Source organism: Sphingobium sp. LSP13-1-1.1, assembly GCF_040676415.1.
Classification (GTDB): domain Bacteria; phylum Pseudomonadota; class Alphaproteobacteria; order Sphingomonadales; family Sphingomonadaceae; genus Sphingobium.
This window is the reverse complement of the sequence record NZ_JBEGHU010000034.1, coordinates 1-115,343: the sequence shown is the minus strand read 5'-3', so window position 1 is coordinate 115,343 and position 115,343 is coordinate 1. Positions and strand designations below refer to the sequence as shown.

At 64.4% G+C, this 115,343-nt stretch carries 97 protein-coding genes, 3 tRNA genes, 1 pseudogene and 1 riboswitch (1 of these 102 running past the window's edge); of the genes and pseudogenes, 58 read left to right on the top strand and 43 right to left on the bottom strand.

Annotated features, from left to right (window positions below; all coding sequences use genetic code 11):
• Both secD and yajC read right to left on the bottom strand, forming a co-directional pair.
• Positions 1-955 carry the 5' portion of a protein translocase subunit SecD gene (secD, locus tag MRBLSP13_RS15750; protein WP_363755458.1) on the bottom strand. The gene continues 647 nt to the left of window position 1, outside the view, so only the first 955 of its 1,602 coding nucleotides appear in the window; it begins with the start codon at positions 953-955; its stop codon lies off the left edge, out of view.
• Positions 956-962: 7 nt separating this feature from the next.
• The gene (gene yajC, locus MRBLSP13_RS15745) at positions 963-1,298 is read right to left on the bottom strand and encodes a preprotein translocase subunit YajC (protein WP_363738575.1); all 336 of its coding nucleotides are present in this window, start codon (positions 1,296-1,298) and stop codon (positions 963-965) included.
• A 189-nt stretch (positions 1,299-1,487) separates the two neighbouring features.
• Here yajC and MRBLSP13_RS15740 point away from each other — a divergent pair.
• The 3 genes from MRBLSP13_RS15740 to MRBLSP13_RS15730 all read left to right on the top strand — a co-directional run bounded on the left by MRBLSP13_RS15740 (position 1,488) and on the right by MRBLSP13_RS15730 (position 2,521).
• Positions 1,488-1,564, top strand: a tRNA-Pro gene (locus MRBLSP13_RS15740).
• A 137-nt stretch (positions 1,565-1,701) separates the two neighbouring features.
• Positions 1,702-2,241 (top strand): glycoside hydrolase family 108 protein, encoded by a 540-nt coding sequence (locus tag MRBLSP13_RS15735; protein ID WP_363755456.1) that lies wholly within the window; start codon positions 1,702-1,704, stop codon positions 2,239-2,241.
• Positions 2,242-2,251: 10 nt separating this feature from the next.
• Positions 2,252-2,521 carry a 3TM-type holin gene (locus MRBLSP13_RS15730; protein ID WP_363755454.1) on the top strand — a complete coding sequence of 90 codons (270 nt, stop codon included), beginning with the start codon at positions 2,252-2,254 and terminating at the stop codon, positions 2,519-2,521.
• 502 nt (positions 2,522-3,023) lie between these two features.
• Here the strand turns inward: MRBLSP13_RS15730 and MRBLSP13_RS15725 are convergent.
• Entirely contained in the window at positions 3,024-3,563 is a 540-nt protein-coding gene (locus MRBLSP13_RS15725) for a hypothetical protein (protein ID WP_363755713.1), read from the bottom strand.
• 318 nt (positions 3,564-3,881) lie between these two features.
• Between MRBLSP13_RS15725 and rpsM the strand changes: the two genes are divergently transcribed.
• The 11 genes from rpsM (at position 3,882) to guaA (ending at position 15,914) form a co-directional block, all read left to right on the top strand.
• Complete coding sequence (gene rpsM, locus MRBLSP13_RS15720; protein WP_097090689.1) at positions 3,882-4,250, top strand: 30S ribosomal protein S13; 369 nt, start codon at positions 3,882-3,884, stop codon at positions 4,248-4,250.
• A gap of 76 nt (positions 4,251-4,326) precedes the next feature.
• Positions 4,327-4,716 carry a 30S ribosomal protein S11 gene (gene rpsK, locus MRBLSP13_RS15715; protein WP_004208752.1) on the top strand — a complete coding sequence of 130 codons (390 nt, stop codon included), beginning with the start codon at positions 4,327-4,329 and terminating at the stop codon, positions 4,714-4,716.
• A 121-nt stretch (positions 4,717-4,837) separates the two neighbouring features.
• Positions 4,838-5,902, top strand: coding sequence for a DNA-directed RNA polymerase subunit alpha (locus MRBLSP13_RS15710; RefSeq protein WP_363738566.1), 1,065 nt, complete (start codon positions 4,838-4,840; stop codon positions 5,900-5,902).
• 245 nt (positions 5,903-6,147) lie between these two features.
• A complete protein-coding gene (gene rplQ, locus MRBLSP13_RS15705) occupies positions 6,148-6,573 on the top strand; it encodes a 50S ribosomal protein L17 (protein ID WP_133652635.1) in 426 nt (141 codons plus the stop codon).
• Positions 6,574-6,683: 110 nt separating this feature from the next.
• The gene (locus MRBLSP13_RS15700; RefSeq protein ID WP_363755452.1) at positions 6,684-8,957 is read left to right on the top strand and encodes a prolyl oligopeptidase family serine peptidase; all 2,274 of its coding nucleotides are present in this window, start codon (positions 6,684-6,686) and stop codon (positions 8,955-8,957) included.
• 240 nt (positions 8,958-9,197) lie between these two features.
• Positions 9,198-9,743 (top strand): hypothetical protein, encoded by a 546-nt coding sequence (locus MRBLSP13_RS15695; RefSeq protein ID WP_363755450.1) that lies wholly within the window; start codon positions 9,198-9,200, stop codon positions 9,741-9,743.
• Between the two features lie 91 nt (positions 9,744-9,834).
• Positions 9,835-10,449, top strand: coding sequence for an OB-fold-containig protein (locus MRBLSP13_RS15690; protein WP_363755448.1), 615 nt, complete (start codon positions 9,835-9,837; stop codon positions 10,447-10,449).
• A 9-nt stretch (positions 10,450-10,458) separates the two neighbouring features.
• Positions 10,459-12,174 carry a flotillin family protein gene (locus MRBLSP13_RS15685; protein ID WP_363755446.1) on the top strand — a complete coding sequence of 572 codons (1,716 nt, stop codon included), beginning with the start codon at positions 10,459-10,461 and terminating at the stop codon, positions 12,172-12,174.
• Positions 12,175-12,191: 17 nt separating this feature from the next.
• On the top strand, positions 12,192-12,839 hold the full coding sequence (locus MRBLSP13_RS15680) for a YoaK family protein (RefSeq protein ID WP_363755444.1): 648 nt from the start codon (positions 12,192-12,194) through the stop codon (positions 12,837-12,839).
• A gap of 219 nt (positions 12,840-13,058) precedes the next feature.
• Complete coding sequence (locus tag MRBLSP13_RS15675) at positions 13,059-14,312, top strand: TCR/Tet family MFS transporter (RefSeq protein WP_363738554.1); 1,254 nt, start codon at positions 13,059-13,061, stop codon at positions 14,310-14,312.
• Between the two features lie 42 nt (positions 14,313-14,354).
• Entirely contained in the window at positions 14,355-15,914 is a 1,560-nt protein-coding gene (guaA, locus tag MRBLSP13_RS15670; RefSeq protein ID WP_133652629.1) for a glutamine-hydrolyzing GMP synthase, read from the top strand.
• Positions 15,915-16,321: 407 nt separating this feature from the next.
• Here guaA and MRBLSP13_RS15665 read toward each other — a convergent pair whose 3' ends face one another.
• The 5 genes from MRBLSP13_RS15665 to MRBLSP13_RS15645 form a co-directional block, all read right to left on the bottom strand.
• Positions 16,322-18,052 (bottom strand): hypothetical protein, encoded by a 1,731-nt coding sequence (locus MRBLSP13_RS15665; RefSeq protein WP_363755441.1) that lies wholly within the window; start codon positions 18,050-18,052, stop codon positions 16,322-16,324.
• Positions 18,053-18,059: 7 nt separating this feature from the next.
• Positions 18,060-24,617 carry an NACHT domain-containing protein gene (locus MRBLSP13_RS15660; RefSeq protein WP_363755439.1) on the bottom strand — a complete coding sequence of 2,186 codons (6,558 nt, stop codon included), beginning with the start codon at positions 24,615-24,617 and terminating at the stop codon, positions 18,060-18,062.
• A 227-nt stretch (positions 24,618-24,844) separates the two neighbouring features.
• Positions 24,845-25,684, bottom strand: coding sequence for a DUF3883 domain-containing protein (locus tag MRBLSP13_RS15655; protein WP_363755437.1), 840 nt, complete (start codon positions 25,682-25,684; stop codon positions 24,845-24,847).
• Positions 25,685-25,726: 42 nt separating this feature from the next.
• Positions 25,727-26,152 (bottom strand): type II toxin-antitoxin system VapC family toxin, encoded by a 426-nt coding sequence (locus MRBLSP13_RS15650; protein WP_363755435.1) that lies wholly within the window; start codon positions 26,150-26,152, stop codon positions 25,727-25,729.
• Positions 26,152-26,394: a type II toxin-antitoxin system Phd/YefM family antitoxin gene (locus MRBLSP13_RS15645; protein WP_363755433.1), complete on the bottom strand. Its 243-nt coding sequence runs from the start codon at positions 26,392-26,394 to the stop codon at positions 26,152-26,154. The genes MRBLSP13_RS15650 and MRBLSP13_RS15645 overlap by 1 nt, the downstream gene beginning before the upstream one ends.
• Positions 26,395-26,464: 70 nt before the next feature.
• Here MRBLSP13_RS15645 and MRBLSP13_RS15640 point away from each other — a divergent pair, with 70 nt between their 5' ends.
• Positions 26,465-27,664: a hypothetical protein gene (locus MRBLSP13_RS15640; protein WP_363755431.1), complete on the top strand. Its 1,200-nt coding sequence runs from the start codon at positions 26,465-26,467 to the stop codon at positions 27,662-27,664.
• A 32-nt stretch (positions 27,665-27,696) separates the two neighbouring features.
• On the opposite strand, the gene MRBLSP13_RS15635 is transcribed toward MRBLSP13_RS15640, so the two are convergent.
• Positions 27,697-28,059 (bottom strand): helix-turn-helix transcriptional regulator, encoded by a 363-nt coding sequence (locus MRBLSP13_RS15635; protein WP_363755429.1) that lies wholly within the window; start codon positions 28,057-28,059, stop codon positions 27,697-27,699.
• 607 nt (positions 28,060-28,666) lie between these two features.
• On the opposite strand from MRBLSP13_RS15635, the gene MRBLSP13_RS15630 reads away from it, so the two are divergent.
• Positions 28,667-30,379 (top strand): type I secretion system permease/ATPase, encoded by a 1,713-nt coding sequence (locus tag MRBLSP13_RS15630; protein WP_363755427.1) that lies wholly within the window; start codon positions 28,667-28,669, stop codon positions 30,377-30,379.
• Positions 30,380-30,384: 5 nt separating this feature from the next.
• Positions 30,385-31,767 carry an HlyD family type I secretion periplasmic adaptor subunit gene (locus tag MRBLSP13_RS15625; RefSeq protein ID WP_363738419.1) on the top strand — a complete coding sequence of 461 codons (1,383 nt, stop codon included), beginning with the start codon at positions 30,385-30,387 and terminating at the stop codon, positions 31,765-31,767.
• Here MRBLSP13_RS15625 and pelF read toward each other — a convergent pair whose 3' ends face one another.
• From pelF to MRBLSP13_RS15585, 8 genes are read right to left on the bottom strand one after another with little or no spacing between them, the layout of a single operon-like run.
• Positions 31,768-33,258, bottom strand: a complete 1,491-nt coding sequence (pelF, locus tag MRBLSP13_RS15620) for a GT4 family glycosyltransferase PelF (protein WP_363738417.1) — start codon at positions 33,256-33,258, stop codon at positions 31,768-31,770.
• Positions 33,258-34,154: a hypothetical protein gene (locus tag MRBLSP13_RS15615; protein ID WP_363755425.1), complete on the bottom strand. Its 897-nt coding sequence runs from the start codon at positions 34,152-34,154 to the stop codon at positions 33,258-33,260. The genes pelF and MRBLSP13_RS15615 overlap by 1 nt, the downstream gene beginning before the upstream one ends.
• A complete protein-coding gene (locus MRBLSP13_RS15610) occupies positions 34,124-35,026 on the bottom strand; it encodes a hypothetical protein (RefSeq protein ID WP_363755423.1) in 903 nt (300 codons plus the stop codon). Before MRBLSP13_RS15610 ends, MRBLSP13_RS15615 begins: the two co-directional genes overlap by 31 nt.
• 38 nt (positions 35,027-35,064) lie before the next feature.
• Entirely contained in the window at positions 35,065-36,591 is a 1,527-nt protein-coding gene (locus MRBLSP13_RS15605; protein ID WP_363738412.1) for a hypothetical protein, read from the bottom strand.
• Complete coding sequence (locus tag MRBLSP13_RS15600; protein WP_363755421.1) at positions 36,588-38,342, bottom strand: tetratricopeptide repeat protein; 1,755 nt, start codon at positions 38,340-38,342, stop codon at positions 36,588-36,590. The genes MRBLSP13_RS15605 and MRBLSP13_RS15600 overlap by 4 nt, the downstream gene beginning before the upstream one ends.
• Positions 38,339-39,202, bottom strand: a complete 864-nt coding sequence (locus MRBLSP13_RS15595; RefSeq protein WP_363755419.1) for an endo alpha-1,4 polygalactosaminidase — start codon at positions 39,200-39,202, stop codon at positions 38,339-38,341. The genes MRBLSP13_RS15600 and MRBLSP13_RS15595 overlap by 4 nt, the downstream gene beginning before the upstream one ends.
• Complete coding sequence (gene pelG, locus MRBLSP13_RS15590; protein WP_363738406.1) at positions 39,199-40,596, bottom strand: exopolysaccharide Pel transporter PelG; 1,398 nt, start codon at positions 40,594-40,596, stop codon at positions 39,199-39,201. Before pelG ends, MRBLSP13_RS15595 begins: the two co-directional genes overlap by 4 nt.
• 25 nt (positions 40,597-40,621) lie before the next feature.
• Positions 40,622-44,908 (bottom strand): cadherin domain-containing protein, encoded by a 4,287-nt coding sequence (locus MRBLSP13_RS15585; RefSeq protein WP_363755417.1) that lies wholly within the window; start codon positions 44,906-44,908, stop codon positions 40,622-40,624.
• A gap of 612 nt (positions 44,909-45,520) precedes the next feature.
• Between MRBLSP13_RS15585 and MRBLSP13_RS15580 the strand changes: the two genes are divergently transcribed.
• The 10 genes from MRBLSP13_RS15580 to MRBLSP13_RS15535 all read left to right on the top strand — a co-directional run bounded on the left by MRBLSP13_RS15580 (position 45,521) and on the right by MRBLSP13_RS15535 (position 55,648).
• Positions 45,521-46,381: an endo alpha-1,4 polygalactosaminidase gene (locus MRBLSP13_RS15580; RefSeq protein WP_363755415.1), complete on the top strand. Its 861-nt coding sequence runs from the start codon at positions 45,521-45,523 to the stop codon at positions 46,379-46,381.
• Between the two features lie 220 nt (positions 46,382-46,601).
• A complete protein-coding gene (gene rmuC / locus MRBLSP13_RS15575; protein ID WP_363738400.1) occupies positions 46,602-48,023 on the top strand; it encodes a DNA recombination protein RmuC in 1,422 nt (473 codons plus the stop codon).
• 158 nt (positions 48,024-48,181) lie between these two features.
• On the top strand, positions 48,182-48,814 hold the full coding sequence (locus tag MRBLSP13_RS15570; RefSeq protein ID WP_363755711.1) for a nicotinate-nucleotide adenylyltransferase: 633 nt from the start codon (positions 48,182-48,184) through the stop codon (positions 48,812-48,814).
• Positions 48,815-48,826: 12 nt separating this feature from the next.
• Positions 48,827-49,216 (top strand): ribosome silencing factor, encoded by a 390-nt coding sequence (gene rsfS, locus MRBLSP13_RS15565; protein ID WP_007686701.1) that lies wholly within the window; start codon positions 48,827-48,829, stop codon positions 49,214-49,216.
• Positions 49,217-49,361: 145 nt separating this feature from the next.
• Positions 49,362-49,784 carry a 23S rRNA (pseudouridine(1915)-N(3))-methyltransferase RlmH gene (locus MRBLSP13_RS15560; RefSeq protein ID WP_363755413.1) on the top strand — a complete coding sequence of 141 codons (423 nt, stop codon included), beginning with the start codon at positions 49,362-49,364 and terminating at the stop codon, positions 49,782-49,784.
• Positions 49,785-49,905: 121 nt separating this feature from the next.
• Entirely contained in the window at positions 49,906-51,141 is a 1,236-nt protein-coding gene (locus MRBLSP13_RS15555; protein ID WP_363755411.1) for a murein hydrolase activator EnvC family protein, read from the top strand.
• Positions 51,142-51,275: 134 nt separating this feature from the next.
• Entirely contained in the window at positions 51,276-52,565 is a 1,290-nt protein-coding gene (locus MRBLSP13_RS15550; protein WP_363755409.1) for an RsmB/NOP family class I SAM-dependent RNA methyltransferase, read from the top strand.
• Between the two features lie 45 nt (positions 52,566-52,610).
• Complete coding sequence (locus tag MRBLSP13_RS15545; protein ID WP_363738391.1) at positions 52,611-53,096, top strand: diguanylate cyclase; 486 nt, start codon at positions 52,611-52,613, stop codon at positions 53,094-53,096.
• 126 nt (positions 53,097-53,222) lie between these two features.
• The gene (rpe, locus tag MRBLSP13_RS15540) at positions 53,223-53,885 is read left to right on the top strand and encodes a ribulose-phosphate 3-epimerase (RefSeq protein WP_363738389.1); all 663 of its coding nucleotides are present in this window, start codon (positions 53,223-53,225) and stop codon (positions 53,883-53,885) included.
• Positions 53,882-55,648, top strand: coding sequence for a heparinase II/III family protein (locus MRBLSP13_RS15535; protein ID WP_363755407.1), 1,767 nt, complete (start codon positions 53,882-53,884; stop codon positions 55,646-55,648). The genes rpe and MRBLSP13_RS15535 overlap by 4 nt, the downstream gene beginning before the upstream one ends.
• A gap of 161 nt (positions 55,649-55,809) precedes the next feature.
• Here the strand turns inward: MRBLSP13_RS15535 and htpX are convergent, their stop codons facing one another.
• Positions 55,810-56,730 (bottom strand): zinc metalloprotease HtpX, encoded by a 921-nt coding sequence (gene htpX / locus MRBLSP13_RS15530; protein ID WP_414714723.1) that lies wholly within the window; start codon positions 56,728-56,730, stop codon positions 55,810-55,812.
• A 96-nt stretch (positions 56,731-56,826) separates the two neighbouring features.
• Between htpX and MRBLSP13_RS15525 the strand changes: the two genes are divergently transcribed.
• The 9 genes from MRBLSP13_RS15525 (at position 56,827) to gltB (ending at position 68,487) form a co-directional block, all read left to right on the top strand.
• The gene (locus MRBLSP13_RS15525; protein ID WP_133652548.1) at positions 56,827-57,000 is read left to right on the top strand and encodes a DUF1674 domain-containing protein; all 174 of its coding nucleotides are present in this window, start codon (positions 56,827-56,829) and stop codon (positions 56,998-57,000) included.
• A 198-nt stretch (positions 57,001-57,198) separates the two neighbouring features.
• Positions 57,199-57,627: a hypothetical protein gene (locus tag MRBLSP13_RS15520; protein WP_133652712.1), complete on the top strand. Its 429-nt coding sequence runs from the start codon at positions 57,199-57,201 to the stop codon at positions 57,625-57,627.
• A gap of 84 nt (positions 57,628-57,711) precedes the next feature.
• Positions 57,712-58,611: a UTP--glucose-1-phosphate uridylyltransferase gene (locus MRBLSP13_RS15515; RefSeq protein WP_133652547.1), complete on the top strand. Its 900-nt coding sequence runs from the start codon at positions 57,712-57,714 to the stop codon at positions 58,609-58,611.
• Positions 58,612-58,736: 125 nt separating this feature from the next.
• Positions 58,737-58,853, top strand: a riboswitch (yybP-ykoY riboswitch).
• A 95-nt stretch (positions 58,854-58,948) separates the two neighbouring features.
• Positions 58,949-59,527 carry a TMEM165/GDT1 family protein gene (locus tag MRBLSP13_RS15510; RefSeq protein WP_363738385.1) on the top strand — a complete coding sequence of 193 codons (579 nt, stop codon included), beginning with the start codon at positions 58,949-58,951 and terminating at the stop codon, positions 59,525-59,527.
• 97 nt (positions 59,528-59,624) lie between these two features.
• A complete protein-coding gene (locus MRBLSP13_RS15505) occupies positions 59,625-60,563 on the top strand; it encodes a complex I NDUFA9 subunit family protein (RefSeq protein ID WP_363755403.1) in 939 nt (312 codons plus the stop codon).
• Between the two features lie 156 nt (positions 60,564-60,719).
• Positions 60,720-61,529: an undecaprenyl-diphosphate phosphatase gene (locus MRBLSP13_RS15500; protein ID WP_363755401.1), complete on the top strand. Its 810-nt coding sequence runs from the start codon at positions 60,720-60,722 to the stop codon at positions 61,527-61,529.
• Positions 61,530-61,694: 165 nt separating this feature from the next.
• Entirely contained in the window at positions 61,695-63,146 is a 1,452-nt protein-coding gene (locus tag MRBLSP13_RS15495) for an NAD(P)-dependent oxidoreductase (protein ID WP_363755399.1), read from the top strand.
• Positions 63,146-63,862, top strand: a complete 717-nt coding sequence (locus tag MRBLSP13_RS15490; protein ID WP_363738379.1) for a DUF2059 domain-containing protein — start codon at positions 63,146-63,148, stop codon at positions 63,860-63,862. The genes MRBLSP13_RS15495 and MRBLSP13_RS15490 overlap by 1 nt, the downstream gene beginning before the upstream one ends.
• Before the next feature lie 86 nt (positions 63,863-63,948).
• Positions 63,949-68,487: a glutamate synthase large subunit gene (gltB, locus tag MRBLSP13_RS15485; protein WP_363738377.1), complete on the top strand. Its 4,539-nt coding sequence runs from the start codon at positions 63,949-63,951 to the stop codon at positions 68,485-68,487.
• A 22-nt stretch (positions 68,488-68,509) separates the two neighbouring features.
• Here the strand turns inward: gltB and MRBLSP13_RS15480 are convergent, their stop codons facing one another.
• A complete protein-coding gene (locus MRBLSP13_RS15480; protein ID WP_363755397.1) occupies positions 68,510-68,755 on the bottom strand; it encodes a hypothetical protein in 246 nt (81 codons plus the stop codon).
• 370 nt (positions 68,756-69,125) lie between these two features.
• On the opposite strand from MRBLSP13_RS15480, the gene MRBLSP13_RS15475 reads away from it, so the two are divergent.
• Positions 69,126-69,212 (top strand) — tRNA-Leu (locus tag MRBLSP13_RS15475).
• Between the two features lie 292 nt (positions 69,213-69,504).
• Here the strand turns inward: MRBLSP13_RS15475 and MRBLSP13_RS15470 are convergent.
• Positions 69,505-69,942: a winged helix-turn-helix transcriptional regulator gene (locus tag MRBLSP13_RS15470; RefSeq protein ID WP_363738373.1), complete on the bottom strand. Its 438-nt coding sequence runs from the start codon at positions 69,940-69,942 to the stop codon at positions 69,505-69,507.
• A gap of 90 nt (positions 69,943-70,032) precedes the next feature.
• Between MRBLSP13_RS15470 and MRBLSP13_RS15465 the strand changes: the two genes are divergently transcribed.
• The 3 genes from MRBLSP13_RS15465 to MRBLSP13_RS15455 are packed head-to-tail and all read left to right on the top strand — an operon-like array spanning position 70,033 to position 72,663.
• Entirely contained in the window at positions 70,033-70,845 is an 813-nt protein-coding gene (locus MRBLSP13_RS15465; RefSeq protein ID WP_363738371.1) for an SDR family NAD(P)-dependent oxidoreductase, read from the top strand.
• A gap of 1 nt (position 70,846) precedes the next feature.
• Complete coding sequence (locus tag MRBLSP13_RS15460; protein WP_363738369.1) at positions 70,847-72,436, top strand: phytoene desaturase family protein; 1,590 nt, start codon at positions 70,847-70,849, stop codon at positions 72,434-72,436.
• A complete protein-coding gene (locus MRBLSP13_RS15455; protein WP_363755395.1) occupies positions 72,433-72,663 on the top strand; it encodes a hypothetical protein in 231 nt (76 codons plus the stop codon). Before MRBLSP13_RS15460 ends, MRBLSP13_RS15455 begins: the two co-directional genes overlap by 4 nt.
• Positions 72,664-72,695: 32 nt before the next feature.
• On the opposite strand, the gene MRBLSP13_RS15450 is transcribed toward MRBLSP13_RS15455, so the two are convergent.
• From MRBLSP13_RS15450 to hisD, 5 genes are all read right to left on the bottom strand, one after another.
• The gene (locus MRBLSP13_RS15450) at positions 72,696-72,986 is read right to left on the bottom strand and encodes an antibiotic biosynthesis monooxygenase family protein (protein WP_363738365.1); all 291 of its coding nucleotides are present in this window, start codon (positions 72,984-72,986) and stop codon (positions 72,696-72,698) included.
• 175 nt (positions 72,987-73,161) lie between these two features.
• Positions 73,162-73,629, bottom strand: coding sequence for a VOC family protein (locus MRBLSP13_RS15445; protein WP_363738363.1), 468 nt, complete (start codon positions 73,627-73,629; stop codon positions 73,162-73,164).
• Complete coding sequence (locus tag MRBLSP13_RS15440; RefSeq protein WP_363738361.1) at positions 73,629-73,763, bottom strand: hypothetical protein; 135 nt, start codon at positions 73,761-73,763, stop codon at positions 73,629-73,631. Before MRBLSP13_RS15440 ends, MRBLSP13_RS15445 begins: the two co-directional genes overlap by 1 nt.
• Positions 73,764-73,816: 53 nt before the next feature.
• Positions 73,817-74,584: an SDR family NAD(P)-dependent oxidoreductase gene (locus tag MRBLSP13_RS15435; RefSeq protein ID WP_363738359.1), complete on the bottom strand. Its 768-nt coding sequence runs from the start codon at positions 74,582-74,584 to the stop codon at positions 73,817-73,819.
• Between the two features lie 11 nt (positions 74,585-74,595).
• Positions 74,596-75,927 carry a histidinol dehydrogenase gene (hisD, locus tag MRBLSP13_RS15430; RefSeq protein WP_363738358.1) on the bottom strand — a complete coding sequence of 444 codons (1,332 nt, stop codon included), beginning with the start codon at positions 75,925-75,927 and terminating at the stop codon, positions 74,596-74,598.
• Between the two features lie 159 nt (positions 75,928-76,086).
• Between hisD and MRBLSP13_RS15425 the strand changes: the two genes are divergently transcribed.
• A complete protein-coding gene (locus tag MRBLSP13_RS15425; RefSeq protein WP_363738356.1) occupies positions 76,087-77,031 on the top strand; it encodes a fumarylacetoacetate hydrolase family protein in 945 nt (314 codons plus the stop codon).
• A gap of 51 nt (positions 77,032-77,082) precedes the next feature.
• Here the strand turns inward: MRBLSP13_RS15425 and MRBLSP13_RS15420 are convergent, their stop codons facing one another.
• Positions 77,083-78,282 carry an MFS transporter gene (locus MRBLSP13_RS15420; RefSeq protein WP_363755393.1) on the bottom strand — a complete coding sequence of 400 codons (1,200 nt, stop codon included), beginning with the start codon at positions 78,280-78,282 and terminating at the stop codon, positions 77,083-77,085.
• Positions 78,283-78,641: 359 nt separating this feature from the next.
• Between MRBLSP13_RS15420 and MRBLSP13_RS15415 the strand changes: the two genes are divergently transcribed.
• Positions 78,642-79,748: a sigma-54 interaction domain-containing protein gene (locus tag MRBLSP13_RS15415; RefSeq protein WP_363755391.1), complete on the top strand. Its 1,107-nt coding sequence runs from the start codon at positions 78,642-78,644 to the stop codon at positions 79,746-79,748.
• Between the two features lie 191 nt (positions 79,749-79,939).
• Here the strand turns inward: MRBLSP13_RS15415 and MRBLSP13_RS15410 are convergent, their stop codons facing one another.
• The 3 genes from MRBLSP13_RS15410 to MRBLSP13_RS15400 form a co-directional block, all read right to left on the bottom strand.
• Positions 79,940-82,240, bottom strand: a complete 2,301-nt coding sequence (locus MRBLSP13_RS15410; RefSeq protein WP_363755389.1) for a TonB-dependent receptor — start codon at positions 82,238-82,240, stop codon at positions 79,940-79,942.
• 226 nt (positions 82,241-82,466) lie between these two features.
• On the bottom strand, positions 82,467-83,609 hold the full coding sequence (locus MRBLSP13_RS15405; protein WP_363755387.1) for a glycerophosphodiester phosphodiesterase family protein: 1,143 nt from the start codon (positions 83,607-83,609) through the stop codon (positions 82,467-82,469).
• Positions 83,609-86,059: a TonB-dependent receptor gene (locus MRBLSP13_RS15400; RefSeq protein WP_363755385.1), complete on the bottom strand. Its 2,451-nt coding sequence runs from the start codon at positions 86,057-86,059 to the stop codon at positions 83,609-83,611. The genes MRBLSP13_RS15405 and MRBLSP13_RS15400 overlap by 1 nt, the downstream gene beginning before the upstream one ends.
• Positions 86,060-86,400: 341 nt before the next feature.
• Here MRBLSP13_RS15400 and lptB point away from each other — a divergent pair, with 341 nt between their 5' ends.
• The 11 genes from lptB (at position 86,401) to MRBLSP13_RS15345 (ending at position 95,783) form a co-directional block, all read left to right on the top strand.
• A complete protein-coding gene (gene lptB / locus MRBLSP13_RS15395; RefSeq protein ID WP_363738344.1) occupies positions 86,401-87,186 on the top strand; it encodes an LPS export ABC transporter ATP-binding protein in 786 nt (261 codons plus the stop codon).
• Between the two features lie 48 nt (positions 87,187-87,234).
• A complete protein-coding gene (gene rpoN / locus MRBLSP13_RS15390) occupies positions 87,235-88,749 on the top strand; it encodes an RNA polymerase factor sigma-54 (protein ID WP_363755383.1) in 1,515 nt (504 codons plus the stop codon).
• 52 nt (positions 88,750-88,801) lie between these two features.
• Positions 88,802-89,653: a D-amino-acid transaminase gene (locus MRBLSP13_RS15385; protein WP_363755381.1), complete on the top strand. Its 852-nt coding sequence runs from the start codon at positions 88,802-88,804 to the stop codon at positions 89,651-89,653.
• Positions 89,654-89,894: 241 nt separating this feature from the next.
• Entirely contained in the window at positions 89,895-90,899 is a 1,005-nt protein-coding gene (locus MRBLSP13_RS15380; RefSeq protein ID WP_363755379.1) for a MarR family transcriptional regulator, read from the top strand.
• Between the two features lie 85 nt (positions 90,900-90,984).
• Positions 90,985-91,060: transfer RNA gene (locus MRBLSP13_RS15375), tRNA-Val, on the top strand.
• A gap of 89 nt (positions 91,061-91,149) precedes the next feature.
• A complete protein-coding gene (locus tag MRBLSP13_RS15370; RefSeq protein WP_166666359.1) occupies positions 91,150-91,323 on the top strand; it encodes a hypothetical protein in 174 nt (57 codons plus the stop codon).
• A gap of 58 nt (positions 91,324-91,381) precedes the next feature.
• Entirely contained in the window at positions 91,382-91,609 is a 228-nt protein-coding gene (locus tag MRBLSP13_RS15365) for a zinc-finger domain-containing protein (protein WP_133653123.1), read from the top strand.
• A 110-nt stretch (positions 91,610-91,719) separates the two neighbouring features.
• The gene (gene tldD, locus MRBLSP13_RS15360; RefSeq protein WP_363738297.1) at positions 91,720-93,162 is read left to right on the top strand and encodes a metalloprotease TldD; all 1,443 of its coding nucleotides are present in this window, start codon (positions 91,720-91,722) and stop codon (positions 93,160-93,162) included.
• A gap of 55 nt (positions 93,163-93,217) precedes the next feature.
• Positions 93,218-93,793, top strand: a complete 576-nt coding sequence (locus MRBLSP13_RS15355) for a DUF924 family protein (RefSeq protein WP_363738941.1) — start codon at positions 93,218-93,220, stop codon at positions 93,791-93,793.
• A 213-nt stretch (positions 93,794-94,006) separates the two neighbouring features.
• Positions 94,007-94,345 (top strand): P-II family nitrogen regulator, encoded by a 339-nt coding sequence (locus tag MRBLSP13_RS15350; RefSeq protein WP_133653121.1) that lies wholly within the window; start codon positions 94,007-94,009, stop codon positions 94,343-94,345.
• Between the two features lie 13 nt (positions 94,346-94,358).
• The gene (locus tag MRBLSP13_RS15345) at positions 94,359-95,783 is read left to right on the top strand and encodes an ammonium transporter (protein ID WP_363738295.1); all 1,425 of its coding nucleotides are present in this window, start codon (positions 94,359-94,361) and stop codon (positions 95,781-95,783) included.
• Positions 95,784-95,907: 124 nt separating this feature from the next.
• On the opposite strand, the gene MRBLSP13_RS15340 is transcribed toward MRBLSP13_RS15345, so the two are convergent.
• The 4 genes from MRBLSP13_RS15340 to crtY form a co-directional block, all read right to left on the bottom strand.
• Positions 95,908-96,855: a phytoene/squalene synthase family protein gene (locus MRBLSP13_RS15340; RefSeq protein ID WP_363755377.1), complete on the bottom strand. Its 948-nt coding sequence runs from the start codon at positions 96,853-96,855 to the stop codon at positions 95,908-95,910.
• A 221-nt stretch (positions 96,856-97,076) separates the two neighbouring features.
• Positions 97,077-97,658, bottom strand: a complete 582-nt coding sequence (locus MRBLSP13_RS15335; protein ID WP_363738291.1) for a TIGR00730 family Rossman fold protein — start codon at positions 97,656-97,658, stop codon at positions 97,077-97,079.
• Between the two features lie 14 nt (positions 97,659-97,672).
• Positions 97,673-99,154, bottom strand: a complete 1,482-nt coding sequence (locus MRBLSP13_RS15330; RefSeq protein ID WP_363738289.1) for a phytoene desaturase — start codon at positions 99,152-99,154, stop codon at positions 97,673-97,675.
• Positions 99,155-99,164: 10 nt separating this feature from the next.
• Positions 99,165-100,328 (bottom strand): lycopene beta-cyclase CrtY, encoded by a 1,164-nt coding sequence (crtY, locus tag MRBLSP13_RS15325; protein WP_363755375.1) that lies wholly within the window; start codon positions 100,326-100,328, stop codon positions 99,165-99,167.
• 75 nt (positions 100,329-100,403) lie between these two features.
• Here crtY and MRBLSP13_RS15320 point away from each other — a divergent pair, with 75 nt between their 5' ends.
• Together MRBLSP13_RS15320 and dmeF are read left to right on the top strand one after the other, a co-directional pair.
• Entirely contained in the window at positions 100,404-100,676 is a 273-nt protein-coding gene (locus MRBLSP13_RS15320; RefSeq protein WP_363755373.1) for a metal/formaldehyde-sensitive transcriptional repressor, read from the top strand.
• On the top strand, positions 100,673-101,680 hold the full coding sequence (dmeF, locus tag MRBLSP13_RS15315; RefSeq protein WP_363738283.1) for a CDF family Co(II)/Ni(II) efflux transporter DmeF: 1,008 nt from the start codon (positions 100,673-100,675) through the stop codon (positions 101,678-101,680). Before MRBLSP13_RS15320 ends, dmeF begins: the two co-directional genes overlap by 4 nt.
• A 245-nt stretch (positions 101,681-101,925) precedes the next feature.
• Here the strand turns inward: dmeF and MRBLSP13_RS15310 are convergent, their stop codons facing one another.
• The 4 genes from MRBLSP13_RS15310 to MRBLSP13_RS15295 form a co-directional block, all read right to left on the bottom strand.
• Complete coding sequence (locus tag MRBLSP13_RS15310; protein ID WP_363738940.1) at positions 101,926-103,110, bottom strand: NAD(P)/FAD-dependent oxidoreductase; 1,185 nt, start codon at positions 103,108-103,110, stop codon at positions 101,926-101,928.
• Positions 103,110-103,538, bottom strand: a complete 429-nt coding sequence (locus MRBLSP13_RS15305) for a TIGR01244 family sulfur transferase (protein WP_020820263.1) — start codon at positions 103,536-103,538, stop codon at positions 103,110-103,112. The genes MRBLSP13_RS15310 and MRBLSP13_RS15305 overlap by 1 nt, the downstream gene beginning before the upstream one ends.
• A 268-nt stretch (positions 103,539-103,806) precedes the next feature.
• The gene (recQ, locus tag MRBLSP13_RS15300; protein ID WP_363738281.1) at positions 103,807-105,579 is read right to left on the bottom strand and encodes a DNA helicase RecQ; all 1,773 of its coding nucleotides are present in this window, start codon (positions 105,577-105,579) and stop codon (positions 103,807-103,809) included.
• A 40-nt stretch (positions 105,580-105,619) separates the two neighbouring features.
• Positions 105,620-105,934, bottom strand: coding sequence for a hypothetical protein (locus MRBLSP13_RS15295; RefSeq protein WP_166666358.1), 315 nt, complete (start codon positions 105,932-105,934; stop codon positions 105,620-105,622).
• Positions 105,935-106,028: 94 nt separating this feature from the next.
• On the opposite strand from MRBLSP13_RS15295, the gene MRBLSP13_RS15290 reads away from it, so the two are divergent.
• Positions 106,029-107,153 (top strand): serine hydrolase domain-containing protein, encoded by a 1,125-nt coding sequence (locus tag MRBLSP13_RS15290; protein ID WP_363738279.1) that lies wholly within the window; start codon positions 106,029-106,031, stop codon positions 107,151-107,153.
• A gap of 240 nt (positions 107,154-107,393) precedes the next feature.
• Here the strand turns inward: MRBLSP13_RS15290 and MRBLSP13_RS15285 are convergent, their stop codons facing one another.
• The 6 genes from MRBLSP13_RS15285 to MRBLSP13_RS15260 form a co-directional block, all read right to left on the bottom strand.
• A complete protein-coding gene (locus tag MRBLSP13_RS15285; protein WP_363738277.1) occupies positions 107,394-108,182 on the bottom strand; it encodes a PhzF family phenazine biosynthesis protein in 789 nt (262 codons plus the stop codon).
• 93 nt (positions 108,183-108,275) lie between these two features.
• Positions 108,276-110,054 carry an SLC13 family permease gene (locus tag MRBLSP13_RS15280; RefSeq protein WP_363738275.1) on the bottom strand — a complete coding sequence of 593 codons (1,779 nt, stop codon included), beginning with the start codon at positions 110,052-110,054 and terminating at the stop codon, positions 108,276-108,278.
• A gap of 335 nt (positions 110,055-110,389) precedes the next feature.
• Positions 110,390-111,466, bottom strand: a complete 1,077-nt coding sequence (aroC, locus tag MRBLSP13_RS15275) for a chorismate synthase (RefSeq protein ID WP_363738273.1) — start codon at positions 111,464-111,466, stop codon at positions 110,390-110,392.
• 96 nt (positions 111,467-111,562) lie between these two features.
• Positions 111,563-112,369 (bottom strand): enoyl-ACP reductase FabI, encoded by an 807-nt coding sequence (fabI, locus tag MRBLSP13_RS15270; RefSeq protein ID WP_363738272.1) that lies wholly within the window; start codon positions 112,367-112,369, stop codon positions 111,563-111,565.
• Entirely contained in the window at positions 112,366-113,334 is a 969-nt protein-coding gene (locus tag MRBLSP13_RS15265; RefSeq protein WP_363738270.1) for a YihY/virulence factor BrkB family protein, read from the bottom strand. The genes fabI and MRBLSP13_RS15265 overlap by 4 nt, the downstream gene beginning before the upstream one ends.
• A 14-nt stretch (positions 113,335-113,348) precedes the next feature.
• Complete coding sequence (locus MRBLSP13_RS15260; protein WP_363738268.1) at positions 113,349-114,299, bottom strand: J domain-containing protein; 951 nt, start codon at positions 114,297-114,299, stop codon at positions 113,349-113,351.
• Positions 114,300-114,422: 123 nt separating this feature from the next.
• Here MRBLSP13_RS15260 and pdxH point away from each other — a divergent pair, with 123 nt between their 5' ends.
• Complete coding sequence (pdxH, locus tag MRBLSP13_RS15255) at positions 114,423-114,998, top strand: pyridoxamine 5'-phosphate oxidase (RefSeq protein ID WP_363738266.1); 576 nt, start codon at positions 114,423-114,425, stop codon at positions 114,996-114,998.
• A gap of 173 nt (positions 114,999-115,171) precedes the next feature.
• A pseudogene (locus MRBLSP13_RS15250) lies at positions 115,172-115,343 on the top strand (dicarboxylate/amino acid:cation symporter); the annotation flags it as partial.

The following is a 115,343-nucleotide window of genomic DNA, read 5'->3' as shown; positions in this document are numbered from 1 at the left end:
GTTCATTGATGTTCGGCGCCGACAGCACCTTGCCGTCCAGGATGATGGCGAAGGGACGGTTGACGTTCTGCGACGTCACCTGGCCGAATTTGCGCCCGCCCGCACCATTGAAGCGGATGTTGACGATCGGCTCGTTGCCCTGCTGGTTATAGCCCTGCTGCGCGTCGGTCAGGTCTTCGCCCGACACCATGACCTGCCGGTAGACGGCGATCATCGGCGGCCCGGCCGGATTGGTCGGATAGGGCAGCACTTCGCTGCCCACCGGGGCGCGGCCCTGCGCGACTTCGGCCGGGTTGGCGTTGACGTCGACCAGCTTGAATTCCAGCTTCGCGGTCTGGCCGAGCAGATCCTTCAGCGCCTTGGGATTCTGGAGGCCCGGCACCTGCACGACGATGCGGTTGTCGCCCTGCTGCTGGATGGTCGGTTCGCGCGTGCCCATCTCGTCGATGCGTTTGCGGATGACTTCGGTCGCAACTTCCATCGCGCCCTTGACCGCATTGTCGATGCCCGCCTGGGTCGGCGTGATGACGATGGTGGAGCTGTTCACCACCTCGACATTGAAATCGCGCTGGCCGGTGAGGCCCGCACCCTGCGTCAGCGGTCGGATGCGCTCCACGGCGGCGTCAACCTCCGAGGGGTTGCGGACCATGAAGCTGAGCTTCCCGTCGCGGCTGGAAATGTCGCCGATCGCGATCTTCGTGTCGCCCCGACGCAGTTCCGTGCGGACCTGCTCCTCCATATTGGCGAGCCGCTGCTTGGCAACATCCTGCGTCGATGCTTCGAGCAGCAAATGGCTGCCGCCCGACAGGTCGAGGCCCAGATTGACGCGGGTCTGCATGAATTTGGGCAACTGCTCGACCACCCGGTCAGGCAGGAAGCTCGGCACGGCGCAGGCTATGCCGATCAGCAGCGGCGCCAGAATCGCAAAGACCGCCCAGCGGGGAAAGTTCAGCATGGACGTCTCAGTCGTTCGCGGGCTTGGCGGTGGCGGGATCGATCACGTCGGTCAGGGTGGACTTCACCGCCTTCACCTTCATGCCCGGCGCCAGTTCGACCTCGGCATAGAAATCGTCGACGCGGACCACCTTGCCGACCAGGCCACCGCCGGTCACGACCTGATCGCCCTTCTTCACGGCGTCGATCTTGGCCTTGTGGTCCTTCATCTTCTTCTGCTGCGGACGGATCAGCAGGAAGTAGAAGACGACGAAGATCAGGACCAGCGGGGCCATCTGAACCAGCATGGAGGCGCCGGACGATTCCCCGCCCGCGGTTTGGGCAAAGGCTGGAGATATGAACATGCTTGGGACTTTCGCCTTCTTCTCTTGTCCTGTCGCGGGCGCAGACAAACGCCCACAGATCAAGGGCGCGCGGCTAACACAGATCGCACGGCTGAGGCAACATGATTAGGGTTTCCGACGAATGCGCAAAAAGCCTGCATCGAATGGCTTGCATATTCGCCAAACTGCTTCTAATTGCGCCGCTCCGGTCGGGACGTAGCGCAGCCTGGTAGCGCATCACACTGGGGGTGTGGGGGTCGGAGGTTCGAATCCTCTCGTCCCGACCAAATTTCCGGCAGGGCGTTTTTCAGCCTGCCTGGTCTCCTTCCCTCGCCGGATGACCTGCCTCAGCGCTTTTCCGCTGTCCTACAGCTAACCAAATGGGATAAATGATCCGCTTTTCGGAAACAGGAGGGCGGTTTTCATGGATATTGCGGCTATGATCGACGAGGTCATCGCGCGGGAGGGCGGCTACAGCAACCATCCGGCGGATCGCGGCGGTCCGACGAATTTCGGCATCACCCAAGGCGTGGCGCGGGAAAACGGCTATGGCGGCGACATGCGGGCGCTGCCCAGGTCGGTGGCCGAGATGATCTATCGCCGGCTTTATTGGGAGAAGCCGGGTTTCGCCTTTGTCGCCGAACTGGCTCCGGCCGTGGCGGAGGAACTGTTCGACACGGCCGTGAACATGGGGGCCACGGTCGCGGGCGGCTTCCTTCAGCGGGCGTTGAATGCCCTCAACCGCAACGAGCGTGATTATGCCGATGTGAAGGTGGATCGGGCCGTGGGCGCGAGGACGCTCGCCGCGCTGGGCGCATTCCTGGCCGTGCGCGGGCCCGCGGGCGAGAAGGTGTTGCTCAAGGCGCTGGAGGCGCTTCAGGGCGAGCGCTATCTGGCGCTGGCCGAGAGCAGGCCCGCCAACGAGGCCTTTCTTTACGGCTGGCTTGCCAATCGGATCGGTTAGGAGGGTCGGCATGACCTCTACGCGCAGGCGCATCGCGCGCGACCGGTGGACGCTGTCGGCGCGTCCCGCCTTTCTTTATGTGATGTACGGACTGCTGCTGTGGTCGGTGCCGCTGGGGCTGATCGGCGGGGTGCGCCCCGACGTGGCGGCGGGGATCATCCGGGCGATGCAGGCCTATTTCAGTGCCTTGCCCGAACCGCTCTATGCGCTCTTCGGCACCGGTTATCTCGGATATACGGCGGCGCGGGCCTGGGGGAAGGCAAAGGGGGTGGAGCGCTAGGACGGATCGATCGGGGGGTGAGGCAGGAGCGATCTTCGCGCGCCTATATCAGGCAAGACCGCGCCACATATGAGAGGGGCCGCTGGAGGGATAAGTCTCCAGCGGCCCATCATTGACATGGTCAGCGGCCGGAAGTGCCGCCCAAGGGAAACGTTGGTTCGCGCTATTCTGCGGATAGGGCGCTTCGCCTGCGGAACCGCAGTCGACAGTCACCGGATGTCTGCAAAACCGACGCTATGGCGTCGCTCAGCGGCGCGTTCCCCGAATGGACTTGACCGACCCCATTGCTGAACCATGAGACATCGGATCACCTCCTTTCGCTAGTTGAAGCCCCTATAGCCGTTCCCGGATACTGGTCCTTCGCCGTCTATGAAATGATATGTGAATCAGACGAGCCGCCAGTTCAAGGCTTGTAAAATTCTTTTTTCGAATCATACTTCTGCGTCCGCCGATCGCAGGTGATTTACCGTCACGTCGACGCAGTTCACCGGAAATCAGGGACTTAGGCGCGGCAGTCCTCGACGACGCGGCTCACCTCCGCCCAGCTTGGCAGCACCAGCATCTCCATGCCCTGCACCTCGACCGCGAAACGGCCCCGGCTATAGGCGATCTGGTCGAGCGTGGCGTCGCTCGCGGCGCGGATCGCCTGCGTCGCGGCGATGGTCCCGGCGGGGGCGCTTGCGGGCCAGTTGACCGCGCCATAGCTGGTCCGCACCGTCATTGCCGCCTGCGCCGGGCCGGGCCGCAAAAGCGCGATGCGGCGCGTCGCGCGGTCGCAGCGGATGATGAACAGGCTGCTTTGCGCGTCGGCGCCGAACAGGGCGACCGATCCGGTGCCGTCCACCTGATAGCGCCAGTCGCCCGCCGTGGTCGGCCGGTCCTGCCAGTCGGCCGGCGGGGGTGGAGGCGGCGCGGGCCTGGCGACGGGGGCCGGGCGCGGCGCGGGCACGGGCGCAGGTGCGCGCTGCGCAGGCGCGCCGACGCAGGAAGCCAGCACGGCCAGGGCGGCCACGGACAGGATGGAGGGCAGAGTGAAGCGCATCGCGCCTTCATGCCCCAGGGAACAGGATTGCATCAACCCGAAAAGGGCGCGACGATGCGTCGGACGGGTTGGAGATTCAGGGTCGCCGAAGCGCCGGATCTCACCGCTTTCGCGGCCACCCGTCATTGACAGCCAAGGGCCGAATCGCTAAGGGCACCCCTTCCCGACACGCTCACGAGCGGCAGTGCTGTGGCGCTGGCCGTCTTTTTTGCGTCTTGGGGCCTATCGAATCGGCTGTCGTCTGCCTAAGGACTGCAGCCCTGACGCTTTGAGATGGGGTGGCGCCAACCGCCCCGTGGAGCAGGAGTACAGATTACCATGGCACGTATTGCGGGTGTCAACATCCCGACCAACAAGCGCGTGATCATCGCGCTCACCTACATCCACGGCATCGGCCGTCACACCGCCGTCGCGATCGCCGACAAGCTGGGCATCGACCACAGCCGTCGCGTCCAGGACCTGTCCGACGCCGAAGTCCTGCAGATCCGCGAAGCCATCGACGCCGATCACACGGTGGAAGGCGACCTGCGCCGCGAAACCGCGATGAACATCAAGCGCCTTATGGACCTCGCCTGCTATCGCGGCCTGCGTCACCGCAAGGGCCTGCCGGTTCGCGGTCAGCGCACGCACACCAATGCGCGCACCCGCAAGGGCAAGGCGAAGCCGATCGCTGGCAAGAAGAAGTAATCGTTGAGGGTCAGCCCCTTCGGCTCGGCCCTCCGGTCACTTCCGCTTTTAACGATTTCAGTAGGATTAGAGCAAAATGGCACGCGAACCCCAGCGCATCAAGCGCCGCGAACGCAAGAACATCTCGGCCGGCGTCGCGCACGTCAACGCCAGCTTCAACAACACCATGGTGACGATCACCGACGCCCAGGGCAATGCGATCAGCTGGTCCTCGGCCGGCATGATGGGCTTCAAGGGCAGCCGCAAGTCGACCCCTTACGCCGCGCAGGTCTGCGCCGAAGACGCCGGTCGCAAGGCGGCCGAACATGGCGTGCGTACCCTGGAAGTCGAAGTGAAGGGTCCGGGATCGGGCCGTGAATCGGCCCTGCGCGCGCTGCAGGCCGTTGGCTTCCACATCACCTCGATCCGCGACGTGACGCCGATCCCGCACAACGGCGTGCGTCCTTCCAAGCGCCGCCGCGTCTGATAACGACGCGCGGCTTGTCGGCGGGCGGCGGACGCGTCGCCCGCTCACCCATCTGCATCGGTCGGAACGTCCTGTCGGGTCAGGATTTTGAACGTTTCGGCCACATCCCCAGGGGAAATACATGACTGTCAACATGAAGAACTGGCAGGAATTGAAGAAGCCCAACAGCCTTGAGATCAAGGTGGCGGGCGACGGCAGGCGCAAGGCGACCTTCGTCGCCGAACCGCTGGAGCGCGGCTTCGGCCTGACGCTCGGCAATGCGCTGCGCCGGGTTCTTCTCTCCTCGCTCCAGGGCGCGGCGGTCACCTCGATCAAGATCGAGAACGTCCTCCACGAATTCTCCTCGCTCGCGGGCGTGCGTGAGGACGTCACGGACATCGTCCTCAACATCAAGCAGGTCGCGCTCAAGATGGAAGGCGACGGTCCCCGCCGTCTCCAGCTGTCCGCCACCGGCCCTGCCGAAGTGCGCGCCGGCGACATCACCACCGTGGGCGACATCGAAGTGATGAACCCCGACCTGGTGATCTGCCATCTGGACCAGGGTGCGACCCTGAACATGGAACTGACCGCCGACGTCGGCAAGGGCTATGTCCCCGCCGTCGCCAATCGCCCGGCTGATGCCCCGATCGGCCTGATCCCGATCGACGCGCTCTATTCGCCGGTGCGCCAGGTCGCCTACAAGGTCGACAACACCCGCGTCGGCCAGGAACTGGACTATGACAAGCTGTCGCTGACCGTCGAGACCGACGGCACCGTGACGCCCGAGGACGCGGTGGCCTATGCCGCGCGCATCCTTCAGGACCAGCTCCAGCTGTTCGTCCATTTCGAGGACGCCCTGCCCGCTTCCGCTCCGGCTGCGGGCGCCGCCTCCGGCGCTTCGGCTGGCGAAGGCGAGAGCGACGCGAACCAGATCAACCGCTACCTGCTCAAGAAGGTGGACGAGCTGGAACTGTCGGTCCGCAGCGCCAACTGCCTCAAGAACGACAACATCATCTATATCGGCGATCTGGTCCAGAAGACCGAGGCAGAGATGCTGCGCACCCCGAATTTCGGTCGCAAGTCGCTGAACGAGATCAAGGAAGTGCTGTCGTCCATGGGCCTGCGCCTGGGGATGGACATCCCCGGCTGGCCGCCGGAAAATATCGAGGAAATGGCCAAGAAGCTCGAACAGGAGCTGCTGGGCTGAGACGAAGCGAGCCGCGCAGCGCAGCAGCGCGGCGGTTCGCAAAGCGAATGCGAACGACCGGCCAGCGACGCATGGCGTCGACTGACGTCACGGGATTTACTGCCGTGACGGTCCACCGGACGATCGAAAGGGCATAGGGCGGCGGCCCTTGAACGCCGCCTGGTCTGGGGTACCAGAGGGCGCCCATCGAAATAGCATTTCGATGGGACCCGCTAGACGGCCCCTTAACGAACGAAGGAAGAAAAATGCGTCACAAGGTTGGTCATCGCAAGCTGCAGCGCAGCGCCGGGCATCGCAACTCGCTGCTCCGCAACCTCGCCGCCTCGCTCATCAAGCATGAGCAGATCCTGACGACCACGCCCAAGGCGAAGGAACTGCGTCCTTACGTCGAGAAGCTGATCACCCTCGCCAAGAAGGGTGGCCTGTCGAACCGTCGTCTGGCCCATTCCCGCCTGCAGGACGACGCGCAGCTCACCAAGCTGTTCGAAGTCCTGGCCGAGCGCTACAAGGACCGCAACGGCGGTTACACCCGCGTGATCAAGGCCGGCATCCGCGCTTCGGACGCGGCGCCGATCGCGATCATCGAACTGGTCGACCGCGACGTCGATGCCAAGGGGCAGGATTCCGGTCCGGTCCAGGGCGCCGATGCCGATGAGCTGGAAGCGGCCTGATCGGCTGATACCACGCTTCGAAAGTGGTAATTTGATTTCGGAACAGGCCGTGGCTTGATAAGAGCCACGGCCTGTTTCGTTTGTTTTCATGGGGATGGAAGTTGGAGAGGATGCGCGCCCTTGGCTGCCTGGCTCTGGCGTCGCTGCTGCTGCTTGCCCTCCCCGCCGGTGCAGAGCCGGGCGCAGGTCCGATTGCGCCCGGAGACGAAGCAAACATAGCGCGCAACCTGGCTGGCTCGAGCGGTTCGGGAAGCAAGCTTCCGGAGACGGCATATCGTCCGCGCGGCAATGACGGCGATCTGCACGGCCATGGCCTGCGCTACCCCGAGACAAGGCGGATCGACCTGGTCGAGGATCATTTCGGGGTCAAGGTGCGCGATCCCTATCGCTGGCTGGAAAAGGAGCCGCGCGACGATCCTGCCGTCCGCGACTGGGTGGGACAGGAAAACCGCCTCACCCGCCGTTACATTGACGGCTTGCCGGGGCGCGAGACCCTCAAGAAACGAATGCAGGCGCTGTTCGCCCATGGCCGCTACATGATCCCGCGCAAGGCGGGGGGGCGCTACTTCTACGGCTATAACAAGGGGCTCCAGAACCAGACGCCGCTCTATGTGCGCGACGGACTGAACGGCGCGCAGCGATTGCTGATCGACCCCAATGCCTGGGCGGAGGACGGGTCGGACGCGCTGGCGGAATGGGCGCCCTCGCCCGACGGCCGCTTCCTGCTCTATGCCGTGCAGGAGGCGGGCAGCGACTGGCGCACGCTGAAGGTTCTGGACGTCGCTTCGGCCCGGCCGCTCGACGATGTCGTGCAATGGGTGAAATTTTCCCAGCTTGCCTGGGACGGGCAAGGGCAGGGTTTTTTCTATTCGCGCTTCGACGCGCCGCGGGATGGCGCCAGGTCGCAATCCGCAACGGTGGGGCAACAGCTCTATTATCACCGGCTCGGCACGGCGCAGGCGCAGGACCAGCTGATCTACGCCACGCCCGATCAACCGCGCCTCAGCCATACGGCGCAAGTGACGCAGGACGGGCGCTGGCTGGTCATCAGCAGCTTCCAGGGCACGGACCCGCGCCGGGAGCTGCATCTGGCCGAACTGACCGGCGGCAGGGTGAAGATACGCCCGCTGGTAAAGGGCATCACCAATGACTGGCGACTGATCGGCAGCCGGGGGTCGACGCTCTACTTCATCACCGACCAATATGCGCCGCATTTGCGCGTGGTTTCGATAGACGCCCGCTTCCCCCGACGCAGCAGCACACAGGTGGTGGCCGAACGCACGGATACGCTGGCGGGCGGGTCGCTGGTGGGGGACCGGCTGATCCTCGCCTATCTGTCCGATGCGGAAAGCGTGGCGGAACTGGTCGACCTCAGCGGGCGAAAGGTCAGCGACGTGCCGCTGCCGGGCATGGGCACGGCGGCGGGCTTCGGCGGGCGCGACGGCGACCCGGAAACCTTCTTCAGCTTCTCGGGCTTTGCCACGCCATCGAGCATCTACCGCTTCGACACGGCGACGCTGCGCTACGAGCTGTTCGCCCGGCCGGAACTGCCCTTCAATCCCGACGACTACGGCATTGAACAGATCAGCTATCCCTCGAAGGACGGCACGATGATCCCGATGACGGTCATCCGCAAGAAGGTGCTGGCCCTTTCCAGAACGCCCGCGCCGACGATCCTGTACGGCTATGGCGGCTTCAACATCGCGCTGACGCCTGGTTATTCGGCGACGCGCATGGCGTGGCTGGAGCAGGGCGGCGTCTATGCCATCGCCAATCTGCGCGGCGGCGGCGAGTTCGGCAAGGCATGGCATGATGCGGGCCGGCTGGCCAACAAGCAGAATGTGTTCGACGACTTCATCGCGGCAGGCGAATATCTGAAGGCCAATGTTTATACCACGAAGGACGGCCTCGCCATCGAGGGGCGGTCCAATGGCGGGTTGCTGGTCGGCGCGGTGGTGAACCAGCGGCCCGACCTGTTCGCCGCGGCCCTGCCCGCGGTGGGCGTGATGGACATGCTGCGCTTCGACCGCTTCACCGCGGGCCGCTACTGGATCGACGATTATGGATCGCCGGACCGGGAAGAGGATTTCCACCTGCTTTACGCCTATTCGCCCTATCACAACATCATAAGCGGCAAGGACTATCCGGCGATCCTCGTCACCACGGGCGATACCGACGACCGGGTGGTGCCGGCGCACAGCTTCAAATATGCCGCGGCGCTGCAGGCGGCGGAGCTGGGGCCGAAGCCCCGCCTCATCCGGATCGACACCAGGGCGGGGCACGGCGCTGGCAAGCCTGTGGACAAGTTGATCGACGAATATGCCGACAGCTATGCCTTTGCCGCCTATTACACAGGGCTGAAACTGAGCGCACAGCCGCAATAGCCGCAACCGTCCGACGCGGCGCCTGGCGGTCCGATGGACCGGGCCGGCGCTTAGCCATGGCGACACACCCGGCGTTCAGGCCCCCGACAGCCACAACCGCCTAGAGCGATTTCCAAGCGATCGGAACCGATCGCTGATTAAGAAATCGCGGCAAACAAGGAATTCGGAGCGGCTATCTGATTCAATCGGATCGAAACCCGCTCTAGCCATCGGCAAGATTTGCGTTGAGGGACGAGGGCCATGAACAAGATGAGGTGGATGACAGGGTCGCTGATCGCGCTGGGCCTGCTGACGGGCGGCATCGCATCGGCGCAGCCCTATCGACCGGGGCAAAGCGCGCCGCAGGAACAGGACGGGCTGTCGGACGAAGCGCAGCCGCCGGCCGATGACGCCGCCCCGGATGATCGCCCCGGCCAGGCGCGTGCCGACGATGATTTTTCCGACGTCGTGGCGGCGGATCAGGATCATGCCGACGCCGCATCCCCCGGCCGCGACGGCAGGCAGGACGATCTGGCCGAGGCGCGCCCCTCCGACCAGGAAGGGGAGGATGCGATCACCTATTGCGCCCTCGCCGCCCGCGACGAGGCCGAACGGGACGGCGGCTTTGCCGAGGTACGGCAGGTGCAGGAGCCCCGCGAGACGCGCAACGGCTATGATGTGGAGGGCGATGTCGAGGTCCGATCCGGCTGGCGGGCGCAGGACGGCCGGCCGCGCCACTTCACCTGCTCGGTGCAGAATGGCCGGATCGCGGACCTCTATTTCGGACGGGATCGCGCCGCCCGCTAAGCGCGCTCGGTTCGCCGCAGCGCCGCCACGCTTTGCCCTATCCCCTTTTTCGTCAATATATTAGCATTGACGCGAATCAGGGGAGACAGGGGTGGCCGCGTTTCTTTTCGCGACCGAGAATATCGTTTTCGTCTCGGCGATCGTGCTCATGCTGCTCATAGGGGCGGTGCAGGCCATCGGCATCGCGGGCGATTTCGATCTCGACATTCACGGCGACGCGGATCTGCTGGGCTGGCTGGGGCTGGGCTGGCTGGGGCTGGGCCGTCTGCCGCTGTTGATGCTGCTCGCGATCTTCCTGGCGCTGTTCGGCATGATCGGGCTGATCGGACAGCATCTGCTGCTTGACTTCGCCGGCGCCATGCTGTCGCCGCTGATCGCCGCGCCCGCCGCCTTCCTCGCCAGCCTGCCCTTGACCGGCTTTGCCGCGCGGTGGCTCGCCCCCTTGCTTCCCCGCGACCAGAGCAGCGCCGTTCCGCTGGACGCGCTGACCGGCAGCTTTGCCCGCATCGTCACCGGCGTGGCGCGCAGCGGCTCCCCCGCCCGCGCCCGGGTCGAGGATGCCTATGGCCAGGCGCATTATGTCATGGTCGAACCCGACAATGCCGGCCAGACGCTGGAAGAGGGCGAAACCATCCTGCTGGTCCGCCGGGAGGACCATGTCTTCCGCGCCATATCGCATGGCGACCATTATCTGCCCCGCCTTTAGGAGTATTCCATGAATTTGCCCGCCGTGCAGGAGAGCTTTTCGCTCATGCCCTACCTGATCATCTCCGGGACCGGGCTTCTCCTCCTGATCGTGCTCGGCGTCGTGCTGGCGCGGCTCTACAAGCGGGCGTCGAAGGAAATCGGCTTCGTGCGTACCGGCTTTGGCGGGGAGAAGGTCGTGATGAACGGCGGCGCGCTGGTGCTGCCGATCTTTCATGAGACGATGCCGGTCAACATGAACACGGTGCGGCTGGCGGTGGAACGCAAGAACAGCGACGCGCTGATCACGCTGGACCGCCTGCGCATCGACGTGAAGGCGGAATTCTATGTCCGGGTGAAGCCCGATGCGCAGTCCATCGCCACCGCAGCGCAGACGCTGGGCGCGCGGACGATGAATCCGGAGGCGTTGAAGGAACTGGTCGAGGGCAAGTTCGTCGACGCGTTGCGTTCCGTCGCCGCGGGGATGACGATGAACCAGTTGCATGAGCAGCGCAGCGAGTTCGTGCAGAAGGTGCAGCAGGTGTCGTCCGTCGATCTCGCCATGAACGGGCTGGAGCTGGAGAGCGTGTCCCTCACGGGTCTGGACCAGACCTCGATCGAGCATTTCAACGCCAATAATGCGTTCGACGCAGAGGGCCTGACCAAGCTGACCGAGCAGATCGAACTGCGCAAGAAGTCGCGCAACGACATCGAGCAGGAAACCCGCGTCCAGATCGAGACCAAGAATCTGGAAGCGGAACGCCAGTCGCTGCTGATCTCTCGCGACACCGAATTCGCCCGGCTGGAGCAGGAACGCGAGGTCGAGATGCGCCGCGCCGTGCAGGCGGCGGAGGTGGCCCGCGAACAGTCGCTGCGCCAACAGGAGGCGGACCAGGCGCGCATCGAGGCGAAGAAGCTGGTCGACAGCCAACAGATCGAGGCCGACCGCGCCGTGCAGCAGGCCCGCATCGCGCAGGAACAGGCGCTGGAGCTCGCCCGGCAGGAGCAGCAGATCGCCGTGCAGAACAAGAGCCGCGAGGAGAGCCAGGCCAAGGCGCAGGCCGACGAAGCCCGCGCCAAGGCGGTTGCCGCCGAGGAGCAGGTCCAGACCTCGCGCCAGACCGAGATTGCCGAACGCACCAAGCGCATCGAGTTGATCGACGCGGCGCGGGAAGCCGAGCGCGCCGCCATCCAGGTGCGGGTCGAGGCGGAAGCGGAGAAGCAGGCCGCGGCCGACCGTGCCGAGGCGCTGCGCCTGGCGGCCGAGGGCGAGGCGGAAGCCGCCAAGCTGCGCGCCGAGGCGGACCGGGTCCGTTTCGAGGTCGAGGCGGCGGGTCAGCGCGCGGTCAATGAGGCCGCGAATATATTGTCGTCGGACCAGATGTCGCTGCAGACGAAGATGGCCCTGCTCAAGGTGCTGCCCGATCTGGTGCGGGAGGCGGCCAAGCCGATGGAGGCGATCGATTCGATCAGGATCGTGCAGGTCGACGGGATCACCGGCTCACATGGGGACGGCGCGACGGTGATCGGCGGCGGCGAGCAGAACCTCGCCAATGCCGCGGTTTCCGCCGCCCTGCGTTACCGGGCGCAGGCACCGGTGATCGATGGCCTGATGAAGGAATTGGGGCTGGATGGCTCCAGCCTTGATTCGCTGGTGAAGGGCGCGGTGGAGCCCGCTTCGGCGTCCTTCGCGCCGATTGTCGTCGAACCCGTGGACGGCGAGCGCGTCGCGCCGCCCCGGCCCTGATCGAACGAGCCCGGACCATGCGTGGATATGATGCTTCCCGCCACATGCTGGCCATCGCGCTTGCGGCGCAGGCGGGGTTCATCGACGCATTGGGTTTCCTGAAGCTCGGTGGGCTGTTCGTCTCCTTCATGAGCGGCAATTCCACCCGGCTCGGCGTGGGGCTGGCCGCCGGCGCGGCGGTCGCGGGGATGGCGGCCGGATTGATCGGGGCCTTTGTCGGCGGCGTGCTGGCGGGCGCGCTGGTCGCGCGGCGAGCGGGGCGCTGGCGCAAACAGGCGGTGCTGGGCCTGGCGACCGCGCTGCTGTTCTGCGCCGCGCTGCTCACCCTGCCGGAGAGGCCGGGCACGGGGCTGACGCTGCTGATGGCGGCGGCGATGGGCACGGTGAACAATGTCTTCCAGCGCGAGGGGGAAGTCAGCATCGGCGTCACCTATATGACCGGCGCGCTGGTAAAGCTGGGACAGCAACTGGCGGTGGCGCTGAGCGGTGGGCCGCGATGGACTTGGCTGCCCTATCTAATGCTGTGGCTGGGGCTGGTGGCCGGCGCTATGACCGGGGGCGGGCTTTTCGCGATGATGGGCCTCCACGCGCTGTGGATCGCCGTTGCATTTTCCGGACTGCTGCTGTGGTGGAGCGGTCATTTGGGTCCGGTCGACCTGGCATGACGGGCGCGGCGCCCAGGGCGGGTTCGGTCCAGCGGGATCGAAACGGGGCCCGGCATTTCTGCCTTCCGCGATTTCTTAGCCAGCGATCGCTTGGAAATCGCTGTAGAGCGTGTTGCAAGCAGAAGGAATCATCCGCCGGATCGAAAAACACGCTGAAAACAATATCCTATGGCATTTGATCCGTTACGATCAGAAGCGGAACGGCACCAGGAGTCTATCATGCCCCCCCGCCCAACCCACCGCCGCAAGGCTGCGATCGCCTTCATATTGGTGACGGCGCTGCTCGACGTGATGTCGATGGGGATCATCATCCCGGTACTGCCGCAACTGATCGAGACGCTTTCGGGGTCCAGCAGGTCGGCGGGGATGTGGAACGGGCTGTTCGTGGCCTTGTGGGCCGGGATGCAGTTTCTCTGTTCGCCGGTCATCGGCTCGCTGTCCGATCGGTTCGGGCGGCGGCCGGTCATCCTGATCTCGGTCGCGGGACTGGCGCTCGATTTCCTGCTGATGGCGGTCGCGCCCAATCTCTGGTGGCTCGCGGCGGGGCGGCTATTGGGGGGCGTGACCTCGTCCAGCTTCACCTCCACCTTTGCCTATATGGCCGATATCACCCCGCCCGAAGGGAGGGCGCGGGGCTATGGGCTGATCGGCGCGGCGTTCAGCGGCGGTTTCGTGGCGGGGCCGCTGCTGGGCGGCGCATTGGGAGAGGTTTCGCTGCGGGCCCCCTTCTGGGCGGCGGCCGGCCTGTCCGCCCTTGCCTTCTTCTACGGGCTGTTCGTGTTGCCGGAGTCCCTGCCCCGCGACAAGCGGATGGATTTTTCCTGGAAACGGGCCAATCCCTTCGGCGCCCTGCGACTGCTGCGGTCGCATCCGGAACTCTCCAGCCTGGCGATCGTCAATTTCCTGCTCTTTTTCGCGCATCACCTCTTCTCCGCCGTGTTCGTGCTCTATGCGGGCGACCGCTATGGCTGGGGGGCGTGGCAGGTCGGCGCGCTGCTTGCGCTGGCCGGCATTCTGGACATGGGCGTGCAGGCTTTGCTGGTCGGGCCGGTGGTGAAGCGGCTGGGCGACCGCACGACCATGGTGATCGGGCTTGCCTTCGGCGCGATCGGCCTGTCGGCGATGGGACTGGCGCCGACCGGCTGGCTGTTCGTCGCGGCGATGTTCCCCAACGCGCTCTGGGGGCTCGCCATGCCGACGATCCAGTCGCTGATGACGCAGCGCGTGTCGGAATCCGAACAAGGCCAGTTGCAGGGGGCGAACAACAGCGTGGGTTCCATCGCAGGCATAGTGTCGCCGCTGTTCTTCGGCACCCTCTATTCCCTGTCGGTGGGCCCGAAGCCGCTGCTGCCCTTCATCGGCAGCGCTTTCCTGATCGCTGCGGCGGTGCTGGCGAGCGGGGCCGCGCTGGGATGGGCGGCGGGGCGGCGCGACGACGCGGCTTCGCTGGACAAGGGGGCACAAGCGCACTAACCGGGCGCGAATCCCTTCCTCTGGTCAAATAAAGGCGATTCGATGACGCTGCCCCTTCAGGATTCCATCCTCATCGTGGATTTCGGCAGCCAGGTGACGCAGCTGATCGCCCGCCGCGTGCGCGAGGCCGGCGTCTATTCCGAGATCGCCCCGTTCAACAGCGCCGCCGAAGCATTCGACCGGCTGAAGCCGAAGGGCATCATCCTTTCCGGCGGCCCGTCTTCGGTGATGTGGGAGGACAGCCCCCGCGCGCCGCAGCATTTCTTCGAGGCGGGCATTCCGATCCTGGGCATCTGCTATGGCCAGCAGACGATGATGCAGCAGCTGGGCGGCAATGTCGAAGGCGGAGAGAGCGGCGAATTCGGCCGGGCCTTCATCGAGGTGAAGAAGGGCTGCGCGCTGTTCGACGGCCTCTGGACGGAGGGCGAGCGCCACCAGGTGTGGATGAGCCACGGCGACAAGGTGACGAGCCTGGCGCCGGGTTTCGAAGTGGTGGCGGTCAGCGAAGGGGCGCCCTACGCCATCACGGCCAATGAGGAAAAGCGCTTCTACGCGACGCAATTCCACCCGGAGGTCGTGCACACCCCGGACGGTGCGAAGCTGCTCGCCAATTTCGTGCGCCATGTCTGCGGCCTTGCCGGCGACTGGACCATGGCGGAGTTCCGCGCGACCAAGATTGCCGACATCCGCGCACAGGTGGGCGAAGGCCGGGTGATCTGTGGTCTGTCGGGCGGGGTCGACAGCGCCGTTGCCGCCGTGCTGATCCATGAGGCGATCGGCGACCAGCTGACCTGCGTGTTCGTCGACCATGGGCTGATGCGCCTGGGCGAGGCGGAGCAGGTGGTGAGCCTGTTCCGCGAGCATTACGGCATCAAGCTGGTCCATGCGAATGCAGAGGAGCGCTTCCTGGGCGGGCTGGCGGGCCTGACCGATCCGGAGAAGAAGCGGAAGTTCATCGGCGGCGAGTTCATCGCCCTGTTCGAGGAAGAAGCGAAGAAAATCGGCGGCGCGGACTTCCTGGCGCAGGGGACGCTCTATCCCGACGTGATCGAATCGGTGAGCTTCACCGGTGGGCCTTCGGTGACGATCAAGTCGCACCATAATGTGGGCGGCCTGCCCGAGCGCATGAACATGAAGCTGGTCGAGCCGCTGCGCGAGCTGTTCAAGGACGAAGTGCGCGCGCTTGGCCGCGAACTCGGCCTGCCGGAGATTTTCGTCGGGCGGCATCCCTTCCCCGGCCCCGGCCTTGCCATCCGCATTCCGGGCGAAGTGTCGAAGGAACGCTGCGATATCCTGCGCAAGGCCGACGCCATCTATCTGGAAGAAATCCGCAATGCCGGGCTGTACGACGCGATCTGGCAGGCCTTTGCAGTGCTGCTGCCGGTCCGCACCGTGGGCGTGATGGGCGACCACCGTACCTATGACAGCGTCTGCGCGCTGCGGGCGGTGACCTCCACCGACGGCATGACGGCGGACATCTATCCCTTCGACGCCGCCTTCCTCAGCCGGGTGGCGACGCGGATCATCAATGAGGTGAAGGGCATCAACCGGGTGGTCTACGACTACACCTCGAAGCCTCCGGGTACGATCGAGTGGGAGTGACGGATACAAACGGCGGCAATAGCGTAGTTTCGGCGGGTGGTTTCGCCTTCGCTTGACTGCCGTTCGCGTCCGTCTTTCACTCGCATCGAGCTGACCTACTCCATTTCTTTCACGGCACCGATCTTTGCGCAGTACCAGGATGATGTAAATCCGCTTCGATGGGTGGGGGGTGCTCTGGCGTAGGATAGCGTGCACAAAGGCGGGTCAGCTTTGCGTTCTCGTTTCGGCCATTCCGGCGCGCATCTTTACTCTCTGAAACCGGCCGTTCGCTAAGACTGAGTTTTCATCGCGAGCCCTGGGCGAGCTCGGATTTGTGTTTGCTCGCGCACCTGTGCTCAGCTTCGAAAGCTTAACGTGCATCCCTCAATCAAGCTCAACTCGCTATAGATCGGCGGAACTATCACTAGTCACCGAAGAACCTCGCTTGTGCTTGATGCCCGCCGAAGCGCCAATCGCGGCATCAACGCGTTCTGCCAGTCAACGCGCTTACGATACGAGAAGCGCTCCTCAAGATCGCGAATGGCTTGGTGCCCTGGGCAAGCTTCGACGGCAAATCCGATCCATTCCCGCGCTTCCTTGTATCGACGCGCTACGCGAAAGCGTTCAGCAAGCGCCAGGCACATAGCCGCCTCCAAAATTCTCGGTGCCTGCAATCCTGAAGGCGTCACGCGTGCAACAATATACTGCTCTAGCGCCTCGCGATGCACATCGAGCGACCAAGCCTCAAGCATGCCGAAGATCGTGCGAGCGACGAGCGCCTCGCTGCTTGGCGCTCCGATGACATCCATGTGCTGCTCGATCAACGCGTCCAGCTTGGCGGAGTGATCTTGTTTCGGAATCAGACGCGCAAATAATGCATAAAGCGTCAGCAACTGGGAGCGCTCCCGCTTGGCGCAGGACTTCGCCAGCCGCGCCATATCCGGAAAGATCGGTCGCAGATCCGTGACGGTCGCGTTTGGCGTGTTCATAAGCACAGGCACAAGCTGCTCAAGATGCCCTTCAAGCCGCTGTCGAGCCTGCTTCGCGCTCATGAGCGGCATGCCGACCCACATCTCCGGGGCAAGCGGGACCATGACCACCCCGGCTTGCTCACGCGTATAGTTATAAGGCTCGTATGTGGTCGTCGGACCGTTGGAGATAAACGCCGTGATCACATGGTGAGTAAGGCGGACCAGCCCCTGGAAGCTCAGGACCGGGCGACGATCCACCTCGGTCGCTTCGCGATCGCCGTCCGACAGGGTGATCGCGTCCGGCAATTGGCGGACATTATGGACATAGCGTGAGCGGAGCACATAAGCCTGACGCAGTGCCTCACCAAGTTCATGCCGAGCGATGGCGGCGCCTGCGATCAGGTCCGGCGCGCGAAAATAGTCGCGATCGACATGGTGGAGAACAAAGGCACGGTAGCGCCGTGACAGTGACGCGTGCTCCGAACCGAGTATAGCCTCGCGAACTGCGTCGCCGGTACGCTTTGACGCCTTTGCCAAAGCCCGGTCCACAGGTACACGCTTGCGTTCGTCAACATCTCTCCAGCTGGTCGTGTACCCATCGAACTCCTGCGCGAGCGATTCCACCGCTGACACGAACAGCGTATATGCGAGCGCCAGATCGTCGCGCATGCGGTGGAGCGCGGTCACGAAAGTCCGGATTGCGCGCATCGCCGCAAGGAAGTGGCGCCGATCCAGTGCGAGCAATTGATCGACGAAAACCTTGAATGGCGCGATCTCGATTTCCTGCAGGGCAAGCCGTTCATCAAAATAGCGACGGATGAACTTGCTGGGCGGGTCGTACGACGCCAGACCCGGCGACTTCGATGTCAACCGATCGACCACTGCAGGATCAGGAGAGACGATCGCGCGCAGGCCGAATGTCGCCAGCGCGGCAAAGTCGGTCAGGAATGGGCCAATCGTGTGCGAGATCAGGAAGCCAGGGCCGACTTCCGCCTCCTCGATACGCTCCTCGATCTCATAAACGATCGCGCGATTGCCGCGCATGCCATCGGTCTCGCGCAGCGTCCCGGCGGCTGTCGCCACGTCATGGCCGTAACAGAGCGCGAGGTTGGAATAGAGGACACCCCGCAGCTGGTTTGTACGTCCAACGCCGCGCGCGTAGAGCTTTCCCGTATTGATCTGAAGCATGGAGCAGTCAGGTTCCGGCCAGCGGTTTCGCGCCCCGCGCGCGACTGCGCGGCCATGATTGTCGACGTGGGGTGCCGAGCGCCTCCACCGCTGCGAAGCGATCGGCAAATTCGCCGCGCTCATAGGGCCCGAGCTTCGCGATGGCGGCTCGTAGGCACGGTGGAACGGCGAATACGAGTTCCAGCGGTTCCTCCGGCTGAACGATTACCGCCAGCATCTGGTGCCGAAAATGGTCATCCTTGGGGTCCTTCTCAACATAGCGCCGCACCTTGATCAGCATCAGCAACGCCTGATCTTGCGCCTTCAGCATCGCCGTCAGCGCGTCTCGATCAACGGAAAGCCGCGTGCCCCCACGTTCCGTCTCATGCCGACCGCGACCTGAGCGCATGCCCCAGGCCGCAGCGTTGAAGATCGCTTTGCCTTCAGGGTCGATCCAACTGCGAGCAAATGGGTCCGCCTGCTGGAGCCCCATCTTGGTCACCGTTGCTGCGGATGGGCGTGCGCGTTGAAGCGCCGTGGCGAAGCCATACGGGTCGCGGCTATCGAGCTTGGTGTAACTGTGCTCGTCGCCCGACAGCCACCGCGTCAGCAACGCGCGCTCGCTGGGATCGCGCCGATCATGCGCATCCTCCCCCCCGTCATCGGTCGGAAGATAGGCGAAGAAGGGATCAGCCGAGTAGACCGCATGGGCCACGGCACGAGCCCTTCTTCGATCAACCAACTGCGATCCGATTGTGACATCGAGGCCGTCACACGACTTCCAGCTCGCGCTCACCAGAAAGCACTCGGGCGTGATCAGCGTGTCATCGAAGCCGGCGAGCGTGAGAAGGTCGAGTGGATGGGGTGGCACCAACACCTGGTCGCTTGCGTTCGATTCGGACCGTAAAACCGGCTGGGCAACTTCGACGGGGAACAGATCAGTCCCATCAGATAGCCAGCGGCCATCTTCGCGCGAGAGCAAGCGCTCCCACAGCCAGCTCTCCCAAGGTGCTCGCTCCCAAGTTTCGCCACTGACTGGGCGCTCGCGTGCCAATTGGCCAGCAGCAAGCAGGACGGCGTGCCATGCCAATTGGCCGCCATGGAGATCCGCCGGCGGAAAGGTGCTCGATCCATAGCTCATGTCATCGCGCGACCACCGACCGCGCGGTCCGTCGTACATCGACTCGACAGTCGTGTCGTAGCGGCGGATCCATGCGATGGCGGTGTCGGCAACTTCCCATTTGGCCAGACCGAATACGCCGCCGAGGGGGTCGACCTGATACTTGTCGAAATCATAGTCGAAGTGGAAGCGCGGTTGCGGCTCCGGCCGGTCCTCAGGACGCGCGCTGTAGAAGCCGGGCCTGTGCGAAGTACGTGGTTGCGGTGGAAGCACAGGGCGGTTGAGCGTGTCGAGCCATGCGACATACGAGACGGCATTGGCGACGTGCCCGCTTGCCGCCAGCGCACGCAGTGCCGCGATTGCGAAATGGCGGCACAGGACATGTGGGAAGGCGTCGCTCGCTGCAAGCGCTTCAATTGTCGCGCGGTGCGGCGCCACACCCGCAGGCGCTTCCTCAGCGATGCGCGCCACGGCGATGAGAAGCCAGGTGCGAGCGTGCAGGTGAAAAAACGGGCGGGATTGATCCTGAAATGCGCCGGCCGAGTTGCGCTCAAGGCCGCTCAGCAGATGTACAAGGATTTGGTACTCACCACCGGCGCAGAGTGTCCTGACCGCGTGCGCCGCCCGCCAGCGATCGCCGGCATCGGGCGAGCCCAATCGCATCCAGAGCAGGTCGCCGACGACAGCGTGCACATCGGCATCGACGGCGAACGCGCTTGAATAAGGCCCATCGCCGATCGAATCCGGAAACGATGCCGTTGACTGCGCGGTATAGTGGGCAAGCGCGTCTCCAATCGCCTGCGCGGATGCGGACTTGGCCAGAAGAATGGCACATCCCATCCAGAAGTCGCTGGAGATATCCACGTTTTGACCCGGCAGCGCCTTGAGCACCCCTCGAACCAGTTCGTCACGCTGGGTTCCGGCGAGATGGGCGATCCGCGTCAAAGGGCGGCGCCAGCTGTCACCCGATCGAACCACATCATCAAGATGTCGCAGCGCGACGCGTATCGCAGCGCCATCGAGTGCCTCATCCAGCGCGCGTGAAGCACCATGCCAGTGCTCGCGTGCGCTCTCGAGAAACCAGACCTTGTCCTGGAAGCGCAGCAGGTCGTCATCGGCGACCGCGTTCAACAAGGCCATGCGCGGCGAGGGATCGGTTGTCGGCGGTACGAAGCTCTGCAGGATGAAGCCGTCGGTCGGGCGATTGCCGATGAACGTCGCGGCCGCCTTGTCGATCGCGGCGCGAAGCGCGCCTGCGGTGACATTCGTGACCCCGCGTAGAAATGTGGGCATCGGGGCCGCGCGCTCCGACGCAGTTGTCTCGGGCAAGATAGATCGGCGTGTCTTGGCCGCGGCAAACGCGTCGATGCGAGCTCGGACCGGCGAGCCGCTCGGCAATTCGGCATCGAACAGACGCTTGTACTGGTGGAGGACCTCAGAGCGCAGGGTAGCGCCGTCGTCGCGATCGAGTTCGACGAGCAGGGCCTGCGCAAAGCGTTCGCGTGCGGGGTTCGCGAGACGCGGTAAGATGGCCTGCGCAACGTGAGGCGGAAACCAATTCCAGGTCGCTTCAAATTGCGCGACGCCGACGAGGCCAGCGGCGAGCGTGGGTGTCAGTCGGTCACGTTCGACAAGGGCCTTGAGCATTGGCGGCAAGGTCCAACCCAGGCCAATCTTCTCACGATCGGCCATGCGCGCGAGCGGTGCCAGGCCCGCTGGCCCTGCAATGTTGGTGAGCGCGGTTGTGAAGCGACGCCAGTTGAGCGCCTCCGCCTCATCCGGGATATTCAGTTCGACCAGCCGCACAAAGGCGTGCGCAATTTCTGGCGACAAGGGTTCACCGGAATATTGCGCGGCGAACTCGATTAAATCGCCGATCCGCTCCTGATCGTCAGACCCCACCGCATCAGCCAGTTCGAGGCCAATGCGGAAATAGGGCCGAGCCTCCTCCACCGAAATCGGCAACAGCGCCCGCGCCAGCGAGCCATAGCCCTGGATCTGTGCGGAGACGTCGGTGTCTGCGCTGATGATCGGTTCAGCAAGGCGTGCGAGCCGCAGTGCAGAGGCCTGGGTTGCGGGCATGCGCGCCAGCAAAGCGATCATCCCGATCCAGTCCGCCACGACCTGCGTTTCCGATGCCTCCAGGAACGCGGCTAGCCCGACCCCGCTCGCCTGATCCAAGGGCGCACGGCATGCTGCCGCCCAGCGAATGACATCGAGGTGGAGCCGCGCCAGGAAGCGTGGCTGATCCCGGTACGGGTACGTTTCAGCGGATGCGATCGCGGCGGTAGCGTCCGATAACGCTTTCGCGATCGCCGGTGCAGGATCGGGGGACTTGAGGATCGCGACGATCTGATCGACGAATTGCGGCAGCGGCGACAGCCGTTTTGCTAAGCATTGTTCCCAGCGCCGCGCCTCTTCGGCATCGATCGGTCGCTTGCCGGGGTGCTTCTTGCGCTCGTTCCTGGCAGCCTGGAGCCTTAGTCTGAGATTGCGCTCGAAAGCGACGGGGCCGCGCCGACGCACCGCCAGCGGCACGAACTCCGCCATATCTCCCGGTAGTAAATCCGTCACGTGCGTCCCGCGCCGCCTGGCCGCGGCGAAGATCGCGGCAAATTTGAGATGCTGCGCCACTTGGCTGCCACTGAGCGGCCAGGGATCATCCAACTGATAGGCTCTGAGCCCAGGGCTTGCGGCATGCGCGATAATTTTCTGCGCGTCGCGTATCAGGCCAAGCGCCACGGCTTGACCTGCAGCATCGAGCAGCCCGTCTGTCAGCCGGTCTTCCCGGCGATAATCATGATAGCTGCCAGGTTCGGCTGGCTCCGCCTTCACGTTCGCAAGACGCCGATACAGGGTTCGCCGAACCTGCGGATCAAGGGCAAGGCGCGCGGCGACGGCTGCGACAACGGCGGGCGATCGGCTCCGGCAAAGCTTCAGGCTTTGCAGAACTTGCCGCGCGGGCTCCCCGCTGTTGTCTAGGCGCGCGAGCCGATCGGCATAGCCGAGCATCTTCGCTGCGATACCGAAAGCGTAGCGGTCATCGAGCTTCGCCAGCCAGTGGTCGATCCTGACGGCATTGCCGCGCAGTAGCTGCACGAAGATCGCGTCAGCCTCGAGGCTGCCCCAGTCGCGGCGATCGGACCCGCGGCCCTCGCGCTTCTCGCGTAAGGACCAATCAAACCAGGTCAGCGCTCGATCGGATTCCAGCGCCGCGGCGTGCTGGTCCCCGCTGAAGCTGTCGAGCACCGCCAGCGAGGCATGGCGGCGACCCGCCCAAGTCGACCGATCATCGCGAAATCGCCGGATGGCCTCCGCATCACCGCTCAAGGCGACCAAGTCCGGGTGCGCGCGCAGATAGGCGTCGCTGCGTTCGGTCGCGCTCGAGATGCGAGCAGCCTCCAGCGTAAGTTTCGTCAGGTCATCGACACGATCGGCGGCCGCGCACGCCGATATTGCTGCGCTGAGCCGTGCGAGCCGAATGGCGCGATGTGCGACCCGGCTGAGGTTCGGCATTGCCCGCGCGTCGAACGCCAAGCTGACCAGCGCATCGACTTCGGCGGCTTCAGCGAGGATCCCCGGCAGCGCGCGCGCTGCGTAGATCGAGTGCGCCTGTCGCGCATCCAGCCTCGCAAGCAGGTCTGTGCGCGCCGTAGCATCGGCACCGATCATCTCGACCACGAGCGTCTCGGTCGGTTCATCCCGAAAGATCAGCCCGGTCGGGGTGAGTTCGATTAGCGGGAACAGATCAGTGACAAAGCTTTCCACGTCCGATTGCGAAAGTCCGAGGGCGGACGCCAGCTCGTCGACCGGCACCGGCGGCGGCAGCATGGCCATGCCTGCCAACAGGCCGCGCGCTTCGCTCGCGGTCGCGCCGCGATCGATGGCCTGTTCCTCGGCGGCCTCGATCTGTTCGCGAAGTAGCTGCTCGAGCGTTTCCGACGATTGGCCCGGCCGCGCCACATCGAACGGTGCGCCTCGCCGCAAAAGATTGTCGAGCAACCGCGGGTTCCCGTTCGACCGGCGTTGCAAGACCGTCACATCATTCGACGTCGCCGAAGGGAAGCGCTTCTGCACCAGCGCTGCCGTTTCCTCGCGGGAGAAGGTCGGCACCGCGAACTCGCGGCACCGCGCGTCGACTTGCGCTTCATAGCGGCGATGCGTGCGGCACGACGCGACGACCCGAACCCCAGCTATGCTGGCGATGTTGAGGCTTTGCAGCAGGACATGGCCGAACGATGCCGTCCCGGTTCGTTTAGCTTGCATGCCGCAATGGTCGATGGCGTCGAGCACGAGGATGACGTTGGCGTTGGCATCGAACTGGCGCAGCGTCGCGACACTTGCCGCAAGCCGTTCACGCAGTGCCGCGAGGCTCTCTTCGACGTGGCTTGATTGAAGCATGATGTCGCACAGGCCGTTGGCGGCGAGCAGATTGGCGAGGTGCGGCAGCGACTTTCGCGGGAGATGCCGGCCGTCGGACGGCTCGCGCCACATGCCGGCGCCAAAGCCATCGAACAGCAGGACGCAGTGGTTCGCCGAAAGCTTGTCTGCCAAGGCTTGCATGAGAACCGTCTTGCCGACGCCACCGGCTGCATGAATCAACAACGCACGCGGGTCGGCGAACACGAGATCGATGATCTCGTCGAGAACGGGTCGCTCGATCTGGGCTTCCACGTCCGGAAAAGCGGCTCGAACCGGATAGATCTCTCGCTCATGAGCGACATCGAGGGCGCCAAGCACATCGACCCGGCCAATCCGGTTATCACCCTGGCCCTGGCTTCCTGCGCGATCACGCACGAGCCTGCGCAAATTGGCGAGCCGCGCATGGCTGAGGTTATCGGTCGCACCGGACCAAGAGGCTAGCGTACTCAGATTGGCATGTTCGACCCGGACCAAGGCGCCGCCCGCGCCCGTGAGGGTCAACTTGTTCGCAAAGGCCTGCAGCGCCGCGCCGGTCAGGTCAGTCGCACCCGCAATCTGTCTTGCGTGATCCGCTGCGCGTCCGTCGAGATTGTCGCCGGCGCGCAGCGCTGCGAGCGCGGCGAGCGTGTCCGCATCAATCGGCCGGTTTGTCACGAGTTCAAAGTGCGCCAGATCGGTAGCGTCCGGCCGCGCCTTGGTAAGATCGGCGGCGGCGCTTGCAAATTTTCGTAACGTCTTCGCCATTTCCGAGGCGCGCATCGGCCGATCGGCGGCGGCGATCGAATATTTGAACTGTAGGGTTTCGATCCGGCTCGCGGTGGCCAGCGTTTGGCCGTCGCGATAGCGGACTAGGTCGGCGATTTCGTGGGCGGCGTCTGAGACTTCCGCCGCGTCTTCGACCGCGAACCCCTCGATCGCGATCGCGGCCAGACTCGTTTCGGGTGGCAGCAGTTCAAGCGCAACCCGCGCCGCCCACGCCTCATGAAATTGATGGCCGTCGCGTGACGCCCGCACGACGTCGATCGATGCCGGTTCGGTTGTCACATCTGCGCTCGCGATTGCATAGGAACGGAACTAGAACAGATACTTATCGCTGGGCAAGCTATAGTAACAAATGATTTGTGCGGGGATCTGCTAGGATTGTGCTCGAATGACCGGCCGGCAACGATCCGATCGGGGATCGCGTGCCAACAACTGCTGCTTAGGGCACTTGCGCGAACGGCTGCTTCATCGCTCGCATCGCTGAAGAGCTGCCAGTCCGCTACCGGCCACTATAGGAAATTCGCCTGATAGCTGGTCGCCATCAGCGACACATGCGCCTCCAAGGGCGGCCGCAGCTCGAACGCCTTCGGCTCTCGCGCGAAATTCCACAACCGCACCAGCCGCCAATCACTGCGTCGCTCCTCCGCAACGGCCAGCTCATTGCGCGTGATGTGAAACGGCGTGCGCTCCCATCCATTGGTTGTCTTCACCTCGATCAGCCGATCGCGGCCGTCGGTGTCGAAGCTCAGGATGTCATAACCGGCGCCATCGCCATCGACATCCGACACCCAGCGGATGCGCTCGGCAAGATCGGTCCTGCCAGCGGCGAGTAGATTGGCGCGCTCGTGCGCGAGGACGCGCTCCTCGCCAGCACGACCCAGAGCGCGATTGCGCGCATCACGCTCTGCCACATCGTACTTCCGGGCGATGACGGTCATCTGCTCGAGTTCGTCGGGCGGCGGCGCATTGCTGTGCGTCGGTGGTGGTCCGATCCACAGCATTGCTTCCTCCCGGAGCGCTGACTGCGACGGACCCATCGCCATCCGCGCGGCGGGTGCGAGCCAATCCGGATGACGATCGAGCCAGCGCACCACCGCATCGACGAGCGAGGCCTGGAAATTGAAAGCCGGTTTGTAGCCTGGGATCCAGTCCTCACCGAGCCCCTTGAGTACGGCGCTGATGTTCTGATGTTTGTATTCGATCGAGCCGCGGGGCCGATCGATCACCGCCTGTAGGACGCGGTTATGCTCGGCCTTGCTGTAGGACCGCCCGGCGATGTCGTTGGCGAGCATCGTGAAATAATCCGCCACGATCGCGTCGTTCTGTTCGTCGGACCAGTCACCGGCCATGGCGGCTCCCGAGCGGGTCGGCCAAGCTGGAGAATGCCGGGATCATGCCAGCAACTGCGCCGGCACACCGAGCGCCGGGCCTGCCTCGGCGAGCCGCTGGTCGAGCGTGTGCACCGTGGCGCCATGCTCCGACGCGACGGCAAGATGCAGGGCGTCACCCGCGCGAAGCCCCAAGCTATGCTGATCGGCAAACCTCGCCGCCGCGCGAAACTGCCCACTCGTCACGGGCAGCACGGTAAAGCTCTCGGCAACCAGCTTATTGAACATGGCCAGCGCCGCCGCGCGCTGCTCGAGGCTGATCTGCGCGGTCCGCAGTTTGATCGCCATGGCCGACGACATCTCGGTGACGGTCCAGTCGCTGATCAGGAGTTGCGCCGGATCCTGCTCGGCCAGCCAGGCCTGAGCGCGCGGCGTCATCGCTTCATTGGAGAGCGCCGCGACGATCAGCGACGTGTCGAGATAGAGCATCAGTAGCGATCGCCATCCCGCATCGAGCGCACGAGATCGGCGGCACTCTGGGACTGCGGCGGCGTCGCTGCCGTCAGCGACTGGAGCAGCGCGGCATCGATCGGCATGCGGGGCTTGGCCACGGCGGTGAGCCGTGCGACCGGCTTGCCACGGCGGGTGATGTCGATCGAATCGCCCGCTTCGACCCGGTCGACCAGCTCGCTCAGATGGGCTTTGGCGTCCGCCAGATTGATCGCATCCATGTCATACTCCTGACCATGTAGATAGTCATATAGCGTATCGAGCTTAAGAACTCCAGCAGGAGGTTTGCCGATGCGGCATGTTCTCACCCGGAAGCAGCTTTATGACATGATCTGGGAGCGCGCCGTATCCAAGGTGGCGCCCGAGCTCGGCATCTCCGACGTGGCGCTACGCAAGCAGTGCGTGAAGCACGCCATCCCCTTGCCGGATGCCACCTATTGGGGACGGCTACATGCCGGACGCCCGATCAAGCGTAAACCGCTGGGCGCTGCGCCAAAAGGCGTGAGCGATCGCATCGTGATCGATGCACGCGCGAAGCCTCCGGCACCCGAGCCCGTCCAGGCTGCGATCGTAGCCGCCGGACAGCAGGTGGAAGCTATAACCGTACCGGAGAAGCTGCATCCACTTGTGGTCAAGACACTTGTCGCAGCAAAGAAGGTACAGCCGGATCGCAATGGCGCGCTCACCGGCCTTGGTGGGGAGGTCTTTCGGATCCGCGCGCACCCCGACACGCTCGATCGTGTCGGCGCCTTCCTGAACGCGCTGGTCTACAATGCTCTGGCCCGTGGCCACCGGTTCGATGCCGGACGCGAGGGTCTCGAAATGGTCGTCGACGATGAAACGATTGGCTTTGCCATCTATCAGACCATTCGCCGGTCGCTCCATGTCGCCACGGAAGAGGAGACCCGCCGGCGAGAGCGCTGGGATGCCCGCCATCGCAATGATTGGGACAATTGGGATAAGCGCCCCTCCATTCCCTATTATGATTTCACGCCAACCGGCGAGATGGCGATCGAGATCGCGGGCTGGTCACGGTATGAAAACGCCCAGCGGCGGTTCGCCGATACCCGCGCACGCAAGATCGACAGCCGGATCGATGAGATACTGGTCTCGTTCGCCGCATTCGCCGCTGGCAGGAAGGTGGAGCGGGAAGAAGCGCGGGAACGGGCACGGCTCGAGGAGATCGCTCGCCAGCGGCGCGCCGAACAGACACGGCTTGCCAAGCTCGAACAGCAGCGGGTGGAATATCTCGATCGCAAGCTCGCGCAGGCGGAGGAGCGAGATCGGCTACGGACGTTTCTGATGGCGTTTCCTGATGACCGCATCGCCGAGGATGCATCGGCCCTCTGCGGCTTTTTGGAATGGGCGCATCAGCGCTTGGAGAAGATGGAGGCCCAATTGCAACTCGCGGCGCTTGCTGTCGAGGTGTCCGCGATGGAAGCCTTCGCGCTGGCGCACGTTGTTCAGGACTCGGGTGGCCAATCCAACTAGCCGGGGGCGACAAGCCGATATGCCTGGAGTCGCTACTCCGACCGCCGCTTCACCGGCCGTGTCTTGCGCAGGCGTAGGTCGGGAGCAGGAGCGATCTTCGCTCGTCCCTCCCTGCATAACTTGCGGCGTTCCTCAAGCCATGTTTCGACTTCCTCGAGATCCCAGACCACGCATCGTGGCGTCAGGTTGAAGCGCTGAGGAAATTCGCCGCGGCGTTCCATTTCGAAGATCGTGCTGTCGGCAAGCGGGACGATGAGCCGAAGTTCGTGCCGTCTGATTGTACGGGGTAGACCAGTCATGACTGTGGCTGGACCGGAATATCCAGCAGGTTCATCATTGTCGCCATCGCGCAGCGGCATCAAAAGAATCCGCACGCGGTTTGGCTTCTTAGCCATGGCAGCCTCCTTAGGATGGGAGGAGCCACAATATCGCTTTCAGTTTACGGCTATGCGTCTCACGCCTGCTCGCGTCCGAAGCGGAGCGTGACAGGATTCCAGTGTGTCGCACGAGCGGTTACGAGTGGGCCATTGCAGGAAAGAGTCTTCGCATTGTAGCGTAGTAGCCCTGCGGTAGAATCCGGGCAGGCATATTCGTAGCGTCACCGCGTTGCAGGCTGCTAGTCGGGGCGATAGTCGTCGATAGATGGTGAAAACGTCGAAAAAATTTTCGCCGGAAAAGCCTTTTAAAATCAGTGTCATAACTTTTTGGCGGGCTGAGGGGCGGATAAATTCGCGTGAGACCTGAGAAAGTCGCGTAAAATCAGTATGTTATGGCATGACGAGACAATCGAGTGGGAATGATTTTCGCCAGTACCGATTGACGGCGGCCCGCTGAACATCTGTTCCAGCGCGGCACAAGCCGTCGACTATGCTGATTGATATATTTACCGAAACTTGCCGGAATATTATGGTCCAGGCACAAGATATAGGTCGCATGATTTAGCGTCAGCTTTCGAGAAACGGGGGCGGTATGTTGCTTGATCTGCATGAACCGGCAGCCCCCATGAAAGCCGCACTATCTTCGTGCAGGCGACATTTCCTGTCTTCGCTGATCTTCAGCGCCTTGATGAACCTGCTCTACATCGGGCCTGTTCTGTACATGTTGCAGGTCTATGACCGTGTCGTGGCAGGACAGGGCAGGCTGACGCTGCTTTTCCTGACAATCATCATCGCGGTGGTCATCGGCACCCTGTCGCTGCTGGAACTGGTCCGGTCGCGCCTGTTGGTACGGGCGAGCATCCGGCTGGACCGGCAATTGGCGGGCCTGCTGCTCGACACGACGCTGAGGGCGCGCGGATCGACCGGCGAGACGATGAACAAGCAGGTCCTGCGGGAATTCGACACGCTGAGGCAGGCGCTGACCGGCCCGACCATCCTGTCGATCTTCGATTTTCCCTGGAGCCCGGTCTATGTCCTCGTCTGCTTCCTGATCCACCCTGCCATTGCCGCTCTGGCCGTGGTGGGCGCCGCCGCCTTGCTGTTCATCGCGCGACGTAATGAAAAGGGCACCAACGCGCCCTTGAAGCAAGCGAACGAAGCCGCCAACAAGGCCTATGTCAGCCAGGAACAGACGCTTGCGGGCGCGGAGGTGATTCGGGCGCTCGGCATGCGGAATGCGCTGGTGCGGCGCCATCTGCTGGAACGGCAGACGATGCTCGACCTTCAGGCGAGCGCCAGTTTCGCAGGTGGCCATTATGTTGCGATCAGCAAGTTCATCCGCCTGATCCTGCAGTCGCTGGCGCTGGGCCTCGGCGCCTGGCTGGCGATCAACAACCAGATTTCGGCAGGTGCCATCTTTGCCTCGTCCTTCCTTGTCGGACGCGCCCTCTCCCCCATCGACCAGTTGCTCGGCGCCTGGCGTAGCGTCGTCCATGCGCGGGCGAGCTATGCGACGCTCAATGACCTGCTGGCGACGCGGGAAGCAGATATCGCCCTGACCCAGCTCCCGCCGCCCGGCGGCCATATCGCGGTCGAACATCTCACCCATTTCATTCCCGGCCAGGAACACCCCCTGTTGGCCGATATCAGCTTTGCCGTCGAACCGGGCGAAGTCGTTGCCATTGTCGGTCCCAGTGGCGCGGGCAAATCGACGCTGTTGCGCATGCTGTCCGGCGCGGCGCGACCCCTGCGCGGATCGATCCGCTATGACGGCGCGAATGTACAGGATTGGGATACGGAAAGGCTGGCGGCCTTCATCGGCTATCTGCCGCAGGACACCGCGCTGTTCGCCGGCACGATCAAGGAGAATATCGCTCGATTCCGGAATTTCCTGTCCGACGATGGCGAAGCCATCGACAATGCGGTGATCGAGGCGGCCCGGTTGAGCGGTGCGCACGACCTGATCCTGCAAATGCCGGGCGGATATAATCGGACGCTGGGCTGGGGAGGACGCGGACTTTCGGCCGGGCAGGCCCAGCGCGTGGGATTGGCGCGCGCGCTTTATGGCAAGCCGCCCCTGGTCTTCCTGGACGAACCCAATGCGCATCTCGATGCCGAGGGAGAGGTGCGGCTGGTCGCCACGCTGGACGACCTCAAGAAGAAAAAGGCCTCCGTCATCATCGTCGCCCACCGGATGGGGATATTGGGAGTCGTCGACAAGATCATGGTGATGCGCGACGGAAGGCTGGAGACTTTCGGCCCGCGCGATGAGGTGCTGGGACGGCTGAAGGCCATCCAATCGGAAGAAAAACCCGAGGCACAGAGGGCGGAGGGATAGGCACCATGGGGGACATCGAACTCAGCGACGCCAGCGGCGCCATCCGCCTGACCTATCCCGCCAGCCATGAGACGCCGGTGATCGACGACCGGCCCGACCGGGACATGCGGACCGGCATCATCATCGCGTTCCTGTTTTTCGTCGTCTTCCTGGGCTGGGCCGCCTTTGCCCGGCTCGACGCCGCCGCCTATGCGCAGGGACGGCTGACCGTGGAGGGTCAGCGCCAGTCCGTCCAGCATCGCGACGGCGGCGTGATCGGCGCCATCTTCGTCAAGGAAGGGCAGCATGTCCGTCAGGGCCAGCCGCTGATGGAACTGGCGGCCGCGGATGTGCGGGCGCAGGCGCGCATGTACAGCGCGCAATATATCGGATTCCAGGCACAGCGCGCCCGGCTGATGGCCGAGCAGCTTGGCGCAGGTCATGTCGAATGGCCCGCCGAATTCGCGACGCTTCAGGGACAGGAAAAGGAGGATGCGCAGGAGGCGATCAAGCTTCAGACGACCCAGTTCGACAGCCGCGCCTCCGTGCTGACGGCGCAGACCGGCGTCCTGCACGAACAGGCCGGCCAGGTGCAGGAAACAGCGCGCGGATACAGGTCGCAACTGGCAGCATCGGCGGAGCAGGCCCGGCTGATCGGCGAGGAACTGGACAGCCTGCGCGACGTGGCGGAGAAGGGTTTTGTTTCCAAATCCCGTATCCGGGCACTGGAACGCGCGCGCGCCGACCTTCATGGGCAAGAGGGGCAATATTCGGCCAGCATTGCCCGGTCTGGCGCGGAGGCCGGCGAAAACCGCCTGAAGGCTCTGGAAGCGGAAAAGGCCTATAGGGAGCGGGCCGCGTCTGAGCTGCGCGACGTCGAATTTTCGCTGAACGAGATCGCCCCCAAATTTCGCGCGGCCAAGGATCAACTGGCGCGGCTGGCGATCCGCGCGCCCGCAACCGGCATCGTCGTCGGTCTGAGCGTTTTCACCGTGGGCGGTGTGATCGCACCGGGCCAGAAGCTGATGGACATCGTACCCGACCATGCGGGCCTGGTCATAGAGGCTCGCATTTCGCCGGAAGATATTGACGACCTGAAGGTGGGCCAGGACGCCCAGATACGCTTCAACAGCCTGCATGAGCGCGACCTGCCGATCATGGACGGCCGGATCACCCGGCTGTCGGCGGACAGTTTCCAGGACGAGAAGACCGGCCAATCCTTCTACACCGGCGAAATCACGGTCCCGTCAAAGGAACTCGACATCATCCGCAGCAGGCGCGGAGAGGATTTCAATCTGAAGGCCGGAATGCCGGTCCAGGTGCTGGTGCCGCTTCGTGCCCGGACCGCCCTGCAATATGCACTGGAGCCGCTTACCCAATCGCTGTGGCTCTCCTTCCGGGAACATTGATCATTGCAGTTCCGAAAAACGGGCCTGGGCGCCCAGCATGCTGTAGATATGCCGATATTCCGCGATGATGGCGCGCCTGTCATAGTCCTTGACCACGCGATCGCGTAGCGCTTCGCCCATGGCGCGGCGCAGCGACGGCGCGCGCAACAGGCGGAGGATGGCGGCCGCCGTTCCTTCCGGATTGACCAGTTCGGTGACGATGCCGCCGGGCCGATCCACGTCGGGCGAGCGTCCTTCGATCATCTCTCGGCAACTGCCTACATCGGGTGCGACCACCGGCACGCCACATGCCCCCCCTTCCAATATGACCAGCGGCTGGGCTTCCGACAGGCTGGTGAGGACAAGCAGGTCTATGCGCGGCAACCATTCGGCAACCTGGACGCGCCCGGCAAATTGTACCGCATTGCCGATGCCAAGTTCCTTGACGAGCGCCTTGCAATCGGCGGCATAGTCGGGATCCTCGTCCATCGGGCCCAATATGGCGAAGCGCACTTCAGGCATTTCCGCCAGGACGAAGCCGGCCGCCCGGACGAAGGTCTTCACATCCTTGATCGGTACCACGCGTCCGATCAGCGCCACCAGGGGGCGCGCCGGATCGCCCATGCGCTCGATATGGCAGAAGCGGTCGGCCTCGATACCGTTGGGAATGACCCTCAATCGCTCTTGCCGGGCGCCCAGCCGCCGCTGCGTCTGGTTGTTGGCGCCATAGAGCGCGATGATCGGATCGCAGGCATCGTAGCAGGCGCGCGTATAGGTCTGGAACACCGCCAGCCAGAGATCGCGCAGGTCATGCCCTTCCCGGTCGAGCGTCAGTCCGGTTTCGATCTGGTCGCCGATCCAGTCCGCCATCATGATCTCTATCTGGCGCTCCAGCATGTAGATGCCATGTTCGGTGATGAAGGCGGGCTTGCCGGTTTCATAGGCGGCGCGCGCCGCCAGCAGACCCGCAAAGCCGGTGGAAATGGTGTGATAGACCCTGGCCCGGGGCAATGGCGCCAGCAGCATCTTGAGCAAGCCGCCCAGCAGCACCCGCATTGCCCAGAAGAAATGATGAAAGGATGCGGAACGGAAGGCCTTTTCATAATAATGGGTGAAGAGGTCAAATATCTCCGGATTGGACAACAGATCGCCCGCGGCCGGCGGCGGATTCAGTTTCCCGATCTCCTGCCGCAGCCTTATCAGGTCATCCTTTCCTCCCGTCGACAGGAAGGCGAGCAGCAACCGGCCGATGCGCTTCACCTGCGGCGCCGGATAGCGGCGCGGCAGGCACGGTTCGATCAGCAACGGGACTTCGATCACCTCGACGACATTGGGCGGCGGCGTCATTCGCCAGGGCTGTTCCATCGACCCGGCCTTGATCGCGACCAGGGAAAATCGCAGGTCGGGCATGGACAGGACCAGATCCTGCAGCCAGTTCGATACGCCGCCGATGACGAAAGGATAGGCGCCCTCAACGATCAGGCATACATCGCTGTCCGCACGGTCGGGCATCAGGGCGACAGCTCCATCCGGAAGCTGCGAATGGGCCTGGACTGCGCTTCCCTGTCCTGTTCCATCGTCCGCCGGACATGGGCCCGCGCCGTGCGCAGCGCCCGGCGGCGAATGTCCGTGGCGGACAGTTGTTCGGTGATTTCATCCAACTTCCGGCAGGCATCCTGACAGAGGCGCGCCCGCTGAGACTGCGGCAAAAGCTGGTTGAAGCAGCCATGGTCGGCGAGCAGCATCGCCAGCGCATAGCGGTCGTCCGGATCCTGCGCCGGCGCGATGCGCGCCTGCAATTCGCTGATCTGCAGGGTCAGATTATAGCTGACCTGCGCCGCGGCGGCCGCAGCCAGGGCGCGGATGGTCTGATCCTCATCGGACAGGGCCATGACGATCAGCGGGGAAAGCCGCGGTTCGAACGAGGTCACGGCCGTTTCCAACGCTCTGTAGCGCGCCTGCAGGCTGCCGTGGCGCAGGATCGTAGCCAATGATCCGATTTCATCGCAATCGGGATAGCGTACCCGCTCGTCGAGTATCCGTCCCAGCCGCTCGACCGGCGAAAGGGCATTGCCGATCCGATAGCGGCCGATGCGGATATTGCTGTAGACGATCTGCTTCCTGCGCCTGGAACTGCCCGCCAGCGGCGCCATCAACAGGCACAACAACATGCCCGGCGCGCCCAGCGCCGCGCCGACCGGCAAGGCGAAGGATTGCAACGCGCTCATTCCGTGCAGCCTTCGCACCACGATCAGCAGCGTGGCGATGGCGAGCGCCATATGCATCGGCGCGAACCAGTAAATGGATGTGGCCCCCGCCAACAGCGCCTGGGCCAGCAGGAGAAGATCGATGATCGAACCAAGGGCGAGCAGCGCGATCACGCCACCTTCTCTTCGGGCATCTGCCATTTGGCATGGAAAGCAGGCTCCCGCCCGAAGAGCGCGCAGCTCTTGCCGAGCAGATCGGTGACCTGCAGCAATTGCGCCCTGTAGGCTGCGGTGACCCTGCTCACATTGTGAATGATGATGATCCCGACCAGTTGATCCCTTGCCCCCATGATCGGCAAGGCGATGGCGCCAACCTGCGCCAGAATGGCTTGATCCGCCGGATCGTCATTCTGCAACACCCTGGGTTTTGCGAACATGGCCTCGGCCAGCATCGACCTGCTGAGGTCGCGTGCCTGGCCCGAAGTCGCCCTGCCGCAAAAGCGGGCGACGACCTGGCTCCCGCGCACGTCGTAGAAGGTGAAGTCCTCGGTCCGGGCGACCAGTGCGATCATGCGGGCGACGGCATCGATCTGATGTTCGGAATCGGATTCCGACAGGTCGAGGCCGGCCGCAATCGCCTCTACAACCGTCCGCTGTTCGGTTGCGATCCGCACCTGGAGCCTGCGGTTGGTGTCCGCCAGGCGCGCCATCACCTTGGCCAGCTTCTCCCGGTCGCGCAGCATGGCCAGGTGCTGCCGCTTTTGATCGGCGATCCGGTTGCGTCTGCTGGCCGTCACCTCGCCGACGATGAGCGCCGCCACCATCCAGAGCATCGGCTGGATGGACAGGCGCAGTTGCTGCTCCAGATGATCTGCCGATCCGGACCAGATGTTCGCCTGGCAGAGCCAGATCGCCGAAGCGATTGCCCCCGCCACCAATCCCATGCCCGTCCCATAGGCAATCGCCATGACCAGCACCGGCAACCAGTAGGGATTGGGGTTCAGACCGGAATAAGCGTCACCATGCGACAGCCCGTGGTCGATCGCGATCAGTATCGCGAACAGGACCAGCATTTCTGCGCCTTGCAAAAGGATGGGCTGCCTCTTCAGCATCAATGTCTCCCCAGATAGCGCGTCAGCGCGATGCGCAGATAAAGCTGCCGTCCCGAAATGCCGGGCCGGCTGATGGAACTGACGCCACCGCTCGCCTGCAGGCGCCAGCCGTCACTGAGCCGCCCTGTGGCGCTGATATTGGCGGTCGGGCCGTTGGTCTTGCCCTTCCGGTCGAAGGTCCAGCCGGCGGCACCCGTCAACTGCCACCGGGTCCAGGACATGCCGGACACCAGTTGGAAGCTGTGGTTCTCCCGGTCGCTCAGCGGAATATAGGCGAGGCCGTTCGGCCTTATGCCGGTGTGATCGACATATTCGGCGTCCAGCCGATAGCTGAACGCCAGCGACGGCTTGCCCCGCCGCAGCAGATAGTCGAAGCCGCCCGCCGCGGTGAAGCTGCGCGTCCGCGCGCCGGTGCCTCTCAGCCCATAGCCGTTCCAGGCGCCGTCCGCCTGCACCACCAGTTCCGGCGTCAGGCGGATCGTGCCGCCAAGCCCGGCGCGGCTGATGTGGCCGCCGAAGGTCGACTGTTCAGGCGTGGCGAGATCGGGCAGATGATAAGCCAGCACCAGCCGCCCCTGCCTTTCGGGCGGCCCCGCGAACAGACGCAAACCGGCGCCGGCGACCTTTTCGTCAAGCTGGGCGCTGCCCTGCAGTTCCAGCCGCGAGACAGGCCCGAGGTTGATCGTGGCGAACAGGTCGCCGATGGTGGAGCGGGATGTGCGGTTGCTGAGAATGCCGGTGGGTCCATAGACCGTGTCGGCTTCCGAGCGGAACCAGCGCAGGCCTGCCCCGGCGGAAATTTGGGCGTCCAGCGGTATCATGCCGTTGAGACCGCCCTCCGCCTGCCAGAAGACCTTGCCCCCGCGCAATGTCAGCGCCGCTGCGACATTGCCACCCGCTTCCGCCAGGGTCTGCCGTGCGAAGGGGTCGTCCGCCGCCAGATTACGGTAGCGCCCCGCCCCCAGCGCCAGCGCGCCTTCGGCAATTTCCATATCGGCCAGCAGGCGCTGAATCCGCTTGTCGTCGGGATGCGCGGCCGCCAGCGGCGCAAGCCGCCGCCGCGCCAGGTCGGAATAGCCGGCGGCTGCATCGGCCTGCGCCCTGGCTATGGCAAGTTCGACGTCGATGTCGGACGAGGACGGCGGGCTGGCGATCGTGGGCGCGGCTGGGGACTGCGATTCCGGAACGAAGCGGACGCGCAGCTTTCGCGCTTCGGCGACGGCCTCCAGCCGACGTCCGGCTGCGGCGCGCAACAACAGGCTGTTGTCGTTCCAGCGCAGATCGGCGAGGTCGTCGCCCGCCATGCTGGCGAAATCCTTCAGCCTCTCATCCGCTATCGGCCGATCGAAGCGGACAACCAGTTCATAGCCATTATTTTCCAGTTGCAGATGCACGTCCCCGCTCCATTGCAGGTCGACCGTCCGCACCTCGGCCGAAGCCGAAACGCCGGTATCGGGCGGCAGCGCCGCGACGAGCAAGGGCAGCGGCGGCGCTGGCAGCAGAAGGGCGGCGACAAGTGGCGTCACGGCCGCAGCACCTTTCTTGCCCGTCCAGGATCACCGGAGGCAATCAGCAGCCGCGACAGCATGATGTCCAGCCTGCGGTCGCCGGGCGATACCCGACGCAACATTTCCACCAGCGCCATGGCGTCGGCCGTGCGCCCCAGCCGGTTCAGCAGATCTGCCCGATCGATCGATGGCGGCGTGATGGCCAGAAGCCGTTCCAGCCAGGGCCGGGCGGCGACCTCTCCCTTCAACTTCGCCTGCGCGTCCGCCATCAGGCGCAGCGCGGCCCGGTCATCGGGCCGATCCCGCAAATAACCCTGTAAATAGCCCACGGCTTCCTCCGCATTTCCCCTGTCCCAGCCATCCCAGGCCAGGCTCAGGCGGTCGGACGGCTCCCCCTGCCCCGCCGCGATCCGGGCGCGGGCCAGGGCAAGCGCATAGTGCCCGGCCCTGTCCGCCGGAACGGTGGCCGTGGCGGCGGCCTTGAGCTGCCTGGCGGTCAATGGGCGGCCGTCAAGCAACCCGTCCAGCGCCCGCGCCGCCGCCACACGATCCCGCGCTGCATTGGCAAGCGCGATGCGCTGCACCAGCATGTCGCTGCTATCCGCCGCCGGGCGGGATTCGACGAAGGCCAGCACCTTGGCGGGCTGTTCCCGCTCGATATAGGCAGCCAGCCAGCGCGAGTCGGCCGACGCGCGGGACCGCAACCAGTCCAGATCCTCCCCCGTCGGGCGCGGCCCCATCAGATAAAGCATGCGCGCCGAAGCACCCCCGTCACCCGCTTCCTGGGCCGATTGCTGCCTGAGCAGCGCAATGGCGTCGGGGCGGAAACCCTTTTCCAGCAGCCGCTGGGCGATGGCGGGACGATCGGCGCCCCTGGCGGAGGCCTGAGCGAGCAGATATTGCCGAATGCCCTGCGGATTGCCCGACGCCATGACGATGCTCTCCCGTGCGGCATCGCGGCCGGACGGCAGCAGGGCGGCGTAGCGCAGCGCCGATCCGGTATCGCCGGACCGTTGCGCCAATGTCATGGCCAGCCAGGGATTGTCGGCGCGCCAGCCGGGCGTACCCGCCCGGTCGATGCGGGATATCAGGTCATAGCGCTGCGCCGTGTTCGCCCATGATGCCAGATCGAGTGACTGCGCCTGGCTGAGCGGCGGGATCGCCCCATGTTCGGCGGCGGTGATCAACAGCTCGGGCGTGGCAAGGGCATAGGCCGCCTCCGCGAGATCCTGTGGCGGCGCGTTTCCGGGCGTCATGACGGCAGACCGCAGCAGGTCGGCGGCACCCGCCATGTCGCCGGTCTTGCGATGCAGGTCGAAGCGCAGACGCCAAAGAGCAGGAGCAGCGCGATCCGGGCGGCTTTCCAGAAAGGTGAGGGCGACGTCCGGCCGGCCGGCGGCCATGATGTCATAGCTGACCCGGTCGGTCGCGACAGGGGCGCCGTTCTTTGCCAATGCGTCGGCGATCGCCGAAAGCGTGGAGGCGCTGCCCGTGGCGGACGATGCCGCCATCAGGCGATGAAGATCGGGCGATGCCAGCCGCCTGCCTTCGGAAAAGCGCTGCATCAACTGGGCGATGCCGGGCGGCGGCAGGGGAATGGCGGCGGGCGGCGGCGAGAATGTGCCCCGGCGTATGGCGTCTGCGATCTGCCAGCGATTGGGCATCAGCACGAGCGTGGCGGCAAGCAGCACGCCTCCCCCCAGGATCGGTCCGAGGAAAACCATGTTCGGCTTGCGTAGCGCCTGAATATTGATGGCTCTGAGATTCATGGTCGGGGCTCCGGAATGAGCCGGTCGAGGGCCAGGGTGGATACATAGGGCTGGAACCCGGCGGCGCGTTCACGCGCATAGAGGCTGGCGACGGTCGCCTCGTCCTGAGGATCCCAATAATCGAGCGTGGCGAGGACCAGGCGCGGGTTGAGCTGGCGCGCGGCGAGCAGATGCCCGGCCTGCCACGCCCAATCGTCCGCGGATGTCATTTCATAGCGCCCATCCGCGAAGTTCCAGCGGGATGCCATGGCCTCCCCCAGCACCAGGTCGATCCGGGTCGCAACCGCCGGCAGCAACCCATAGCCGCGGTTCATCATGATGGTGATGCCCGGAAACCGCTCCCGAATGGCCGCCACCAGCCGGGCGGCGGCGGCGGTCATGCCTTTGTTCCTATCGGCGTCCTGCCGTTCCAGCGCCTCCGCATTGTCGAGCGTGTCCATGAAGATGCCATCATAGCCCTTCTCCAGGATTGCCGGCACCAGCCGGTCGAGCACCAGCTTCATCCAGGTGGGATCGCGCAGGTCGACAAGGCGTGCATCGGGCCAGTTGGGATTGGGTTGGCGCAGCGCTCCCGCCCTTTCCAGTTCAGGGACGAAGGGACGCCCCCCATGAACTTCACCCATGCTGATATAACCGAGCAAGCGGCTCCCCTCGGCCCGCAGCGGGGTCACGGGGCGCGGGAAATCGGGTTCGAGCACGAGCAGCCTGAACCGGCGGGCAACAGCCGGATCGGTGGCGTGGCCATAATCCACGCCCCAGGCCCCGGCATGGTCGGTGTTGGGGACCGCTCGCGCCGACAGGCCGAATACCATCAGCGACAGGGCGAACAGGTCGCGGCGGCGAAGAGAGGCCGGGCTCATGGCCAGAACCTCGCATTGCCGACCACCGCCGGATTGTTGCCGACGAACAGGAGATAGGTGAGGTTGCCGGTGGCCTGCGCCACCAGCGCCACCGCCAGCGATGCGCCGGTGACGGCCCCCGCCAGATAGCCGAAGCCGAAACCGGCAAAGCCCAGATCGCGCAACAGCCACGTTCCGATGGCGCTGGCGATCAGGAAACTGCCCCAGACGACAACGATCCGGCCGGTGAGGTCATAATAGGAAAGGATGATGCTCATCTGGATGACGACGAGGTGAAAGACCACCCCCACCGCGGTCAGGCGAAAACCGAATATGGCCCGCGCATTAAGGTCCAGCAGCCGAACGATCTCCGGCGCGAAGACCCAGCAGAAACTGGCCAATATCGCCTGTTCGACCACCAGCAGGCGCAGATCCAGCCGGATCGTGCTGCCCACCTTCCGCCGGGCCTTTTCGATCCGGCGCCAGTTGGCCGTGCCCGTGCAATGCGCCATCAGTTCGGCAAAGGCGCGGTCGAACCGCGTTTCCGTCGTCACCAGGATGAGCGTCAGGCCGGGAATCATCGTCAACAGGCCAAGGAAGCTGGCCTGGTCGTTGATCGGATTGACCCTGAGCGCGCCGACTGCCTGGATGCTTCCCGGCGCCCACCAGAGCAGCCATTTGTCGATCCAGATGGCCAGCGCATTGGCGAGGCCCGCCACCCCCAGCGCCACCACGCCGGGCGTACGGCCGATCCAGTCGAGCCGCCAGCCGGGGCTGCCCGGAAAATCGTCCCTGATCGCCTTGACCAGCAGTGCCAAGGTCACGACCAGGCCGGCGGCGATGGTGGCCAGCACGGCTGATGGCGTCATCGGCCGAACAATGGCCAGGCAGATGGCGGCCATGGCAATGCCCGAGAGATAGGCAAGGAAGATCGACCCATGCCGCGACGTCGCATGGAGGAAGGGGCTGGCGATCCAGATCTGGGCGAACAGGGCAAGGATGGCCGTCGCCAGCAGGAACTGGTCCGGGCGCATGGCAGCAGCGAGACCGAACAGCACATCGCCCGCAATCAGCGCCGCAATGGCGGCCAGCACCATCGCGACCATCAGGATCGATGGAATGGCATCCCGCTCCCCAAGGTAGAAGCGATCCGATGCCATGCGCGTGGCGATCATCGCCAGGGGCGCGGTGACGACGGTCGACACGCCAAAGGCATAGACCAGGCTTGTCTGGACGATCACATGGTCGGCAGGTTGCATGACCGAGCGGGTCCAGCCCTGAAGCAGGAATATGGCGCAAGCGGTTATCAGCCAGGGACCGGAGCTGATGACAGCGCCCTGGAAAGTGGCGCGGGCGATGCCGCCCAGCCCCTCCTCCCGCGCTATCCGATCCAGCCTGAAACCGATCCCTGCCATGTTCCCGCCCTCCTCATGTCCAGGCCTAAAGCAGGAAATCGCTCGCGGTCAGGTTATGCACACCGATCAACCGGATCGCCATTTCAATCGTTGCAGGATTATTGTCCGTGTTCGCTTCGACAAAGCTATCCGTGCCGTCCGAATAGACATGGACCTGTCCGGGCGCGGTGAAGGCTCCTGTAACGAATGCGAAGTGCTGACTGCCGCCAAGCACAATATTGGCATCGATGCCAGACAGGCTTATCTTGTCGATGCCATCCTCGAAATCCATGATCCGATCCATGACGAGGGGCGTGCTGTTGCCGATTGCATTGTAGATGAACAGATCGGCACCCGAACCCCCCGTCAATATATCGGCCCCCGCTCCGCCGGTGATGCGATCATTGCCTGCTCCGCCATCGATAACGTCATTACCGCCATTGCCGACCAGCGTGTCGTTGCCGCCGTTGCCGATCAGCGTGTCGTTGCCCGCCGCTCCCTTCAGCGTATCTTCCTCCCCCGTGCCCGTCAGCGTCGATCCGCCATTCGCCGCCGTCAGCGAAACGCCTTTGACGTTGGTGATGACGATGGTCAGGTTCTGGAAATCCTGCGCACCCAGGCTGTCGGTCGCCAACACCTGCACCTGGTAGCGGTTGTCCTGATTGGAGTCGGTGGGACTTTCGAAATCCGCAGCCGTTTTGAAGGTCAGGACACCCGTGGCCGGATCAATATTGAAGAGTGATCCATCAACTGCCGATCCCAGCGAATAGCTGACGGTCTGGCCGATATTGACATCGGTCGCATGGACAGTCGTCACCGCCGTCCTGTTCTCCGCCACATTGATCGTGGCCGACGCGCCACCGCCATTGGACGTGATGATCGGCGGTGCGTTGAATATGGTGACGGTCACTGCAATGGCCTGTTGGTCATAGAATGTTCCGTCCGAAGCGCGAACCGTCACATCGTAGACATTGTCGTTGCCGGCATCGGTCGGCAGCAGAAAATTGGGCGCGTTCAGGAAGTTGAGCTGGCCGGTCGACGCGTTGATCGTGAATTTGCTGGCATCCGCTCCCCCGGCGATCGAATAGACCAGCGTCGTGCCGACATCAGGATCGATGGCCGTCACCTTCATGACGGGTTTCGTGCCGCTGGAAACGGAAATGGCAGCCGTGTCGCCACCGCCGCCCGAAGTGATGACGGGCGTGGATTCGTTCGCATTGGTAATGGTGACGTTGATCGCCTGATCAGCGAACAATGTCCCGTCGGATGCGCGGACGGTCAAGCTGTAGACATTGTTTCCGTTTGCATCGGCAGGGGCTTCGTAATTGGGCGGGGTCAGGAAACTGAGCGCTCCCGTCGATGGATCAATCGCAAATGCCGTGCGATCCGGACCCCCGACGATCGAATAGACCAGCGTCGTCCCCGCGTCGGGGTCGATCGCCTGGACCGTGGTCACTATGGTGGTGTTTTCAGGAACGGAGATGGCCGCTGACGCTCCACCGCCATTTGAGGTGATGACGGGCACCTCGTTCACATTGGTGACGGTGACCGCCATGGCCTGTTCATCGAACAGATAGCCGTCGGAGGCGCGGACCACCACATTGTAGACATTATCCTGGCCGACATCGGTGGGCGCTTCGAAATTCGGTGCGTTGATGAACGAAAGTACGCCGGTCGTGCTGTTGATCGCGAACCTGGCCGCATCCGCCCCGCCGGATATGGAATAGGCGACGACGTCACCGACATCCGCATCGGTGGCGGTGACGGTGGTGACCAATGTGCCGTTCTCCGGCCTTGAAAACACCGCGCTGTCGCCGCCGCCGTCGGAAGTGATCACGGGCTGATATCCCGTTTCCAGCGTGACATTGTGAAGGCCGGAGCTGCCGAGATCCAGCGTCACGATCTCTCCGACCTGGCTGGCCAATGTGGCGCCGCTGACGATGACGCCCTTGGCGCCGGGATTGGCGATATCGATGATGACCTTGCCCTCGCCCACCAGCGAGAAGGCCAGATTGCGACCGTCACCCGTGACGTTCATCAGCACCGACCGCATCGGCAGGTCGATGATATGGGTCACGTCGTCTGCCGCAGCGCCCATGTGGATGGTGAATGTGCCGCCGCTCTGCGGCAGGAATACGCTGTCGCTGTCATAGGCATACCAGCCCGAGACATTCTGTATGACCAGTGATCCCTGGCGGTCGACATCGAGCGAGAGATTGCCGACATTGGCTCCCGTGACGGAGGCGGTGATGGTGGTTCCAACCACCGTCGAGGTGATTGTCGAACTCTTGAGCGCCGTCATCCGGTGCGCCAGATCGTCCAGTGTCACAAATTCCATGTTGGCCGCGACCGCATGTTGCAGCCAGGCGTTGAACATCGAAATGTCATAGGGGCCGTCAGCCGTCGGACTGCCCGACACGAAGTCCGCCGCGCCATAATCATGCCAGGGCCAGACGATCACAGGGGTTTGCGCATTGGCAACGAGCTTGTCGAATTCGGCCAGCCAGGCGCTGGTGGCATCAGCCACGCTCTTTCCCTGGAACTCGACCAGGGTAAAATCGAAGGAGGTGTTGGGCGCGAAATAGATCTGGCTCTGATTGTCGGGCGTCATATAGCCGAAGGCATTGGGAAAGCCCGCCCCCTGCGCCGCATAGCCGCCCGTCAGATAATCCGTCACATATTTCATGATCTCCTGGGAGACCGGCAGCGTTTCCGGCATGCCGGGGACAGCGGCGCCGGCCACCTGGAAGGCGTAGCCCAGATAATTGCTGAGCTGGGTGTTGATGATCGAGGTGCTGCCGCCGAACTCCGTCGCGATCTGGCTCGCGCTCAGCTTGTTGGTATCGTCAGGATGGGTCAGGCTGTGCGTGCCGATCTCGCTGCCCAGATCCAGTATCGCCTTGTAATAGGGCGCCGATATGGCCCAGTCCGTGCCGGTGCCGTTCGTTCCATTCCCGACATTGATGAAAAAGCTGCCGACGAAATTGTAGTCGGCCTTCCATTGGGTGAGGATGGGCAACAGCTTGTCGTAGATGCCCGGCGTGGATCCCGGCGGATTGACGTCTTCCAGTTCCTGGCTCTGATCCATGTCGACGCGCGCAGCGACGATGCCGGAATCGCGGGTCAGATGCAGGCCGACCGACAGGCCGGTCCCGTTGACCGCATAGCTTATCGCCTGTTGCAGCATATTGGCGTCGGCCATGACGCCGTCGCTGGAGAAGAGGACATTGCGCGCCAATCCCGTCTGGGTGGCGAGCGCCGCCGTATAGGTCTGGCCGCCGTTGATGGTTTCGGTCGCGATCGTCTGGCCAGTGCCGCTGACGCTGGTGAAGGCGTTCCACCCGACATTGGTGTAGCTGTTGACGAGTTGTCCGTTCGTATAGTGATCCAGCACTAGACCCGCCGGGTCGGTCGCGTTCACCTGCACGTTGCCGGTGCCCCCCGTGACCCGCGTGGCGTCGAACAGGACCTTCATCGCCGCATAGGGATCACCCGGAAGCGGGTCGCCGCCAATGGTGCCTCCACTCACATAGGGCTGGTTCGTCATGAACTCGCCCGCGGTGATGAGCCCTATGCCCAGTTGCTTGCTGGCCATTTCGAGCGTGTGGGTAATCGCCTCCACCTGGTCGACCGGTACGTTGCGGAAGGACGGAAAGACCAGCGCGTCATAATGGGAAAGCTTGTTGAGGTCGGTCAGATCGGCTTCGGTCAGGATGTCGAAGGGGATGCCGGCCTGCATCGCCTGAGACTGGACCGACATGAAGAGCTGGGAATAGGCGGTCGAGTTGAAATAGGCATCGGAGGTCGTCTGCGAAAAGACGATGCCGATCCGCATGTCGGGCGCCTCGGTCGCCGTCGGCTGATTGAAGACCGTGAAAGGTGCAGACTGGTAGTTCGACGGCAGGAAGATCGTGTCGTTGATGTCGTAATAGCTGTACATCGCCGCCGGATTGCCCACCGAAGCGGTCGGCAGCCGGAATTCGACGGTCGTGTGATCAGCGGACCAGGCGGCGGTCAGGCCGCCGAGCACCAGGGTCTCACCTGCAGCGCCGGTATAGAGATTGATCGTCCCGTCGGCGGCGAAATTGATGTTATATTCCGCGCCGCCCGCATAGCCGAATATCTGATAGCCGGTGGACGTCTTGCCATCCGTGTTCAGCCAGATCGTCGTATTCGTGCCGATGGCGACGGGCGCCTTCAGGGCGAAGACGAAGTCGCCATTATCCACGGTTGAATAGATCTGATAGCCGGAATTACTGTTGTCATCGATCCGATCGGTGGCAAACCAGTCATCCAGAGAGCCGTCTATTGTGACGCTATGGCCAAAGGTCATGACAAACCCCCAAACTTATGGATCCTGGAAATCACATCATAAGTTTGCGACCGGAACGTTTTTTCTTTTATTCGGCAAAGCCGAGACAGAACATATATTGGACAACGAAGGACAGCACTTCTCCTGGCATCGACGATAAATCGATGCCATCCGGCCCGTCCCGGCCATTATCCGCGCCAATAAGGCGATATCAGAGTAAAAAGCTCACTTTTCTCAAAACGCCCTTGCGGCCCGAACATCGGAAGCGCCGCATATGGCTACAGTCAAACCACGCAATCTTGGGGCGACTCGATTTTTAACAATTTTTTTCCATGGTTAATGTGCTGTTAGATACGATCTTATGTCAACTTCATTTAACCAGCATTCCCATAAAATTGTCCCGTTCATGAATAGATGGGTCTGTCATTCGACATATGAGATCGTCGATTATAAAATTTGATTTATATCTTAGGGTATATCCCAGAGGGAGTTGTTTTTCTTTATAAGGTTGCCAGTTTTGATTGCCCGTCCCGCCGGAACCATTTCGTGATCCACGATCAATGTTCCCAAAATACAGGGACCATGACTATGTCTCCGGCTCACAAAAATCTCTCGCAACTCAGCGCCTTGGCAATGGCAGCTTTGATGCTTGCTGGCTGTGGTGGTGGCGGTAGCGGTGGCGGCGCCAACAACAATAGCGCCCCGACTCCGACGCCCGCGCCAACACCAGCGCCTTCGCCCAGCCCGACCCCGTCACCGACGCCGCTGTCCAGTTGGGACTGGATATTGCAGAGCCAGGGATTACCGGCGACGCCGCCTTCGGTCGCCTATCTCGACGTCGACGGGTTCGACACGCCGACGAGTTATGTGACGCTTGCCAAGGCCAGCGGGATCAGGACGATCTGTTATCTCGACATTGGATCGGCCGAAAATAATCGTCCAGACTATGCCAGCCTGGCCGCCATTTCCGGACTGTTGGGCAACAGCTATCCCGGTTTTGCGGGGGAACGCTATATCGACATCCGCCGCTATCCCGAGTTCATCCAGATCATGGATGACCGATTGCGCATGTGCCGCGACAAGGGATTTGATTATGTCGAATTCGACGTCATGGATTCCTTCGAGGATGGCGCATCGACCACCGGCTTCGCCCTGACCGAGCAGGATATGATCGATTATGCCACCGCCCTGTCGGTTCGGGCACGGGGCTATGGGCTGAAACCGGTGCAGAAGAACGCGAGCAAATCATCCGCCAAGCTCCTTCCCCTGTTCGACGCGATCCTGTTCGAAGGCTGCGTCCTGGACAATTTCTGTTCCGATGCCGCGCCCTATATCGCGGCGGGAAAACCCGCCTTCAATGCGGAATATCCGGAAGAATGGCCAGCAGGCTCATTCGATCGAACACGGGTGTGCAGTACCTCTGTCAGTGCGCAGATTTCGACGATCATCACCGTCGTCGCGCTCGATCGGCCTGCCCCCGACCGGTGCAACTGACATGATCCATTGATAATTTCGGCAGAAATGGAGCGGATTTACGCGTGCAAAAGGGAAATTCGACAATCTATTTCTTGCACTATTTCTCTTTAATATCGGTTACGACTTGTCACTATTCTTAAGTTTTTATCTGTTTTTTCAATTCTGTGGCGAGACAATCCGACTTGCGGCATTGACGTCATGCGGCTAGGTTCACCTTTCGTTCTGGAAAGGGGCATATATGGACAGCCTGGCCACCATCTTTGTCATTGTCGCTCTGGTCGCGGGGCTGGCGATCGGCTGGCTGGCGCGGGGCCGGTCCGTGGCTCCGCTGCTGGCGGAAAAGGCCGATCTGGCGGGCAAGCTCGACATGGCGGCGGCCCAGCGCAATGCCGCCATCCAGGAACTGGTGGTGGCGCAGGAACGCGCGGCGCAGGCGGCGGATCTGGCGCAGAAGGTGGAAGCGGAGCGCGCGGCGCGGGAAGTGGCGGGGCGGGAACTGGCGGCGTTGCGATCCGACACGCAGGCACGGGCGGAAGCCTTCGAGGCGCAGATCGCCGCGCTCAAGGACGCGAAGGAGCAGCTTTCCGCCCAGTTCAGCGAGATTGGCGGCAAGCTGCTGCACCAGGCGCAGAGCCATTTCCTGGAACGCGCCGACCAGCGCATGACGCAGGCGCATGAGAAGAGCGAGGCGCAGCTCAGGCAATTGCTGCATCCGGTCAACGAGACGATCCAGCGCTACGACCAGAAGATCACCCAGATCGAGCAACAGCGGACAGAGGCCTATGGCATCCTTCGCGGCGAGATCGAATCGATGAAGACGGGCCAGGAGGCGGTGCGCGCCGAGGCCCAGCGGCTGGTCGATTCGCTGCGCCATGCACCCAAGGCGCGCGGGCGCTGGGGCGAACAGCAGTTGCGCAATGTCCTGGAAACCTGTGGACTGTCCGAGCATGTGGATTTCCGGACCGAAGTGAGCGTGGAGGGCGAGGACGGCCGTTTGCGCCCCGATGCGATCCTGCGCATTCCGGGCGGGCGGGCGCTGGTGATTGACGCCAAGGTGTCGCTGAATGCCTATCAGGATGCCTATGGCGCGGAGAGCGAGGAGGAGAGGAAACGGCTGCTGTCCGCCCACGCCGCCGCCATGCGCGCGCATGTCGATACATTGGGGCGGAAAAGCTATGCCGACCAGTTCGACGAGGCGCCCGATTATGTGATCATGTTCGTGCCCGGCGAACATTTCCTCTCCGCGGCGCTGGAGCATGATCCCCAGCTTTGGGACCATGGCTTTGCAAAGCGGGTGCTGCTGGCCACGCCGACCAACCTCATCGCCATCGCCCGGACCGTCGCGGCGGTTTGGCGCCAGGAAAAGATGGCGGACGAGGCCAAGCGAATCGGCATGCTGGGCAAGGAACTATATGAGCGGCTGGCCGGAGCGGCAGGTTCGCTCAAGAAGCTGGGCAACCGGCTGAACGGGGCCGTGGCCGATTATAACAGCTTCGTCGGCAGCTTCGAAGGTCGTGTGCTGGTGACGGGGCGCAAGCTTCGCGACCTCAATATCGAGACGGGTGGCAAAGAACTGGAGGAACTGGAGCCGGTGGAGGCGCTGGTCCGCGAACCCTCTTCGGCGGAAGCGATTCGGGCCCTGCCGAACGCGGCAGAATAGAAGGCGGCATGAAGTTAGGAAGCTAACCAATGCCGTTCACCACAGGATGGGACGCTGAGATTGCTTGTCGCGGCTATTTATTAGTTCGCTAAGAATAAGAGAGTGCTCCCGTCACCCCCCTTGAATTTGCGTGCGGGGCCGCTGACTGGCATGGGCGAATCATGAAACGCATCGGCCTTCTCGGCGGCTCCTTCAATCCGGCGCATGACGGACACCGAGATATTTCCCTGTTCGCGATCGATGCTCTGCGACTGGATGAAGTCTGGTGGCTGGTCTCTCCGGGCAACCCGCTCAAGCCGAAAACCGGCATGGCGCCCCTGCCCGCCCGCCTTGCCCACGCGCAAAAAGTTGCGCGGCGCAACCTCATCCGGCCGACTGCGATCGAGGCGCGGCTTCATACCCGCTACACGATCGACACGGTGAAGGCGCTGCAAAGCCGCTATCGCCGCAATCGCTTCATCTGGTTGATGGGGGCGGACAATCTTGCCCAGTTCGGCCAATGGAGGGACTGGCGTGGCATAGCCCGGATTATGCCCATTGCCGTAATCGCCCGGCCCGGCTATGATGTGGACGCCCGTGGCTCATCGGCCATGAGCTGGCTGCGGCGCTTCGTCCGGCCCGCACGCCAGAGTGCAGCATGGACGGATTGGAGACCGCCGGCGCTTGTGCTTCTGCGCTTTCGCCCTGATCCAAGATCGGCGACCCTGCTGCGGCAGGCAGACCCCCTCTGGCATCGCGAATATGAACACAAACGCGTGCGCGACCCGCTCACGCGCCGGTTGATTGTCTAGAATGGAGCATCTTTGACCAGACCGCATCCCGCCAACGACACGGCTCATAATGCCGACAGCGTTGCCGCCCTGCACGACCTTGTCTTGAAGTCGCTTGACGACGACCAGGCGCAGGAAACCATCTCCATCCCCCTCGAAGGCAAGAGCAGCATCGCCGATCATATGGTGATCGCCAGCGGGCGTTCATCCCGTCAGGTGGCATCGATGGCGCAGAAGCTGGCCGAGCGGATCAAGCAGGCGACCGGCCGCTCCGCCCGCGTCGAGGGCCTGCCCGTGGCTGATTGGGTGCTGATCGACGCGGGTGACGTGATCGTCCACCTTTTCCGGCCGGAGGTTCGCAGCTTCTACAATCTGGAACGGATGTGGGGTTTCGTCGACGCGCCGGTAGCGGGAACCGCCTGAGCCGCCCTTCGACAAGCGTGTCCTGAGCCGTTAGAGCGATTTCCAAGCGATCGGAACCGATCGCTGGTTAAGAAATCGCGGAAAACAAGGAAACCAGAGCGGCGATCTGATTCAATCAGATCGAAACCCGCTCTAGTGGGGGGACATGCTTCTCCACATCATTGCCCGCGGAAAGATCGGGCGCTCGCCCGAAGCGGAACTGGTCGACCGTTATGCCAGGCGGCTGACCATGCCGTTCAAGATCACCGAACTGCCCGACCGGGGCGGCAAGCTGCCGCCGGCCTCGCCGGGCACGGTGACCGTCATGCTCGACGAAAAGGGCAGGCAACTCAGTTCCCTTGATTTCGCCCGTCATGTCGAGGGCTGGCGCGATTCCGGCAAGCGCGAATGCCGCTTCCTGATCGGCGCGGCCGATGGCTTCGACGATGCGGAGCGGGACAAGGCCGACCTGCTGATCGCCTTTGGCGCGATGACATGGCCGCACATGATGGCCCGCGCCATGCTGACCGAGCAATTATGGCGGGCTTGCTCGATCCTGGCCGGCCATCCCTATCATCGCGAGGGATAGCGCCCACCGGACCCGTGTTCCTGCGCCGATCAGGAATATGCGGGAATGGAGGTTCTTTCATTCCGCCCAAACACGGCCTAGTCAGATGCGGTCGGCATAGCGGGCCGGCAGGGGGCCTTGGTTGAGACGGACGGCAATCTTCGCGGCATGTCTTGCTGGTGCGGCGGCGCTCGCCGGATCGCGCCTGCCCGCCGCCGATGGGCAGGCCATCATCCTGACGGGCACTGGCGGGACCAGCCTCAGCGAGGAACAGGCCGCCCTGAAGACCGCGCGCCGCCAGTCGGAGGAAGCGCGGTCGCGTTCCGAGCGGCTGGAGAAACAGGCGGCCGCGGCCCGCAGCGAAGCCGATCAGGCCCGTCGCCGCGCCGCCGCCATGGCCGCCCGCATCCAGCAGGCAGAGGCCGACATCCAGGCCGCGCAGGCCCGCATCGCCATTGTCGCCCGGCTTCAGCGCGCGCAGGCCGCTCGTCTGGCCGCCAGGCAGGAGCCAGTGGTGCGCCTGACCGCCGCCTTGCAGATGATGGCGCAGCGACCATTGGCGCTGGCGCTCGTCCAGCCGGGATCGATCGACGATGCCATCCATATGCGCGCCGTGCTGGCACAGGTGCTGCCCGTCATCGAGCAACGGACAGCCGGCCTGCGCGCGGAACTGGAGCGCAGCCGCGCGCTGCGCGCCACTGCCGAGCAGGCGGCGGCGTCCCTGGCGCAGAGCCAGGAGGACCTGAAGCAGAGGCAGGCCGCGCTGCAAAAGCTGGAAGCGCAAAAGCGGCTCGCGGCGCAGGATTACCGCGCCAATGCCGATCTGGAAAGCGACCGGGCGCTCGCCCTTGGCGAGCGGGCCCGCGACATCGTCGACCTGATGGACAGGCTGGAGGAGGCAGGCGACCTGCGCGACCGGCTGGCTGCCCTGCCGGGGCCCCTGCTGCGCCCCGCCCGACCTGACCAGGCCCGCGCCCCCGCGCCCGCCCGTCCACGCGGCATGGGCGCGCCGCCGCCCTATCGCCTGCCCGTCGTCGGCGAGCTGGTGACCGGCATGGGCGAGGTGTCGGAAGGCGGCGTCCGGTCAAGGGGCCTCACCATCGCCACGCGGCCCGATGCGCTGGCGGTCGCGCCGACCGCGGGGCGCGTCGTCTTTGCTGGCCCCTATCGCGGCTACGGGCAGATCGTCATCATCGACCATGGCGGCGGCTGGACGACGCTGATCACCGGGCTGCTGCGGCTGAACGCCGCCGTGGGCGATGTGGTGCGGCAGGGCGATCCGCTGGGGAATGCCGGGCCGGGGCGACCCAGCGTCACGGTCGAACTGCGGCGCAATGGCCGCCCCGTGGACATTGTGCCGCTGGTGGGCGCGGGCTGATCCAGGCCGGTCCAGGCTATTTGCGTCGGCAGGGCGCGTGCCCCGCCTTCGCCGCCAGGCCCCCGATCGGCAAAGGCGCGACTCGCATTCGAACACAACTTACTTTCCCGCGCATTTTGCCCTAGGCGCTTTCCATGCCCCGACCATCTGCCCCCAAGGACGTCCCCGGCCTCCCCGCCCGCCGCGCCGCGCTTCGCCTGCTGGATGCCGTTCTGCGCCGCGGCGATCCGCTCGAAGGCGCGCTGCATGGCGCGGCGCAGGGGCTTGCCCCGGCGGACCGGGCGCTGGTCCACGCCATCGCGGCCGAGACGCTGCGCCACCTGCCGGACCTCGACGCGCTGATCGACAGCGCCACGCGCCAGCCGCTTCCCCATGATGCCAAGGCACGGATGGTCCTGCGCATCGCCCTTGTCCAGGTGCTGGCGCTGGGTACCGCGCCCCACGCCGCCATCGCGACTGCCCTGCCGCTGGTCGATGGCGGCCCCCGCAAGCTGGTCCATGGCGTCTTCGGCACGCTGACCCGCGCCGATCCCGCGCTACCCTCGCCACCCACGCTGCCGCATGAGGCCGCCAGCCGCTGGGCCGCGCAATGGGGCGAGGCCATGCCGCAGGCCGCGGCCCACGCCTATGCCCAGCGTCCGCCCGTCGACATCAGCCTGCGTGATCCCGGCCAGACCGCGCATTGGGCCGAGGCCCTCAATGGCCTGAGCCTTGCCCCCGGCCATGTCCGCCTGCCCGAAGGCGCCGTCATCCCGGATCTTCCCGGCTTCGACGAAGGCGCCTGGTGGGTCCAGGACCTGGCCGCTTCCATCCCCGCGCGCCTCCTGGGCAGGGGAGAAGGACGCGATGTGCTGGACCTCTGCGCGGCGCCTGGCGGCAAGACGATGCAGCTTGCCGCTGCCGGCTGGCGCGTGACGGCGGTCGACCAGTCCAAAAAGCGCCTGGAGCGCCTGAATGAAAATCTGGAGCGCACCGGCCTGTCCGCCGCGATCGTGCAGGCGGATCTGCGCCTGTGGGAACCCGACGCTCCGGCGGACGCCATATTGCTCGACGCGCCATGCACCGCGACCGGCATCTACCGCCGCCATCCCGACGTGCTGCACCGTATCGGCGCGCGGCAGATAGCGGAGCTGGCCGAGATCCAGGCCGAACTGCTGGCGCGCGCCGCGGCGTGGCTGAAGCCGGGAGGCATGCTGATCTACGCCACCTGTTCGCTCGAACGCGCCGAGGGCGAGGAGCAGGTCGCCCGCTTCCTCGACGAATGGAAGGATTTCAGCGCCTTGCCTGCGACGGCCGCCGAATTGCCTGACGGCATCCAGCCTACGGCGCAGGGCTGGGTCCGCACCCTGCCGGACAATCTCGCCGCGCAGGGCGGCACCGATGGCTTTTTCGTCGCAAGGCTGATACGATCCATCAAGCCTTAACCAGACCAGCCCTATGGTGCGATCCGGCATTCAGAAAGACCTGTCTTGCGCCCGACCGAGCCTCTTCCCCTGCATCATAGCTGGCCGCTCTACGCCTTGCGGGACCATCTGGCGCCCGTGATGCTGGACGACCGGATCGCCAGCGACGATGGGGCACTGGCGGAACGCGGCCTTGGCCTGTGGCATTGCGACCTTGGCGACGACAGTCTGAGCTGGACCAACGGCGTCTATGATATTTTCGGGCTGGAGCGCGGGATAACGGTTCCCCGCCCGCTCGCCGTGTCGCTGTACACAGCCGAAAGTCGTACCGCGATGGAACAGTTGCGCGCCTATGCGATCCGCCACAGGCGGGGCTTCACGGTGGACGTCGACATCCGTCCGGCGGATGGCGGCGAATGCGCCATGCGCCTGATCGCTGCGCCCATCGTCCAGCGAAATCAGGTGGTTTCCCTGCACGGCGTCAAGCAGTTCCTGCCGAAGGGTTCGAAGCCGTCGACGGGACTAGACCCGACATTGTTCGTCCTCTCCTGAAAGCCCGCGATTCGGATCGGCACGTCCCGGCCAAAGCCCGTGCCGAAAGCCTGTGGCCAAAAGCCTGTGGATAGCGTTAATCGAACGTTGCCCTTGGCTTCTGCCAAGGCTAAGGCCGATAGTCAAATGACCAGCCCGATCCTGATCTCGCCCTCCATCCTGTCCGCCGATTTCGCCCGTCTGGGCGAGGAGGTCCGCGCCATTGACGAGGCCGGGGCGGACTGGATCCATATCGATGTGATGGACGGCCATTTCGTGCCCAACATCACCATCGGCCCCGGCGTGGTGAAGGCGCTGCGCCCCCATACGAAGAAGCCGTTCGACGTCCACCTGATGATCTCCCCCGTGGACCAGTATCTGAACGCCTTTGCCGAAGCGGGCGCCGACATATTGACCGTCCATCCGGAGGCCGGGCCGCATATCCACCGCTCCATCCAGCATATCAAGTCGCTGGGCGTGCAGGCAGGCGTGGTGCTCAATCCCGGCACCCCGGCCAAGATGCTGGATTACCTGATCGATGATGTCGACCTGATCCTGGTGATGAGCGTCAATCCCGGCTTTGGCGGACAGAGCTTCATCAGCAACCAGCTTCGCAAGATCGAAGCGATCCGGAAGATGATCGAGAAGTCAGGCCGCGACATCCGCCTTCAGGTGGACGGCGGCATCGACTTCGCCACCGCGCCCCGCGCCATCGAGGCGGGCGCCGATGTGCTGGTCGCCGGCACAGCGACCTTCCGGGGCGGGCCGTCCGCCTATGCCGACAATATCCGGACGTTGCGCGGCGGGTGAGCGACCGCCGCCGCCTTTCCCCCCATCCCGCCCCCGAGGAGGCCGGATCCGGCCCGGAGGACGGGATCGAGCAGGGCAAGCGGCTCATCCGCATCGCGGATGACAAGGGACTTTCGCTGGCGCAACGCATCGCCAATCGCTTCTATCTCCTGAGTTGGAAGACGCCGATCCACGGCCGCCGGCTGAAGGGCAAATATCCACTCAAGCTGCTCGCCGTGCCGGACGACGAAATTCCCGGCAACGCCCATGCGGGCCAGGCGATCCGTGCCGGCTATTTCCTGTTCCGGGGCCAGAAACTGCCCCTGGACAGGCTGGATTTCGCCAATCCCGGCGTGCCGGCGGGCTTTGCCGATTATCTGCACGGTTTCCATTGGCTGCGCGACCTTGCCGCCGTGGCCACCCGCGAACAGGCCGCGCCGATTGCCGAAGGCGTCATGCGCAAATGGCTGGCCGCCCATGCCGACACGCCCAGCGAACCCGCCTGGCGCGCCGACAATGCGGGCTGGCGCCTGTTCTTCTGGTCGGCCTATGCACCGCTGATCCTCTCGTCCAGCGACCTTGTCTATCGCTCGCTGGTACTGAACTGCATCGCCCGCACCGCCCGCCATCTGGACCGCGGCGCGGACAAGGCGCCGGTCGGGCTGCCGCGCCTTGTCGCCTGGGGCGGGATCGTGGCGGCCTCTATGCTGCTGCCCGGCGGCGCGACGCGCAAGCTGTTCGGAGAAGCCGGCCTCAAACGCGCGCTCGACACCGGCCTTCATGGCGATGGCGGCATCATTTCGCGGTCGCCGCTGGACCAGCTTGAAGCCATCATGCTGCTGACCATGGTCGCCGCCGTCTATGAGGTGCGGCGTGAACAGACGCCCGCTTTCCTGACGGAGGCGCTGGCAAGGGCGGTTCCGGCTTTGCTGGGCCTCACCCATGGCGATGGCGGGCTGGGCAACTGGCAGGGGGCCGGCGCCGTCGATCCCGCCACCGTCGAAGCCGTCATCCGCGCCAGCCGCGTCCGCGCGCGCCCGTTGCGGCAGGCCAATGGCTGGGGTTATCAGCGGCTGGCCGCCGGGACCACGGTGATACAGGTGGACGCCGCCCCGCCCCCGGTCGCCCAGTTGGCGGATGCGGGTTGCGCCTCCACCGGCGCGATCGAGATCAGCGACGGGCAGCAGCGGTTGATCGTCAATTGCGGCGGCGCGGCGTTGGAGGGCGCGTGGGTACCGCGCGATCTGGCGCAGGGTCTGCGCACCACGGCCGCCCATAGCACGCTGGTGCTGAACGACAGCAATTCCACCGCCCTGCTGCCCGACGGCACGCTGGGCAAGGGCGTGACCGAGGTCGAGATCAACCGGCAGGAAACGGAAAGCGGCAGCCGGTTCGACCTCAGCCATGACGGCTATGTGCGGCGCATGGGCTATGTCCATCGTCGCCTGCTGCTGATGAGCGGAGACGGTAAGGAAATCCGTGGCGAGGACATGCTGACGCCTGCTGCGCGGCGCCGCAAGCCGGTGAAGCTGCCCGTCCAGCTCCGCTTCCACCTGGCGCCCGGCGTTGAACCCACGCCCACAGCCGACGGGATGGGCGCGCTGCTGCGCATCGACACGGGCGCGACCTGGCAATTCCGCGCCAATGCGGGGAAGCTGACGATAGAGGAAGGCCTGTGGGTGGATGCCCATGGCCGCCCCCATGGCACAAAGCAGTTGGCGGTCACCAGCGAAGCCCTGCCAGGCGGATCGACCGTGGGATGGCTGCTGAAGAAAGTCAGCTGAGGGCACCCTACAGCAAATGATCCTCAACAGGGCTTGATCGCCCGCCTCCCCGACCAGCGCTAGAGCGGGTTTCGATCTGATTGAATCAGATCGCCGCTTTCGATTCCTTGTTTTCCGCGATTTCTTAACCAGCGATCGGTGCCGATCGCTTGGAAATCGCTCTAGTCCCGCCGGAGCGGATCGAGGGCGCTCGACTTGCGTATCTTGGGCTCGAGGGGCGCCGCAGCGGGAGACAGGGCGGAGGCGCGAGGCGGCATGAACGTGCCGCCCGCCAACTCCTCCAAGGCGGCGATGCGCTTTTCGGTTGCCGGGTGGGTGGAGAAAAGCTCGCTCACATGCACGGGCACGATATAGAGTTGCGCGGCGGCGGGATTACGTTCCGCCACCGGGTTGGGAATCATTTCCGCCCGGCCGGAAATCTTGGCGAGGGCAGAGGCCAGCGCGCGGGGGTTACCGCTGATCTCCGCACCCGCACGATCAGCGCCAAACTCGCGCGTGCGGCTGATCGCCATCTGCACGATCATGGCCGCGAAGGGCGCGACGATCACCGCGAGCAGGGTCGCCACGATATTGCCATGGCCATTTTCCTGATTGCCGCCGCGGAAGAACAGGCCGAAATTGGCGAGCATGGAAATCGCGCCCGCAATGGTCGCCACCATCGTCATGATCAGCGTGTCGCGGTTGCGCACATGGCCCAGTTCATGCGCCATGACGCCGGCGACTTCGTCCCGGCTCAGCATCGAGAGCAGGCCGGTTGTGGCCGCGACGGCAGCATGATCCGGGTCGCGACCCGTCGCGAAGGCATTGGGATGGGCCTCATCGATCAGGTAGACGCGCGGCATGGGAAGGCCGGCGCGCTGGGCCAGCTCTGCAACGAGGGTGTAGAATTCGGGCGCGCTTTGCCCATCCACCTCCCGCGCATTGTGCATGGACAGCACGATCCTGTCGGCGTTCCAGAAGGTGAAGAGGTTCATGCCCGCCGCCACCAGCAGGGCGACCACCGCCCCGCCGCTGCCGCCCAGCGTATAGCCCAATGCCATGAACAGCGCCGTCAGCGCCGACAACAGCATCGCCGTCTTCATCCCATTCACTTGCACAAATCTCCTTTGCGGCCCAGATAGCGGGCCGGCCCTGAATATGGGGTGACGATGACGCGCCCGCAATCGAAAGGATGATCGATGGGAACCTTCAACGGCAAGCGCCCCGCGCATGTGAAGCCGCCCGCGCATCTTTCCAAGAGCCCGCCCGTGCCGCAGCCCGACCCGATCGACAATCCTTCGCCTCATGACGAGGAATTGAGCCCGGTTCGCTATGGCGACTGGGAACGCAAGGGAATCGCTGTCGATTTCTGAACAGTCGTCGAAGAGGGTTAACGGCTCATCGCTGTTTGGGCACAGTTGGCGACGGCCTGTGCCGCTGTTGCGGGCGGCATCGGCGCGCCCCCCTAGCCTTTTGCGCTGCAAAACGGGCAGGCTTTCTTTCGAGCGGAAAGCATAACATGCCGGGGCGCGGATGAAGTGAACGTGGTTGCCGAAGTCAATTTGAGGGCAGTGTCGGATTATGCGCCGGAAGATGCGGCGCTTTTATGTGCGGTAGGTCGACTGGTCTGCGCCTGGACGATGCTGGAGCAGAGCCTGGAGGCGAAGATCGCGATGATGCGGGAAGCCATGGGGGATGTGCGGACCGTAGGTGCCCGGACCCGTCCGGGCATGACGAAGCTGATGACCGAAATGCGAACGATGGTGTCGATGCGGGACAGGCGCAATGCCAGCGCATTGATGGAAATATCGGATATCGAGCGCGACATGCAGAGGATCGACCGTTTCCGGTCGCTCATCATCGGCGGCTTTCAGCAGCCCGCGCCCGGCGGTTTCACATGCCGCGATGCGCGGAACAATCAGACGCATGTCTCGCTTGAGCAACTCGAAGCGGAAATTGCATCCCTCGAAAGGGTGGCGCAGCGCCTGCTGGCTGTCTGAAGGGGTTAAGTAATCTTCCATGCTTGATCTTTATGCGGCGGAGGGCGAAGCCTTTCGACGCGCCTAGCGAGAAACAGGAGCCTCATGTCCTATAAACCGATTCGCAAAGCCGTTTTCCCTGTCGCGGGTCTTGGCACGCGCTTCCTTCCGGCGACCAAGTCGGTGCCCAAGGAATTGCTGCCGGTCGTCGATCGGCCGCTGATCCAATATGCCGTCGACGAGGCGCGAGAGGCGGGGATCGAGCAGATGATCTTCGTGACCGGCCGCGGCAAGGGCGCGATCGAGGATTATTTCGACATGGCCTATGAGGCCGAGGCGACCCAGCGCGAGCGGGGCAAGGATCTTTCGGCGCTGGATGGCACCCGCCTGTCGCCCGGCAATGCGGTGTTCCTGCGCCAGCAGGAGCCGCTGGGCCTGGGCCACGCCATCTGGTGCGCGCGGGACATTGTCGGTGACGAGCCCTTCGCCATCCTGCTGCCCGACGAATTCATGAAGGGGACACCCGGCCGGGGATGCCTGAAGCAGATGGTCGATGCCTATGAAAAGGTCGGCGGCAATCTGGTCTGTGCGCTGGAAGTGCCGATGGCCGATACGCCGAGCTATGGGGTGATCGATCCGGGCCAGCGCGACGGCGCCCTGACCGAGGTGAAGGGATTGGTGGAAAAGCCCGCACCGGGTACGGCGCCGTCCAACCTGATCCTGCCGGGCCGCTACATCCTGCAGCCCGAAGTGATGAAGATCCTGGAGACGCAGGAGAAGGGCGCCGGCGGCGAGATTCAGCTGACCGATGCCATGGCGTCGATGATCGGTACCCAACCCTTCCATGGCGTGACGTTCGATGGCCGCCGTTTCGATTGCGGGTCGAAGGCGGGCTATATCGAGGCGAATCTCGCCTTGGCGCTGGATCGCGAAGATATGGGCGAACATATCCGCAAGTTCGCGCTGGCCGAACTGGGCGTCAGCGGGATCGCGGCCGCGGCCTGACAGGGCAGGAAAACGGCAGGATCAGGGAAGGCGCGGCGATGGGAGCCGCGCCTTGACCCGATCCTGCCCCTTGCGGAACAAGGCATCCGCCAGACCTTGCCTCTCCCCCCGAATTATCATAAGGCCCCGGCGTCATCTGGGGAGTAGCCAGCCGTTCCGAAGGGGACGGACCGTTCGTCAACATATTTGGCCGAGAGGTCGTGGCGGACGGGATGCAGGGGACTTTTGAGCCTCCCTGCATCGGGCGAGACCAATGGCATCATCCTCTCCGTCCGGCCGGGCGGGAGCGGATGGTGGCATTGTGTCTTTGTCTTTCGCCTGGCCCGGACAGATCCTGATGGAAGCATTTTTCACCTCCGCCGCACTCGTCGCCCTCGCCGAAATGGGGGACAAGACGCAATTGCTGGCGATGCTGCTCGCCACCCGCTTCCGCAAACCGGTGCCGATCATCGCGGGCATATTCGCAGCAACCCTTGCCAATCATTTCCTGGCCGCCCTGGTCGGCCATTCGGTCGCGGGCGTGTTGAAGGAAGCCTGGTTTCGCTATGCCGTGGCTGCGAGCTTCATCGCCATGGCGGCGTGGACGCTGATCCCCGACAAGATCGACGAGGACGAACCGTTGCGCGCGCCGTCGAAGGCGGGCGTGTTCCTGACGACGCTGGTCGCCTTCTTCCTGGTCGAAATGGGTGACAAGACGCAGGTCGCGACCGTGATGCTCGGCGCGCGGTTCGACAATGTGCTGGCGGTGACGGCCGGCACGACGATGGGCATGATGATCGCCAATGTCCCTGCCGTGCTGTTCGGCGAAGCATTGGCGAAGAAGGTGCCGATGCGCGCGCTCCAGATCGGGGCGGCCCTTCTGTTCCTGGGACTGGGCCTGTGGATGATTGCTGATTTGCAGGGCTGGATCGGGTAAAGCAGTTGTCAGCGGGCGGCGGCTGTTGCAAGGGGATGGCGTACGCGTCCCCTCGAAAAAGGGGATGCGCAGGATCATTCCCTTTGAACAGACAGGCATGGGACGCGTGATGAAGGACAGTCTGGTTACGGTGTTCGGCGGCGGCGGCTTTCTGGGCCGGCAGGTCGCCCAGGCGCTCCTGGCGCGTGGCGCGCGGGTGCGCGTGGCGCAGCGCGATCTGTCGACCGCCCTGCGCGTCAAGCCGCTGGGCGCCCTGGGCCAGACCCAGTTCGTCGCGGCCGACATCCGCAAGCCCGAAAGCGTCGCCCGCGCCGTTGCCGGCAGCGACATCGTCATCAATCTGGTGGGCGTGCTGTCCGGCGATTTCCAGGGTTCCCATCATGACGGCGCGGCGAACGTCGCCAGGGCGGCGGCGGAAGCGGGCGTCCGGGCGCTCGTCCACGTCTCCGCCATTGGCGCGGACGCGCAGAGCCCGTCCGCCTATGGCCGGTCGAAGGCCGAGGGCGAAGCGGCGGTCAAGGCGGCCTTCCCCCATGCGACCATCCTGCGCCCCTCGATCATTTTCGGGCCGGAAGACCAGTTCCTCAATCGCTTTGCGGAGATCATCCGCATCGCCCCCGTGGTGCCAGTGATCGCCGCCGACACCCGGTTCCAGCCGGTCTATGTCACGGACGTGGCGCAGGCCGTCGCCAATGCCGCCGGGAATCCCGGTGAATATGGCGGCAAGACCTATGAACTGGGCGGGCCGCAAAGCTATACGATGCGGGAACTCAACGCCTGGATCGCCAGGGCCATCGGCCGGGAGCGCAGCCTGTGCGCCGTTCCCGCCTCTGTCGCCTCGTTGATCGCCATGCTGCCGGGCGGCCCGATCACGCAGGACCAATTGTCCATGCTGGCCAGGGATAATGTCGTCGCGCCCGGCGCGGAGGGACTTGCCGAACTGGGCGTCGCGGCCACGCCGATGGCGGCCGTCGCGGAGAAATGGCTGGTCCGTTACCGCAAGCATGGCCGCTTTGCCGGCCGTGCTCAGGCCTGATCGGTCGCAATCCGATCAGGCGGGCCGACATGGGACCGCGACAGGCCGTCTTGCACGGGCCATTCGCTTCTGCACAATGGATGCCACGTTCCTGACGCCCTTCCCCGTTCGGGGGAGGGCTTTCCCCTGCTTGCCCCATAAGGATCTCATCCGCCCATGGACCTGCATTATCTGACAGTCATCCTGCTTGGCATCGTCGAGGGGTTGACCGAGTTCCTGCCCGTATCCTCGACCGGCCATCTGATCCTGGCCAGCGAATTGCTGGGCTATGATGCGTCGACATGGGCGATGTTCAACGTCATCATCCAGTTGGGCGCGATCCTGGCGGTGGTGGTGCTTTACTGGCGTACATTCTGGGCAGTGGGCATGGGACTGCTGCGCCGGGAACCGACAAGCTGGCGCTTCCTGCGCAATCTGCTGGTAGCCTTCATCCCGGCGGCGATCATTGGCCTGGCGCTGCATGATCATATCGAACAGTTGCTGGGCGCGCCGAAGGTCGTCGCCTGGGCGCTGATCGCCGGCGGCGTCGCGATCCTGGCGATCGAGCGGATGGTGAGGGAAAACCGCTTTCACGGCATAGCCGACATTCCTCTCCTCCGCGTGGTCGGCATCGGCCTGATCCAGTGCATGGCCATGATCCCCGGCATCAGCCGTTCGGGCGCGACGATCATGGGCGCGCTGACGCTGGGGGTGGAACGGCGCACAGCGGCGGAATTCAGCTTCTTCCTCGCCATCCCGACCATGTTGGGGGCATCGACATTGGAACTGCTGAAGAATGGCGACAAGCTGACATCGGCGGCGGTGGGATGGGACAGCATCGCTCTGGGCTTCTTCGTGTCCTTCATCGTCGCCCTGCTAGTCATCAAATGGTTCGTCGGGCTGGTGTCGCGGCACGGCTTCGCGCCATTTGCCTGGTATCGAATCGTCGCCGGAATCGCCGCCCTGGCGTGGCTTTCCCTAAGATAGGTCCAAATCGGCCATATTAAGCGCAAGATTATTTCAGGCTTGGGTGCATTCCAGCGCGTTTTTCCCATAAATATGTCATCTGTGCTGACCTAATTCGTAGAATCCACGTGACTCTGCGGGTTTTTCTGCTATGCGCACCCTGCAAATTCTTTTCAGGGACTCATCATGGCAGACAATCCAATGCTGAAATTCGTGGGAACGGGCCAGGCCTATCCCGAGAAGCGTTCGGCCGACGATCGCGCCGACGACTTCCTGGAAATCAGCCGCAGCTTCATCCTGGACAGGGCGGAGGAACAGGCGTCGCGCTGCTCGCAATGCGGCGTGCCCTATTGCTCGACCCATTGCCCGCTGCACAACCATATTCCCGACTGGCTGCGCCTGACCGCCGAAGGCCGCCTGCGCGAAGCCTATGAACTCAGCAACCTGACCAGCACCATGCCGGAAATCTGCGGCCGCATCTGCCCGCAGGACCGCCTTTGCGAGGGCAATTGCGTCATCGAATTTTCCGGCCATGGTTCGGTCACTATCGGTTCGGTCGAAAAGTTCATCACTGATACGGCCTGGAAGGAAGGCTGGGTCGAGCCGCTCGTGCCCGGCGCGTCGCTGGGGCAGTCGGTCGGCGTCATCGGCGCGGGTCCGGCGGGCCTCACCACGGCGGAATATCTGCGCGTCGCGGGCTATGATGTCCATGTCTACGACCGCCACGACCGCGCCGGCGGCCTGCTGACCTACGGCATTCCCGGCTTCAAGCTGGAGAAGGACGTCGTCATGCGCCGGATCCAGCGCCTGAAGGATGGCGGCATCGTCTTCCATGAAAGCTTCGAGGTCGGCCGCGACGCGACCATGGAGGAACTGCGCAGCCGTCACGACGCCATCCTGATCGCGACCGGCGTGTACAAGCCGCGCGACATCAAGGCGCCGGGCGTCGGTGCGCCGGGCGTGGTCAAGGCGCTCGATTTCCTCATCGCCTCCAACAAGGCCGGCTTCGGCGACGCCGTGCCGGAGCATGAGGACGGTTCGCTCCACGCCAATGGCAAGAAGGTCGTCGTTATCGGCGGCGGCGACACGGCGATGGATTGCGTCCGCACGGCGGTCCGCCAGGGAGCGACTTCGGTCAAGTGCCTCTACCGCCGCGACCGCGACAATATGCCCGGATCGCAGCGTGAAGTCGCCAATGCGGAGGAGGAAGGCGTGGAGTTCGTCTGGCTCTCCGCCCCCATCGCCTTCGAAGGCACCGACCACGTGACCGGCGTCAAGGTGACGAAGATGCGCCTCGGCCAGCCCGACGCATCGGGCCGCCGCGCCCCGGAACCCGATCCGGGCACGGAGCATGTGCTGGAGGCCGATCTGGTGATCAAGGCGCTGGGTTATGATCCGGAAGAACTGCCCAGGCTGTTCGGTGCGGAAGACCTGTCCGTCACCCGCTGGGGCACGCTGCGCGTCGATCACAAGACGATGATGACCAGCATGGACGGCGTGTTCGCGGCGGGCGACATCGTGCGCGGCGCCTCGCTGGTGGTCTGGGCGATCCGCGACGGCCGCGACGTGACCGAACATATGCACCGCTACCTGAAGGCGAAGGCCAAGGCGGCGGCCGGGGAAAGGGTAGCCGCCTGATGCGCGCCGCCTTCCTCCTCCTGCTGGCGACCCCGATCGCTGCACAGGCCCAGGCCCAGGCACAGGTTGCCGCGGCGGCGGTCCAGCCTGTGGACCCGGCACTGCTGGCCAAGGCTCAGCCGATCGCCTCCATCATCTTGCCCGACGGCACCATGGAAAGGATGATGGGGCCGATGATGCAGAAGATGATGGGACCAATGATGGACGGCATGACCCGAATGCCCATCCGCGAATTCCTGAAGATGGGTGGCCTCGATCCGGAAAAGGCCGATAGCCTGGGTAAAGGCACGGTCGAGGAAATGATGGCGATCATCGACCCCAATTTCCGCAAGCGGATGGACGTGATGGTCAACAGCATGATGCCGGCCATGGGTCGCTTCATGGGACGCTATGAACCGGACATGCGGGAAGGCATGGCAGAGGCCTTCGCCTATCGCTACAGCGCGGCCGAACTGGACCAGATCAGCGCCTTCCTGAAAACGCCCGTCGGCGCCAAATTCGGTGCGGGCTTCATGGAGCTGGCCACGGACCCGCATTATATTGGCCGAATGCAGAAGATCATGCCTGAAATGATGCAGGCCATGCCGGAGATCATGAAATCCTCCGCGGAACAACTCGCCAAGCTGCCCAAGCCGCGAACCTATAATGATCTGACGAAGGCCGAACGCGAGCGTCTCACCGCGTTGATCGGCGCGGACGCGAAGAAGGCCAACTGACAATAGCGCCGGCCCCGCCGGCAACCAACGGAATGACAGCGGCCGTACCCAGGAACAGGGACGGCCACATGCAAGGGTAAGTCATCATGACCGACACCAATTTCATGGCCAGCCCCGAAGAGCGCGCACGGATCGCGGCCGAGGGCATGTATCATCCCCAGATGGAAGGCGACGCCTGCGGCGTCGGCCTGGTCGCCGCGACCGACGGTCGCGCCAGCCGGCGCGTGGTCGCCAGCGCGATCGACGCGCTGAAGGCCGTGTGGCACCGCGGTGCCGTTGACGCCGACGGCAAGACCGGGGACGGCGCGGGCATCCATGTGGACCTGCCGGTACGATTCTTCGACGATGCGATCGCGGATTCGGGTCACAAGCCGCTGCCCAACCGCCTTGCCGTCGGCATGATCTTCCTGCCGCGCACCGACCTCAGCGCTCAGGAAACCTGCCGCACCATCGTCGAGAGCGAGATCATCGAGGCGGGCTACACCATCTATGGCTGGCGCCAGGTGCCGGTCGACGTTTCCGTCATCGGGGAAAAGGCGCAGCGCACCCGTCCCGAAATCGAGCAGATCATGATCGCCGGCCCCATGCCGGAGGAACGCGATCAGGCCGAGTTCGAAAAGGACCTCTACCTGATCCGCCGCCGGATCGAAAAGAAGGTGATCGCCGCGCAGATCCAGGACTTCTACATCTGTTCGCTCTCCTGCCGGTCGATCATCTACAAGGGGCTGTTCCTCGCCGAATCGCTGTCGGTCTTCTATCCTGACCTGCAGGACGAGCGGTTCGAGAGCCGGGTCGCGATCTTCCACCAACGCTATTCGACCAACACTTTCCCGCAATGGTGGCTGGCCCAGCCGTTCCGCACGCTCGCCCATAATGGCGAGATCAACACGATCCGCGGCAACAAGAACTGGATGAAGAGCCACGAGATCAAGATGGCGTCGCTGGCCTTCGGAGATCACTCCGAAGACATCAAGCCCGTGATCCCGGCCGGCGCTTCCGACACCGCCGCGCTGGATGCGGTGTTCGAGGCGATCTGCCGCTCCGGCCGCGATGCCCCGACGGCAAAGCTCATGCTCGTCCCCGAAGCCTGGCAGTCGGCCGACGCCGAACTGCCGCAGGCGCATTCGGACATGTATGAATATCTCGCCTCCGTCATGGAGCCGTGGGACGGCCCCGCCGCGCTGGCGATGACCGACGGCCGCTGGGTCGTGGCCGGCGTCGACCGCAACGCGCTGCGCCCGCTGCGCTACACGCTCACCGGCGACAATCTGCTGATCGTCGGTTCCGAAACCGGCATGGTCGTCGTGCCCGAAACCACCATCGTCCGGAAGGGCCGCATGGGTCCGGGCCAGATGATCGCCGTAGACCTGCAGGAAGGCGTGATCTTCGACGACCGGGAGATCAAGGACCAGATTGCGGGCGAGCGCCCTTATTCGGAACTGATCAAGGACTTCATGACGGTCAATGATCTGAGCGAGGCGCCGTCCGCCCTGCCCGCCTGGGACAAGGCCGAACTGACGCGCCGCCAGGTCGCCGCCAATCTGACGCTGGAGGATATGGAGCTGATCCTCGCCCCCATGGTCGAGGATGCGAAGGAAGCGGTCGGCTCCATGGGCGACGACACGCCGCTGGCGGTCATTTCCGACAAGCCACGCACGATCAGCCATTTCTTCCGCCAGAATTTCAGCCAGGTCACCAACCCGCCGATCGATCCGTTGCGGGAACGGTATGTCATGAGCCTGAAGACGCGCTTCTCCAACCTGCACAACATATTGGAGCAGGAAGCGCAGAACAGCCATGTGCTGGTGCTGGATTCGCCGGTGCTGACCTCGACCGAATGGGCGAAGCTGAAGAGCCATTTCGGTCCGGCTGTCGCGGAAATCGACTGCACCTTCCCGGCCGAAGGCGGGCAGGAACAGCTTCGCGCCGCCATCGCCCGCATCCGCGAAGAAGCGGAGCAGGCCGTGCGCGAGGGCCGCACCGAAATCTTCCTGACCGACGAGCATGTCAGCGCCGGCCGCGTCGCCATCGCCGGCGTGCTGGCGGCGGCGGCCGTGCACACCCATCTCGTCCGCAAGGGGTTGCGCAGCTATGCGTCGATCAACGTGCGCTGCGCCGAAGCGCTCGACACCCATTATTTCGCGGTGCTGATCGGCGTCGGCGCGACCACGGTGAACGCCTATCTGGCCGAGGCGAGCATCGCGGACCGCCATGCCCGTGGCCTGTTCGGCGACCTGTCGCTGGAGGCCTGTTTCGAACGCTACCGCATCGCCATCAATGAAGGCTTGCTGAAGATCATGTCCAAAATGGGCATCGCGGTCATCAGCAGCTATCGCGGCGGCTATAATTTCGAAGCTGTGGGTCTGTCGCGTGCACTGGTCAACGATCTCTTCCCCGGCATGCCCGCGAAGATTTCGGGCGAGGGCTATCAATCGCTCCATTATAGCGCGAAGATGCGCCATGACGCCGCCTATGACGGTGCCGTGGTGCGCCTGCCGGTCGGCGGCTTCTACCGTCAGCGCAACGGGGGCGAGACGCATGCCTATTCGGCGCAGCTGATGCACCTGTTGCAGACCTCGGTCGCGACGGACAGCTATTCGACCTATCTGCAATTCTCGCGCGGCGTGCGCGACCTGCCGCCGGTCTATCTGCGTGACCTGCTGGAGTTCAACTTCGCCCGCGAGGCCGTGCCGATCGACGAGGTCGAGGCGACCACGGAGATCCGCAAGCGCTTCGTGACGCCGGGCATGTCGCTGGGCGCGCTCTCTCCGGAAGCGCATGAGACGCTGGCGATCGCAATGAACCGGATCGGCGCCAAGGCCGTGTCGGGCGAAGGCGGCGAGGATGCGAACCGCTTCAAGCCCTATGACAATGGCGACAACGCCAATTCGGTGATCAAGCAGATCGCGTCGGGCCGCTTCGGCGTCCATGCCGAATATCTGGGCAGCGCCGAGGAAATCGAGATCAAGGTCGCGCAGGGCGCCAAGCCCGGCGAGGGTGGACAGCTCCCCGGTTTCAAGGTGACCGAGTTCATCGCGAAGCTGCGCCATGCGACGCCCGGCGTGACGCTGATCTCGCCGCCGCCGCACCATGACATCTATTCGATCGAGGATCTCGCGCAGCTCATCTACGACTGCAAGATGATCAACCCGCGCGCGCGGGTCTGCGTGAAGCTGGTCAGCCAGGCGGGCATCGGCACCGTCGCGGCGGGCGTGGCGAAGGCGCATGCCGACGTCATCCTGGTCGCGGGGCATGTCGGCGGCACCGGCGCCTCGCCGCAGACGTCGGTCAAATATGCGGGCACTCCCTGGGAAATGGGGCTTTCCGAAGCCAATCAGGTGCTGACCCTGAACGGCCTGCGCCATCGCGTGAAGCTGCGCACCGACGGCGGCCTCAAGACCGGCCGCGACATCGTGATCGCGGCGATCCTGGGCGCCGAGGAGTTCGGCATCGGCACGCTGTCGCTGGTCGCGATGGGTTGCATCATGGTGCGCCAGTGCCACAGCAACACCTGCCCGGTCGGCGTCTGCGTGCAGGATGAGCGCCTGCGCGAAAAGTTCACCGGCACGCCGGAAAAGGTCATCAACCTCATGACCTTCATCGCGGAGGAGGTGCGCGAGATACTGGCGCGTCTGGGCTATCGCAGCCTGGACGAGGTGATCGGCAGGACCGAACTGCTGAAGCAGGTCAATCGCGGCGCGGAGCATCTGGACGATCTCGACCTCAACCCGATCCTGGCCAAGGTGGATGCGCCGGACGATCAGCGCCGTTTCAGCCTGACCGAATGGCGCAACCCGGTGCCGGACAGCCTTGATGCGCAGATGATGAAGGACGCCCGCGCCGTGTTCGAACGCGGCGAGAAGATGCAGCTCACCTATACGGTGCGCAACACGCATCGCGCCGTCGGCACCCGCCTGTCGGCCGCCGTGACCGAGAAGTTCGGCATGTCGACGCTGGCGGACGGGCACCTTACCGTGCGGCTGCGCGGTTCGGCCGGCCAGTCGCTGGGCGCCTTCCTGTGCAAGGGCATCAAGCTGGAAGTGTTCGGCGATGCCAATGACTATGTCGGCAAGGGCCTGTCGGGCGGCATCATCACGGTGCGCACCACCGTATCCTCGCCGCTGTCGAGCAAGGACAACACGATCATCGGCAACACCGTCCTCTATGGCGCGACCAGCGGCAAGCTGTTCGCGGCGGGCCAGGCCGGGGAACGCTTCGCCGTGCGCAATTCGGGCGCACAGGTGGTGGTCGAAGGCTGCGGCGCGAACGGATGCGAATATATGACCGGCGGCACCGCAGTCATATTGGGCAGGACCGGGGCGAATTTCGGTGCGGGCATGACCGGCGGCATGGCCTTCATCCTGGATGAAGATGGCAGCTTCCCGACACGGGCCAATCCGGAAAGCATCCTCTGGCAGCGGCTGGAAAGTGCGCATTGGGAAGCGGAGCTGAAGGCCCTGGTCGCCCAGCATGCCGTGGCGACCGACAGCAAATGGTCAAACACGATCCTGGACGACTGGGATCGCTGGCGCCGTTATTTCTGGCAGATCTGCCCGAAGGAGATGGTGAGCCGCCTCGCCCATCCGTTGAGCGATGCTCCGGCGGAAGTTGTGGCCGCCGAATAAAGGGCAGTCCGGCAGAACGGCATCAATATGACATGGCAACGTCCGCCGGGGCATCCTCGGCGGACGTTCTGTCTCCGGCGGCCTGGGCGATCTTCACCCCATGCGGGCCGCCGTCGCTTGATCCACCATCAAGCCCCTCCAGGGATACAGACGACGCCCCTCCGGCCTGTGGCGGTTCAGGGACGGCCTCGCCCAGGTCATACCGCGCCTCATCATGGCGGACATCAGGATCGTTCGACCCGTTCCAGTTTGCCAGGTCTGCCGCCATTTGCCGATCGGCCAGCGTGGGGCCGCATCCCTTGCAATCAACGACCGCAGGGCCAGTCAGACCGGCAGGATCAGAAAGGCTATCCTGCGGCATCGCGGCTTGCGGCAATGGCGTTTCCAGCGCGGCCCGCGGCGACGTCGTGGCATATAGGCCCAGCCCATAGCCCCCGGTGAGGGCCGTCGCCGCGCATGCACATGAAAATAACCAGAAGCGCGCGGACATGAGCAGCCCTTCCTCTATTCGTCACTCGCTCCCCGACTTTCTCCGGGCAAAACAACGCAAATGAAGATCGGTTGTTGCATGAGGAAAAAGCCTTTGCTAAGGGCCGCCTCCTACCAAGGCACCGGCCCCGCCGGTTCCCGGAAAATGTGCGGTCGTGGCGGAATTGGTAGACGCGCAACGTTGAGGTCGTTGTGGCCGAAAGGCCGTGGAAGTTCGAGTCTTCTCGACCGCACCATTCCATCTTGAAAATCTCCCTCCTCCCCCCCCCCTCAAGGGGCCCGTTGGTGGTTTACGGTGTGATCGCCCTTGTGCACGATCTCGCCCGGCTAGATGCGCTCGGTCATCGCGTCCCGCGAACCCGTCGCGATCGATCGCACTGGATCAAGGTCGAATATCGGATGAACCACGTCCGGGGATGACCTGCGCGCCTCTCCCCTAGCGTATTTTCAAGTTGACCGTTTACGGTCGACGGCTGGGAAAATGCGGCCTCAAAAGACTGAGCGATTTCCACTCAAAGTGAAATCGCTCTAGTCGTCAGCCGCGTCGAAGGCTGCACGCGCCATGCGGATCGCCTCCTCGTTCGCGTTCACCCAGTAAATCAGCCGTCGCGTCTCTCCGTGCAGCGCCGCGCCCAGCCCGGTAAGCGCATAGCTCACCTTCGGCGGCACGTCGGCGCTTACGCTGCGCGCCACGAAGCCGTCGCGTTCGAGCGCGCGCAGCTTCAGGGTCAATATCCGCTGTGAAATTGCCTGCTCGGCCGAGAGCGTCGCCAGCAGCCGCCTGAGTTCGGCCTGGCGCAGCTCGCCCGTGGCGAGCACCAGCAGGATCAGGGTCGACCAGCGGTCGCCCAGCAGGCCCATGACCTCACGCACCGGGGCGTCCCGCGCCGTGCCGTGCCGTGCCATTTCCTGGGCCAGGCTGGCCAGGCCCGGACGGTCCGGAGTATCGCTGCACCCGTTGGTCATGATGTGCCCTGGGCACAAAAAAGTGCCGTCTTCCCTCTGTTCGCGGATACATTATGCCGCCTGCCGGGAAGGTCAACGAATTGGGAGAGCATGATGGCCGAAGATGCCATTCGTCTTGACGGCAAGGTGGCGATCGTGACCGGCGGCGCCGGGGGCATCGGCTCGGCCACCGCACGGCTGCTCGCGCGGCGCGGCGCCAGCGTGGCGATCGCCGATATCGCGTTGGATCCGGCTCGCTCCTTGGCCGCCGGAATTCCCGGTGCCATCGCCGTGTCCCTCGACCTTGAGAGCGAAGCCTCGATCGAGGCGATGATCGCCGAGGTTGTCGCAAGGTTCGGCCGTATCGACGTGCTCCACAACAACGCCGCCCTGCTCGGCCCCGATATCGCCCGGGCCGACGGTGACATAGAGCACATGGCGACGGCCCTCTGGGACCGGACCTACGCCGTCAACGTGCGCGGCACGATGATCGCCTGCCGCGCCGCCCTGCCCCATCTGCGCGGCACCCGCGGCAATATCGTCAACATGGTCAGCAACCTCGCCCTGCAGGGCCATCTGATCCAGTCGGCCTATTCCTCGTCCAAGGCTGCGATCATCCAGTTGACCCGCGCCATCGCCGCCAGCCACGGCAAGGCCGGCATACGCTGCAACGCGGTCGCCCCCGGCATGACCATGACCCCGGCCCTGCGCGAGGCCTTTCCCCCTGCCCTGCGCCGGACGGTCGAGGATGAAACCCTGCGAGATCAACTCGGCGAGGCAGAGGACATTGCCGAGGTCGTGGGATTCCTCGTTTCGGATGCGGCCCGCCACGTCACCGGTCAGGTGCTGGTGGCCGATGGTGGCTGCGCCAGCCATGTTCCGGGCCTCGCGGGCTTCCGCTCCTTCCTGTCCGGAGAACATTGAAATGAGCCCTTACGACATCGTCGTCATGGGCGCGGGCCACAATGGCCTCGTCGCCGCCGCCTACATGGCCAAGGCGGGCAAGAAGGTGCTCGTCCTCGAACGCAAACCCCATTATGGCGGCGGCGTTTCCACCCGCGAATTGCTTCACCCCGGCTTCTGGCACGACGAACACTCGAACGTGCACATCATGATCCAGGGCAACCCGATGCTGCGGGAGGACGAGCTGGGGCTGCTGTCGAGGTTCGGCCTGGAATATATCTACCCCGACCTGATCCATGTGAGCATCTGGGATGATGGCACGGTCATCCGCTCCTACAAGGATCTCGACAAGACCTGCGAGGAACTGGCGCGGATCTGCGGCCCGAAGGACGCGGAAGCCTACCGCCGGTTCGTCCAGATGAGCCAGACCGCACTGCCCATGCTGGTCAGCGGTCTCTACAGCCCGCCCTTCCCGATGGGCGCTTTCGTGGCGATGATGGACCAGTCCGACGAGGGCCGCTTCCTCCTCGACCTGATGCAGCGTACCGCGCTCGACATTGTCGACGCCTATTTCGACAGCGAACTGCTCAAGCTCCACATCGTCCGCATGGTGACCGAGAACCTGCAGATGCCGGACGAGCTCGGCACCGGCATGGGCGCCTTCGTCATGCCCGGCATCGTCCACAGCTATGGCTGCTCGATGCCCAAAGGAGGCTCCGGCCAGCTCTCCCACGCCCTCGTCCGCGCGATCGAGCATTTCGGCGGCGAGGTGCGCTGCAATGCCGAGGTCAGGCGCGTCATCGTCTCAGGCGGCAAGGCTGTCGGCCTCGAACTCGTGGACGGCGAGACCTTCATGGCCAGGGACGGCGTGATCGGCGCGATTCATCCCCACGTCCTGCGCAAGTTCGTGGGCGAAACGCCCGAACCCGTGCTCCAGCGGGCCGAGCGCGTGACCCAATCGACTTTCTCGATCAATCTCACCCATATGACGCTCAAGGAGCGGCTTCGGCTCAAGGTCGGCAACGACTGCAACGCGATGATGACCGAGCTGATGGATTTCTACACTGTGCGCGACATGAGCCTCGAATATGACAAGCTGCGCCGGGGGGAGGTCAGCTCGCGTCTCGTCGCGGGTGGCGACAACACGATCTTCGATCCTTCCCGCGCCCCTGAAGGAGCCGGCCTGTTCTACGGCGTCAACTTCGCCCCCTATAATCTCTGGCCGGGCGGCCCCGCCTCGTGGGACGAACGCAAGGAGGAGATCGCCGACAAGGCTCTCGCCCAGTATCGCAAGTTCTACGTCAACCTCACCGACGAGAACATTACCGGCCGCCTCATCCGCTCGCCGATCGACCACGAGCGCGACAGCCCGGCCAGCTTCGTGCGCGGCGACATCCACGGCTGCGCGCCGTTCTTCTACCAGTCCGCCGGCCACCGCCCGACGCCCGACCTCGGAAGCTTGCGCGTGCCCGGGATCGAGGGTCTCTATCTTGTCGGCCCCTTCATGCACCCAGGGGGCGGCGTGTTCGGCGCGGGCCGCGCCACGGCCATCCAGATGATGGACGACATGGGGATCGACTACGACAAGGTCTGCGGAAGGGCCGTCCAGTGAGCAATGCAGCCAAGCCTCCGGTGGCGAGGATTCTCGACGCCAACGACAAGGAACTCATGGCGATCCGCAAGCTTGAGCGCGACGGCAACACGCTGGTCGTGCGCGGCAAGATCTTCGGCGCCATGCCCATGGTGGCCAAGCTCACGCCGGGCGAGGCCCGCGCCGCGCTCAGGCTGCTGGATTTCCGGACAATCCTGTTCCTGCTGACCCTGCTATTTCGAAAATGAGGCGATATCCAGGAGCGCTGGAGCCACGGTGATCAGATGACCGTAGCGACATGCTCCACGCTGGGGGGCTCGACGAAGAACGGCCCGGCCAGTGCCCGCCAATGCTGGAAGCCCTGGCTTTCGCGGAAATCGACCATGTGCGCCTCGACGCTTTCCCAGCCGACCACCAGCCGATAACGCTCGGGATGCTCGATCGACCGCTGCAGGGCGAAGGAGAGGAAACCCGTGGCGCCTTCGAAAAAGGGCCGCGCCGCAGCAACCGCCGCCTCGAACTCGGCGCTGCGCGTAGGGTCGATCGTCAGCGTTGCAATCTCATATATCATGCTGGGTCTTTCACAGGCTGGGTTTTGCTCAAGTCCATTTCGCCGTCAGCTCGATGCTGCTTCCGATCGGAAACTCGTCGCGCACCGCCAGCCCTGCCGGGCCAAGCTCGCGCGTCCGCCGTTGCGCGGTCGGCATAGCGCTCGAACTCGGCTGCGACCTTGGGTTCAGCGAAGATCATCCAGCCCTGATCACCGGGCCGGTCGCCGCTGTCAAGCGACCACCACCCGGCCCCGGCTGCTGGGAGCCATCCTCGACAAATTCGATCAAATTGCCCGCGCAGTCGCGGATGAAACAACCCTTGCCAAAGGCTTCGCGCACGACAAACGCGATGTCGGCTCCCTTCTCCGTCATCTCGGCCAGAAATGCCTCGATATCCTCGACCCGGAAGGCCACATGCTTGTTGCCGTGGACCAGCAGGTCGCGCAGCGGAGAGCGCCGGTCCTCCGGCAGCGACGCCGCCCCCTCCACCTCGAACAGCTCGAATCGCAGCGGCCCCTTGCGCACCATGGCGGTGTGGCTGCGCGCCGCCTCGATCCAGAACCGCTTCTCCAGTTCGAAGCCGAGTACGCGTCCATACCATTTGATGGCCTCGTCAAGGCTGGGTACGGATACTCCTCCGTGATGAAAGGTGAACTCCGCCATCAGCCCATCTCCGCAAGGGTTTCGGCCCGCCAGTCGGTCATGCAGTCGCGCATGCCGATGCCGCGCCCGCGCGCCGGACGGCGGCGCTTGCCCGGCTCGGGATCATTGCCGACGCAGACCAGGGCCAGGTTCATGCCAGGATTCCACATGCAGTTTCGGAAAAGCATTCGAACATGAGGATTTCTTCCTAGTCGGCGGTCCAACCGGCATCGACCACCATGCTGGTGCCGGTCATGAAGGCGGAGGCGTCGGAAGCGAGGTAGAGGACGGCTCCCATGAGGTCCTCGACCCGGCCGATGCGGCCGAGCTTGATCTTGGTGAGGACATTGGCCCTGAACACGGCATCGGCGAACATCGGGGCGGTCATCGGCGTCTCGATGAAAGTCGGTGCGATGGTGTTGGAGCGGATGGCATGGGGGGCAAGGTCGAGCGCAAAGCTCTTGTTCATGCCCTCAAGCGCCCACTTCGACGCGCAGTAGAGGCTGCGGTTGGGTCCGCCGACATGGCCCATCTGGGACCCCATGTGGATGAGGCTGCCGTGCGTTGCCGTCTCGATCATCCGTTTCGCGCAGGCCTGCGCGACAAAGAAGGCGGCCTTGAGGTTGAGGCCAAGGACGGCGTCATAATCTTCTTCGGTCACGTCCCATATCGGCTTGGGCCGGTTGGTCCCGGCGTTGTTGACAAGGACGTGGAAGGGCTCGCGCGCGGCGAAGAAGGTCTCAACGGCGGCAAGGTCCGAGACGTCGAGCACCGCCGCCTCCGCCGTGCCACCGGCGGCACGAATGGCCTGGGCAGCTTCCCCGATCTCGCCAGCGGAACGGGCAGCAAGCGTGACCACCGCGCCCGCCTGCGCCAGTGCCGCGGCGCACGCAAGGCCGATACCGCGCCCCGCCCCGGTGACGAGGGCGCGGCGATGGTCGAGGCGAAAGCTGGGAGTCTGGGGGAGAGCGGTCATGCCCCCGGTCCTCACGCCCGTGTCAGTTCGCTTGGTTCGACCTGCCCGGCATAGGGCACGTTCCTGCCGCCGAAACGGCGGACCCGGATGTTGGCCTGCTCGCCATGGCCAGCGAAGCCCTCAAGCGCACAGAGGCGGCTGCAATATTCGCCGATGAGCGTGCTTGCCTCGTCGGTCAGAACCTTCTGGTAGGTGCAGGTCTTGATGAACTTGCCGACCCACAGGCCGCCGGTATAGCGGGCCGCCTTCTTCGTCGGCAGGGTGTGGTTGGTGCCGATAGCCTTGTCGCCATAGGACACGTTGGTGCGGCTGCCCAGGAACAGCGCGCCGTAATTGGTCATGTTGGCCAGGAAGTAGTCTGGGTCGGCGGTCATCACCTGGACATGCTCGCTCGCGATCTCATCGGCGATGTCGACCATCTCCTCGTAGCTTTCGGCCACGATCACCTCGCCGAAGGCCTCCCACGCCTTGCGGGCATGGTCGGCGGTGGGGAGGATATTCAGCAGGCGCTCGATCTCTCCCATCGTCTCGCGGGCGAATTTCTCGCTGTTGGTGAGCAGCACGCCCGGGCTGTCGGGTCCGTGCTCGACCTGTCCCAGGATGTCGGTCGCGGCCATTTCAGGGTCGCAGCCAAGCTCGTCGGCAATGATGAGGGTCTCGGTCGGACCGGCGAAGAGGTCGATGCCGACGCGGCCGTAGAGCTGACGCTTGGCTTCGGCCACGAAGGCGTTGCCGGGACCTACAAGGATATCGACAGGGTCGATCGTCCCGGTACCCAGGGCCATCGCCCCGATCGCCTGGATGCCCCCGAGCGCATAGATCGCATCGGCCCCGGCGAGCGCCTGCGCGGCGACAATAGCCAGCGCCGGCTTGCCCTGGAACGGCGGAGCGCAGGTGATGACGCGCGGCACGCCGGCGATCCTGGCGGTGATCACGCTCATATGGGCCGAGGCGAGCAGAGGATATTTGCCACCCGGCACGTAGCACCCGGCATTCTGGATGGGCAGGTGCTTGTGGCCAAGCACGACGCCGGGCAGAGTCTCGACCTCGACGTCCTTCATCGAATCGCGCTGGACCTGCGCAAAGTTCCTGACCTGGGCCTGGGCGAAGTCGATGTCCTTGCGCTCCTGAGGGGTGAGGCTGTCGACCGCCGCGTCGATCTCGGCCTGGCTCAGGCGATAGTCCTCTCTGTCCCAGCCGTCGAATTTGACGCTCATCTCGCGCACGGCCACATCGCCGCGCGCCTCGATATCCGCCAGTGCCGCCTCGACAATATCGCGCACCTTGCGGTCCGCGTCTGCCTTCGCTTCCGCGCTCGCTCCGCGCTTGAGCCAGATCGCCATCGAATACTCCGAAGATATGATTGCGGCACGGATCAATGCCGCTAGCTCCGTCGACCGACCATCACATTGTATCGATGCGAGCGTATCGACCAAATGCCTTTGGCCTCGTCTGCGCGGTCCGATAATCCGACGTCGAGATAATCGGGAGACCCTTCCACCATGCGCCTTGCCACGCTTCGCAACGGAACCGCCGACGGCCGCCTGGTCGTCGTTTCGCCCGATGCGGCGCACTGCGCCGCTGCGCCGGTCCGGTGCCTGCAGGAAGCCCTGGAGAATTGGGAGATGATCGAGCCGGAGATGGCCGCGATCACCGACTTCCCCGAAGCGCTGGACCTGGCCCATGTGCTCGCCCCGCTGCCCCGCGCCTGGCAGTGGCTCGACGGCTCGGTCTATCCCAGCCATGGCGAACTGATGGACAAAGCGCTCGGCATCGAGCCGTTCAAGCCCGACTGGCCGCTGATGTACCAGGGCGTTTCGGACACCTTTCACGCACCCCTAGCCGAGGTGCCGATGGCAAGCGAGGAACTCGGCATCGATTTCGAGGGCGAATTCGGCGTGATCACCGACGCCGTGCCGATGGGCACGTCCGCCGAGGAGGCCGGCAGGCACATCAGGCTCGTCGTCCAGATCAATGACTGGTCGCTGCGCAAGCTCGCCGGGCCGGAGATGAAGTCGGGCTTCGGCTGGATCCAGGCCAAGCCGCCCTGCGGCATGGCACCCTTTGCCGTCACGCCTGAAGAACTCGGCCTGGCCTGGCGCAAAGGCCGCCCGGCGATGAACCTGTTCGTCCAGTGGAACGGCAAGCAGTTCGGCAATGCCGATGGCGAACAGATGGCCTATGGCTTCGACGAGCTCGTGGCCCACGCCGCCCGCACCCGCAATCTCGTCGCGGGAACGGTGATCGGCTCGGGCACGGTGTCGAATCCCAATTTCCGCGAGGTCGGCTCATCCTGCATCGCTGAACGGCGGGGCATCGAAATCGTCGACACAGGCGCGGCCATCACCGAGTTCATGCATTACGGCGACACTGTCCGCATGGAGGCGGTGTGTCGCGACGGACGCTCTCCCTTCGGCGTGCTCGAACAGACGGTGGTCAGGGCCTGAACGAAGGTCTCTCCGGCGGCAAGAGCGCCGCCCCTTCGGTCGCCGGGCCGCTCAGGCATGGACCATGGCAGAGTCTTTGCGCAGCCGCGCGAACAGGCTCAGCGCCGCGCCCACCAGCGCCGCCGCGGCGAGGACGCCGAAGGCCCCGCGCAATCCGCCCGTGTGGCTCCCCGCCACCGTCACCACCACCGGGCAGAGGAATTGCCCGACCGAGAACGCGCCGGTCCACAATCCCGCGCCGCGGCTGCGGACCTCGAACGGCAGTCCGCTGATCGCCCAAACCAGCAGCGAGGGCAACAGCATGCCGGCGCCGAGCTGGTTGATGAAGCACCCGGCAAGAAAGCCCGCCGGCGCACCAGAGCGACTCATCAGCAGGAAGCCGATCGCAAGCAGCGTGAACTCGATCAGCAGCAGGCTCGCGATCGGCAGCTTCGATCCCACGCGCGAATAGACATATGTGCCCACCGGCACCCCGATGCTGGCGAGCGAAGTGAGGAAGCCGATCCGCGCCGGATCGGTGATGCCGAACTGGGTCAAACCGATCGGGGACTGGATCTGCGCGGTGTAGAACAGCACGGACCCGAACACGGTGATCGCAATGATCCCGCTCATTCGCAACCACGGGAAACCGGCCGAACTGGCGTCGCGCTGGGCAATTTCCGCATCCGGGGAGTCGCGCCGTGCCGGTTCCCAGGTGAATAGCAGCACCAGCACGAACATCAGCAGCGCCGAACCATAGACCCAGAATGGCGCGCGCCAGCCGAACCGGCCCAGGAAACCGCCGACGTTCAGGAACAGAAGAGCGGATATCGAGGCCATGGCTGTCTGCCCTGCCAGCCAGCGGTCACGCGCGGGGCCTTCGAAATAGTCGCCGATCATCGTCGTGCTCAGCACCATGATCATCGCTTCAGCCATGCCGACCGCCACGCGTGACACGATGATCCAGCCAAGATCGCTCAGGAAGACCGGCGCGATGCCCACCACCGCATAAACGAGAAAAGCCGCCAGGAGCAGCCGCCTGCGACCGAACCGATCCCCCAATATTCCCGCCATCGGTGAAAACAGCGCAACGCACAGCGCCGGCACCGTCAGCACCATCGGCACCCAATATTCGTGATGCTCAACGCTGGCGAATTCCTGGAGCAACGCCGGCAGGTTGGGCGCCAGCAACACGATCGCCATTGCCGACAAGGTGATCGGCAGGAGCAGCGAGATCCCTGTGGCAAATCCCGCCCGTTGATGCGTGGTCATATCTTCTCCCGCCTTGAGGCCATGTCTTGTGGCAAGTTCCCCAGCCCTGACGCATTAGACTGCCGTGGCCCATCGATCCAAACGATGGTGTAGGATCGTGCACATCCATGAGAAGGGATCGGAAAACCTGTCGAAGGGCAGATTGTTCGACGCCATGCCAAGCGGAGGCGTCGAGCGGCACCGGGTGGTCAGGAAGGGCGCACGGCGAAGGCATCGCGCGTGGTGATGGTGTGGCGAGCGGAACTGATGCGCCCGCTCTGACCGCCGCGTTGAAAGCTCAACTAGGCTCGCAAGTCTATTTTCTACCAAAACAGAAGACAATATGCTGCTATCCTGGGCACGCCAGAGATGGAGGACCAATGAGGAACAGTTCGCATAGCAGCGCCGGAAGCCGGACCGACGTCGGTCTGGTGGCAGCAGCGAATGACGATGGCCGCCCCCTGCTGGCCTATGACTGCGATCAGCATCACGCCGTCGGGCCCCGCGCCCGCGCCCTGATCTTCAACGATCCGCGATCGCGCGCACTCCTGCCACTGATCGCACGAGTGGCGCCCAGCGACGCCAATGTGCTGATCATGGGCGAGACCGGCACCGGCAAGGAACTGGTCGCACGCTATGTCCACAGCCTCAGCGATCGGGCGCACGCGCCCTTCGTCGCGGTCAATTGCGGCGCCTTTTCCGAATCGCTGATCGAGGGTGAACTGTTCGGCTATGAAAAGGGCGCCTTCACCGGGGCGAACGTCGCGCGGCCCGGCTGGTTCGAGGCCGCCAATGGCGGGACACTGTTCCTCGACGAACTGGGCGACCTGTCGCTGCCGCTGCAGGTGAAGCTGCTGCGTGTCCTTCAGGAGCGGGAAGTCGTCCGGCTGGGATCGCGCAAGGCGGTGCCGCTCAACGTCCGGGTGATCGCCGCCACCAATGTCGAACTGCAGCAGGCGGTGAATGAGGGCCGCTTTCGATCCGACCTCTTCTACCGCCTTCAGGTCGTGGCCATCCCCCTGCTCCCGCTACGCGAACGGCGAGCGGACATCCTGCCGCTGGCGCGCCATTTCCTCGAGCAATATGGGAAGCGAGCAGGCGCCAGCCGGCTGGAGTTGAGCGCGGCGGCCGAAGAGGCGCTGTTCCAGCATGGCTGGCCCGGCAACATCCGCGAGTTGGAAAATGCGATCCACCGCGCCACGCTGATCTGTGAGGATGGCCGGATCCGGCCTGCCGATCTCGGGCTGGGCGACCTTGTGGGCGCCAGCGATCCGGGCGCCGATCCCGCCTCGCTGGAGGAGGCGGTTCGTCCCCTCATCGGCCGGCTGCTGAAGGGCGACCATGATCAGTTGCTAGACCGGCTGGTCGCGTTCACCGTGACCGAGGCGTTTCGCCTGTCGAGCGAAAATCAGATCAAGACGGCCGCGGCGCTGGGCATTAGCCGCAATGTGGTGCGGACCCATCTCAAGAATCTCGATCTGATCTGACGATCCCGCTTCGGCCGATCCCCGCCCCCATCCGCCAGACCGATGGCATGATCGCCATCGCTGCCCGCGCAGAGGCGAGCCGGCCAGGCTTGACGGTCTCACCTGACGCTGATTCTCGTCTGTCCGGGTTTCGCAATATGCAAGAACCCCGCCCGGACACGCTGGGCGTGCCCGGACAGTTGCACTTTATCTTACAGCTTGCCGCTCAGTGACACGCCGATGATGCGGGGTTCGTTGAAGACCGCCGCCATATAGTTTTCGATCACGCCCTTGAGGTTCTTCTCGTTGGTGATGTTGCGGGCGAAAGCCGCAATCTCATATCTGCCGCCGGGCGCGGTGTAGCCGATCTTCAGGCCGCCTTCGAAGTCGCCCTTCGAATGGAACTCCTTCGTCCGGTAAAGGACGAAATTGGTATAGCCCTGGATATTCCAGTCGGTCGCGACGAATGCCTTGCCGCCATTGCCGAGCGGAACATCATAGCGGGCCGCGATATTCGCCGTATATTTGGGCGCGTTGGGCAACGGATTGCCGTCGATCCTCGCCAGATAAACCGGGCCGAAGGCCGTCGCCACGGTGCGCAACGGGTTTTCGACCGTGCAGACCACCACGCCGTTGAGAGCGCAGACCTGCGCTTCGGCATTGGGGTCGTCAATCTCCGTATGCAGCAGGCTGACGCCCGCCGAAAGCGTCAGATTTTCGAACGGACGCGCTTCCAGATCGGCTTCCATGCCATAGGCCTTGGCCGCCCTGGCATTGAACAGGACGCCGTTGCCGTTGACGTCATTGCCGTTGAGCTGGATGTCCTTCACCTTCCAGGCGAAACCGGTCAGGTTGAAGCGGACGCGGTTGTTCAGCAGGCTGGTCTTGATGCCGCCTTCATAGGACATGATCGTTTCCGAATCCGCCGTCGTGAAGTCGCTGTTGAACACCGCAGAGCGGCCCTGGATGGTCGGACCACGGAAGCCGCGAGCGACGCGGGCGTAGAGGCTGACCTCGGGGCTGAACGCGTAGAGCAGGCTGACGTCCCAGCTCGGCTCGTCGCCCTTCAGCTTCACATAGCGACGGCCCGCATAGGTGGAGACGCCCGCTGCATTGGCCGCGGCGCGGACCAGGCGGGTCGATTTCTCGTCTTCGGTATACCGGCCGCCTGCCGTCAGGGTCAGGCCGGGCACGATTTCATAGCTGGCCTGGCCGAACACCGCCCAGCTTGTGTTGACGTTGCGCAGGCGAACCCAGTTGTTGGGATTGCGCGCGGCGGTGGTCAGGAAATAGGCGCGCTGGTAGAAATCGGTCACGTCGCGGCTGTCGAATACCATGCCGCCGACCTGCCATTTCAGGGCATGGTCGCCATTGCTGGCAAGGCGGACCTCCTGCGTCAACTGGTCGAGATCGCGGACATTGCCCTGGCTCTGGCCGAAGCCGTTGGGGACTCCCGCGACGGGGAAATTGGCGGCCGCGCCGCCGTCGGTATCGCCCCGGCTGTAACCCTTTGTCGTTTCATAGGCGGTGATCGATGTCAGGGTCACCGGGCCGAAGTCCAGAGCGATATTTTCCGATGCGCCGTAGGTCTTGTAGGCCTGCGGGTTCTTGTGCGCTTCGTCGAGGGCGATCTTCGTGCGCGGTTCGGCCGCGACGCTGTTCGATCCCTTCACCAGCGCGCCGCGATGGAAGATGGTCGAGGTGCCGTCATAGTCGCGATAATGGAAGCTGGTGAGCATCGACAGCGTGTCGTTGGGCGTCAGGAGCAACTGGACGCGAACGTCCTTTTCGTTGAAGCCGCCCATCGCGTCCTTCTTGGGCGAGACGGTGCCGTCGGCGCTGGCGCCGGTATAGACATTGTCGACCCAGTCGTCGCGATGCTGATAGAGCGCCGAAACGCGGAAGGCGAGCTTGTCGGCGACGATGGGGCCACCGATGCCGCCGTCGAAGGTGACGGTGTTGTAGCTGCCATAGCTAGCCGAGGCGCGGCCCTGCCAGTCCATTGACGGACGGACCGTGTCGAACTTGATGATGCCCGCCGTGGTATTGCGGCCGAACAGCGAACCCTGCGGGCCGCGCAGCACTTCCACCTGGTTGACGTCGAAAACGGGGTTCGATTTCAGCACGACATGTTCAAGGACGACATCGTCCTGGATGATCGACACCGGTTGCGAGGCGCCGAGATAGAAGTCGATATTGCCGAGACCGCGGATGTAGAAGCGCGGAAAGATGCGGCCGGTGGTGGTTTCGGCGTAGAGGCCGGGCACGCGGGCCGCCAGTTCAAGGATGTCGCCGCCGCCGGACTGGAGGCCGCGCAGCTGGTCGCCCTGGACCACGCCGACGGAAACCGGGACGTTCTGCAGATTTTCGGAACGACGTTCTGCGGTCACGACGATCTCGTCGAGCGCGCCGTCAGTCGCCGCCTCCTGCGCGTGGGCGATCCCTGCGATCGACAGCGCGCCAAATGCCGAAGTCAGCAGCAGCACTGACCGTCCGTAGCAGGTTTTGGACAAGATGATTTCCCCCAGAATAGCCGTTGTTCACCCCGGCCGTGTCGATCCCCTGATCGTCTCTCACCGCAGGCGATGTGGCGCCTAGGAGCGGATTGTGGCGGTTCGGTGACAAAGAGCGGCCATTGCCGGACGATCGTATAATTTCTGCTGCATTGTTGCTGCCTGGCAACATGGGAACAGGCCGCGCTTCTCATCATCAGCGATCGATGGCGGCATTCCTGATGCGTCAGCTCTTCCATTCCCCGGCCTGATCGATGGCCTGGCGACCCAAGGCGGGATCATCCGTGAAAAAGGCATCAAGCCCAAGGGCAAGGTAGCGCTGCATCTCCGCCACGCTCCCGGCAGGGTTGCGGGCGCTGTCGCCCCGATCATTGCGGAAGTCGGCCGCCAGAAAATGATTTTCCGGCCGGAAAGTCCAGGTGCCGACCAGCAATCCCGCCCTGTGCGCGGCTTCGACCAGGCCTGTCGGCCGGGCAAGCCGTCCATCGGGCGCCAGCGGAATGATCATGCGGGTCGACGGGGCCAGATAGTCGGCATAGGTCGCGATTTCGCTCAGACCCAGGGGCGTGACAATGTCTGCATAGGTGCGTTTCATGCCCTGCGCGGCGATGTCGGCGGGCATCGCGGCCGGATCGCCAATAAGCTGCATCAACCGGGCATGGGGGAAGGATGAGAGGCGGGGACGCAGCTCTTTCAGATTGCGCGTCTCAAAGGACTGGATGATCAGCGGCGCGCGGGACAGATAGCTGCTCTTGCCGATATGGTCCAGGAGGCGCGGCTCCAGCGGCAGGCCCAGGCGGGCAAAATAGGTGGAATGCTTGATTTCGGGAATGAGGCCGATGCTTCGTCCTCGCGCGGCTGCCTCGGCGGCCAGGAAATCGGCGATTTCCTCCAGCGAGACGATCTGGAACTGGCCATCGAAGCCGCGGCTTTCCGGCCGCATCGGCCCCAACCGCTCGCGGGCGCGCAGGGTCTTGAGTTCCCCCAACGTGAAATCCTCGGTGAACCAGCCGACCTGCTGTTCCCCGTCGATCGTCTTGCTCGTCCTGCGGCGGGCAAATTCGGGGCGAGAGGCGACATCGGTCGTTTCGGCAATGTTGTTTTCGTGCCGCGCGACGAGAACGCCGTCCTTCGTCGCCACCAGATCCGGCTCGATGAAGTCGGCGCCGTCCTCGATCGCCTTTGCATAGGCGGCAAGCGTATGTTCGGGCCGGAGCGCCGAACAACCGCGATGCGCCAGGAGAAGCGGGCGCCTGCGGTCCGGGACAGGGGCGGCGACCGCCACCCCTGTCTTCATGGCCGCGCCCAGCAGCGCAAGATCGGCGCCCGAACGGAGCAGATCCCGCCGGGTGAAAGGCGCGGCCGTCATCAGAACATCACCGACAGCGTGCCGAACCATTGGCGCGGCGGGATGGGATAGACATTGTAATTGTTGGTGTTCGCGCTCGCCTGCACGGTCGATGCGCCCTTTTCGTCGAACAGGTTGGTGACGTTCAGGCTGATTTCCGCCTTCTGCAGGCCGAACATGTCGGCCGGCAGGCGGTAGGCGAGGCGGGCGCTGGCCTGGAAATAGGATTTGACCCAGGCGTCATTGGTGAAGGTCGTGTAACGGCGGCCGACATAATCGCCCACCAGCTGTGCATCGAAATTGCCGATGGTGAGGGTCGCGACCGTCTTGTTCATCCATTTCGGGCTGACCGGGATCAGCTTGCCGCCGGTCGGGACGACCCCGCCTGTCGTCGCGATACCGCCGATGCGCGTGCCGGTCGCCTGGCCGGTGGTGGTGCTGTAGTCGCTGTCATAGATGGATCGGTTGTAGGACAAGGCGTTGTAGAGCGAGAAGATCTGGCCGAAGCGCAGCGTCACGGCGGCGTCCACCCCGTCCGTCTTGACGTCGCCGACGTTGAACACGGCCGGCGTGCCGCCCGAAATGCCGCCGCCGCCAATGCCGCCGATCGCGGCAGCAGGCGTGATGCCGATCAGGCGATCCCGGAAATCGACATGATAATAGTTCACCTGCGCGTCGATGCCGGTAAGGACAGCCGTGTCGATTTCGCGGCTGGTGCGGAAGCCGATTTCATAGACCCAGCTCGTTTCGGGCCGGCCGTTATTCTTGAGATTGTCGAAGGCGGCCTGGCTGCCGCTGCTCCACGGCGTCACGCCGCCCGCCCCATAGGGCTGGAACTGGCGCAGGTTTTTCTGGACGTTGACGTAGAGCTGTTCCTTGTCGGTGATGTTCCACTTGGCGCCCAGTGCCGGCAGGAACCAGCGCTTGGTGTTGATCTCGCCCTCCGGCAAGGCGCTCGACGACCCGGGCAGCGAGCCGATGATCGGCTGCACCGGGAAGGTGCCGCTGGCGAATTGCAGGCTGGACTTGAAGCCGCCCTGGATCAGCAGGCTGGGGGTAAGCTGCCAACTGTCCTGCAGGTGGAATTGCAGCACATTGGTCCGCATCTCGCTGCCATATTGGGTGAAGAGCGGGTTGGTCGGCCGTTCATAGGGGCTGTAGTCCTGCGGCCGGGTCACATCCAGCGCATACCAGCGGCGATAGGCGGCCGAGCTGTTATATTCATACCAGATGCCTGCCTGAATGGCATGGTCGCCCAGCGTCGCATCGAGCGAGGAAAGCACTCCGCCACGATCGATCCGATATTCGGTGGTGCGGATGGCATAGCCCGAATTGCCGGTCGCGGCCTTCAGATTCTGGCCCGGGAAGTAGAGCGAGAACAGGGTGGGAAGCGATGCGACGGTGATCGGCCCGGCGACGATGCCCGCGCCGTCATTATGGTGATAATAGACCTGGGTCGACCAGTCGACGGCATCCGAAAGATGCGCCTGATATTTGACATAGCCCAGATAATCCGTGCGCAGCGCCGCGCTGTAGTAGTTGCGGTAATTCTGCGCCTGCGCGGCAGGAACGGCGCCATTGGCGTCGAGATAGGCGATCGCCGCGTTGAAATCGGGATAGAAGAAGGGACGGACATAGGGCTGATAGGCCTGCGCCGCGTTGGCCGGGTTCTTGAAGACGGTGGTTGCGTCTTCGTTCGGCTCCTGCTTGTCGGAATAGGCGAAATAGCCGGTCAGCTTGCCGTTGCTGTCGTCATGCACGAACTTGGCATTGACCTGCCAGCCGCCCTGCCGCCCGTTGAAGTCCCAGGCGCGGGCGCGCTGGCGCAGTACCGACACATGGCCGCTGTTGCCATTGCCGAATTCGCCGCTGTCGAGGCGCAGGAAGGTGCGCGACGTCCCATAGCTGCCCACCGTCTGGTTGATTTGCGCACCCATTTGCTGGCGGGGATCGCTGGAGAAATTCTCGATCGCGCCGCCCAGGTTGCTGGTCGATGCGATGCCCAGTTCCGCCGCGCCGGTCGCCACGACCACGCTGCCGACATTTTCCGAGATGATCGCGCGCTGCGGCGAGAGGCCGTTGAAATTGCCGTAGCTCTGGTCGCCCAGCGGCACGCCGTCCAGCGTGTGGCCGAGTTGCTGGCCGCTGAAGCCGTGGATGAACAGCGAGGCGTTCTGTTCATTGTTGCCCCAGGGATCGGCCGTCGCATACATGACGCCCGGCAGGGTCTGGATCGCCTTGAACGGCGCAACGCCCGGCAGGATCTTCTGGATTTCGGTCGTCGTGATCGCAGTGGCCGACCGGGTCGCCTTCACGCCGGTCACGATGATTTCGGAATTGCCGGAAGCAGCAGCCTCTTCCGCGGGCGCTGGCTCCGCAGGTGCCTGGGCAAAGGCGGGAGCGGCCGCGAAAAACGACAGCAGTGCAGCGCCGGCAAGCAGCCGGCCCCGCGAGGACGGGTGAGCGATCATGGATGGATTCCCCTAAGGTGCCGTGCTGGCTTGCACGGTTGGCGGCAGCAACTAGGCGGGGAGAATGACGGTTTGTTGGCACCTTGGGGTCAATATTGTTACACAGGAATAAAATAATCGCCTGCCGCCAGAAGCCTGTTTTCTGCGGACAATCATGGGGCTGGGACGCGCAGGATCGTCATTTCCGGGCCTTCAGGACAGGATGCGCGATACAGGCTGTAAAGGCGCGAAAAACCATTTTCCCCTTGCTCCGGCGGCAATCCCATGCACAAAGCTTGCCAATTGCCGCGCGGGACATCGGCTTAAACCTGCGATAAGCATTCGGCAGCAAGGATGACGTGATGGACGACGTAATGATGCAGGACCGGTCAGCCCCGGCATCGCCCCTTCCCCCCCAGGAAGTGGGAGAGGGCCTGTCCGTTATCTCCATCGCCAAAAGCTATGACAAGCGCGTGGTGCTGGCCGACGTGTCGCTGACCGTCGGCAAGGGCGAGGTGGTCGGCCTGCTCGGCCCCAATGGCGCGGGCAAGACGACCTGCTTCTATTCGGTGATGGGGCTGGTGCGGCCGGATCATGGCCGCATCGTGCTGGATGGGCAGGACATCACCGGGCTCCCCATGTATCGGCGGTCCATATTGGGCCTGGGCTACCTGCCGCAGGAAACCTCGATCTTCCGGGGGCTGACGGTCGCGCAGAATATCGGCGCGGTGCTGGAACTGGCGGAGCCGGACAAGGCGGCGCGGCAGGCGCGGCTGGAACAGTTGCTGAACGAGTTCGGCCTGACCCGGCTGCGCGATTCCTCCGCCATGGCGCTGTCTGGCGGCGAGCGGCGGCGGTGCGAGATCGCCCGCGCCCTGGCGGCCGATCCGTCGATCGTGCTGCTGGATGAACCCTTCGCGGGCATCGATCCGCTGTCCATCGCGGATATTCGCGATCTGGTGAAGCAGTTGAAGACGCGCGGCATCGGCGTACTGATCACCGACCATAATGTCCGCGAAACGCTGGAGATCGTGGACCGCGCCTGCATCATCTATGACGGCAATGTGCTGTTCGCAGGCAGCCCGACCGAGCTTGTCGCCAACGCCGACGTGCGGCGCCTCTATCTGGGCGAGAATTTCTCGCTCTGACATGAGCGGCGGACCGACCCTTCCTGACTTCGGCGAGGGGAAGGGCTGATGGCGCTCGCGCCCCGTCTGGACCTGCGACAGAGCCAATCGCTGGTCATGACACCGCAACTGCAGCAGGCGATCAAGCTGCTGGCGCTGTCCAATCTGGAGATCGAGGCGTTCGTCGCTGGCGAGCTGGAGAAGAATCCCCTGCTGGAAGCGGGAGGGCCCGAAGATTTGGCGCCTCCCGCCGACGGCGTGGACCGGACGGTGGAACAGCATGATCTGCCAGCCGCCACGGGCGATGCCGACCAGTTGATCAGCCAGGGTCTGGGCGCTGCGGATTCGCCGCTGGACGTCGATTATGGCGCGGAAACCTTTATCGACGACGGGCCGGGCGACCGGATGGCAGGCGGAGCCATCGGTTCCGGCGGGAACGACCTTCTGTCGGGCGGAAGCGGCGAAGCGCCCGATTTCGACAGTTTCGCCAATCCGGAGCAGGGCCTTCAGGAATATCTGATGGACCAGGCGCGCAGCGCGCTGTCGGGCAGTGACCTGATGATCGCGGCGCAGCTGATCGGGCAGATCGACGAGGCCGGCTATCTGGAGGCCGACCTGCTGGAGACCGCCCATGGCATGGGCGTTCCGCTCAGTCAGGTGGAGCAGGTGCTGATGGTGATCCAGGGTTTCGACCCGATCGGCGTCGGCGCCCGGTCGCTGTCGGAATGCCTGGCCTTGCAGGCCCGGGAAGCGGATCGCCACGACCCCTGCATGGCCAAGCTGCTCGCCAATCTGGATTTGCTCGCCAGGGGCGCCCTGCCCCAGCTTCGCCGGATTTGCGGAGTGGATGAAGAGGATATGGCGGACATGATCCGCGAACTGCGCGGATATGACCCCAAGCCCGGCCTGCGTTTCTCCACCGAAAGCGCAGCGCCGGTGACGCCCGACCTGTTCGTGCGTCCGATGCGGGAGGGCTGGTCGATCGAGATCAACAGCGCCACCCTGCCTCGCGTGCTGATCAATCGACATTATTATGTCGAGCTGGCCTCCGGTCCGCAGGACAAGACGTCCAGGGCCTGGCTGGCCGATTGCCTCGCCAGCGCCAATTGGCTGGTCAAGGCGCTCGATCAGCGGCAGAAGACCATCATCAAGGTCGCAAGCGAGATCGTCCGACAGCAGGAGGATTTCTTCCGCAAGGGCGTGGCGCATCTGAAGCCGCTGACGCTGAAGGCCGTGGCGGATGCGATCCAGATGCATGAATCGACCGTCAGCCGCGTGACGTCGAACAAATATCTGTCCTGCCCCCGTGGCCTCTATGAACTCAAATATTTCTTCACGAGCGGCGTTTCGGCGTCCGGCGGCGACGGCGCCGTGTCGGCCGAAGCGGTCAAGAGCCACATCAAGGCGCTGATCGCGGCGGAAACGCCCGATGCCATATTGTCCGACGATACGCTGGTCGATCTGCTTCGCGCCAAGGGCACGGACATCGCCCGCCGGACCGTCGCCAAATATCGCGAGGCCATGGGCATCGGATCGTCGGTGCAGCGGCGGCGGCAGAAGGCGCTGCGCGGGCAGGCGGCTTGACCCGGCAACGCCGCCGGGCCAGATCGGCCGCCCCCAGACAAGGAACAGCCTCATGTCCATCGCCTATCTGAACGGGAGCTTCCTGCCGATCGAGCAAGCCCGCGTCTCCGTACTGGATCGCGGCTTCCTGTTCGCGGACGGCATTTACGAGGTCGCAGCCGTGATCGACGGCAAGCTGGTCGACAGCGCGTCCCATCTCGCCCGGCTGGAACGGTCGACCAGCGCAATCGGCATCGCCCTGCCGCTGTCCCTGGCGGAGATCGAGGCGGCGCAGAAGGAATTGGTGGCGCGCAACGCGCTGACCGAAGGGCTGGTCTATCTCCAGATCACGCGCGGCGCCGATGCGACCCGCGATTTCCTGCCCTCCCCCGATATCCGGCCGACGCTGGTGATGTTCGCCCAGGCCAAGCATTTCCTCGACGTGCCTGCCGCGCGCGACGGCATCGCGGTGGCGACCATGCCGGACCTGCGCTGGGCCCGCCGCGACATCAAGAGCGTCGGCTTGCTCGCCCAGGCCATGGCGAAGCGCGCCGCTGCCGAGGCGGGCGCGCAGGAGGCGTGGATGGTGGAGGATGGGTTCGTCACGGAAGGCGCATCGTCCACCGCCTTCATCGTGACGGAGGACGGCGTCGTCACCCGGCCATACAGCCAGGCGGTGCTGGCGGGCTGCACCGGCGCAGCGCTGACGGCGCTGGCGGAGGAAAGCAGCATCGGGATCATCCGCCGTCCTTTCACCGTCGCCGAGGCATTGGCGGCGAAGGAAGCCTTCATCACGAGTGCATCCACGCTCTGCCAGTCGGTGGTGCGGATCGACGGTCAGGAAATCGGCGGCGGCAAGCCCGGCCCGATCGCGATGCGGCTGCGCGCGCTCTATATCGACTTTGCCCGGCGCACCGCCGTCTGAGCGAAAAATGCGCAAAAGCTGATCCATATCGGATGAAGAATCGAACGAACGCCATTGCCGCCATTTCGGCGGCGATCATGGCTCCATTTTGGTGTCCGTTACGGCGATTTCGGGAAAAGACCCGTTTACAGGCGCGCTGATGGGCGCGATGCGCGGCATAAATCTCCATAGTGGAGAATGGTCTGGCTGCGTAACGACGGCGTTACGATAAGCTGAAACAAACAGGATGGAGATTTTCGGCGTGGGTTTGGATCATGAGGAGATCGGTTTTGGCGCATCGCCGGACCAACCCTTCGGCACGCGGGACGAGCGGCCCGGGCTGCTCATCCTGGCAGACGATATCTATACCGACGATGCCGCGTTGCTGAGCCGGGCGGCGGGGCTTCGCCTGCTGGGCACGGTATCGCTGGATCAGGCATCGAACCGGCTCGACGTGCAGATCGGCTGCGACATCATCCTGTGCTTTTGCCCATCGCCCGATCCGATGGTCGAGCGGCTGCTGGTGCAGATAGAGACATTGGCGCTGCAGAATGACATGCCGGTCATATTGGTCGCCGATCTGGACACGATCGATCTCGCTTATGCCTGCCTGCGCAGCGAGCGGACCCAGTTGCTTTGCCGACCGGGACATACGGATCTGGCCGCCGCGTTGCTGGCCGCCGCGCGCCAGACGCCGTCCCGCTCGCTTCATGAGGTGAACCGGGAGAGTGAAGGGCTGCGGCTCCAGCAGTTGAGCGACGAGGTAAGCCGCCTCGCCCGCACGCTGGAGGCACTGACCCTGCGGCCTCGTCACGCGACGCCATCCTTCGACCTTGGCCCGCGCATATCGGACGAACCAAGCGACTATATCGGCATGCCCGCGCTGGAACCGATCGGCAGCGCGGACAAGTCGGCCGAAGCCGCAACCTTGGAGGCGGCGCAGGTGCGCGACCTGCTGCGCGCGCGGCGGTTGCGCGACGATTTCCTGCCCGCCGACCTGTTCGCCGACCCCGCCTGGGACATGCTGCTGGATTTGCTGGCCGCGCGGCTGGAGCATGAGCGGGTGTCGGTATCCAGCCTGTGCATCGCATCGGCGGTACCGCCCACCACCGCGCTGCGCTGGATCAGGACACTGACCGAAAAGGGCTTTGTCGACCGGCAGGCCGACCCGCACGATGGACGACGCGTCTTCATCGCGCTGGCCGATCACACGGCCGAAGCCCTGACCCGCTGGTTCACCGCCAGCCGCCGTTTCCTTTGCGCATGACGATTATCGCCTCTTCCCCGCTTGACCGGCGTCCGGATTGCCGTAGATAGGCGCGCACCGGACGCCCGCGATCAATGCTGGCATCGGGCGATTAGCTCAGTTGGTAGAGCGTCTCGTTTACACCGAGAATGTCGGCGGTTCGAGCCCGTCATCGCCCACCATTTCTTCCATTTGAAATAACTGTTCCCGTCCGAGCCAGAACGACGTAGGATCAGGCACTTAAGGAATGCTTGGGTAGGGCAACTGACTCATGTCTCTCACGCTTGTCTTCAGCGGTACGATAGCGCCTTTGCTGCTGATCCTCTCGCCCGTTTCACTGGCTAAAGCGCGCGATTGCGTGAATTGGGACGCACTGGCAAAGGCGGTGGACATTGCGATGGAAAAGCCCTGCCCGAAAAAGAGGCCCCGGCTGCCCTTGATGTAAAAAGCCCGTGCGCCACGGATATTGCGGCGCAACGCGAGCGCTGCTAATTGGTGGCGCCATGATCCAGCCGCCTGAAATCATCCGCGTCACCAAGCCCCGTGTCTCCTGCGACGGTTCGGGAGATATTCCCGCCGCGCTGGGCCATCCGCGCGTGTTCCTTGAAATCGACGAGCATGGCTATATCGATTGCGGCTATTGCGACCGTCGCTTCGTGCTCGTAGGCAGCGCGGCGGACACGCCGGAAATCGCCGGTTTGCCGGATATTCCATCGGGCGCCAGCCTTTAATCCTGGCAGGCGCGCTCCTGCAAAGGCAGGAGCAAGCCATAGCCGGATCTCTGTCGTGAGCGCCAACAAATCGGTTGGGCTTGCGACTTGCCGCCCCTATATCGGACAGCATGACCGATGCTGTTCCCCAGTTTACCGATGCCCGCGGCCTGCTTTATCGCCCTGGCCTGCTTGATCCCGACGGCGCGCGCCGCCTGACCGCAGAAGCGCTGAAGGGCTGCGACGATGGCGAGCTTTACCTGCAATATCGGGCGAGCGAGAGCTTCGGTTTCGATGACGGTCGGCTGAAGACAGCCGATTATTCCACCGATGCGGGCTTTGGCCTGCGCGGCGTTTCCGGTGAGATGACCGGCTTCGCCCATGCCAACGACATCAGCGAAGCGGCGATCCGCCGGGCGGCAGAGACGCTGACGCTGCTCGATCCCGCCAGCGGCCAGCCGCCCCCCCCACCGCAGCGCACCAACCGCCACCTCTATACCGACGTCAATCCGTTGGAGATCGTGCCCTTTGCCGAGAAGGTGACGCTCTGTGCCGCCATCGACGCTGCCGCGCGCGCGCGCGATCCCCGCGTCGCGCAGGTCTCGGTCAGTCTGGCGGGAAGCTGGTCGGTGGTCGAGATCGTGCGCGCCGACGGTTTCACCGCGACCGACATCCGCCCGCTGGTGCGGCTCAACGTGTCCGTGATCCTGGAGGAGAATGGCCGCCGCGAGACGGGGGTGTTCGGCATTGGCGGCCGTTATCTCTATGACGAGGTGATGGCCCCGGCGATCTGGAACCGCGCGATTGACGAAGCGCTGGCGCAGGCTCGCGTCAACCTGCGCTCCGTCGCTGCTCCCGCGGGTGAGATGACCGTGCTGCTGGGGCCGGGATGGCCGGGCGTTCTGGTGCATGAAGCGATCGGGCATGGGCTGGAGGGCGATTTCAACCGCAAGGGCACCAGCGCCTTTTCCGGCCGGGTGGGTCAGCGGGTTGCGGCTCCGGGCGTTACCGTTGTCGATGACGGCTCGATCATGAGCCGGCGCGGCTCGCTCTCCATTGACGATGAGGGCACGCCGACGCGGGAAAATGTGCTGATCGAGGATGGCATCCTCAAGGGCTATATGCAGGACCGGCTGAACGCCCGGCTGATGGGCGTGGAACCGACCGGAAACGGTCGCCGCGAAAGCTATGCCCATGCACCGATGCCACGCATGACCAACACGTTCATCAAGGGCGGGAATGACGATCCGGAGGAACTGCTGAGCCGTATGAAGTCGGGCATCTTCGCCAAGAGCTTCGGCGGTGGGCAGGTCGACATCGTATCGGGCAAGTTCGTCTTCTCCTGCACCGAGGCCTACAAGGTCGAGAACGGCAAGCTGGGCGATCCGATCAAGGGCGCGACACTGATCGGCGATGGGCCGACCGCGCTGACAAAGGTGGTTGGCGTCGGCCATGACTGGGCACTGGACGAGGGGATCGGCATGTGCGGCAAGGCGGGGCAAAGCGTCCCGGCCGGCGTCGGCCAGCCGACGCTGCTGATGGAGGGACTGACCGTCGGCGGCACGGCGACCTGAGCCGCTAACGCCATGGGCGGAGGAACCCTTGGCGGGGTCGGTCTTTATTTTCATGATGAACATGCTGACCGACAGCCATGATGCCGTGACCGAGGACTGGGCGGCTGCTCTGCTGGATTTCTGGTTCAACCAGATCGGCGAGCAGGGCTGGTGGAACCATGATCCAGCGCTGGATCGAAGCTGCAAGATGCGGTTCCACGCACTGTGGGAAGAAAAGCGTCACGTGCCCGCGGACGAATTTCTGGAACGGGCCGACGATGCGTTGGCGGCAGTGCTGTTGTTCGACCAGTTGCCGCGCAACATGTTCAGGGGATCAGCGGCCGCCTTTTCGACCGATGCGCTCGCGCGGGCGGTGGCGCGTGGTGCCGTCGCCCATGGATACGACATTCAGATTGGCGGAGCGGGACGGCTGTTTTTCTACATGCCGTTCCAGCACAGCGAGGCTTTGGACGACCAGATATTGTCGCTCAGCCTGTTCGAGGGAGCGGGGGATGAAAAATCCCTGGCTTTCGCGCGGCAGCATTACGCCATGATAGAGCGCTTCGGTCGCTTTCCCCACCGCAATGCGGCGCTGGGCCGGGTGGATGCGCCCGGCGAACAGGAAGCGATCCGGGAGGGTGGCGCCTGGTAAGGCGCGTGCCTCTGACCCACCATCGGCCGGTTGCGACGACGGCCCGACGCCGATGACCCCTGTGCCTAAAATTTAAGCAGGGCCGCAATGCTGCCCATTTTTTCAGCGCCCCATATTGCCGCACTTCCGCAAAAGCCCGCATTAACCCGACCTTCGCGAATTGGCACGGCCCTTGCTGAGGATGTCGCCGCACACCAATAACAGGGGGGCGACATGAAACTGGTCATGGCAATTATCAAGCCGTTCAAGCTTGACGATGTCCGCGAGGCACTTTCCTCGCTCGGCATCGCCGGCATGACGGTCAGCGAAGTGAAGGGCTTCGGCCGCCAGAAGGGGCAGACCGAAATCTATCGCGGCGCTGAATATTCGACCAACATGGTTCCGAAGATCAAGGTCGAGGTGGTCTGCGACGACGACCTCGCACCGCGCGTGATCGAGGCCGTTCAGGCCGCCGCGAATTCCGGCGCCATCGGCGACGGCAAGATCTTCGTACTCGATGTCGAGCAGGCGGTGCGCATCCGTACCGGCGAAACCGGCGAAACCGCACTGTAAGAAGGGGGACTTAATGACCTTTTCCAAAAAGCTCTGCGGCGTGATGGGGGCGGTCGGCCTGTCCCTGCTCGCAGCCGCACCGGCGCTCGCCGCGCCGATCAAGGCGCCAGACGCCGCCGCCATGGCCGGCATGGTCAACAAGGGCGACGTCGCCTGGATGCTGGTTTCTGCCGCACTGGTGCTGATGATGTCGGTTCCGGGCCTGGCCCTGTTCTACGGCGGCCTGGTCCGCACCAAGAACATGCTGAGCGTCCTGATGCAGGTGTTCATGATCGTCTCCGTCGCCGGCCTGGTCTGGTGCTGCTGGGGCTATTCCATCGCCTTCACCTCCGGCGGCGACAATCATTTCTTCGGCGGGCTGTCCAAGGCCTTCCTGATGGGTGTCGACGGCACGACCTATGGCGCGACGTTCAGCAACAACGTCTATCTGCCTGAATTCGTGTTCGTGGTCTTCCAGATGACCTTCGCCATGATCACCCCGGCGCTGATCGTCGGCGCCTTCGCGGAGCGCGTTAAGTTCTCCTCGCTGATCGTGTTCGTCGTGCTGTGGCTGACCTTCATCTACTTCCCGATGGCCCACATGGTCTGGTACTGGGCCGGCCCGGACTTCCTGGTTGATACGCCGAGCGATGCCGGCCTGCTCTGGAGCTGGGGCGCACTCGACTTCGCGGGCGGCACCGTGGTGCACATCAACGCCGGTATCGCCGGCCTGGTCGGCGCGCTCATGATCGGCAAGCGTGTCGGCTTCCCCAAGGAACCGATGCCGCCGCACTCGCTGACCATGACCATGATCGGCGCCAGCCTGCTGTGGGTCGGCTGGTTCGGCTTCAACGCCGGCTCCAACCTGGAAGCCAATGCCGTCACCGGCGTTGCCTTCATCAACACCATGGTCGCCACCTGCGCGGCGGCGGTGAGCTGGTCGCTGGTCGAGCAGGTCCACCATGGCAAGGCCTCCCTGCTGGGCGCCGTCACGGGTGCGGTGGCAGGACTCGTCGCCATCACCCCTGCGGCTGGCTACGCGGCCCCGATGACCTCGATCGTGCTCGGCTTCGTCGTGTCGCCGATCTGCTACATCTTCGTGGCATTCGTGAAGGGCAAGGTCGGCTATGACGACAGCCTGGACGTGTTCGGCGTGCACTGCATCGGCGGGATCGTCGGCGCCATCGGCACCGGCATCGTCGCGGCTCCCTCGCTGGGCGGCCAGGGCGTGTTCGACTACACCGTCTTCCCGGCGGCCTTCCATCCGGAGGCCTACAGCATCCCGGCCCAGGTCTGGATCCAGGTCAAGGCGGTCGTCTTCACCCTGCTCTTCTCGGGCATCGGCAGCGCGATCCTCTATTTCATCATCGACAAGACGATGGGCCTGCGGCCGAGCCAGGAAGCCGAAATGGAAGGTCTCGACCTCTCCAGCCACGGCGAGCGGGCCTACAACTACTGAGATTGGCAGGGCGGGCCGACACGCGAAAGGCCCGCCCGCCTCACCTTGTTCCTCCTGCGAACATCCCTGGGGACCGATGCGCAAGTATCGGTCCCTTTTTTTGCCCGTCAGCTTCTTTTGCCTGTCAGTTCCGGGGCCGGGTCCACAAGGATGCGGGACGCTCCTGCGTTGCGGACCAACGGCGGGCACGGCCCGGCACCTGGAGCCCGGCGCGGAAGACCCAGCCCAGCTTGTCGCCCTTGGGCGTGGTGACGCGATGGTCCCAGGCATGCTCGCCGCGGCGGGCCACCTCGCGGGCGATGTCCCCATAGATGCCAGCGGCGGCAAGCACCGCCCAGGCTGAGCGTGGCGGCAATGCCCCGGTGCCATGGCGGGCGCTTTCCTCATGGACGGCGGCCATGTCGGCCAGGCGGCGGGCCAGGACGGCAAGACGTGGACGAGCCCAGGGTTTCATGTGCTCGCCGGGCGGAATGTCCATTTCGACGAGCCATTCTTCCGGCAAATAGCAGCGATCGGCGGCCTCATCTTCGCTGATGTCGCGGGCGATATTGGCAAGCTGGAAGGCCAGGCCCAGATCGCAGGCACGGTCGAGCGTCGCCTCATCACCAGGATCGACGCCCATCAGGATCGCCATCATGCAACCCACCGCGCCCGCGACATGATAGCAATAGCGCAGCATGTCCGCTTCGCTGCGGGGGCGCCATTCGCGGGCGTCGAGGGCGAAGCCTTCGATCAGGTCATGGGCGTAGCGCTCCGGAATCGCGCATTCCCGCATGACCAGGCCGAAGCCGTCGAAGGCCGGATCGCCCGTCGGTTCGCCCCGAAGCGCCGAGCCGGTGAGCGCGCGCATGCTGGCAAGGCGTGCCGCGCCGTCGGCGACGCCGCGCATCGTGCCGCCATGATCCTGTCCGTCCGCGATATCGTCGCATTTGCGGCACCAGGCATAGAGCAGCCATGTCCTTTCCCGGGTTCGACGGTCGAACAGCCGAGAGGCGAGAGCGAAGGATTTGGAGCCTCGAGCGATGCTCTCGCGGGCCTGGACGATCAGGGCGGCGCGGTCGAGAGCTGCCATGCTGCCTGCGGAGGGGGTGGGCGGAGGGCTTGGGTCCATGGCTTCGGACATGCCCTGCCCCAGCGCCCACGTCGAGTCACTTGCCCCGTCGCGACGCAAGTCGGAAGGGCATTAGAGCGGGTTTTGATCTGATTGAATCAGCTCGCCGCTCTGGATTCCTTGTTTGCCGCGATTTCCTGACCAGCGATCGGGTCCGATCGCCTGGAAATCGCTCTAGGAGTTCACAGCCGGTCGGCCTTCATCGCAAAGATGGTTTCATGCGGCTGATAGGCGGCCATCCTGTCGAGCAATGCCTCGATCGCATTGGCGTGGATCAGTATATTGGCGTGCTGCGCGCGGATGAAGCCCGCCTCCACCATATGCTGGTTGAAGGCTATGAGTTGGTCGTAAAAGCCCGCGACATTGAGCAGGCCCACAGGCTTCCGGTGATAGCCGAGCTGGGCCCAGCTGATCGCCTCCCACAATTCATCCATCGTGCCGACGCCGCCGGGCAACGTCACGAAGCCGTCCGACAGGTCGGTGAAAAGCTGCTTGCGCTGGTGCATGGTCTGCACGACATGCAGTTCCGTGCAGCCGCGATGGGCGACTTCGGCGCCGACCAGCGCCTCGGGAATCACGCCGATCACTTCACCGCCGGCTTCCAGTGCCGCATCGGCGACCGCCCCCATCAGACCAAGCCGGCCGCCGCCATAAACGACGCCTATGCCCCGTTGGGCCAGAGCACGTCCCACATGGCGGGCCGCATCGACATGGGCCGGGTCCACCGGCGTGGCCGAGCCGCAATAGACAGCCAGTCTCTTCATCAGTCCTTCACCCCTCAGGCCAGGTCTTCCAGCATCAGCGCGGCGGTCGCCTTGGCGCTGCCGACGACGCCGGGGATGCCCGCGCCCGGATGCGTTCCCGCCCCGACCAGATAGAGGTTGGGAATGACGTCGTCGCGATTATGCGCGCGGAACCAGGCGCTTTGCGTGAGCAGCGGCTCCAGGCTGAACGCACTGCCCAGATGCGCCGACAGGTCGCGGCGGAAATCAGGCGGGGCATAGTGGAACTGCGTGACGATGCGCGAACGGATGTCGGGAATCAGGCGATGCTGGATTTCGTCCAATATGCGTTCGGCATAGACCGGCGCGAACCGATCCCAATCGATCGGCAGCTTGCCCATATGCGGCACCGGGGCGAGCGCATAGAAGGTCGAATGACCCTCCGGCGCCATGCCGGGATCAGTGACGGTCGGATGATGCAGGTAGAGAGAGAAATCCTGCGGCAGGACGCCATGGTCGTAGATATCGGTCAACAGCCCCTCATAGCGGGGGCCGAACAGGATCATATGGTGCGGTATGCCCGGCCAGCTCCCCCTGATGCCGAAATGCAGCACGAACAGGCTGGGCGACCAGCGTTTGCGGGCGAGTTTCTCTGCCTGCTTCTCGCCCCGGGGATGATGGCCGACCAGGTCCCGATAGCTGTGCATCAGGTCCGCGTTGGAGGCGACGGCATCCGCCTCCCCGCGCCAGCCCGAAGCGGTGCGCACGGCAACGGCGCGATCGCCATAGGTTTCGATCTGCACCACCGGATCGGCCAGACGCAGCGTGCCGCCCAGCCGCTCGAAATGCGTCGCCATCGCCTGGACCAGGCGGTTGGTACCGCCCTTCGCGAACCAGACGCCGCCGTCCTTTTCCAGCTTGTGGATCAGGGCATAGATCGAACTGGTCCGCAACGGATTGCCGCCGACCAGCAGCGTGTGGAAGGACAGCGCCTGACGCAGCTTCTCATTCTTCACATGGGAGGAGACGACCGAATAGACCGAGCGCCAGGCCTGATGCTTCGCCAGCGCGGGCGCGGCGCGGACCATGGATGCGAAATCGAGAAAGGCGACGGAGCCGAGCTTGCGATATCCCTCCTGATAAACGCCGTCGGCATAGTCGAGGAAGCTCTCATAGCCTGCGACATCCTCCGGGTTCAGCCGGGCAATCTGGGCGCGGAGCGCAGTCTCGTCATTGGAATAGTCGAAATTCGTCCCGTCGCGCCAGTTGAGGCGATAGAAGGGCGTGACGGGAACCAGATCGACATCCTCCGCCATGTCGTGGCCGGACAGGCGCCACAACTCGCCCAGACAGTCGGGATCGGTGATGACGGTCGGGCCCGCGTCGAAGACGAAGCCGTCCTTTTCCCACATATAGGCGCGGCCGCCCGGCCGGTCCCGCGCCTCGACCAGTACCGTGTCGATTCCCGCGGACTGCAGGCGGATGGCCAGTGCAAGGCCGCCAAAGCCAGCACCGATGACGATTGCTTTCCGGTTCATCGGGGTGGGTTCATCGGGCGGGAGGGCTCAGCAATGCGCGCATGGCGTTCCTTATGGGCACGGGGGGCCGCCCGCACAAGATGCGGATACGGTCCCGCAGCGTCGAGCGGCCCGCATAGAAGCGGCCGATCAACGCCGGATCGAGGCGATAGAAGCGCTCGAATATGCGCCGGCGTTCCGTCGGCCGGGCGGCGCCGAACAGCATACGGCCAAGCAGGCGATAATAGAGGCCCTGTCGCCAATGGTCCTTCGCCCAGCCGCGTGTGGCCTGGGCCAGAAGCGCGCCCTCCAGCGGCCATTCATCGACCAGCCGCAGCGCGAAACGCACCGCATCGGGCAGGGAATAGCCGGTCATCGGCTGGAACAGCGCCGCCCGCGTCCCCAGCCGCGCGACCGGGTCCTCCTGCGGCCAGAAGCGATCGAAATCGCCGCCATGGACGACGGGAAGGACGCCGCTCTCGCTGTGGACGACCGCCTCCACCTGCCAGCCCTGTGCACGCGCATAGGTGGCGATCCGCGCCTGGAGCACGGGCAGGTCGAGGTCGGGCGCGTCGCTGTAATAAGTATCTTCGACAAAGACCGTCCTGTCGTCCCGGGGCAGCAGATAGACGAAGCGATAGCCGTCCAGCTGATCGACGGTCGCGTCCATGATGACCGGGCGGGCAAGCCCGTGGGGGACTTGCAGACGCAGGGTCTGGCCGATGAATTTCTGCCAGCCGCAGCGCAGCGCCGAAAGATCCCCCCCTCCCCGCGCATCCAGCACCGCTTTTGCGCGGATCACGCGGCCATCGGCCAGAGTGACGCTGACCGGCGTCAGTTCGGCTGCCTCGGCACCGGTCAGCACGCCATTGCCGAGCGTCCGGCGGACATGGCTGTCCAGCCGTGCCGAGGTGATGCTGTTATAAGGCACGGCAAGCCCGCGACAGTGGCCGGGAAAGTGGACCTCATAGCCCTCCGCCCAGCGATGGGCGATCAGCGGTTCGACCAGCCAGCGATCCCGGCTGTCCACATCGCTGTCGAAAAAGGACCAGATATGATTGCCGCCCAGCCTGTCGTCGCTTTCCAGAAGGCACAGCGAAACATCCGGGTGACGTGCGGCGAAGGCAAGCGCGGTCAGGCTGCCCGCAAGGCCGCCGCCCACTATCGCCAGATCATATTCCGCCCCGGTCGTCATCGCACCCTTGTTAGGGGCTGGGCGGGGAAATGCACGGATTGATTTCCGGCGCAATATAGTATAGGGGGGTATCCTATGCATATCGTGGCGGATCGGGACAAGCTTTTGGCGCGGGTGCGCCGCATCGCCGGGCAGATCGGCGCGGTCGAACGGCAATTGTCGGGCAATGCGGGTTGTTCGGAAACATTGCAGCTCGTCGCCTCCGTCCGGGGCGCTGTCGGCAGCCTGATGGAAGAACTGATCGAGCAGCATATGCTGGAACATGTCGCCCGGCCCGGCATCAGCGACGAAGCGCGACAGGCCGCGGCGGAGGAAATGCTGGCGCTGATCCGGCGTTACGGGAAATGAGCATGCATGACGATCATGGGGGCCATGGCCACCACCACCATCCTCACAATCCCGACCATGGCTATCCGTCCGGCGCGACGGACGATGGCGAGCAAAGCCACTATTTCGACCATATCTACCTGACCCGCGGACATGACGAGAATGCCCGCAAGACGATCTGGGTGGTGTGGCTGACAGCGGCGACCATGGTGGTCGAGATCATCTTCGGCTGGCTGACAGGGTCGATGGCGTTGCTGGCCGACGGCTTCCACATGGCGACGCATGCGGGCGCGCTGGCGGTGGCGGCGGCGGCCTATGGCTATGCCCGGCGGCATGCGCGCAATCCCCGCTATACCTTTGGTACCGGCAAGGTGGGCGACCTGTCCGGCTTCGCCTCCGCGCTGATCCTGGCATTCACGGCGCTGTTCATCGCGGTCGAATCGGCAATGCGTTTCTTCGAGCCGGTGAAGGTCGCGTTCGGCGAAGCGACGCTGGTCGCGGTGATCGGCCTGGTCATCAACCTGATCAGCGCCCTGCTGCTGGGCCACGACCACAGCCATGATCATCGGCATGATCATGGGCATGAGGGGCATGGGCATGACCATGATCATGGCGGCAAGCATGCCGACAATAATCTGCGCGCCGCCTATGTGCATGTGCTGACCGACGCATTGACGTCGGTGCTGGCGATCGGGGCGCTGCTGGCCGGGCGCTATATGGGCTGGTGGTGGCTCGACCCTGCCGTAGGCCTGCTGGGTGCGGTGGTGATCGCGCGATGGGCCTGGGGGTTGATGAAAGATACCGCCGCAATCCTGCTCGACACGGCCGAACCGGCGCTGATGGAGCGGATCAAGGCATTGGCGGAAGCGGAAGGCGCGACCATCCGCGATCTGCATGTCTGGCGCATCGGGCCGCATGCCCATGCCGCGATCGTCAGCCTTGCCCCCGGCGCGGATGTCGCGGCCGTGCGCCGTCAGGTCCGTGCCTTGCCGCGCATGGAGCATGTGACGGTCGAGTGCGGATAGGATCGCCTCCGAACCTCTCTCCGCGAATTGCAGCCTGAGCCGAAAGGCAGAGGAGGCCATCGAAGCCGCGGAGCAGGCGAACCCGTCCGAAGAAAATTCTCCGTAGCATCTTGAAACTTAAATGGACCCTCCTATTTCTGCGCTGTCCCGGCTTTCTCCCCCCTCCCGCCGGGACACCCCCTCTTTGCGGCCCCGGCGTCCCTTGCGCCGGGGCCGCTTTTGCTTCGCTCGAATGGAAAACCGCTTCAGAGATATTGGGCGGCCACCCAGCCGCTGGCCCAGGCCCATTGGAAATTATAGCCACCCAGCCATCCGGTGACGTCGACCGCCTCGCCTATGGCGTAGAGGCCGGGGAGATGGCGCGCCTCCATCGTCTGTGACGACAGGCCGGCGGTAGAGATGCCGCCAACAGTGACTTCCGCCTTGGCGAAGCCTTCCGTGCCGTTGGGCGTGAAGGACCAGGCGGAGAGGCGGCGTTCGATGTCCTGGAGCTTGCGGTCGGGAACATTGCCGAGGTCGCCGGCGAGTGCCAGCCGCTCGGCAAGTGCATCTGCCAGACGGTCGGGCAGGCAGGCGCGCAGGCTTTGCGCCAGCGTGACGCGCGGCCTGCTCCGCTTCACCTCCGTCAGCCAGCCTGGCGATTGATCGGGCAGGAAATCGAGGATGATCGCCTCCCCATGCCGCCAATAGGAGGAAATCTGCAATATGGCCGGGCCGGACAGACCGCGATGGGTAAGCAGCGCGGCTTCGCGGAAGGCGGCCTTACCGTAGCGCGCCACGACTTCGGTCGAGACACCCGAAAGGGAACGGAACAGCAGTTCTTCGCCGCCCAGGGTGAGGGGAACAAGCGCCGGGCGGGGCTCCACCACCTTGAGACCGAATTGGCGGGCGAGGTCATAGGCGAAAGCCGTCGCGCCGATTTTCGGGATGGAGGGACCGCCCGTGGCGATCACCAGCGCGGGGGCGGTGGCGGTCCTGCCGCCATGGGTGACGCTGTACCGGCCGTCCGCGTGGCTGACGGCGGCGATGGCGTGGCCCAGCCGCATGGTGACGCCGCCCGCTTCGCATTCGGCCAGCAGCATGGCGACGATCTGGCGAGCACTCTGGTCACAGAAAAGCTGCCCCAGCGTCTTTTCATGCCAGGCGATCCCATGGCGCTCGACAAGCGCGAGGAAGTCCTGCGGCGTGTAGCGGCGCAGCGCCGACTTGGCGAAATGGGGGTTGGCCGACAGATAGCGGTCAGGCGCGGTGTGGATATTGGTGAAATTACAGCGGCCGCCGCCGGAAATCAGGATCTTCTTTCCCGGCTGGTCGGCATGGTCGATGACCAGGATGCGCCTGCCCCTCTGCCCCGCCACGGCCGCGCACAGCAAGCCGGCGCCGCCAGCGCCAAGCACGATGGCGTCATAGGTTTCCGCTGCGGGCGCCATCAACCGGCGGCGAGCGCGTCCATGATCTGGCGGACCGGGGCGACATCATAGCCGGCCGACGCGGCCTGTTCGGCAAGGGCGGCGGGATGGTCGCCGGCGCGGGCGCGGGTCAGCGCCCAGAGCAGGGTGCTGCGGGTGCCAGAGCGGCAATAGGCCAGTATCTTGCCCTCCCCCGCCTGTTCCAGCGCAGCGGCCATGCCGTCGAGCTGCCACGGGGCGAAGCCGCCATGGGCCACCGGGACGGCAGCATAGGCGATACCCGCGGCCTTGGCCGCAGCCTCGATCTCCGCGCCGTTGGTCTGGCCCGGTTCCTCGTCGTCGGGGCGATTGTTGATGATCACCGTCACGCCCAGCGCCTTGGCCTCCGCCACCTGATCGACGCTGATCTGTGGAGAGACATAGAGGCTTTTGGTAAGCTGGCGGAACATGGGCGGAACTCCTTTGCGGGTCTCCTTGCGCTTGTGGGCTACGGGATTCAAGGGGGTATGGGCTAAGTAGCACCGTGCTCGGCGCGAAGGCGGGAGCGCGGAGCGGGTTTCAATCTGATTGAATCAGATCGCCGCTCTGGTTTCCTTGTTTGCCGCGATTTCTTAACCAGCGATCGGTTCCGATCGCCCGGAAATCACTCTAGTTCAGACGGCAGGACTGGGCTCCCGCCTTCGCAGGAGTACGGCAGTTAATCCTTATCTTGTTCGATCAAAGATAAGGCCGGATCGCCGCGAGGAAGGCGTCGCCATAGGCGTCGAGCTTGCGCTGGCCTATCCCGCTGATGTGCCCCAGTTCGGCCAGGTTCGTCGGGCGTTGCTCCGCCATTTCGCGCAGGGTTGAATCGTGGAAGATGACATAGGGCGGCACGCCCGCTTCCTGCGCCAGTGCGCGGCGGCAGGCCCGCAGCGCGTCGAACAGCGGATCGCCCACCGGATTTTCGGCACTGCCGTTGCGGGCGCTCTTGCGGCGGCGCTCCTTGCGGGGCGGCAGGATCAGGCTGACCTCCTCCTCCCCGCGCAGGATCGGACGGGCGTTGGGGCCGAATTCCAGCCCGCCATGCTCGTTGGTCTGGAGCGCGTCCCGGACCAGCAGGGCGCGGGAGACGGGACGCAACAGCGCCGTCTCCTCCCCTTCGACAATACCGTAGACCGATATCTTGTCATGGCCCCGCTCACGGATCCTGTCGCTGACGGCGCCGATCAGCACCTGCTCGATATGGCCGACGCCAAAGCTCTGGCCGGTGCGATAAACAGCGGACAGGAATTTGCGCGCCGTCTGCGTCGCGTCGATGCTGGGCGGCGGGTTCAGGCAATTGTCGCAATTGCCGCAGACAGGCGGCGGATTTTCTCCAAAATGACGGAGCAATATGGCGCGGCGGCAGGTGCCGGTCTCGACCAGCCCGCCCAGCGCGGTGATCCGGGCGCGTTCGCCCTGCTGGCGCAGCGGGTCGAGTTCGCCGATTCGTTGGCGGGCGCGGGCGAAATCGTCGGCGCCCCAGAAGAGATGCGCCTGCGCCGGTTCACCATCGCGGCCGGCGCGGCCGGATTCCTGATAATATCCCTCGATCGACTTGGGCAGCGCCGCATGGGCGACGAAACGGACGTCAGGCTTGTCGATCCCCATGCCAAAGGCGATGGTGGCTACCATCACCATATCCTCGCTGGCGATGAAGGCAGCCTGGTTGGCGGCGCGGACCTGCGGGTCGAGACCGGCATGATACGCACGGGTCGGGCGGCCTGCCCTGCCGAGCGTCTCGGCCAGTTTCTCGGCGGCGGCACGCGTTGGAGCATAGACGATGCCGGGGCCGGCCTGGCTGGCGATCAGTTCGGAAAGCTGGCGCGGCAAACCATCCCTTGGATGGACGGTATAGCGGATGTTGGGCCGGTCAAAGCCCGCGATGATCAGGCCGTCACCGGGAATGCCGAGCTGGACGAGAATATCGTCGCGGGTGTGATGATCGGCCGTGGCGGTCAGCGCGAGGCGAGGAACATCGGGAAATTCGTCCAGCAGCGGGCGCAGCAGGCGATAGTCCGGACGGAAATCATGACCCCATTCGGATACGCAATGGGCCTCGTCAATGGCGAAGAGCGCGATCTTCGCGGTGCGCAGCAGGTTGCGGAACCCCTCTCCGCTCGCGCGTTCGGGCGCAACGTAGAGCAGGTCGAGATCGCCATTGCGCAGCCGGTCCTGCGTTTCGCGCCAGTCGGTATCGACGCTCGTCAGGCTGGCGGCGCGGATGCCGACCGCCTGCGCGGCGCGAAGCTGGTCGTGCATCAGCGCGATCAGCGGCGACACGACCACGCAGCAACCATCCAGCGCAACTGCGGGAAGCTGGTAGCAGAGCGATTTGCCCGCGCCGGTCGGCATGATCGCCAGCGTCGGCTGGCCCGCCATGATGCGCCCCACCACCTGTTCCTGCACGCCCCGGAAACCGGGAAAACCGAAAATATCGTGGAGGAGGGTCGGGATGTCGGGCCGCATGGCGGACGGCTCTAACGGCTCAACGGGTGGAGGGCCAGCCTTAGGGTTCCAGCAGGCATCCCCAGCCGGGCTGGTAGCGCGCGGTGCGGGACGCGAGCAAAGGCACCGCCGCGCTGACCGATCGCGTTTCGGGCAGGTCCTTCAGCGATACGGCCCACATGCCCGGTTCCTTGTCCCCCTTGCAGCTTTCCATGGAGCGGCCCTCGACATAGCGGCAGGAGCAGGTGACGCGCGCGCCAAATCCTGCGCCGACCTGCGCCCTGGCGCGCAACACGCTCCAGTTCCACGCCAGCAGCACGAGCGGCAATGCCGCCGCCGCCAAGGCCAGGTAAATCCATTTCGGGCGACCGGACATGCACCCCTTCCCCGCTTCCCGCGCTGTGTTCGATACTCCATCCCAGGCCGGCGGACCATTTCGCCGGGCCCGGAAATGCTCTAGGGCGCGGCTTATGAGGCTTGAGCGGAAAAGCGTAAAGCGCCTTGGCGCATGGGGTGGCATTTTGGCGATTCTCGCCATGGCCGGGCTGTGGACGGTACGCGCCGCAGCGGGGCCGGAGCCGGTCTATCATGTCACCGGCGATTCGGATGCCGATGCCGCGGCCCTGCGCGCCGCCATCGACCCGCTGTTCGAGGATGCAGTGGGCGAAACACGGGCGCTGGTCGTCATGCACGACGGCGAGATCGTGGCGGAGCGCTATGCGCCCGGCTATGCGCCGCAGACGAAGCTGCCGTCCTGGTCCCTGGCCAAGAGCGTGACGGCGGTTCTGATCGGGCTGATGGTATCGGACGGACGGCTGGCGCTTGACGCCCCCGTGCCTGTCGCCGCCTGGGGCCAACCGGGAGATCCAAGGGGCCGCATCACCCTGCGGCAGTTGCTGGCGATGACGTCCGGCCTCGATCATGTCGAGGACAGGGAACCGCTGGCGGAGGCCGACACGATAAGGATGCTGTTCACCGACGGTGCGCAGGACATGGGCGCCTTTGCGGAGGCGAAGCCGCTCGCCCATGCGCCCGGTACCAGCTTTTCCTACTCGACGGGCAACAGCATCATCCTGGCCGACCTGATGGCGCGCATGCTGACCAACAGCACCGATCCCGGGGCGCGGCGGCGGGCGATGCAGATGTTCATCGACGGGCGGCTGAAAGTACCGGCGCGCCTCAACAGCCTGACGGTGGAATATGATGCGGCCGGGACGATGATCGGCGGCAGCTTCATGCATATGACGGCGCGCGACTATGCCCGATTCGGGGAATTGTTGCGCAATCAGGGACGCGGCGTGGCGGGCCATCAGATCGTGCCGGAAAAATGGGTCGACCATATGCGGACGCCATCGCCGCGCAATGCCGCCTATGGGGCGCATCTTTGGCTGAACCGCGACAGCGAGGAAAGCGCGCTGATGCCCGGCCGGGGCCCGCGCAGCCTGTTTGGCTGCGTCGGGCATGGGGGGCAGTATATACTTGTTTCCCCATCCCAGCGCCTGACGATCGTGCGGCTGGGCATGTCGCCCGACAAAGAGGAGCGCGACGCGGTGAAGGCGGGGCTGGCGAAGCTCGTCGGGCTTTATTCGCGGTGACGGGGGGAATGTCCCAGCCTGGACAGAAACAGGTTCAGCCGCAGTCGATCCATGCCTCTCCAGAGCGCATTGCGTTAGATTCGAGTCATGCAGCGCGCTCTATGGTTTTGATGTCGCATCGTTTTTGCGCACGATACTATAGAGCGGGTTTTGATCTGATTGAATCAGCTCGCCGCTCTGGATTCCTTGTTTGCCGCGTTTTCTTGACCAGCGATCGGTTCCGATCGCCTGGAAATCGCTCTAAAGCAGGAAATTCCCTTCGATCACCGTCCGGCAAGCGCCGGTCAGGATCACCCGGTCCCCTGAAAGCTGGCAGAGCAATCGCCCGCCGCGCCGCGAGGCCTGGAAAGCGGTGAGCCGGACCCGGTCGAGCCGCCTGGCCCAATAGGGCGTGAGCAGGCAATGGGCCGAGCCGGTGACGGGATCCTCGTCTATGCCGGCGCCGGGGACGAAGACGCGGCTGACGATGTCGCTGTCCTCCCCAGGGGCCGTGGCAATCAGCAGGATGGGCCCGGCCTTCTTCAGCGTCGCGAAATCCGGTTCCAGCGCATGGATCGCCGCGGCATCGCGATAGACGAAGATCGCATAGCCCCCTTCGCGCCAATGGCTTTCCAGAACCTCCCCGCCCATGGCTGCCGCCAGTTCCGGCAGCGGTTTGGGCTCGGTGGGCCAGGCGGGAAGAGAGAGGGCATAGCCGTCCCGATCACGCGATACGCTGAGGACGCCCGCCTGTCGCGTTCGGAAGCGGATGGCGGTGCGTCCGGCCATCAGCACATGGCCGCTGGCCAGCGTGGCATGGCCACAGAGCTTCACCTCCACCGCCGGCGTGAACCAGCGCAGCGCATAATCCGCCTCTGGATCATCGGGCGTGGGTACGGTGAAGGCCGTCTCCGACAGGTTGTTTTCCGCCGCTATCGCCTGGAGCGTCGCATCCTCCAGCCACCGGCCGAGCGGCATGACCGCAGCCGGATTGCCGGTAAAGGGCGCGTCGGCGAAGGCGTCGACCTGAATGATGGGCAGGCTGGTCACGGGCAATCCTTTATTCCGACGCCCATCATGGCGGTGCGCCCGGCGTCGGCATAGGGCCGATCCGGCGAAAATGGCTTGGCGCGGCCTGGTGCTTCACGCCAGCAGGACGAGCGTGGTGCACACCGCCAGCCCGACGATGAGATTGAGCGGAATCCCGATCCGCACGAAATCGGAAAAGCGATAGTCGCCCGCCGCATAGACCAGCGCGTTGGTCTGATAGCCGATCGGCGTGGCGAAACAGGCCGACGCGCCGATCATCAGCGCGATCACCAGAGGGCGCGGATCAGTGCCCAGCTGGTGGGCCAGCGCGATCGTCAGCGGCGTGAGCAGCGCCGCGACCGCATTGTTGCTGAGCAGTTCGGACAGCAGCAGCGCGAAGAAATAGATGAGGAACACCAGCGACCATGCCGGCGCGGCGGCGAGCACCGGCTTGATCCATCCGACCATCAGTGCGACGCTGCCCGCCTGTTCGAGCGCCAGCCCGACCGCCAGCATCGCGAAGATCAGGATCAGCACGTCGCCGTCGATCGCGGCCCAGGCTTCCTCCGGGTCGATGCACCGGGTGACGAGAATCACGCCCACCGCGAGGAAGGCGGCGAGGCCGATGCCGACGAGGTTGATGGCCGACAGCAGCACAACCGCGGTCAGGGCAAGGATCGCGATCCATGCCTTGCGCGGACGGAAGGCGCGCGTGCGGCTGATGTCGACGCCGATCAGATGGGCATTGTCCTTGAGCGAGCGGATGCTGTCGTCGCTGCCCGCGATCAACAGGCGATCGGCGCCCCGCACACGGGTTTCGCCAAGGTCGGGGCCCGGCAAGTGGCGCGCCCGGTGAATGCCGATGATCCGCACGCGCAGCGCATGGAGGAAGGAAATGTCGATCAGCCGTTCCCCGATGGACGGATGGCTGGGGGCGATCATCGCTTCGATGACCGTGCCGCCGGCGGGCGTCTCGGACGCGGCGGCCAGGCCGATGTCGAAGTCACCGGAATCGCGCAGGGTCATGATCATCGCGCCGTCCGCATGGACCAGCAGGCGATCGCCGGCGTGCAGTTGTTCCGCCTCTATTCCCCGGCGCCGTATCTCCCCCGCCCTCTTGAGGCCAAGAAGGCTGGCGGAACGGCCGAAGATCGACAGGGAGCCGATAGTGCGGCCGATCAGGTCGCTGTCCCGCGAGACGATGAGTTCGGTCAGATAATCCTGCACATTGCCGCCATTCTCGCCCGCGATGGAGGGCGGGTCGCTGGGCAGCAGGAAGGACAGCCCGGCCAGCGCAGCGACGCCGGCGCCCACCCCTGCCAGCCCATAGGGTGTGATGTCGAATATGCCGAAGGGCGCCATACCCTGGTCAGCGGCGATGCCCGCGACGATCAGGTTGGTCGATGTGCCGATCAGCGTCATGCAGCCGCCCAGCACGGCGATGGCGTTCATCGGGATCAGCAGCTTCTTGACCGGATAGCCGGTCGCCTGCGCCAGCTTGAACATGATCGGGATCAGCAGGACCACGACGGGCGTGTTGTTGAGAAAGGCCGAAAGGACGACGGTGCCGAGCGTGACTTCGGCCAGCACCAGCCGCGGGTGGCGCTGGGCACGGGCCATGACCAGGTCGGCGACGCGGTTGATCGTTCCGGTGCGGATCAGCGCGCCGGAAAGCACGAACATCGCCCCCACCGTCAGCGGCGCACTATTGGAGAAGACGGAGAACAGGTCCTTTTCGTCGAGCATGCCCAGCAGCGCGAAGGCGCAGGCGCCGACCACCGAAACGACGGTGGGGGAATAGCGTTCGCGCACAAAGGCGACGAACATCAGCGCAAGGATGACAAGCCCGATCTCCGCGCGATAGACGCCGATCAGCGCGGTGATGAAATGCATGCGTCTTGTGCCCCGGATCGCGTTTTCGCGCGCTGCATCAACGAAATGGGCCAGCCATGGTTGCATGGCTGGCCCGTGTTCGCGGCTGAAGGGGACGTTTTGACCGTCAGTCCATGGAAACCATGGTGACGCTCCCCAGGCTTACGCACTGCCGCTCGCCCTCCCGCGGGCGATCTATGACGATGATGTTACCGCAGATTGGCTGAGTCGTCTCGCGCGAATCATGCCTTTATCGAAAGAATACGTCGATTCGGCGCGTTGTGAGGCAGGATGGAGGTCTCCTGCCCTGCATCAGGCCTGCTCCTCCGCAGGCAGGGACGCGGCACAACCCTGGATCAGCCCTCTCCGCACTGCGCGCGATGGAGTAGTTTCTGGTCGGCCAGCACCAGCGCCATCATCGCCTCCACCACGGGCACGCCGCGAATGCCGACGCAGGGGTCATGGCGGCCCTTGGTGATGATGTCCGACGCCGCGCCTTCGCGGGTGACGGTTTCGACCGGAATCAGAATCGAGCTGGTCGGCTTGAAGGCGATGCGAACCTTGATCGGCTGGCCGGTTGCGATGCCCCCCGCAATTCCCCCCGCATGGTTGGCAAGGAAGACGGGATTGCCGTCATTGCCCGGCCGCATCGGATCGGCATTCTGCTCGCCGCGCAGGCGCGCGGCCGCGAAACCGTCGCCGATCTCTACCCCCTTCACCGCATTGATGCTCATCATCGCGGCGGCCAGTTCACTGTCCAGCTTGGCATAGAGGGGCGCCCCCCACCCCGCTGGAACGCCACTGGCGATACATTCCACGACCGCCCCGAGCGACGAGCCGTCCAGCCGTGCCTCGTCCACCAGCTTTTCCCAGCGCTTCGCCGCTTCCCGATCGGGACAGAAAAAGGGATTATTGTCGATCTCGCTCGCGTCGAAGCGGGCATGGTCGATGGCGTCGCCGCCGATTTCGCTGACATAGGCGAAGATGTCGACATCAGGGATGACAAGCCGCGCAACCGCACCCGCCGCCACGCGGCTTGCGGTTTCGCGAGCCGACGATCGGCCGCCGCCGCGATAGTCGCGAAAACCATATTTGGCGTCATAGGCATAGTCGGCATGGCCGGGGCGATAGGCCTTGGCCACTTCCGAATAATCCTTGGAGCGCTGGTCGGTATTCTCGATCATCAGGCTGATCGGGGTGCCGGTGGTCTTGCCCTCGAACACGCCGGACAGGATGCGCACCTCGTCCGCTTCGCGGCGCTGGGTGGTGAATTTCGACGTGCCGGGCTTGCGCTTGTCGAGATAGGGCTGGATGTCGGCTTCGCTCAACGGCAGGCCCGGAGGGCAGCCGTCGACCACCGCACCGATGGCGGGGCCATGGGATTCGCCCCAGGTCGAGAAGCGGAAGACGCGGCCGAAGGTGTTGAAGCTCATGCTTGCCTTTCCTTGGGGGAGGGCCTTTTCACCCTCGCCCTCCCGCCGCTTCGCGGCAGGCCCCTCCCCCTCCATGAAGGGAGAGGGGGTTATAGCCTATTTGTCCAGCGCGATGTCGGGCGCGTCTTCGGCCTTCATGCCAATGACGTTGTAGCCCGCATCGACATGGTGGATTTCACCGGTCACGCCCGCCGCCAGATCGGAGAGGAGATAGAGGCCGGCGCCGCCCACATCTTCGATCGTCACATTGCGGCGGAGTGGGCTGTTCAGCTCGTTCCACTTCATGATGTAGCGGAAATCGCCGATGCCGCTCGCCGCCAGCGTCTTGATCGGGCCGGCGGAGATGGCATTGACGCGGATATTCTCCGGGCCCAGGTCCATCGCCAGATATTTGACGCTGGTTTCCAGCGCCGCCTTGGCCACGCCCATCACATTGTAATGGGGGATGACCTTTTCCGCGCCATAGTAGCTGAGCGTCAGCAGGCTTCCGCCCTCCGCCATCAGCGCCCGCGCGCGCCGGGCCACCGCCACGAAGCTGTAGGCGGAGATATTCATCGTCAGCAGGAAGTTTTCCAGGCTGGTGTCTACATATTTGCCGCGCAGTTCGTTCTTGTCGGAAAAGCCGATGGCATGGACCACGAAATCCAGCTTGCCCCAGCGCGCCTTGACCTCGTCAAAGGCGGTGTCGAGCTTTTCCATGTCAGACACGTCGCAATCGATCAGGAAGTCGGAACCCAGTTCCTCCGCCAGCGGCCTCACCCGCTTGGCCAGCGCGTCGCCCTGGTAGGAAAAGGCCAGTTCCGCGCCCTGGGCGTGCAGCGCCTTCGATATGCCCCAGGCGAGCGACTTGTCATTCGCCAGTCCCATGATCAGACCGCGTTTTCCCGCCATCAAGCCTGTCATCTTGTTCCGTTCCCTTTGTCGACCTGCGCGGCGGCGGCGGCTTCCTCTTCCGGGAACTCCGCCAGCGCCGCATTCAATTCCGCGCCAATTACCACGCCAAGCCCGACAAGGAAGAAGAAAATGAGCGTGATCATCACCCCGGCCAGGCTGCCATAGGTCCGGTCATAACCGCCCAGCAGCGAAAGCGTGACCGGCAGCAGCAGGGTCACGCCATACCACCACAGCGCCGTGGCAATGGCGCCGGGCAATTTGGGAAAGCAGGAATCCTTGTACAGGCTGGGGGTCAGGGAGACGTAGAGATAATAGAGCGCGACGCACAGGATCGCCATCGGGGCCAGCTTGGTCACGGCGACGATCCGGATCGCCTGGTCGGCAAAGGGCAGGATCTGGTGCAGGAACTGGTCGATGCCGGTGATGATGACCTGCATGGAAAAGGCGAACATCACCGCAAAGACGCTGATCAGCGTGATGCCGATGGCGGTCAGGCGATAATGCCAGAAGGGGCGCGTACTCTTGGTCCCATAAGCGCGGCGCAATATGTCACGGATCGTCTCTATGAGGCTGCCTACGGTCCACAGCCCGACCAGCCCACCCAGCCAGAGCAGCGGCCCCGTGCGGGCATTGAGCACGTCGACGATCGGCTGGCGCACCACCTCCGCCACGCCGGGCGGCACCGTTTCCAGAAAGGCGCTGACCGCTGACAGCCCGTCCTGCGAGCGGCCGAAGATGCTGGCCACTGCTGCCGCCACGATGAAAAAGGGAAACAGCGTCATCAAAGAGAGATAGGCAAGGTTCCCGGCATGGATGAAACCGTCGCTATAGGTGCCGACCACCACCCGTTTGGCGATTTCGAAGGCATGGCTGCCGGGCCGCACGCGCGCGATGTGGCGGTTGAACTTGGTGCGGGCTTCTTCGGCGAGCCGCTGGCGGCGGGATTCGGGGGAATAGGGGGACGGTTGCGGCATTCCCCCCTAACCCTTCAAACGCCCAGATGGGTCCGCACGGCGCGGCTGTCGCGCCACCCTTCGACCAGCGCCCTGATCGCTGGATCGTCCGCCGGCACGTCGATCAGCAGGGTGACGAGCTGATCGCCGCGCTGGCCATCCTTGCCCGTGAAGCCCTTGCCGCGCAGGCGCAGCGTCTTGCCGGAGGAGGCGCCCGCCGGCACGCCGAGCATGACCGGGCCGTCGACCGTGGGCACCTTGACCTTCGCGCCCTGCACCGCCTCGTCCAGGGTGATGGGCAGGTCAAGCAGCACATTGTCGCCGTCGCGGGTGAAGAAGGGGTGCGGTTTCACCTCTATGGTGACGATGGCGTCGCCCGCGCCGCCGGGGCCCTGCTGCCCCTTGCCGGAAAGCCGCATCTGCGTGCCCGTCTCGACGCCCGCAGGCAGTTTGAGGTCGATGGTCTTGCCGTCCTGAAGCGTGATCCGCTGGGGCGCGAGCGTCGCGGCGTCGACGAACTGGACCGCCAGGCGATAGGTGACGTTCGCGCCCTTTTGCGGCGGTGCGCCCCGGCCGAAACCGCCAAAGCCTCCGCCCGCGCCGCCGCGCCGCCCTGCGCCGCCGCCGAAAAGCCCTTCGAATATGTCGCCGAAATCGGCGCCGCCCTCCTGAAACTCGAACCCGCCATTTGGTCCCGGCCGGCCCCGGAAGCCCCCGCCCCCGGCCCCGGCCCCGGCCCCGCCGAAACCGAAGGGCGAAGTCGGATTGCCTTCGCCATCGATTTCGCCCCGGTCGAAACGGGCACGCTTGTCCTTGTCCGACAGCAGGTCATAGGCACTGGTGACGGCGGAAAACTTCTCCGCTGCGTTCGGATTGTCCTTGTTCCGGTCAGGATGCAGTTCCTTGGCGAGCTTTCGATAAGCCGACTTGATCTCTGCCTCGCTCGCGCCGCGCGCGACGCCCAGAGTGGAGTAGGGATCAGCCATTGCCGCTAACATATCCTTCTGCATGAAAAACCGTCTGCGCCCTATGTGGCGAAAGCCGCGGGATCGTTCAAGCGTGGGAAAGCCTTATCGACATGGCTTTGGCAGGGGCGTACATCACCGCGCATGACCGACCCCTTCGTCCTGTTCGATGCCTGGTATGCCGAGGCGCGCGAAACCGAGATCAACGACAGCAACGCCATGGCCCTCGCCACCGCCGACGCGCGTGGACGGCCTGCGGTGCGGATGGTGCTGCTGAAGGGGCATGGGCCGGACGGTTTCCTGTTCTACACCAATTTCGAGGGACGCAAGGCGGGAGAACTGCTGGCCAATCCGCACGCTGCGCTGCTGTTCCACTGGAAGTCGCTGCGGCGGCAGATCCGCATCGAAGGGCCGGTGAGCCCGGTCGACGACGCCATGGCCGACGCCTATTTCGCGTCGCGCAGCCGCGACAGCCAGTTGGGGGCATGGGCCTCCGACCAGTCGCGCCCGCTGGAGTCGCGCGACCTGTTCATGGCCCGCTATGAGGAAGTCAGCCTGCGCTTCGATGGCGGGCCGGTGCCGCGTCCGCCGCACTGGTCGGGCTTTCGCGTCGTGGCCGAACGCATCGAATTCTGGCAGGATCGCGAACATCGCCTGCATGAGCGCCGCCTGTTCGAACGGTCCGCGGAGGGCTGGCGCGAAGGACTGCTCTATCCCTGATGCCACGGATTTGCCGCGTCGGGCGAGGCGCGGAATATGGCTCCTCATTCGTCTAATGCGATGACGGCAGAGATCTGCCTTCGATTGCGGGCGTTGCGGGTGGCTGTTAGAGATGGCCACCATCAGGAAAGACCATGCATGCGGTGCGCCCACGCGCCGGTTAAAGGAAAAAGATGCGAAATCGACTGACGGCGTTCATCCTGACAGGCATGGTTCTAGGGGTGATCGTGGGCTTTGCCACCAATATCTGGGTGGGTGGCGACAAGACGCTGGCGAAGGATGTGGCGGGCTATTACCACCTGCTGGCCGACATCTTCCTGCATCTGATCAAGATGATCATTGCGC

Coding starts and splice junctions, on each gene's coding strand:
- MRBLSP13_RS15640 (WP_363755431.1), top strand. CDS start 26,465: ATGCGGCATGTTCTCACCCGGAAGCAGCTTTATGACATGATCTGGGAG.
- rmuC (WP_363738400.1), top strand. CDS start 46,602: ATGGACAGCCTGGCCACCATCTTTGTCATTGTCGCTCTGGTCGCGGGG.
- rpsM (WP_097090689.1), top strand. CDS start 3,882: ATGGCACGTATTGCGGGTGTCAACATCCCGACCAACAAGCGCGTGATC.
- MRBLSP13_RS15420 (WP_363755393.1), bottom strand. CDS start 78,282: ATGACCACGCATCAACGGGCGGGATTTGCCACAGGGATCTCGCTGCTC.
- htpX (WP_414714723.1), bottom strand. CDS start 56,730: ATGAAGACGGCGATGCTGTTGTCGGCGCTGACGGCGCTGTTCATGGCA.
- MRBLSP13_RS15645 (WP_363755433.1), bottom strand. CDS start 26,394: ATGGATGCGATCAATCTGGCGGACGCCAAAGCCCATCTGAGCGAGCTG.
- MRBLSP13_RS15650 (WP_363755435.1), bottom strand. CDS start 26,152: ATGCTCTATCTCGACACGTCGCTGATCGTCGCGGCGCTCTCCAATGAA.
- MRBLSP13_RS15615 (WP_363755425.1), bottom strand. CDS start 34,154: ATGGCAGATGCCCGAAGAGAAGGTGGCGTGATCGCGCTGCTCGCCCTT.
- MRBLSP13_RS15550 (WP_363755409.1), top strand. CDS start 51,276: ATGCCCCGACCATCTGCCCCCAAGGACGTCCCCGGCCTCCCCGCCCGC.
- MRBLSP13_RS15310 (WP_363738940.1), bottom strand. CDS start 103,110: ATGGCGCCCGCAGCGGAAACCTATGACGCCATCGTGCTTGGCGCTGGC.
- MRBLSP13_RS15385 (WP_363755381.1), top strand. CDS start 88,802: ATGTCCATCGCCTATCTGAACGGGAGCTTCCTGCCGATCGAGCAAGCC.
- MRBLSP13_RS15525 (WP_133652548.1), top strand. CDS start 56,827: ATGGGAACCTTCAACGGCAAGCGCCCCGCGCATGTGAAGCCGCCCGCG.
- MRBLSP13_RS15600 (WP_363755421.1), bottom strand. CDS start 38,342: ATGAATCTCAGAGCCATCAATATTCAGGCGCTACGCAAGCCGAACATG.
- MRBLSP13_RS15515 (WP_133652547.1), top strand. CDS start 57,712: ATGTCCTATAAACCGATTCGCAAAGCCGTTTTCCCTGTCGCGGGTCTT.
- MRBLSP13_RS15625 (WP_363738419.1), top strand. CDS start 30,385: ATGGGGGACATCGAACTCAGCGACGCCAGCGGCGCCATCCGCCTGACC.
- MRBLSP13_RS15710 (WP_363738566.1), top strand. CDS start 4,838: ATGACTGTCAACATGAAGAACTGGCAGGAATTGAAGAAGCCCAACAGC.
- dmeF (WP_363738283.1), top strand. CDS start 100,673: ATGAGCATGCATGACGATCATGGGGGCCATGGCCACCACCACCATCCT.
- pelF (WP_363738417.1), bottom strand. CDS start 33,258: ATGCCCGACCGTGCGGACAGCGATGTATGCCTGATCGTTGAGGGCGCC.
- MRBLSP13_RS15440 (WP_363738361.1), bottom strand. CDS start 73,763: ATGAACCTGGCCCTGGTCTGCGTCGGCAATGATCCCGAGCCGGGCAAG.
- rplQ (WP_133652635.1), top strand. CDS start 6,148: ATGCGTCACAAGGTTGGTCATCGCAAGCTGCAGCGCAGCGCCGGGCAT.
- crtY (WP_363755375.1), bottom strand. CDS start 100,328: ATGACGACCGGGGCGGAATATGATCTGGCGATAGTGGGCGGCGGCCTT.
- MRBLSP13_RS15335 (WP_363738291.1), bottom strand. CDS start 97,658: ATGAAGAGACTGGCTGTCTATTGCGGCTCGGCCACGCCGGTGGACCCG.
- MRBLSP13_RS15435 (WP_363738359.1), bottom strand. CDS start 74,584: ATGACCGCTCTCCCCCAGACTCCCAGCTTTCGCCTCGACCATCGCCGC.
- MRBLSP13_RS15725 (WP_363755713.1), bottom strand. CDS start 3,563: ATGCGCTTCACTCTGCCCTCCATCCTGTCCGTGGCCGCCCTGGCCGTG.
- MRBLSP13_RS15685 (WP_363755446.1), top strand. CDS start 10,459: ATGAATTTGCCCGCCGTGCAGGAGAGCTTTTCGCTCATGCCCTACCTG.
- MRBLSP13_RS15465 (WP_363738371.1), top strand. CDS start 70,033: ATGATGGCCGAAGATGCCATTCGTCTTGACGGCAAGGTGGCGATCGTG.
- MRBLSP13_RS15700 (WP_363755452.1), top strand. CDS start 6,684: ATGCGCGCCCTTGGCTGCCTGGCTCTGGCGTCGCTGCTGCTGCTTGCC.
- MRBLSP13_RS15695 (WP_363755450.1), top strand. CDS start 9,198: ATGAACAAGATGAGGTGGATGACAGGGTCGCTGATCGCGCTGGGCCTG.
- MRBLSP13_RS15630 (WP_363755427.1), top strand. CDS start 28,667: ATGAAAGCCGCACTATCTTCGTGCAGGCGACATTTCCTGTCTTCGCTG.
- MRBLSP13_RS15495 (WP_363755399.1), top strand. CDS start 61,695: ATGGCAGACAATCCAATGCTGAAATTCGTGGGAACGGGCCAGGCCTAT.
- MRBLSP13_RS15340 (WP_363755377.1), bottom strand. CDS start 96,855: ATGGCAGCTCTCGACCGCGCCGCCCTGATCGTCCAGGCCCGCGAGAGC.
- MRBLSP13_RS15735 (WP_363755456.1), top strand. CDS start 1,702: ATGGATATTGCGGCTATGATCGACGAGGTCATCGCGCGGGAGGGCGGC.
- MRBLSP13_RS15425 (WP_363738356.1), top strand. CDS start 76,087: ATGCGCCTTGCCACGCTTCGCAACGGAACCGCCGACGGCCGCCTGGTC.
- MRBLSP13_RS15460 (WP_363738369.1), top strand. CDS start 70,847: ATGAGCCCTTACGACATCGTCGTCATGGGCGCGGGCCACAATGGCCTC.
- MRBLSP13_RS15295 (WP_166666358.1), bottom strand. CDS start 105,934: ATGTCCGGTCGCCCGAAATGGATTTACCTGGCCTTGGCGGCGGCGGCA.
- pdxH (WP_363738266.1), top strand. CDS start 114,423: ATGACCGACCCCTTCGTCCTGTTCGATGCCTGGTATGCCGAGGCGCGC.
- tldD (WP_363738297.1), top strand. CDS start 91,720: ATGACCGATGCTGTTCCCCAGTTTACCGATGCCCGCGGCCTGCTTTAT.
- MRBLSP13_RS15510 (WP_363738385.1), top strand. CDS start 58,949: ATGGAAGCATTTTTCACCTCCGCCGCACTCGTCGCCCTCGCCGAAATG.
- aroC (WP_363738273.1), bottom strand. CDS start 111,466: ATGAGCTTCAACACCTTCGGCCGCGTCTTCCGCTTCTCGACCTGGGGC.
- MRBLSP13_RS15580 (WP_363755415.1), top strand. CDS start 45,521: ATGGCAGCTTTGATGCTTGCTGGCTGTGGTGGTGGCGGTAGCGGTGGC.
- MRBLSP13_RS15330 (WP_363738289.1), bottom strand. CDS start 99,154: ATGAACCGGAAAGCAATCGTCATCGGTGCTGGCTTTGGCGGCCTTGCA.
- MRBLSP13_RS15400 (WP_363755385.1), bottom strand. CDS start 86,059: ATGATCGCTCACCCGTCCTCGCGGGGCCGGCTGCTTGCCGGCGCTGCA.
- gltB (WP_363738377.1), top strand. CDS start 63,949: ATGACCGACACCAATTTCATGGCCAGCCCCGAAGAGCGCGCACGGATC.
- MRBLSP13_RS15585 (WP_363755417.1), bottom strand. CDS start 44,908: ATGACCTTTGGCCATAGCGTCACAATAGACGGCTCTCTGGATGACTGG.
- recQ (WP_363738281.1), bottom strand. CDS start 105,579: ATGCGGCCCGACATCCCGACCCTCCTCCACGATATTTTCGGTTTTCCC.
- MRBLSP13_RS15490 (WP_363738379.1), top strand. CDS start 63,146: ATGCGCGCCGCCTTCCTCCTCCTGCTGGCGACCCCGATCGCTGCACAG.
- MRBLSP13_RS15405 (WP_363755387.1), bottom strand. CDS start 83,609: ATGACGGCCGCGCCTTTCACCCGGCGGGATCTGCTCCGTTCGGGCGCC.
- MRBLSP13_RS15480 (WP_363755397.1), bottom strand. CDS start 68,755: ATGGCGGCAGACCTGGCAAACTGGAACGGGTCGAACGATCCTGATGTC.
- rpoN (WP_363755383.1), top strand. CDS start 87,235: ATGGCGCTCGCGCCCCGTCTGGACCTGCGACAGAGCCAATCGCTGGTC.
- MRBLSP13_RS15415 (WP_363755391.1), top strand. CDS start 78,642: ATGAGGAACAGTTCGCATAGCAGCGCCGGAAGCCGGACCGACGTCGGT.
- MRBLSP13_RS15560 (WP_363755413.1), top strand. CDS start 49,362: ATGCTTCTCCACATCATTGCCCGCGGAAAGATCGGGCGCTCGCCCGAA.
- fabI (WP_363738272.1), bottom strand. CDS start 112,369: ATGACAGGCTTGATGGCGGGAAAACGCGGTCTGATCATGGGACTGGCG.
- MRBLSP13_RS15730 (WP_363755454.1), top strand. CDS start 2,252: ATGACCTCTACGCGCAGGCGCATCGCGCGCGACCGGTGGACGCTGTCG.
- MRBLSP13_RS15355 (WP_363738941.1), top strand. CDS start 93,218: ATGAACATGCTGACCGACAGCCATGATGCCGTGACCGAGGACTGGGCG.
- MRBLSP13_RS15290 (WP_363738279.1), top strand. CDS start 106,029: ATGAGGCTTGAGCGGAAAAGCGTAAAGCGCCTTGGCGCATGGGGTGGC.
- MRBLSP13_RS15450 (WP_363738365.1), bottom strand. CDS start 72,986: ATGATATATGAGATTGCAACGCTGACGATCGACCCTACGCGCAGCGCC.
- rpsK (WP_004208752.1), top strand. CDS start 4,327: ATGGCACGCGAACCCCAGCGCATCAAGCGCCGCGAACGCAAGAACATC.
- MRBLSP13_RS15505 (WP_363755403.1), top strand. CDS start 59,625: ATGGGACGCGTGATGAAGGACAGTCTGGTTACGGTGTTCGGCGGCGGC.
- MRBLSP13_RS15260 (WP_363738268.1), bottom strand. CDS start 114,299: ATGGCTGATCCCTACTCCACTCTGGGCGTCGCGCGCGGCGCGAGCGAG.
- lptB (WP_363738344.1), top strand. CDS start 86,401: ATGGACGACGTAATGATGCAGGACCGGTCAGCCCCGGCATCGCCCCTT.
- MRBLSP13_RS15320 (WP_363755373.1), top strand. CDS start 100,404: ATGCATATCGTGGCGGATCGGGACAAGCTTTTGGCGCGGGTGCGCCGC.
- pelG (WP_363738406.1), bottom strand. CDS start 40,596: ATGGCAGGGATCGGTTTCAGGCTGGATCGGATAGCGCGGGAGGAGGGG.
- MRBLSP13_RS15655 (WP_363755437.1), bottom strand. CDS start 25,684: ATGGCCGGTGACTGGTCCGACGAACAGAACGACGCGATCGTGGCGGAT.
- MRBLSP13_RS15635 (WP_363755429.1), bottom strand. CDS start 28,059: ATGGCTAAGAAGCCAAACCGCGTGCGGATTCTTTTGATGCCGCTGCGC.
- MRBLSP13_RS15500 (WP_363755401.1), top strand. CDS start 60,720: ATGGACCTGCATTATCTGACAGTCATCCTGCTTGGCATCGTCGAGGGG.
- MRBLSP13_RS15610 (WP_363755423.1), bottom strand. CDS start 35,026: ATGCTGGTCCTGTTCGCGATACTGATCGCGATCGACCACGGGCTGTCG.
- rpe (WP_363738389.1), top strand. CDS start 53,223: ATGACCAGCCCGATCCTGATCTCGCCCTCCATCCTGTCCGCCGATTTC.
- guaA (WP_133652629.1), top strand. CDS start 14,355: ATGACGCTGCCCCTTCAGGATTCCATCCTCATCGTGGATTTCGGCAGC.
- MRBLSP13_RS15305 (WP_020820263.1), bottom strand. CDS start 103,538: ATGTTCCGCCAGCTTACCAAAAGCCTCTATGTCTCTCCACAGATCAGC.
- MRBLSP13_RS15595 (WP_363755419.1), bottom strand. CDS start 39,202: ATGAGCCCGGCCTCTCTTCGCCGCCGCGACCTGTTCGCCCTGTCGCTG.
- hisD (WP_363738358.1), bottom strand. CDS start 75,927: ATGGCGATCTGGCTCAAGCGCGGAGCGAGCGCGGAAGCGAAGGCAGAC.
- MRBLSP13_RS15365 (WP_133653123.1), top strand. CDS start 91,382: ATGATCCAGCCGCCTGAAATCATCCGCGTCACCAAGCCCCGTGTCTCC.
- yajC (WP_363738575.1), bottom strand. CDS start 1,298: ATGTTCATATCTCCAGCCTTTGCCCAAACCGCGGGCGGGGAATCGTCC.
- MRBLSP13_RS15280 (WP_363738275.1), bottom strand. CDS start 110,054: ATGCATTTCATCACCGCGCTGATCGGCGTCTATCGCGCGGAGATCGGG.
- MRBLSP13_RS15665 (WP_363755441.1), bottom strand. CDS start 18,052: ATGCTTCAGATCAATACGGGAAAGCTCTACGCGCGCGGCGTTGGACGT.
- MRBLSP13_RS15680 (WP_363755444.1), top strand. CDS start 12,192: ATGCGTGGATATGATGCTTCCCGCCACATGCTGGCCATCGCGCTTGCG.
- MRBLSP13_RS15265 (WP_363738270.1), bottom strand. CDS start 113,334: ATGCCGCAACCGTCCCCCTATTCCCCCGAATCCCGCCGCCAGCGGCTC.
- MRBLSP13_RS15445 (WP_363738363.1), bottom strand. CDS start 73,629: ATGGCGGAGTTCACCTTTCATCACGGAGGAGTATCCGTACCCAGCCTT.
- MRBLSP13_RS15345 (WP_363738295.1), top strand. CDS start 94,359: ATGACCTTTTCCAAAAAGCTCTGCGGCGTGATGGGGGCGGTCGGCCTG.
- MRBLSP13_RS15470 (WP_363738373.1), bottom strand. CDS start 69,942: ATGACCAACGGGTGCAGCGATACTCCGGACCGTCCGGGCCTGGCCAGC.
- MRBLSP13_RS15370 (WP_166666359.1), top strand. CDS start 91,150: ATGTCTCTCACGCTTGTCTTCAGCGGTACGATAGCGCCTTTGCTGCTG.
- MRBLSP13_RS15675 (WP_363738554.1), top strand. CDS start 13,059: ATGCCCCCCCGCCCAACCCACCGCCGCAAGGCTGCGATCGCCTTCATA.
- MRBLSP13_RS15350 (WP_133653121.1), top strand. CDS start 94,007: ATGAAACTGGTCATGGCAATTATCAAGCCGTTCAAGCTTGACGATGTC.